Below are 115,343 nucleotides of genomic sequence, written 5' to 3'. Positions count from 1 at the left end.
ATATTTCATACGCCAGGTTTTGTTATTGGCAGCACGTTACTATTTTTATGGGTTGTTAACATGCGTGCACTTAATACGCCATACTTTTGGCCATTTCTACCTTTTGAGCCAAAAGGATTTATGCAAATTGTTGTCCGTAGAGCGATACCTGGATCCTTACTTAGACCAAGTATTGTTCACCCTCGAAACCGCTACCGGCAGCCGCCTGGGGCCAACGAGAAATAATTGCGGATTTTTTTTAGTTATGCTAAAGTAATTTTAATCGAATAAAGGGATAAAGAAAAATAGGCAGTATCTTATGTGGATTCTGTCTATTTAACTATAAGTTGTCTACATAGACTATAGTAGCTGCAGGCGGAGAGAGGGAGTAGAATGCATTTTTACGGGACGACAGGCGTAAATAAGTTTGGACATTTGGAAATAGGCGGAGTAGATGCCATTGAATTGACAAAACAATTTGGAACCCCGCTATATGTTTATGATGTTGCATTAATTAGGGAAAGAGCAAAAGGGTTTAAACAGACGTTTGACGAGTTAGATATCAAGGCTCAAGTTGCGTATGCCAGCAAAGCATTTTCAACTATTGCTATGATTCAACTTGCTGAAGAAGAGGGATTATCGCTGGATGTAGTCTCTGGCGGTGAATTATATACTGCTATCGTTGCAGGGTTCCCCGTCGAACGAATCCACTTTCATGGAAACAATAAAAGCAGAGAAGAATTAGAAATGGCCCTCGATTATGGTGTCGGCTGCATTGTTGTTGATAATTTTTCTGAATTGGAACTCTTAAAAGCTATTTCGACTGAGAAAACTGCCAGAGTGAGCATTCTGTTACGGGTAACACCCGGCATTGAAGCACATACACATGATTATATCCTAACGGGTCAAGAAGATTCTAAATTTGGCTTTGACCTTCAAAATGGACAGGCGGAAGAAGCTGTAAAGACAGCCCTTCAATTCGAATTATTTGATGTTCTGGGACTTCATTGTCACATTGGTTCACAAATATTTGATACAACAGGCTTTTTGTTAGCTGCAAAGAAAATTGTGGAAAAAATGGAACATTGGAAAAAGGAACTATCTTTTGAAGCAAAAGTTTTAAACTTAGGTGGAGGTTTTGGTATCCGATATACGAAAGAGGATGAACCAATTCCGCCATCACAATTTGTTCGTGAAATCATCTCAGAGGTAAAAAATTTAACAAAGCAGCACTCATTGAAAATGCCGGAAATTTGGATAGAGCCAGGCCGATCTCTTGTAGGTGACGCTGGAATAACCCTTTACAAGGTTGGTTCCTCTAAGGATGTCCCAGGGGTTAGAAAGTATTTAGCCGTTGACGGTGGTATGAGTGATAATATTCGCCCAGCCCTTTATCAAGCCAAGTACGAAGCGGTACTCGCTAATAAGCCATTATCAAAAGCAGATGAGACCGTTTCAATTGCCGGAAAATGCTGTGAATCAGGCGATATGTTAATTTGGGACCTGCCGCTTCCAAAAGCGGGAGAAGAAGATATTCTAGCTGTTTTTTGCACGGGTGCTTACGGTTATTCCATGTCAAATAACTATAACCGCATCCCCCGCCCGGCGGTTGTTTTTGTTGAAAATGGAACTGCCTCACTTGTCGTTAAAAGAGAAACCTATAAGGATTTAATCGTCCACGATCTCCCATTAAAATAACTCAAAGCTGCCACTCAAAACCAAAGTGGCAGCTTATTTTGATAGTAAGTATGAATCTTAACTCAGAGAATTGTCCAGCTCCAGCACCCTAGCGGCTAGTGTCCTTCGCGCTCCGCCCTACGATAAGTCAACATCGAATCGCCTCCGGCTCTTCGTGTTTCCTTTATCTCAGTTGGAGCGCTCCAGGCCATACGCCGCTGACCAGGGCGCTTCCGCTTTTCTTGTTAGGAGAATATAGATTTTATGGCATCAATCAGCCAAATAAAGAACTGCTTAATTTTCTCTAGGAAGCTTTGGCCTTCCTCTGATTGAAGAAAATTGGAAATGCGGTCTTTTGCTTTATTCAGCTGATCACTCACTTGGTTCCAATCAATATTTAAATCCTTCAGCTTGTTAAAAAAGTCCACCAATCGCTTCATTTCTTCATCAGTTAGAGTGACATTTAAATCTTTTGCTGCTTGGTCAATAATGTTTTGTAATTCTTCATCATTTTTCGGTTTATTTTTCGCGATTTCTTCCTTTACTTTTGCGATTAAGGCGGCAGCATTCTTGTCACCGATGGAGTCACCTAATTTCGCGGTTTCTACCATTTCTTGGTTCGCAGCTTGCTTCACTTCTTCAGGAATCGTCTTTTCGGCAGAGATTTCATAGGCTTTAATAATTCCTGTTAAGGCTGCAGTACCTGAAACAGAAATTGGCGCTGTAATATAAATATTGGCATCTTTGACTCCTGCCGTAATCAAGGCATTTACATACATTTCGTCTGTTACCCAGTTGATATTTTTTGTTTTTACCGTAATTCCGGCACCTTTTGAAGCAATAGTAATCGCAGAAGATGAGATGGCCCTTGTACCAATAAAAGATTTGGAAACATATTTACCTAAATATTGATGTTCTTCCTGATTGGTTACCGTCACGACTTGAACATCAGCGGGTGCCCCCATTTCTTGCAAAAGGTTATTTTTTTGTTCTTCGGTTAAATTTTCACCCAATGTGACAATCATATCCCCTTCAGCCATGTCTGCAAGGCTCCGGATTGGATTGATTAGCAGTAGTGTTAATACTAACAGTATGAATATTTTTTTCATATTTTACCTCCTAGAAGTTCTTACGTAAGCTTTAGTTAAGAGCTCTTATAATAATATAACCGAATTCTCTACTATTAACGTAATAATTAATCTATAAGTTTCATAGTTTTTCATTATTTTGTTCGTGAATGATTCCATTTAAGAGAGAACATAGATTATTTTTGTAATATGGTGTAGAATGGGGGCAGGAAAGAACACTTTTGGAGGAAAGTTTTCGGATGAAAAGAAATTGGTTATTATTTAGTATCTTAATAAGCATATCAATCATTTGGGGGATTATTTACTGGAGTTTTATCGCACCTGGTCATTAGACAATTTGAAGAATGTCCATAATTTTTGTATGATGGTATTTAAAAGAAACATATTTAAATTCAATTACATATAATGAATAATGTTTATTATTAATTTGTTTGGCAAAAATATACTATTGATAAATTAGAGAGTAAATCGGTTTATTTTATATAATGAGGGATCAAAATGTTAATTCGTTATAAGAAGACGTTAGAAAAGATCGCAATGGGTTTATTGTCCTTTATGCCAAGTGAAAAGGATTTAAAGAAGCTCCAGCAAACTATGAAAGAATATGAAACAGAAGAGAATTTGCAGCTTTTTCTATGGAAGGAAGAAGATATTATCGGACTGCTGGGTGTCCTGTATCAACAAGATGCTAAGACAATAGTCATTCAGCATATTTCCGTTAACCCTTCCCATCGCTCACAGGGGATAGGCAAGAAAATGGTAAAGGCACTTAAAGAAATGTACGCCGATAAAGATATTATTCCAAACGAAAACACTGCGGCATTTATTGAGAAATGCGATGTCTGTTAAGGAATAAAGGCAACGGATAATATTATTCGTTGCCTTTTCTTCGTTTTAATGATTGATGTCTTTCTTCGATCACACTTGTTCGATCTCGCAATTTATGACGATCAATTAGCTCATAATCGGATCTATTACTTTGTTTTCCCCAAAAATAACCCATTTGTTCGCAATAGTTTACACTCATTTCTAATAGGATTGGGTCACAGATTGGCAGTTCATAGCTTATATAGTTTTCTTCTTTTTCAATCATGGATAACCGTTTAGTTAACAGCTCTTTTAAAAGATGATGATCCAAACCAAGTTCTATTACCGTGTCTGATTGACTATCGAAGATTTTGATTGCCTTTCTTAATGTTCTGTCGGCTCCATTAAAATTTTTTCGGCGATGGTGATAAGTGGAAACGGCTAACAAAATAAGCCCTACCCAGATCGAGGTTTTATTTTTTGAATCGGTGTTTTTCCAGTACTCTTCTAATATCTCGTGACATTCAAAGTAATCTCTGTCACCATGAAAATGAGCTAAAAATTGGATGTATTCTTTCGGGTACAAATGATCCCTCCTAACCAATGTATGTATGTAGGTTTAGTTTATCATATTTGTTAAATCTATCCTTGAGAAATGAAAGAAAAAACCCGTCAAGCTTGACGGGCTTTACCACATTTAACATTACATGGAAATTAGTAAACCCAGGAAGCACCCACGATAATTAACAAAATGAATAAAACAACGATTAAAGCAAATCCGGCACCAAATCCGCCATCCATAGTTAAAACCTCCTATTAATTTATTGTTCTTTACCTTGCCATCATATGTAGGATATTTGTCCATTGTTATGGGCAAACATCCTTTGTTTTCATTATAATGTGACTAACAGGGTGATTTTTCTATTGGATTACCCCACTCTAATCCTCTATACTATTAATATCATAATGAATGATTATAAATTTACTTTTAAGAATTTTGGTGAATGAAATGCCTTATCAGGTGAAAATTGATGCCTTTGAAGGTCCATTAGACTTGCTCCTTCATTTAATAAATAGGCTTGAAATTGATATATACGATATACCAGTTCATGAGATTACTGAACAATACCTAATATATATTCAAACGATGAATGAACTGCAATTAGATGTTGCAAGTGAGTTTTTGGTTATGGCTGCCACCTTGTTAGTTATAAAGAGTAAGATGCTGTTACCTAAACACGAAGAAATTTTAGATGATGTTGATCCTGAAATGACATACGAGGAGGATCCTCGAGACGAGCTTGTGGAACGCTTAATTGAATATCGGAAATATAAAGAGGCGGCACATGATTTAAAAACATTGGAAGAAGAACGGGGACTTATGTATACAAAACCCCCTAGCGATTTATCCGATTATGCGCAAGAGAAACAACCGGATCGGACAGAGTTAAATGTTTCTCTGTATGATATGTTGGCTGCTTTCCAAAAGTTATTACGGAGAAAGAAACTGCAGCGGCCAATGGCAACAAAAATTGCGCGTCAAGAAATTTCAATTGAAAAAAGAATGAATGAGATAATGGAAGAATTACAACAGTTAAAAGGGCGGAGGAATTTTAATGACTTGTTTCCGTACCATGCAAAAGATCATATCGTGGTGACCTTTTTAGCCATATTAGAGCTTATAAAAAGAAATGAAATTGATGTAGAGCAGAACGAAAACTTTGGTGATATCTTTGTTGAAGCTGTAGGGGAAGGGGCGGAAGTAGTTGGAAATTATTAATTGGAGCAGTATCCTAGAAAGCCTTTTGTTTGCAGCGGGAGATGAGGGTCTTTCATTAAAACAAATTGCCGAAGTCTTAGAAGTTGATGAATATAAGGCGAATGATATCATAGAAAATTTAAAACAAGAATATAACAGTCACAGCAATAGAGGGATTATGATTGTTCAACTTGCTGACACTTATCAGCTTGCAACTAAAAAGGAAAATGCTGAGTATTTAAAAAAACTTGTGGATTCTCCACATACTTCTGCGCTATCACAGGCTGCTTTAGAGACTTTAGCGATTATCGCTTATAAACAGCCCATCACCCGAGCGGAAATTGAAGAAATCCGGGGTGTGAAAACGGAAAGACCCATTCACACACTAGTGACAAAAGTGTTAATAAAAGAGGTTGGCCGGGTTGAAGGAACAGGACGTGCCTATCTTTATGGAACAACAAAAGAATTTTTAGACTACTTTGGTTTGAAAAGTCTAAAAGAGCTGCCCCAATTACCAGATAAAGCGGATGAAGAATTTATTCAAGAAGAAGCAGACCTATTTTTTGATAAATTTCAGGAAACGATTAACTCTTAATTTACATTCTTATGAACAAATTTATGCTAAAATAAAATTATGTTTCAAAATAATACTGCAATTGTCTATGTTTGACGCCAAGGTTAAATAAGGAGCGGGATTACATTGCTAATTAAACAGTGTAAGGGATTTGAATTAGAAAAAGAAAAATCAAATACGTCAGAGGATTTTTTTAACAGGAGTGAAGTTACTTTCAGTGAAAATGGTCAGGAAAAGACGCTTCATGTTCTATATGTAAGATATTTTGATGAGATAATTCATGAGTTTACGCCGTACCAAAAGGATCCTATCTTTACACAAGAAGGAATAGAAGTATCATTTATGGATATTGTCGCGCTTGTTTGTCTCTTGAAAAATCCAGGTCTTCGCAGTCGGAAACGCTTATATATTAATTCTAAATATGAATTTGCATCCTACTTTCAAGAAATTAATTTTAATAAATTACCTGAAATATTTCTTGCTCTTCAACAAAGGAAAGAGTTTGAGCTGCATTCACCACTTGAGTTCATTTTGCAGCCACAATAATTTACTAGGGAAAATGGGGAAATTCTAGGGGGGTCATTATGGGGAATTCATTAGTAAGAACACAGCTTAATGATGTAAAAGATTTTTTAGCAAAGTCAATTTCAACACTTGAAGATTTTTTAAATGAAACCACAATCGCACAATTAAATTTAGAAAATGATGAAGATCGTATTTATAATAAATTAATCCTATCAAATTTACGAAAGCTGGCTGTCTATAGCGAAGAAGGTTTAGAAACCTGCTCAGTTATTTTACAAAGTGAGCCGTTCCAAAAAGCGGCTGCAGAAAAGACTCTTTACAGAATTTATCATCAATGTATTGAAGAGTTTTTCTCACCTAAGAATGATGCTTGGTTTGAAAATAGTCGCTCTGCCTATACAGGTAGAAACTCAATTAAATTTTATCGAAGTGTTTCAGAAAGTGTAATCCAACTAATTAAAAGTTTAGAAAGTGATTTTCAAAGAATCCGTGAAGAACTTGAGTATTACGAAACAGATTATCGGACAAAAATGACCCAATCAAAATAAAAAAGTAAAAAATATTCAGAGGACTTTCCTGTTAAAGAGGGAAGTCCTTTTTTGTTCTTAACAAAGGCAATTCTTCATACGCTTTAGAAGGATTAAAAGAGAAAAAACGGATGGGAGGGAACTAGCATGGACCGTTTTAGCCAGTATGTAAATGAGTTATTCAATTGGAATGAGGAAATGAAACAATTTCTCCAATCAAAGAAGGTTGGGCAAGACTCTGAATTATGGGGGGAACTAGATGAATTTACCGAGTTAATTGAAAGTACCAATCAAGAGTTATCCAACGAGGAATTGCTTCGTCTCCAAAGAAAGGCGGAGGATATTCATGAGCAATTGGAACACTACTTTAGAAAAAAACAAGAAGTTGGAACCATTTGGGTGGTTGAAAAAACCCTTCCACCGGGCGGTCATACTTTACCAGAACTCCCATATCCCTATAATGCTTTAGAGCCCTATATTTCTGAGGAAATTATGAAGCTTCACCATGATAAGCATCATCAATCATATGTGGATGGATTAAATCGAGCCGAATTAAATCTCAAAAAAGCAAGGGAGTCCAATGATTTTTCTTTGATTAAACATTGGTCTCGTGAGCTGGCATTTCATGGATCTGGACATTATCTTCATACAATTTTTTGGAAGAATATGAGCCCTAAAGGAGGGGGAAGTCCCCAAGGCCTATTAAAGGGTGAAATTGAACAATATTTTGGGAGCCTTGAAGCCTTCAAGAAGCAGTTCTCGGAAGCTGCCAAACAAGTGGAGGGGGTAGGGTGGGCTCTATTAGTCTGGTCACCGAGAGCACGGCATCTGGAGGTATTACAATCAGAGCGCCATATGCTCTTAACTCAATGGGACACGATTCCCCTTCTGGTATTGGATGTTTGGGAGCATGCCTATTATCTTCAATATAAAAACAATCGGGCAGCGTACGTGGACGGGTGGTGGAATCTAGTGAACTGGCATGATGTTGAAATGAGGTTTGAACGGGCGGCAGATATTAAGTGGCCGGCATTTTAGAAAAGTTCTAATTGAAAACTCGCCAAACAGCGAGTTTTCTTTATTCTGTGTCATAAGAGAACTCGTCCCGCATAAACTTGTATAAATAAAGAAAGGCAGAAGCGCCTAGGCGCTTTAGCCGGACAAGCAGACAAGTTGACAGATGAGAAGGAGACGAGGTTAATCTGATGAGAAAGAATTCAAAGCTACTAATTATTTCCCTCCTGGTCTCACTATTGATTGGAAACATTCCTCATAAGGTTGATGCTTCCTTGGGGGTGAGTGCCTCTAGTGCCGTATTGATTGAGCAGAAATCAGGAAGGGTTCTGTTTGAAAAGGAAGCTCATACAAAGAGAAGAATCGCAAGTATAACAAAGATTATGACAGCTGTTCTTGCCATTGAATCGGGGAAAATGGATCAATACGTTAAAGTGAGTGAACAAGCTACACGGGCTGAAGGGTCTTCGGTATATTTAAAACCGGGTGAAAAACTTAAACTTCATGACCTTGTGTATGGCTTGATGCTGAGATCGGGAAATGACACAGCTGTGGCAATTGCCGAATATGTAGGGGGAAGTGTGGATGGATTTGCCTTGTTAATGAATCAAAAGGCAAAGGAAATTGGTATGTTTAATACTCATTTTGCTAATCCACATGGGCTTGATGATCACGAAGATCATTATTCCACTGCTTATGACATGGCTATCCTTATGCGTTACGCGATGAAAAATAAAACTTTCCAAAAAATCTCAGGTACAAAGGTATATCGTGCGCCAAATCCCACAGAAGATTGGGATCGTGTTTGGAAAAACAAAAATCGCCTGCTCACCAAATACAAGTATGCAACGGGCGGGAAAACAGGATTTACAAAGCGAGCCAAACGGACACTTGTCACAACCGCCACAAAAGGGGATATGAACTTAATTGCTGTGACCTTAAACGGACCAGACGATTGGAATGATCATATATCCATGTATGAGAGTGGATTCCAAGGCTTTGATATGACAGAAGTGTTAGCAAAGGGTAAAGTCGATATAGCAAAAAACAAGTATTATAAGGGTCATTTGTATGTGAAAAAATCAATTGTTTACCCTGCAACTAGCGAAGAAATGGACATGTTCAGTATAAAATACAAACTCAATAAGCCAGATTCAGATCTCCGAGAATCAAAAAATGAAGTAATAGCCGGTAAGGCTTCCATTTATCTCAACGGAAGGGTGATCACGGAAACACCTATCTATTATAAACATGTTTCAAAGGGTAAGAAGAAAGGTTTATTTAACTTTGTAAAGGAAACTTTTCTTTCAGTTATAGGTGTGAATGCAAATGGTTAACTATGTATGGGTTGCCATGACGATTATAGGGTTGGTGTTCGCACTGATTAACGGTAACATCGAAGCGGTTAATAAGGCAGTATTTGTGGGAGCTAAAGAAGCTGTAACGCTTTGTATTGGACTAATCAGTGTATTAGTATTCTGGCTTGGGATGATGCGGATAGCTGAGGAATCAGGTCTTTTAGATAAGTTGGCTAAACTATTTCGCCCGTTAGTGAAAATTTTGTTTCCAGAAGTTCCTGTGAATCATCCGGCGATGGGTTATATCTTATCAAACATGATTTCAAATATGTTTGGATTGGGAAATGCTGCAACTCCACTTGGGATTAAAGCGATGGAGGAATTAAAAAAATTAAATAACGGGAAAGCGGAGGCAAGCAGGTCCATGGTTACTTTTCTAGCCATCAATACTGCCAGCATTACGATTATTCCCACAACAGTTATAGCAATAAGATTGACCTATAATTCAGCATCACCGACAGAAATTGTTGTTCCAACCATTATTGCAACCTTGCTTTCGGCAATAGGGGCAGTATTGATTGATCGTTATTTTTATTATCGCAGAAGCCGAAAAGAGTGATAGAAATGGAACTGTTCTCAACTATTTCGCTAACGTTTATCCCTTTATTAATTGGATTTATACTTTTATATGGTACATTCAAGCGGGTTCCAACTTATGAAAGCTTTGTGGAAGGTGGAAAAGAAGGCATTAAAATAGCGGTATCAATCATTCCTTTTTTGGTAGGTATGTTCGTCTCCATTTCTATTTTTCGTGCATCGGGTGCACTAGACGCATTAATGGATTGGGTAAAACCATTCATGCGATTAGTGGGTGTGCCAGCGGAAATTGTCCCTTTACTTATTATTAGGCCAATTTCAGGCACAGCAGCTCTGGGGATGACAAGTGATTTGATTGCTGTCTATGGCCCTGACTCTTTTATAGGACGCTTAGCATCCGTTTTGCAGGGGAGTACCGATACCACTTTTTACGTATTAACAGTTTATTTTGGGGCAATAGGGATTAAAAAAATGGGAGATGCGCTTAAAGTGGGTCTCCTCGCAGATGTTGTGGGGATTATCGTTTCGATTATTGTTGTAGTTTTGATTTTTGGAACAAAATAAATGAATCACAAAGCATGTTTCCTTTGGAACATGCTTTTTATTTTATTTATTGATACCCGTTACTTTGAAAAGTGAAGAAATTGTGTCATAATTCATTAGAATAGAATTGTGTAGGGTATACCAATTTGGATACATCTATTGTACTGTACTAATTGTTTTCGATATAAGGAAAAATTTTTTGAGGTGAAATAATGGAAAGATTGCAAAAGGTCATTGCTCGAGCGGGCATTGCTTCAAGGAGAAAAGCCGAGGAGTTAATTAAAGAAGGCAGAGTAAAGGTAAATGGACAAGTGGTTAAAGAACTAGGTGTAAAGGTGACTGCTGCTGATAAAGTAATAGTTGATGAAATACAGATTGAAAAAGAAGAACCTGTTTATTTTCTTTTGTATAAACCAAGGGGTGTTATTTCTAGTGTAAGCGATGACAAGGGGAGGAAAGTGGTTACTGATTTTTTCTCTCACTATAAAGAAAGAATTTTCCCTGTTGGCCGGCTTGATTATGATACTTCGGGGCTTTTGCTATTAACAAATGACGGGGAATTTGCCAATTTACTAATGCACCCAAAAAATGAAATAGACAAGGTGTATGTAGCAAAAACAAAAGGCATTCCATTAAAGGAAAATCTAAGGAAATTAGAAAGAGGAATTCGCCTTGAGGATGGAAAGACAGCCCCAGCTAAAGTCAAACTGCTTTCCGCAGATAACAAGAAACAGACAGCTATTGTTGAAATAACTATTCATGAGGGCCGAAATCGTCAGGTAAGAAGGATGTTTGAAGCAATTGGGAATGAAGTATTAAAATTAAAACGGGAACGTTATGGGTTTTTGACATTAAATGGACTTAAAGCTGGGGAAGCACGTGAATTAACACCACACGAAGTAAAGCAGCTGCGGGGCTATGCTATAGAGCATTCTAACAAAAATTCATAATTTAGTCACATTTACTTTCTTTTGTTTACACTGTGAAAGTGTTGAAAAATGCTATAATTTAAGACAAATTGTGTCGGGAGAGTTATTGGAGGTTTAAATATGAAAAAACGGCGATTAGTTATGAGAACAATTATTTTACTTGTACTAGGTGCAGCCGTTGCCTACTCACTTTATGCTAATCTTACAAAAGATACGAAACAAAAAGTCGCTGTTGGGGAAAAGGCGCCTGATTTTGCACTAGTCGATATGCAAGGAAACAAGCATCGTCTTTCCGATTATCGAGGACAGGGGGTATTTTTAAACTTTTGGGGAACCTGGTGCCCACCGTGTAAGAAAGAAATGCCATATATTAATAATCAATACCATCAATATAAAGACAAAGATGTTCAGGTTTTAACGGTAGATATTGCGGAGCCTGAACTCGCAGTTAAACAATTTGCAGACCGCCTTAAGCTTGATTTTCCTATTATGATTGATAAGGAAAAAGAAGTCATGAATGTATACGGTGTTGACCTCCTTCCGGCAACATTCCTCATCGATCCGAATGGGAAGGTAGTAAAATATTATACCGGAGAGCTGACTGAAAATAAGATTAAGGAATTTATGGAGCAAATAAAACCTTAAGGGATTGTAAGGAGTTTTTTACAATGAATGATGTTAAATGTGAATGCGGGCATGTGAATCCGCATGGAACCGTGCTGTGTGAAGCCTGTGGGAAAATTTTGGATGAACAAGATGCGAATAATAAAGAACTTCTTGACATGCGCTATGAGGGAAGTGCACGCCGCTCACAAACATATAATAAAACCTTTATTGATAAAATATGGAATTTTTTCTCGTCAGTTAAGGTCGGAGTATGGATCATTATCGTTATCTTAATTGCTTCGACTCTAGGAACGATTTTGCCGCAGGAAATGTACATTAACCTTCCGCCTGAAGTGTATTATGAGCAAGAGTATGGCTGGTTCGGGAAATTATATTATCAATTAGGTTTTCATGATTTATATGGTTCCTGGTGGTACTTAATTTTAATAGCCATGCTTGGCACTTCGCTTGTTATTTGCAGCATAGATAGAGTGGTTCCATTATACAAGGCCTTAAAGGCCCAAAGAGTAACAAGACATGAAGGTTTTTTAAAGCGCCAACGTGTATTTGGTGTGACTGATCATTTTGATGAACAAGATTTAATCACCATTAAACAGCATTTAGCAGCAAGACGGTATCATGTCCGTGAAGAAAATGGTGATTTGTTGGCTGAAAAAGGACGTTTTTCCCGTTGGGGACCCTATGTCAACCATGTGGGCCTAATTATCTTCCTTTTTGGCGGAATGCTTCGGTTTGTCCCCGGATTTTATGTGAATGAGAACCTGTGGGTAAAAGAAGGAGAAACGGCGGTCATCCCCGAAACGGGTGAAAAGTTCTATCTGAAAAACAACCAGTTTATTTTGCAGCATTATGATAAAAATGAGGATAAAACTTTTGAAAAAGCGATTGAAATGGCTGGACAGGTTGTTAAGAACTACCAATCCAATGTCGTTTTATATAAACGAGTAAGTGAAAATCTCCCTGGTGAAAAACCAGAATTAAAGGAAATTAAAGATTATAAGGTTCGTGTTAACCATCCTTTATCCTTTGACGGATATTCTATTTTTCAATCTTCTTATCGAAGCGAACTGAAGGCCATGTCTTTTGCCTTAACAAATAAGCAAACAAGTCAATCCTTTGGTGAGTTGAAAATTGATCTTGAAGACCCGAAAGAAAAGTATGACCTTGGTAATGGCTATTCAGTAGAAATATTAAACTACTTTCCAGACTTTGAATTTAATGAGGATGGTGAACCCACTACAAAGTCGCGGGCACCTAATAATCCTGCGTTTATCTTCCGTATGGTTACACCTGATATACCAAAAGGGGAAACAAGTTTTGTTGCAATCAAGCAAACGATTGAGCCTTTTGGTGATAATCAAAATAAAATGTCATTTAAGGGAATTGAAACAAAAAATGTTTCAGGATTTACTGTTCGAAAGGACTCATCTCTATGGGTTATTATTTTAGGTGGAATCATTTTCATGATTGGTGTGATTCAAGGTGCTTATTGGAATCATCGTAGAATCTGGATTCAAAACAAAAACGGACAGATTTGGATTGCGGCTCACACGAATAAAAATTGGTATGGCTTAAAAAATGAAATTGGAACGGTTTTAGAAGAAACGAAACTTGACATCCCAGAGGATCAATTTCAAAGGGACAATATGATTAAGGAGGGAGTCTAGTTGGCAGCACTTAGTAGTAATTTATTATTTATTGCTTTTATTCTTTATTTAGTTTCCATATTGTTTTACGGTGGATCTATTAAATCAAAGAAGGTAACGGAAGAAAAGAAAGGCACCAATAAATGGGGGAAAATCGCTGTATTTTTAACTATTGTTGGTTTTATCTCACAGGTAGGTTATTTTATTACGAGATGGATTGCAGCAGGACATGCTCCTGTAAGTAATATGTTTGAGTTTACTACTTTTTTCGGTATGGCTCTTGTTGGTGCATTTATTGTTATTTATTTTATTTATCGAACCACCTTACTTGGATTATTTACGATGCCTGTAGCGATTTTAGTTATTGCATATGCAAGCATGTTTCCCAGAGAAATTACGCCATTAATACCGGCATTACAAAGTTATTGGCTGCATATTCACGTCACCACTGCTGCCATGGGTGAAGCCATCTTAGCGATTAGCTTTGCGGCGGGTTTAATTTACCTTGTTAAAGCTATCGATCAAACAAAAAGGAACAAACAGACCTTTTGGCTTGAAATGGTGATGTTTGCATTAGTAACAGTACTTGGATTTGTAGCTGTTTCATCACTATTTGCGGGAATGGGTTATCATGAAAAATTTAATTGGATTGATAAACATGATAGTCAAGTAACGGTTGAATATACAATGCCTGCTATTACTGGTCCACATGAAGGGGAATTGTTAACAAAAGATGGATTTAAGCCATGGATCGAAATGCCTGCCTTTATTAATGCTAAAAAGTTTAATACAGTGATTTGGTCATTATTGGGCGGATTGATTTTATACGGATGCATTCGATTAATATTAAGAAAAAGAATTGCAGCTGCCTTAAAACCACTTGTTAAAAATATTAAACTCGATTTTGTTGACGAGATTAGTTATCGATCAGTATTAATTGGTTTTCCAGTATTTACACTCGGTGCGTTAATTTTTGCAATGATTTGGGCTCAAATGGCCTGGTCTAGATTCTGGGGCTGGGATCCAAAAGAAGTTTGGGCCTTAATTACATGGTTATTTTATGCAGCATTTTTACATCTCCGTCTTTCTAAGGGCTGGCATGGGGAAAAATCCGCATGGCTTGCTGTTATTGGCTTTGTGATTATTATGTTTAATCTTGTTGCAGTAAATTTAGTGATCGCTGGTCTACATTCATATGCAGGTTAACACCATGAATGGCGTTAAACCGTTCTATAGCCTTCACCTCGATTGAGTGAAGGCTTTTTAAAAAAGTAGATTGTCAAATAATTGTCACTTTTTCTTGCAGTAATTACCGTGTAAATATAGAAATATCGTAAACCATTTTGTACAATAAACCTCATGGGGGGATTAATAATGGAAAAAGACGTAAAGATTTTAGTAGTAGATGATGAAGAAAGAATTCGCCGTTTATTAAAAATGTACTTAGAGCGTGAAGAATATAGCATAGATGAAGCTGAAGATGGAAACGAAGCATTAACCAAGGCATTTGCAAATGATTATGACGTGATTTTACTTGATTTAATGATGCCAGGTAAGGATGGAATTGAAGTTTGTCGAGAATTGAGGGAAAAAAAGGCTACTCCCGTTATTATGTTAACAGCAAAAGGTGAAGAAATAAATCGTGTTCAAGGATTTGAAGTAGGAACAGATGATTATATTGTTAAACCATTCAGTCCACGAGAAGTGGTCTTACGTGTAAAAGCATTATTAAGAAGATCTTCTCAAACAAGTTATCTGCAAACAGAAACAACTACGAAAGACGTTATTGTTTTTCCACATTTAACTATTGATAATGATGCACACCGTGTAACAGCTGATAGCAAGGAAGTCAGCTTAACACCAAAGGAATACGAACTTTTATATTTCTTGGCAAAAGCGCCGGATAAAGTGTTTGATCGGGAACAATTATTAAAAGAAGTGTGGCATTACGAATTTTTTGGAGACCTGCGTACCGTTGATACGCATGTAAAACGCCTCCGTGAAAAATTAAACAAAGTATCTGAACAAGCTGCAAGAATGATTGTAACAGTTTGGGGTGTAGGTTATAAATTTGAGGTAATAAATGAATGACCTTTTTACGAAGTGTTGTAGGTAAGCTTTGGTTTACCATCCTGTTATTGGTATCATTTGTACTGTTTATACTAACGGTCATGCTCCTAGAATTTTTCCAAAACTACAACATTCTTGAAACAAAAGAGGACTTAACCCATACTGCTGAAAAAATTGCCCATGTACTAGAGGAACATCCTGATGATAAATTTCCATTAGGTTTAGAAATCTCATGGGAAATCATCGATGATGTCACAAAAGTGGTCGTAGTAAAAAATGATAATGAAGTCTATTATTCGCCAAATACCAATAAAGAGAAAAAGTTAACGTTGGCAGATATTAAAAGTGATCCGGACTTATCAAAAATCTTTCATAATACTACAACTGTTGAAAAGGTTTCAGATCTTTCTACAAAGAATGGAAACGAAGATTCTAATTATTCCATCATAGGCGTCCCGCTTCACCTTTCAGGTGAAAGTAATGGTGCCGTCTTTATTTATCAATCACTTAGTGTAATACAAGCAACAACACATTCTACAACAAAATTTATTTTACTTGTTGCAGGGGTCGCCATAATTCTTACTACAATTTTTGCATTCTTTCTATCAACAAGAATTACCGCACCACTGAGAAAAATGAGGGAAGCTGCGTTTGAAGTGGCGAGGGGTAAATTTGACACAAAAGTTCCTATCCTTACTCATGATGAAATAGGGGAATTAGCCACGGCATTCAATCAAATGGGCAGGCAATTAAAGTTTAATATGAATGCCCTTAGCCAAGAAAAGGAACAACTTTCTAGTATCTTAAGTAGTATGGCAGATGGAGTTATTACCTTTAACCGGGATGGGACCATCCTAATTACGAATCCTCCTGCAGAACGATTTTTACAATATTGGTATTATGAAAAAGGTGGAGCAGGTAGTACTGATTCGGAGTCTATTCCATCACAGGTGATGGATCTTTTTCAAGAAGCAGTTGATACAGAAAATGAACAAATGGGTGAAATCTCACTACAAGGTCGTCATTGGGTCATATTAGTAAGTCCGTTATATAGTAACCAATTTATTCGTGGAGCCGTAGCGGTGCTGAGGGATATGACTGAAGAACGGCAATTAGAAAAAATGAGAAAAGACTTCATTGCGAATGTTTCACATGAATTACGGACTCCTATCTCCATGTTACAAGGATATAGTGAAGCCATTGTTGATGATATTGCTGAATCGCAGGAAGAGAAAAAAGAAATGGCAAGAGTTATTTATGATGAATCATTACGGATGGGCCGGCTTGTCAATGAATTGTTAGATCTAGCCCGAATGGAATCCGGGCATATCCACTTATCAATGGAAGACGTTGATCTCGTTTCATTCATTAATAGGATTATTCATAAATTCCAAGGATTAGCAAAGGAAAATGAGGTTCAATTGTTTGGGAAAATCGAAAATGGTATTTCGACTGTAGTATTTGATCCAGATCGGATTGAACAAGTACTGACGAACTTAATTGATAATGCCATGAGGCATACACCAAAAGGTGGAACTGTAAAGTTAACAGTAACCTCGGAAGATAAGGGAATCAGAATAGAAGTGAATGACTCTGGTTCTGGCATACCTGAGGAAGATTTACCATTTGTTTTTGAACGCTTTTATAAAGCTGATAAAGCAAGGACACGAGGGAGAGCTGGAACAGGGTTAGGTTTGGCGATTGCCAAAAATATAATTGATGCTCACAGAGGAACAATTTCTGTTCAGAGTAAATTGGCGATAGGTACAACATTTTCTTTCCTACTGCCACGAAAAAAGTAGGATTATCAAGTTTTTTGCCGATTGTTCTTGATTCACGGGAAACAATCAGCAATATGAATAACTAACTTAAAAAAAGAGGCGTCGAATTAGAGCTCATCCTACCTGGATGAGCTTTTTTAGCCGATAGGAAAATATATCTTGCGTATCAACCATTAGGACAACTACGCCATTGCCAATAGGGCTCGCCAATCGACGAGAGTTTTCTAATGCTTTAATCGAGTAACTAACTGACTTACAGTAAATACCTTCCTTTTTGTCCAAAAAAAGTCTATATTAATAAGGGTGAAACTTTTTATACATAAACACCGACTAATATTATGAACGGGGAGGGGAAATGATGGACTCCGTTTTCGATGAACTATATCAAAAATATCATCATGACGTTTTTCAATTTTTGTTTTATATGGTTAGAAATAAAGAACAAGCGGAAGATCTTGTCCAGGAAGTATATATTCGTGTATTCAAGGCCTATAACCGCTTTGAAGGGAAGAGCAGTGAAAAAACTTGGCTGTTTTCCATTGCGAGGAATGTTGCCATTGATTTTTTTCGTAAACAAAAAGGCTGGAAGGAAAAGCTATTAGAAAAATTTGATTGGTCAACAAATCAAGTGAAGGATGAATATCCCATACCTGAAGAAATAACAGTACAAAATGAAGAAATCAGATGGATTTACAAATGTCTTGATTATTGTACCGTGGATCAACGTTCTGTCATTATCCTGCGTTATTTACAGGATTTATCCATTGCGGAAACGGCCCAAGCTTTAGGGTGGACAGAAAGCAAAGTAAAAACTACCCAACATCGCTCATTAAAAGTACTGAAAAAGCAAATGGGAATGTTTTATGAGAAGGAGGGATTAGCTAGTGAAAAAGTCGGAGTGGAGCGATAATGAGCTCGAAGAATTATTAAGGCAAATGCCAAAAATACAAGATCATCGCGATCCTCGTGACATTTACCAAAACCTTTCTATAAAAAAACGTAAAACGAAACCATGGCTATTACCAAGTATAGCTGCAGCAGCTGCCCTGCTTCTTTTTTTCATCCTAGTACCTAAGTTAATGGATGGGACAAATGTATCTTTTGAAAATGCAAAACAGGAAAAATTTTCAACAAAGAAGGAAATGGACGTAGCGCAAAAGGATTTATCCACTGAGCCGAATCAAAAAGACAGCGCTAAAGAGGATAAAACATTTTCAGGTACAGCACAGGAAGAACCAATGAAAACTGAAAGTAAGAAAACGGCCATTTACAATGAACAGGTTGGCAGCGGAACAGTATTAACTTATTGGATACCAGACAAGCAGGCACAGATTTTAGTTCCCATTTCTATCGTAGTTCAACCATCTAAAGATCAATCATGGCTAAATCTATATAATGAAGCTATGTCAAAACTCAAGGAAGAGGAATGGGGTTTAACGGAATACTACCCATTAAATGCAACGTTGAAATGGGATGAAAGCAATCAAACTGTTACAGTTGATGTACCTGAAAATCACCAATACGGACAAGGCTCAACTACTGAGGTGAATTTTATGAAGGTAATTAATAATGATGTAGCCTCCAATAGTAATAGTAAAAAAATTCTATTCACAACAAATGGTCAACCTGGAGTGGAGTTAGGCAATTACGGAAGAATTAATGAGGATAAGGTAAATTCGCAAGATAAACATGCGTATTTCTTTTATTTTCCTGAAGGCAGTGTATTGCCACTGTTAACACCATCTAGTGAAACATATACAGATTTTTCGACTGCAATTGAGGCAATGAAGAAGTCCCCTGCAGGTTTGGGTTTAGAAAGTTCTCTTGAGAAACTACTCCCTATTAATGAAATATCCATAAATGACAAAACATTATTAATCTCATTTAAAGGAAATACTAGTATGCAGAATAACCAATTAACTTTATCTTCTTTTGAAGCGTTGTTGCTAACTGCTAAACAATTTGGTATGGAAAAAGTGATTGTAGAGGATGCACCTATATCGAACATTGGTGAGTTTGATTTATCTAAAGAAATCCATGTTCCAATCGCACCCAATTTCCGTCCTATTCAATAAACCATTAAATCAGCCGACTCGGTTGATTTTTTTTGTATAAAAAAGTGGAAAACTCCAAATTATAACAAGTATGTTCACAAGTTCCCTCTATAAAACATTTTGTTCTAGATGAGAAAGGTCGAACATATGGTATGGAGGAGGAAAGGGACAAGTATAAGGAGGAAAAAGAAACAATGCGTGACTACATAAAAAGATTTTTAATTGCCATTATTATGGCACTTTGTGTCAGTTTATTATTCTTGGGTGGAAGACATTCTGATGCAGCAGGTATTGAAGGGCAAACTGGAAGGAAGGCTCACTGGATTTGGCCAGCCGATGGGATTATATCAGATACATATGGAACAAGGCAGGGAAAACATAAAGGAATTGATGTAGCAGGAAAAATGGATACTCCAGTACTTGCTGTTGATGACGGTGAGGTAGTAAAATCCTATTATTCTAATACATATGGGAATGTTATATTTATTAAACATCCTAGTAATTTTGTTACTGTTTATGCCCATTTAAATAAGAGGAATGTTTCACAAGGTCAACAAATTAAACAAGGTGATGTTATTGGGAAAATGGGTAAAACAGGGCAGGCAACAGGAACACATCTCCATTTTGAAGCGCATCAAATGGAATGGAGATTCGATAAAAAATTTGCACTGGATCCTGAAACCCTTTTAGGTAAAGCTGAAGTTGGTGAAAACGTCCAGGGCGGCATTGTGAGTAAAGGTGATTATGTTCTTGAGGTAAGCTCTCGTCTACAATCACAATTGGAAGAAGGCCACTTACAGCCAAACAATACGTCGAACAGAGTCAAATATATTGTAAAAAGCGGAGATACGTTGTCGTCGATTGCCATTAAGCAAAATATTTCAGTTAAAGTTCTTAAGGAAATTAATCACCTAACATCCGATCTTATTAAAACCAATCAAACTCTAATTGTTTATCCATAATCTTTATACAATACCCGCTGCATGTGCAGTCGGGTATTTACTATTTTAATTACAAGGCTCTGTTAATCTTAATTGTTGATTTACGCTCCAGGTGCTTCGCTTTCCGCGGGCGTCCCCGGGGAGCCTCCTCGGGGACGCCCCAGCCCCGTACTCCCGCAGGAGTCTTCGCACCTTCCGCTCCAATCAACGTGCAAAAAAATCAATATTAGTCTTTAACACAGCCAATTACAAAAAACACCAAATATAAAATTCACTCAAATTCTTATATGTGCCCTTTTTTATTTTGTTATTACATAAAACTTACAAGCAGATTGTTTTACTTAACAAACATGAATTTCTTTAGTATAATAAACTTGTAATTTCATATCGATCTATCTTCGGGGCAGGGTGAAATTCCCGATCGGCGGTATTAGAGTATAGCTCTTAAGCCCGCGAGCCTTTTTATGGCAGGATTTGGTGCGATTCCAAAGCCGACAGTATAGTCTGGATGGGAGAAGATGGAGGTTCTGCAGACGTTCAAAAAATTTCGATTTAATGGACGTTTATTAAGCGTGCCTTTGTTAACTCCCTCAAGATTTTTTCTTGGGGGATTTTTAGTTGTCAAGGACGTATGTATGCTGAACCTCTCTTCCTAACGTGATGGATCAAAAAAGGAGAGAGGAAGATGAAGAAAATGAAGAAAACAAAGAAATTAAACGTAAAGGCCTATGTTTCAATTGGGATGCTAAGCAGTATTGCCTATCTGTTAATGCTATTAAATTTTCCCTTGCCGCCCTTCCCAAATTTCTTGTTTGTTGATTTCAGTGACATCCCAGCATTAATCGCTGCACTTATTTTTGGACCAGTTGCAGGAATATTAGTAGAGTTATTAAAAAATGTTTTAAATTATATTGCTACAGGAAGTCAAACAGGAGTTCCAGTCGGACATATTGCCAATTTCCTTGCCGGAGTTGTCTTTATCCTGCCAACATATTTTGTTTATAATAAACTTAAAACTAAAAAGGGAATGACAGTAGCGTTAATAATTGGAACAGTTACAATGGCTGTAGTGTTAAGTATCTTAAATTACTTTTTAATATTACCTGCCTATACCATTCTGATGGGCTTCCCAGATATGCGTAATTTGGTTATTCCAGCCATCTTACCTTTTAACATATTAAAGGGTGTAATGATGTCCATTATCTTTATGTTATTGTTTATACGAATGCAAACATGGATTAATAAATATACAACAATAAAAGGTGCATAAAATAAAATAAAACAAAACAAAACAAGATCTCCCCAGCGTAGTCTTGTTTTGTTTTTTTTGTTTTAAGATTTATGTAAAAAAAACCTCGTCAAAAGACGAGGAGTTAGTAGCTTAAAAATATTTTATTGACAAAATATTATTCGAATTTAGTTGGATTACCGTCAAATGGCTCTTCTGCAACTTTAATAGAATCAGTTGGACAGCCTTCAAATGCATCCATCATGTCGTCGATTAAAACATCAGGAATTTCAACAATTCCTTCGTTATCGTCAAGTGTTACAAATGCAATACCTTCGTCATCATAATCATAAATATCAGGTGCTGCTGCGCCACATGCACCACACGCGATGCAAGTTTCCTTGTCAACAATTGTGTACTTTGCCATGAAAAAAACCTCCCAGTAAAATAAAAAAAATATTCTTCCTGTTTCCCCTTAACGAAATGGAAACGCATTACTCATATCTATTGTAAAACTGTATGAACAACTTTTCAATAGAAAAATGCTTTTATTAGAGTGGATTGTCCTATTCATTTTTATAAAGTTCTCCATATTTGCGCAACAAGTTTTGTATTTCATGGTAAAATGAAATTAATAAAAATGGGAAATTTGTCGATATAAAGCGAAAGAGTGGTGGGAGCAAAATGTTAAAACTAGAAGCCATCATTCTCAATTGTATAAAACAGCTAAATCGTGAGCGTACGATTTATTCCATTTATCATCTTTTAAATGGGAAAAAGTCATCCCAAACAATTCAGGATGCTCATTTATTTTCTCTAAAAAAATTTTTTGGAATATATGAACCGTTAACAAGAGAGTCCTTTGAAAAAATAATTGGTTCCTTACATGAAAAAAAGTGGATTGAAAATTGTGATGAACAAAGGTATTTTTTAACGCAGTTAGGACAGTTGAATTTGGAAAATTCCCCTATGCCAATATACCTGAATGGCTGGAGCTACCATTCCTTCACATCTATATTTTGGGAAAGGCTGTCGTTATTTGTTCAGGTCACATCTAATCTTGTTTTTGGGGAGGTAAGGTATTTACCCATTCAAAAAAAACAAGATGTTCATCAATGGTTGAAATCCGCTTTAAAGGAAATCAACGTACCAAGAAAAGAGTTGGGCAGTCGTTTGTTCACGGAGTTAATGGAGTGTTTTAATGAGGAACCGGATATCGATCCCTCGGTTTTAGTATTTCGATTAACTGGATACCAACAAATAGGATTAACACCACAGCAAACCGCCCAAAAATTAGCGATGGATATTCACGAATACCATATTGAATTCATTTATATTCTTCATTATTTAATGGAAATTATTAATCGCCATGCTGATCGTTTTTCCATTTTACCAATCCTTGCAAAGGATTTGAAACAAGATGATGAATTAACACTTTCAGCAAGGAAGACGTGGCAGTTATTAGAAAAAGGATATGCCTTTACTGAGATTGCAGATCTAAGACATTTAAAGATAAGTACAATCGAGGATCATTTAGTTGAATTTGCTTTACACATTGAACATTTCTCAATAGACCCTTATGTAGATAGACAGTTACAGCAAACAATAGCTGAGATCTCACAACAAACAGAAACAAGGCAATTAAAGAAAATAAAGGATCAAATAAAGGAAGCAACCTATTTTCAAATAAGGTTAGTGTTAGCAAAGTTTGGTGAACAATAATGGAATTAGAAACTCTATTAGAAAAGCATTTTGGTTTTACTTCATTTAAACCAGGGCAAAAGGAAGTTATCACATCAATACTAAAAGGACAGCATACTTTAGCCATGCTCCCAACTGGAACAGGAAAATCTTTATGTTATCAACTTCCCGGTTATATTCTAGGAGGTAAAATATTAATTATTTCTCCGCTTCTTTCTTTAATGCAAGACCAGGTAGAGCAAATGAAACGGTTCGGTGAAAAAAGGGTAATTGCCTTGAATTCTTTCCTCACTTCGTCAGAAAGAAATCATGCGCTTCATCATTTATCTGAGTATAAATATATCTTTATATCTCCTGAAATGTTACGTGTGCCTTTTATAATCGGTTTATTAAAACAACTAACGGTTTCACTGTTTGTAGTAGATGAGGCCCATTGCATTTCCCAGTGGGGTTTCGATTTTCGACCAGATTATTCTAAATTAGGGGTTGTAAGAAAAAAATTAGGGAATCCTCTTACCCTTGCCCTTACTGCCACTGCAACAAAGAAGGTACGTGAAGACATAGTTAGTTCCCTTGAACTTGAGGAAATAAATAGAATAGAGTCGACAATAGACCGTCCCAATATCGCTTTTTCTATTGAGAAGGTTAACCACTATCACGAAAAGCAAGATCGAGTTTTAGAACTAGTTAAAACGTTAAAAAAGCCGGGTATTATTTACTTTTCTAGCAAGAAAACAGCAGAGCAAATTGCATCCCTGTTAGTTGAAAAAGGGATCTGCCAGGCTATGGCTTATCATGGTGGATTGGATCAAGACACAAGAATATTGATTCAACAACAATTTATACATGATCAACTTGATGTCATTTGTGCTACTAGTGCATTTGGGATGGGAATTAATAAAGAAAATATTCGGTTTATTATTCATTTTCATATGCCTATGCAAATGGAATCCTATTTACAAGAAATTGGCAGAGCTGGGCGTGATGGATTGCCTAGCATTGCCGTCCTTCTATATGCACCAGGTGATGAACAGCTCCCGCTTCAATTGGCAGAAGGGGAATTACCAACAGAACAGCAGATTGATTGGCTTTTCAGTAAAGTTCATCGTGAACAACTTATTAAGGATGGAAGGGTGGATTTATATCCTCAGATCAGTGAACAGGGTGGCTTTTCTGAAATACAATGGAGAATTATTAATGACTTTGTTAATAATCCCTTTCAAGATGTTATACCCTTGGACGTGATGAAAACATCCTTAAAGAAATTTGTGAAGGAACGACTAGGAGTTAAAGTAAATAATATTTTCCAGATGAAAAGAATGATGGAAACACAGTCATGCCAAAGAGAATATATCCTTCAATATTTTGAGGAAGAATTGTCAATAAAAGTTTCCTCATGCTGTGATTACTGTGGTTTACAACTAAATGCTTATCAAACGTCGGCAAACGAATTACCTCTTAAAACAGGTGATTTGTTGTGGAAAGATTATCTTGCCAAAATTCTTATATCTAGTGAGTTGAGTGAATGAAAAAAAAGAAGTATAGTGAATTAATCGCTAGTTTGTCAGATAAAGAGCTCCTTTATCATTTATATTTAACCCAAATCATCCTCTTAGCGATATCCCTAATTTTAGGATTCATTTTGTTTGATCATTTTTCTTATTTACAAAATTTAAACATTAGTGACCCTAGAATTATTACTGTTGGCTTACCTGCAGGTGCTGCAGTTGTTTTATTGGATTTGCTGTTGATGAAATGGCTCCCCTCTTCCTTTTATGATGATGGGGGCTTAAATGAACGAATTTTTAGCAGCAGATCTATTGGTCATATCCTGGTTATCGCTTTTTTTGTTGCCTTTAGTGAAGAACTTCTTTTTAGAGGTATAATCCAAACGAAAACAGGACTGATCTTGGCTAGTATAATATTTGCTATTATTCATTATCGTTATCTTTTTAATTGGTTTTTGTTTATGAATATAGTTCTATTAAGCTTTTTTATTGGGACAATTTACGAATGGACTGGAAATCTTGCAGTCACCATCATTATGCATTTTGTCATTGATTTTCTTTTAGGTCTATATATAAGATATAGAAGTTCAACAGTTAAGGAACAAGGAGGCGGTACTCCGTGAATAAAGAAGAACCTTATAGAGATCAAGCGGAAAGATTAAAACAACGAATCCAAAAAATAACAGAAACAGGCGAAGATAGTGGCAGTGCCGAGGACGGAATCAGCAGCAAACTGCCTCCAAGAGAAATTGTGCACCGTCAAAAGAAAAAGAAGACAAAATGGAAGGTGAAGTATCCTGTCATCAGATTATTGGTTCTATGTTTTATCCTCCTTCCTATTATAATTTTTAGTGTAATTTCCTATCGAGATAACGGAGGTAAAGTTAATCACACTGAAAAAACATCTGGAAGTACAGTTGGATATGAAACGATTAATCTTGAACCGTCGAATCAAGAAGAAAACAAAATAACTAAGGAACCACCTGAAGATAATAATCAAGGTCAGAACGGAGTGAATGAATCCACATCTGAAACAGACCAGTTAATATCACCTGATAAAACAACATCTGTTGAAACACCTATTTCCAGTCATAGTAGCAGCGATAATCAGGTCACAGATAAAAATAGTCAACAACAGACTCCTGATAATAATCAAACAAATACAAGCACTAACACAAGTACTAAAACAGGCACTAATGCAAGAATAAATAATAAAAGGATGGTTTACCATACTGTTAAACCAAAGGAAACACTCTTTAAGATTGCCACTACGTACTATAAGTCTCAAAGAGGTATTGAAATTATTAAGAAAGCCAATAATTTACTGAATGAAAACATTTATGTCGGTCAAGTTTTAAAAATACCATTAGAAAATTAACCGGTCAAAAGACCGGTTAATTTTTTTTATTGTAAAAAACATATTTTTTAGGACAGGTTCATAAGTATATAGGGAGAAATGGGGGGTGAAAGTTTGGATTCTCCAATCCAATTACTCGAACATACGGATCAAGCAACAAAACAAATGCTGGAAAACGTTAGAAAAAGGAAAAAAAAATTTGATGATAGTAAAATGTGGCATTATTTTTCGATTTATGGAACTCTGTTCGTGGCCTTTTTATTTATTGTTTATTTTTATTTAACAATCTTTAAACACTATTCATATTCCTTTTTAGCCATGATATCGGCCTCATTAAATGATGCAGTTGCCGTTTTTTTGCTGGCATTCTCAATTATTGGATTTGGTGCCATGAATCTGTTAAAGCAGCAAAAGGAGAAAAAGGAAAAAGAATATCAAGAGTTAAGATGTGAAATCGTTGATCGCAGCAAAGATTTATGGAAAAGGGAAGAAGAATGGAAAAACCGTCACATTGTTTTTGAAATTATGAAGAAACAATATGATATTAATTTATACCACGAAAAAAAATAAGAAGCAGAGCTGCTTCTTATTTTAATTAAAAGATTTTCTTTTTTCCTTGTTCGTCTTTTAATATTTCAACTGCTTCACGGAAGCGCTGTGAATGCACGATTTCTCTTTCCCTCAAGAAGCGTAAACTATCATTTAAATCGGGATCATCACTCATATTAATAATCCACTGATAAGTGGCTCTTGCTTTTTCTTCTGCAGCAATATCTTCGTATAAATCAGCAATGGGATCTCCTTTTGCTTGAATATAGGTTGCTGTCCATGGAACACCGGAGGCATTTTGATAATATAAAGCTTTATCGTGATTGACATAATGATCTTCGAGACCGGCAGCAATCAATTGTTCAGGGGCAGCGTCTTTCGTTAATTTATAAATCATCGTTGCGATCATTTCAAGGTGAGCAAATTCTTCCGTACCAATATCATTAAGAAGCCCAATTACTTTACCTGGAATGGTGTATCTTTGATTTAAATAGCGAAGTGCCGCCGACAGTTCTCCATCTGCACCACCGTATTGCTCAATTAAATATTTTGCTAACCGGGGATTACAAGTACTTACACGAACTGGATATTGTAGCTTCTTTTCATAAATCCACATCTAGGAATATCCCTCCCTCATTTTATACTTGCCATGGCCATGGAGTATCATCCCAGTTCCAAGGGTACCCTGAAAAGCTGTTGCCAAATTGTTGTAGAGGGCCAAATTGACTTTCAAATTGCTTTTTGATTTTCTTCCTTTCTTTTGCATAATGATTAAATTGGTTAATGGCTTCCAGATCATCATTATGTGTGTCCAAGTATAGGGTTAGTTCAACTAAAACAAAATCAACGGCTTGGAGTTGTTCCATTAATTGATAATATTCGGCTGGTACTTGATTCATTGAGGTAATCCTCCTTTGCCCGGTTCAAGCGGACCGAACCATGGGTCATAGAAAGCTTTCCAAAGGGTCCCAGCTTTAAGTGCTTCAAGCGGTGTAAATTGAGGTAAATTAGGTGGTTGAAATCCCATATATAAGTTAGGGGGTGTAGAGTATGCTTTTTCTAAAATTGGTTTACAGGGGTCAAATGGACTAGCATATGGATGGTAGGTTTTAAAATGAGTATTCATAGTCGCCCTCCCTTTATTCAATATCAATTAATCATATGAGATAATTCTTGTAACATGACATAAATCTTTATTATAGGAAAGGATTTTTAAATATATTGTAGAAGTATAATAAGATAATGATTTTTACTATGAGGTGATGGGATATGTTTGTGAAGAATATAATGATACCGAAGCATGAATGCTTTACAGCACAGGCAGATGTAACGCTGAAAGATGCATTGGCAATGTTAGAGGCACACGAAATCGATGGATTACCGGTTTTAAACGGCGATAAATATGTAGGGGTAGCAACAAGATACAACATCTATGAAGGATTTTTTCTATCCGGAAAGTCGAAGGACGACTATTTAGTTACTAATCAAGTGAAAGACATTCTCTCACATGAAGAAAAGTATCTAGAGGGTGGAGAGTTATTTGAAAGAACACTTCTGGATCTAAAGGATTTCCCGTTATTAGCTGTTGTAGGGCCAAATAAAACCTTTCTTGGTGTGGTTACGCGTTCCGATGTAATCAGTTCCTTCGAAAGTGCGTTTGGCGTCAATCGCCCTGGAGTAAGAATTGCTTTTACATCAGTTGAAACAGAAGGGCGGATTGCCAGACTTTCTGAAATTGCCCATCAATTCCATGAACACATCATATCACTTGTCACCTTCGATGAAACAGATAAACTAGTTCGAAGGATTGTTATGAAAATAGAAAAGAAGGATAACATAGATAAATTTACTAAGAAACTTGAGGAATACGGATTCCGCATTTTAAGCATACAAGAAGACGAATAAATTGAATGTGGAAAAAATTAAAAAATCCTTCTCATCATGTATGGGAAGGATTTTTTAAATTAAAAGAATAGGTATTCTTGTCCTTTGGTGTGGATCATTTTTTGTTTAGACCTTTTTTATGATATGATTTCGGTAAAAATTTGAGAATTTGAAATGGGGATTGGGTTAATGATTCTTTGGGGAGTTGTTTTGATTTTAGGGCTTGGGGTTCTCATGTTCATGTATATGCTGCATGAGGCATTTTTAAATAAAGTAGTTAAACATGAGCTATATTTCACTGATTTTCCTGAGTCTTTTGGGAAAGTGACGGCTTTTTTTATTTCAGATATTCATAGAAGGTCTATCTCTGATTCAGTGATACAGGTTGTTAAGGGCAATGCTGATTTTGTAGTGATTGGGGGAGACCTAACGGAAAAAGGGGTACCGTTTGAAAGGATAAAAACAAATATTAAAAAACTAATGCAAATTGGACCAGTATATTTTGTTTGGGGAAATAATGACTATGAAGTGGATTATCGTAAATTGGATGCACTCTTACTTGATTTAGGTGTAAAGGTATTGGACAATACCGCCGTGACATTTGAATCGGCACAAGGTGATAAATTATGTTTACTTGGTGTCGATGACTGTGGTCAAAAACGCGATCGGTTGGATTTGGCACTTCTTGATGCGGCCGATAATAGTTTTAAAATATTAGTAAGCCATTTCCCAAACATTACGAAAAAGATTCAACCTGAGCACAACATTCGCTTAGTATTAAGCGGTCACACCCACGGTGGTCAGATACATATTTTGGGTTATAGTCCACATAAAAGAGGGGGAATCCATAAGTTGGCAAATACCATTCTTTTAATTAGTAATGGCTACGGGACGACTGCATTACCGTTAAGGTTAGGGGCACCGGCACAATCACATCTTATTACCATAAAAAGTGGTGCTTAAAAAGTTGGATTAAGATAGACAATTCACCAATAGCATTCTAAGGCATACACTAAAAACAAGAGTTATGTCACGGCAGGGGGCAAAAGCATGCGCTTAGAACGCTTAACGGCCAATAAAATAAAAATATTTTTAACCTCTGATGATTTATTTGATAGAGGCCTTTCCAAAGAAGATATTTGGAAGGATTCGAGTAAATGGAATCAACTTTTTCATGATATGCTTGAAGAAGCAAGTGAGGAGTTAGATGTTGATATCCAGGGTTCTGTTGCAGTTGAAATTTTCTCCCTTCAGGCGCAAGGGATGGTCCTAATAATTACAGTGGATGACATATTAGATGATGATGAATTATTATATGATGGCTATATTGAAATGCAGGTAAGGGTTGAAGGCTGTGCAGAATTATTATATGAGTTTACAGATTTAGAGGATATTATTGGTGTTTCAAAAAGGTTATCGATTGTAGATATTTTCGGCGGGAGCATATACAGTATGGATAATCGCTATTATTTGTTGATGGATAATGTAGAGCAAGCTAATAAAGAAAAAGCTGCTTGTATTTTATCTGAGTATGGAACTCCCTCCATCCGTAGTCCCTTCCTCCTTGCCGAATATGGAAAAACAGTAATAGAACATTTTGCAATAGAAACCATTCTGCACTTTTTTAAATAAAAGGATAAACGAATTAAAATAATAACAAGGGGCAGCAGCCTCTTGTTATTAATCTTAAGAAAACAATACGTTTATACATAATTGACAGAATCCTAAAAACATACCAATGGTAACGGTTACATAAAAACATTATTTATTCAAAATTGTATGTTTTTCTTCTTGCATAAATCCTTTAAACGTGTATACTTGTCACTGAAAGAAGACAACATTCGCATAGCATTTTCTAGGAGGATTACACAAATGGTAGCCGAAAAAGCCAATGACCAAACGAATCAAGAAGGAAAACATGATGTGTTAAAATCTACACAAACTGTTATCCATAAGGCCCTTGAAAAGTTAGGTTATCCTGAAGAGGTTTATGAGCTCTTGAAAGAGCCGTTACGTATGTTAACAGTGAAAATTCCAATAAGGATGGATGACGGTTCAATAAAAATATTTACTGGATACCGTGCACAACATAATGATGCAGTAGGACCAACAAAGGGCGGCATCCGCTTTCACCCTAATGTAACTGAGAATGAAGTGAAGGCCCTTTCGATTTGGATGAGCTTAAAATGCGGTATAGTTGACCTTCCATATGGTGGAGGGAAAGGTGGAATTGTTTGCGATCCTCGAGATATGTCTTTTAGAGAATTAGAAAGATTAAGTCGTGGATATGTACGGGCAATCAGCCAAATTGTTGGACCAACTAAGGATATCCCTGCTCCAGATGTATTTACTAATTCACAAATTATGGCGTGGATGATGGATGAATATAGTCGAATCGATGAGTTCAATTCACCTGGTTTTATCACAGGTAAGCCGCTAGTTTTAGGCGGATCACATGGCCGGGAATCGGCAACAGCGAAAGGCGTAACCATCTGTATTCGTGAAGCAGCTAAAAAGAAAGGCATCCAAATTGAAGGTGCTAAAGTAGTTGTTCAAGGCTTTGGGAATGCGGGAAGTTATTTGTCTAAATTTATGCATGATGCTGGAGCAAAAGTAATTGGAATTTCCGATGCGTACGGTGCATTATATGATCCAAACGGTTTAGATATTGATTACCTCTTAGATAGACGAGACAGCTTTGGTACCGTTACTAAATTATTTAAGAACACGATCACCAACAAGGAATTACTTGAGCTTGATTGTGATATTCTTGTACCTGCGGCGATTGAAAATCAGATTACTGAAGAAAATGCACGTAATATTCGTGCAAGTATCATTGTCGAGGCAGCAAATGGTCCTACAACATTAGAGGCTACTGACATTTTAACGGAACGTGGAATCTTACTTGTACCTGATGTATTGGCATCGGCAGGAGGGGTAACGGTTTCATACTTTGAATGGGTTCAAAATAATCAAGGTTATTATTGGACGGAAGAAGAAGTGGAAGAAAAGCTGGAAAAAGTTATGGTGAACTCATTTAAAAATATTTATGATACTGCAGAAACACGCCGCGTAGATATGCGTCTAGCTGCCTATATGGTCGGGGTAAGAAAAATGGCAGAAGCAAGCCGCTTCAGAGGCTGGATTTAATTTCACTAAATAGTATTAAAAGTATTGATTGTTGAAACATCATACAAAATCTCCTATCATGATACGGTAGGAGTTTTTTTTCGTAATTCAACATCATTTTTATATATTTTTTCTTTAAGGAGATGTACTACGTGCAATTGGAAGAAATTATTATTATTGGTGGCGGACCCTGTGGTTTAGCAGCAGCACTCGCCTTACAAGAGATTGGAAAAAAACCTTTAATTATTGAAAAGGGAAATGTGGTTAATTCAATTTATCATTATCCAACACATCAGACCTTTTTTAGTACAAGTGAAAAGTTAGAAATCGGTGATATACCGTTTGTTACCGATAGCTATAAACCTAAAAGGAATCAAGCATTGGTTTATTATCGGGAAGTAGTGAAGCGGAATCAATTAAGGGTAAATGCTTATGAAACAGTTACAAAAGTATCAAAAGTAAATCAAAGATTTGATGTGGAAACTGATAAAGGGATGTATAATGCGCAAAACGTTATTATTGCCACAGGATATTATGATCACCCAAATTATATGGACGTGCCTGGTGAGGACTTACCAAAAGTTTATCATTATTTCAAAGAGGCACATCCATATTTTGATAAGGATGTTTGTGTAATTGGAGGTAAAAACTCCAGTGTAGATGCTGCCATTGAACTTGTAAAAGCAGGTGCACGGGTAACGGTTCTCTATCGTGGTGACGAATATTCACCAAGTATAAAACCATGGATTCTCCCTGAATTTGAATCCTTAGTAAAAAACGGTATAATTGTCATGGAGTTTCGGGCAAATGTAAAAGAAATAACTGAAAATCATGTTGTCTATTTAAAAGATGGGGAACAAAAGACAATAGCCAATGATTTTGTGTTCGCTATGACGGGATATCATCCAGACCATCAATTCTTAGAAAAAATGGGTGTGAAAATTGATAAAGAGACAGGAAGACCATACTTTAATCCTGAAACGATGGAGACGAACATAGAGGGGATTTATATCGCAGGGGTGATTGCTGCAGGGAATAATGCAAATGAAATTTTCATTGAAAATGGCAGGTTCCATGGAGGTCAAATAGCCCGTTCCATTTTAGAAAAAGAAGTCAAAGGATGATTTGAGATGAAAAAGGTCGTTTTATTAACAACTGGTGGCACAATTGCAAGTAAACCCAATAAGGCATCTGGAAAATTAGCATCAGGTGCATTAACAGGTGAAGAACTAGCAGCAATGTGTAATTTACCAAATGATATTGAAGTAATTGTTGAATCTGTTTTTCAAAAAGCAAGCATCCATATTACGTTTGATGATTTAGTTTTTCTAAAAGATAAAATAGAAAATTACCTTAGGGACGATACAGTTTCTGGTGTGGTGATCACTCACGGAACTGATACAATGGAGGAAACTGCCTATTTCCTAGATTTGACAATTAAGGATTCCCGGCCGATTGTTGTAACAGGATCGCAGCGTTCACCCGAAGAAATAGGCAGTGATGTGTATATTAATATGCGTCATGCCATTTATTCTGCCTGTTCTAGCGATTTACTTGATGCGGGTACAGTTGTAGTCTTCAATGAACGAATCTTCGCTGCCAGGTATGTGAAAAAAGAGCATGCTTCAAATATTCAAGGATTTAATGCTTTTGGATTTGGATATCTTGGGATTATTGATAATGATCGTGTTCATATCTTTCAGAAGCCTATTAAACGAGAATATTATGAAATAAAATCAGCGATTCCACAAGTTGAAATTATTAAGTGTTATATTGGGGCAGATGGAAAATTTATTAAGGCTGCCCGAGAGGCAGGGGTTGCCGGGATTGTCTTTGAAGGTGTAGGGCGAGGTCAGGTAGCTCCAAAGATGATGGAAGAAATCGAAAAGTCAATTAAAGCAGGAATGAAACTAGTCATAACAACAAGTGCTGAAGAGGGATCCGTGTTTACAACCTATGATTATGAGGGCAGTGCCTATGATTTATATAAAAAGGGAGTTATTCTTGGAAGTGACAATGACTCTAAAAAAGCAAGAATTAAATTGGCCGTTGCAATGGCAAGCGGCTTAGAGACGATTCATTTTTAACTACAAATGGATAATGCTAAAAACGGACTAGTTTGTCGGTACAGACTAGTTCGCTGGAATGAATCTTTCATTTTCTTTATGGGCAATCCGTGTTACGATTAATAAAAAAAGGATTGGAAAAGAGGTTCTACATGCTCGGAATTTTATCGGCCGGAGTCGCCCCTGGTTTGGCTTTGTTAAGTTATTTTTATTTAAAAGATGAATATGAGCCAGAACCAGTTTCCTTTGTTCTTCAGACATTTTTGTACGGAGTTCTATTGGTGTTTCCAATTATGTTTATTCAACATGTCCTTGATACAGAACATTTGCTAAAATCTCATTTTTTTGATGCGTTTCTGAGCTCAAGCCTATTGGAAGAGTTTTTTAAATGGTTTATTCTATTTTATGCTATTTATCAGCATGTGGAGTTTGATGAACCATTTGATGGAATTGTCTATGGTGTAGCAGTTTCACTAGGGTTTGCAACAGTTGAAAATATTTTTTATCTAGTTGCTAATGGGATTGAACATGCGATGACACGCGCCTTATTGCCTGTATCTAGTCATGCTCTATTCGGGGTTATCATGGGTTTTTATATTGGAAAAGCTAAGTTTACCAAGGAATTAAAAGCAAAATGGATCATATTATCTTTGCTATTGCCAGTTACCCTTCATGGCTTCTATGATTATATATTGATTTCACTTGAAAATTGGCTTTATATCATCTTACCTTTTATGATTTTCCTCTGGTGGTTTGGGCTCCGAAAGGTTAAAAAGGCAAAAATTCTCAGCGCTAATCACTTTAAAAAACAATATACAGAGCAAAAGGCTGAGGCACCCGTATAGTGGGGACTTACAGCAAAAACGCAAAAGTGCTTTAACCAATTAACTCTATATCAAATTATTCTCTAAAAAAAAATCCTTCATTTCTAAATGAAGGGTTTTTTTTATTAATTTGTATTAAATGGAATAAAAACATTAATAAAACGAAAAATAGGGTTACTGCAAAAAGATTCATAATGGGGGTAATTATTCCATGATAAAGAAAAGCATCCTAATCAAATACTTCATCCTAATCTTTTTCTGTACTGTACCGTTAACTTTACTAGAGAAACATGAGGTACATGCCTTTACGAGTCAGGTCATTCAAAAGGGGGCCGTTGGTGAGGATGTGATTGAACTACAATCAAGGCTCACGCATATTGGTTTCTACCATGGAAAAATCGATGGGGTATTTGGATGGGGTACATATTGGGCACTAAGAAATTTCCAATATGAATTTGGTTTACCGATTGATGGAATTGCTGGGGCAACAACGAAAGCAAAGTTAGTTAAATCAACGAAGTATAATAAACAAACAGCGCAAAATGCAGCTCCCAATAAGGCTGCACAACAACCAGCTGCGAAAAAACCGACAGCGGCAAACATACCTAACGGTTACTCACAAAATGATATTCGCCTAATGGCTAATGCTGTGCATGGGGAGTCAAGGGGAGAACCATATATCGGACAAGTTGCTGTTGCTTCAGTTATTTTGAACAGGGTTCAAAGTGCATCATTTCCTAACACTGTTTCCGGTGTGATTTTTGAACCGGGAGCCTTTACAGCAGTTGCTGATGGTCAAATTTGGTTAACACCCAATGAATCGTCAAAAAAGGCGGTATTAGATGCCATCAATGGATGGGATCCAACCGGTGAGGCCATCTACTACTTTAATCCCGATACAGCTACTAGTGCTTGGATCTGGGGAAGACCGCAAATAAAACGAATTGGCAAGCATATTTTTTGCAAGTAAAGGGGTGAATTATTGTGATTAGAGGAATATTAATCGGTGTTCTCGCAATCGGTGTTGCGGGAACGGCATATTGGGGCTACCAAGAACACCAAGAAAAAAATGCGATACTTATTAATGCAGAAAATAACTATCAACGAGCTTTCCACAATCTTTCATATCGAATGGATATCTTACACGATAAAATAGGAACAACGTTAGCAATGAATTCAAAAAATACGCTGTCTCCCTCATTGATTGAAGTATGGAGACTTACCTCTCAGGCACATGGGGATGTTGGTCAATTGCCATTAACACTATTGCCATTTAATAAGACAGAAGAATTTCTTGCAAACATCGGAAATTTTAGTTATCGAACGGCTGTAAGAGATTTAGAGAAAGACCCTTTAACAGATAAAGAGTATGAAACATTAAAGGTCCTCTATAAGCAATCTGGCGATATTCAAAACGAACTTCGCAATGTTCAACATATGGTGTTGAAAAATAACCTTCGATGGATGGATGTGGAACTTGCCCTTGCATCTGGAAAGGAAAAGACTGATAACACTATCATTGATGGCTTTAAGACGGTAGAAAAAACCGTTTCTGGTTATGAAGAAACGGACTTCGGTCCAACCATTACCAATATGCAAAAAAAAGATGAAAATTTCAAAAAAATCGAAGGAAAAACAATTACACGCAAGGAGGCCATTACCATTGCTAAAAAATATATGAAGTTTGATGGTAATGCCAATGTGAAGGTTACTGAAAACGGAAAAGGATCTGACTATGGTTTTTATAGTGTATCCATAAAAAATAAGCAAACAGGGCAGGAAGCAAGTATGGATATAACTAAAAAGGCGGGTCATCCTATTTGGTTTATTAATAACAGACAAATAAATAAACAAGTATTAAGCCTTAATGATGCTGACAATAAAGCAGCCGCATTCCTAAAGGAGACTGGTTTTAAAGATTTAGAGGTATTTGAAAGCACACAATATGACAATATCGGTGTTTTCAACTTTGTTACGAATGTAAATGGTGTCAGAATATATCCTGAGGCCGTGAAAGTTAAGGTAGCACTTGATAATGGAGATATTATAGGTGTTTCTGCCGAGGAGTATTTAAAGTCCTTCCAATCGAGAAAACTTGAAAAACCAGCCCTAACAATAGAACAAGCACGGGCAAAAGTAAATCCTAAATTAAAGGTAATGGAAGACCGTCAAGCAATGATTGTAAACGATCTAAATGAAGATGTATTATGCTATGAGTTCCTCGGAACAATGGGTGACGATACGTATCGAATATTTATAAATGCAAAAAGTGGTTTTGAGGAAAAGGTAGAAAAGTTGAAAAATGCGGAAGCCACATATGAAAATGTTCTCTAAAGGAAAGGCAATTGCTTTTCCTTTTCTTTTTAATTTTAATCGTTGAAAGCAGCAGGGATAAATTAAAATGGAAACTCCCATACTATTGATATAGGTTTCGTATGGGAGTGGTGTTATGAAATTGGTAGAAAGGCTGTTAATTAAAGTTGTAATCGTACAATTTCTTTTTTTATTCTTATCACAGCTTTTTTTTCACCAGATGGATATTTTCCCACAAATTAAACAATTAACAAAATACGAGGGTGTAAATGAAAATTCATTTACTGAAATACTTCAAACCTTTCAAAAGTCACTAAAATAAAGCGGGATCCCCTGCTTTATTTTTATGTTAAAAAAAAGAGGCATTTCTTCAACTTGTGGTAAAATAATAGAGAAGCTAGAGAGATGTATACGAAGGTATTTAGGAGGATTTATGAAAAAGAAATTATCAATTGCAATTGACGGCCCTGCTGCAGCCGGCAAGAGTACAGTAGCGAAAATTGTGGCAGAAAAATTATCTTATATCTATATTGATACCGGTGCAATGTACAGGGCGCTTACATATAAAGCTATTGTAAACCAGGTAAATCTGGAGGATGAAAACTCATTGTTGAACATATTGTTATCAACTAATATTAAGTTATTACCTTCCGATAACGGCCAATTGGTCTACCTGGACAATAGTGAAGTAACCAAAGAGATACGCAGCTCAGAAGTTACAAATTCTGTTTCTTATGTTGCAAGGCACCAGAAAGTGCGTGAAGAAATGGTTAGAAGACAGCAAGAATTCGCCACCGAGGGCGGGGTTGTGATGGATGGCAGAGATATTGGCACGCATGTACTGCCTAATGCGGAAATTAAGGTGTTTTTACTTGCTAGTGTAGAGGAAAGAGCTGAAAGGCGCCATTCCGAAAATATTCAAAAAGGATACCCATCAGATTTAGAAAAATTAAAAGAAGAAATTGCACGTCGTGATAAAATCGACTCTGAGAGAACAGTAGCTCCTTTAAGAAAAGCTGATGATGCAATTGAAATTGATACAACCTCTTTAGCTATTCCAGAGGTTGTGGAAAAAATAATGGCTCTCGTCCATGAAAGGATTGGATAAGTGTGACATTTTATGATTTTGCAAAGTCAGTGGTTTCAGGAATATTTAAACCTTTGTACAGAGTCGAAGCGATTGGTTTAGAAAATTTTCCAAAGGATGGCGGGGTACTTCTTTGCTCCAATCATATCCATAATTTCGACCCTATTCTCGTTGGTATAATGGCACCAAGACCCATTCACTATATGGCAAAGGCAGAAGTTTTTTCCGTTCCCGTCCTTGGGAATATTGTAAGAAAATGCAATGCATTTCCAGTCAAAAGGGGCTTAAGCGACCGTGAAGCGCTTAGAACGGGTTTGAAAATTCTTAAAGAAGGCAACGTGTTTGGGCTTTTTCCTGAGGGTACTAGAAGTAAAACGGGGGAGTTAGGAAAAGGGCTATCTGGGGCAGGCTTTTTCGCTTTAAGGTCAGAAGCATATGTGGTCCCTTGCGCTGTGATCGGGCCATATAAAAGTTTTCATAAAGTAAAAGTAGTTTACGGAAAACCGATTGAAATGGACGAAATGAGAAAAGTTAAGGCATCTGCTGATGCGGTAACTGAATTAATTATGTCTGAAATTCATAAACTTATAAAAGAGCATCAATAGGTTCTGCTTGACAAAATAAACGATTTGTAAGAAGTTAGTAAAAAGAGAATTTTTTTTGAATATTCATTGCTTTTAAGTTGTTTTATATGTGGTGTTCGATGCGTGGCATGCACCAAATCATATATAGATTTTATGGAGTAAATGGATTAAGGAGGAATACATATGTCAGAAGAATTGAATCAAGTAGAAGTCAAAAGCTTTGAAATTGGGGACAAGGTAACAGCTCAAGTAACTAAAGTTGAAGAAAAGCAGGTTCTTGTTAATATTCCGGACAGTAAACTTGATGGAATTATTCCAATTAGTGAACTCTCAAGCCTGCATATTGAAAAAGCATCTGATGCAGTGAGTGAAGGCGACGAACTAGAACTAGAAGTTTTGAGAGTAGAGGAAGAGGCGTTAATTCTTTCAAAAAGAAAAATTGATGCTGAGAAGGCTTGGGAAAATTTAGAGAATCAATTCCAAACGGGTGAAGTGTTTGAAACTGAAGTAAAAGACGTTGTAAAAGGCGGCCTTGTTGTGGACCTCGGTGTGAGAGGATTTGTACCTGCTTCACTGGTCGAAGCCCATTTTGTTGAGGATTTTAGTGATTACAAAGGACGTACACTAGCGTTTAAAATTGTAGAGCTTGATAAAGAAAAGAATCGTTTGATTCTTTCACATCGTGCTGTAGTGGAAGAAGAAAAAGGCAAACGGAAACAAAACCGTCTGGGTGCTCTCCAAGTTGGAGAAATTATAGATGGGACTGTACAAAGAATAACTGATTTTGGAGCATTTGTAGATATTGGTGGAATTGATGGACTTGTTCATATTTCACAACTATCTTATGAACATGTAGAAAAACCTACAGATGTTGTGCAAGAAGGACAACAAGTAAAAGTGAAAGTGCTGAGTGTTGATCGTGATAATGAAAGAATTTCTTTATCCATTAAAGAAACACAGCCTGGTCCATGGACCAATATTGCAGAAAAAGCTCCAAAAGGTAGTATTTTAGATGGTACGGTTAAAAGATTAGTATCTTACGGGGCATTTGTGGAGGTATTCCCAGGAGTAGAAGGCCTAGTTCATATATCTCAAATTGCCCATAAACATATTGGAACACCACATGAAGTATTAAAAGAAGGTCAAGAGGTAAAAGTGAAAGTTCTTGATACTAATGAACAAGATCAACGCTTATCATTAAGCATTAAGGAACTGTTAGAGAAAGACGAAGAGGAAAATCTCGATTATGAGCTCCCAGAAGAGTCTAAAGGCTTCCAACTTGGGGAAGTAATTGGCGATAAGTTAAAGAATCTAAACAAATAATGGTGATGTAAGTGTCTAGAGCAGAACGAAAATGGGACCACATTCGCTTTGCCTTACAAAATAGGCAAAACCGTTCAATCGTTTTCAATGATATCAAGTTTATTCACCAAAGTTTACCGAATATCAGTGTGAGCGATGTTCGGTTAAACCACTCCATTGGCGAACTTTCTTTAAGTTCGCCAATTTTTATCAATGCCATGACAGGGGGTGGCGGTGAAAAAACGTATCAGATCAACAAACAACTGGGAATGGCTGCCAGTAGGACAGGGGTAGCTATGGCTGTTGGCTCACAAATGTCTGCAGTAAAGGATAAAGAAGAAAGATATACATATGAAGTGGTTCGAAAAGTGAATCCCAATGGAATTATTTTAGCCAATTTGGGTAGTGAAGCAACAACGGAACATGCAAAAGCTGCCGTCGATATGATTGAAGCAGATGCTTTACAGATTCATTTAAATGTCATACAAGAATTGACTATGCCAGAAGGAGATCGAGATTTTACCGGTGCCTTACAAAGAATAGAAGGTATTGTCAAGAGTGTTGATGTTCCTGTCTTTGTCAAAGAAGTTGGTTTTGGAATGTCAATGGAAACGGTGAAAGCTCTTACTTCAGTTGGAGTCGCCGCAGTAGATGTGGGTGGATCTGGTGGGACAAATTTTGCCGAAATAGAAAATAAGCGCAGAGAGCGTACGCTTTCTTTCTTTAATGAGTGGGGAATACCTACATCTGTTTCAATAATAGAGGCTGCAACTTTATCTGAAAAAATGTCTATTATAGGCTCTGGTGGTTTTTTGTCTGCGCTTGATGTAGCAAAAGGGCTGGCACTTGGTGCAAGTGCGATTGGCATGGCAGGTTTTTTTCTAAAAGTCCTTGTTGAAAAGGGAGTAGAATCCTTACAAGAAGAAATTGATGGCATTCATCAGGATCTAAGGATGATTTTAACTGCACTGGGTGCCAAAAGCATTTCTGACTTAAGAAAAGCCCCTCTCATCATCTCTGGAGATACCTATCATTGGTTAACCCAAAGAGGAATTGAAACAAAAAATTATAGCCAGCGTAAGTTAGAATAAAGCTCCCGCATTTTGCGGGAGCTTTATTTATCATTCGTTAGTTTTTTCTATCGTTTCCCATCGTTCAATCCTCGTGCTTCTTCTGGGCTTGAAAGCTTGGTAGCACCTGGATAATGCAGCGCCTGATCACGATCTGACTCTACTCTCCTGCTTTGTTTAAGTTTTTTTTCTTGGCGGTCTCTTCCCATTTATCCACACCTCCTCTTAATAAGATGATTCATCTAAGAAATATTATTCAAGGAGTATGAAAGTACATATGGATTACCAATAATGTAAACAATAGGAGGTGTATAAATGGAAGGTGCGCTATTTTATTGGGTTGGTTGGGCTTTATGGGTATATCTCACATTCATGCTTGATAAAAAAAATCCATATCGATTAAAACTTTCGATTATTATTCTTGTCTTACTATTTTTATCAAGTATTCAATTCAGAATAGGCAGCATGGATATTTATGCCGGAGGGTTATTTTTATTAATTACTTCATATGTATTTTTCAGCCAGGAAAAGCGAGGAGCTATTATATATTTTTTTATTTGTTCATTGATTGTATCCATTGCTTATGTATCCTTCCACTTATTTGAAATTTTTGATCCAATATGGATTATTTTTAACAGAAAGTGGATGATGGCGATTGCATTTGGCTACCTTGCCCTTCTCCTTCAAAAAACATTAAAAGGGAGATTGCTGATAATAATCAGTGGAACTATACATGGGGAATTTTTATATGCCTATACATTAAGTAAATTTCCATTTCCTTATACCATTGCAAATCTGGAATATTTAGATGTTTGTGCCTTAATGACGGCATTGCTCATTGGTTGGAGTGTGCTAGAGAATGCTGGTACATATATTCAAAATCACCAGCACTTTTTTGAAAAGAGCAAGCAAAAATCATCATAATCATAATTCTTGTGATGCTTTCCATTGCTAGAAAGGATTAACATTGATAAAATAATATAGTTAGGCCCTTCTCGTTGACAGAAGGGTTTCTTTACTTAATAAGAACTTAAAATGAAACACTGCTAACATATGTGTATGATATTTGAGAAAGGATGGCGATCAATATGGTTAAACCTGTCATTGCCATTGTTGGAAGACCAAACGTTGGAAAATCGACTATTTTTAATCGGATTGTTGGTGAACGTATATCAATTGTCGAGGATATTCCGGGTGTAACAAGGGATCGAATTTATAGTTCTGGTGAGTGGTTAACACATGAATTTAATGTGATTGATACAGGTGGAATTGATATCGGTGATGAACCGTTTTTAGAGCAAATTCGCCAACAGGCTGAAGTCGCAATTGATGAAGCAGATGTGATTATCTTCTTAACAAATGGACGGGAAGGAGTAACTGCTGCAGATGAAGAAGTTGCAAAAATATTATATAAGTCTAAAAAACCAATCGTATTAGGGGTTAATAAGATTGATAATCCTGAAATGAGAGAAAGTATATATGATTTTTACTCTCTCGGTTTTGGCGAGCCAATCCCTATTTCTGGGTCACATGGACTTGGTCTAGGTGATTTATTAGACGAGGCAGCTAAACACTTCCCAAAAAATAAGCCAATAGAATATGCTGATGATGTGGTCAAATTTTCTTTAATTGGGCGTCCGAATGTAGGGAAATCTTCACTAGTAAATGCCATTTTAGGGGAAGAACGTGTCATTGTCAGTAATATTGCTGGTACCACCCGTGATGCGGTTGATTCACCATATACGTATAATGGGCAAAAGTATGTCATAATTGATACAGCTGGAATAAGAAAAAAAGGAAAAGTATATGAAAGTACCGAAAAATATAGTGTTTTACGTGCATTAAGGGCTATTGAACGCTCAGATGTCGTTCTTGTGGTTATCAATGCCGAAGAAGGTATTATTGAGCAAGATAAGAAAATCGCTGGCTATGCTCATGAAGCAGGACGAGCTGTCGTTATTGTGGTCAATAAATGGGATGCAGTAGAAAAAGATGAGAAAACCATGAAAGAGCTTGAACAAAAAATTAGAGAACATTTTTTGTTTCTTAGTTATGCTCCAATTGTATTCTTATCTGCAAAAACAAAAAAACGAATTCATACTCTCTTGCCAATGATCAATACAGCAAGTGAAAACCATTCTATGCGAGTGGAAACAAGTGTGTTAAATGACGTCATTATGGATGCTGTTGCAATGAATCCGACACCATCTGACAAAGGGAAACGCTTAAAAATTTATTATACTACTCAAGTAGCAATAAAGCCTCCAACCTTTGTGGTGTTTGTCAATGAACCTGAATTAATGCATTTCTCCTATCAACGTTTTCTAGAGAATAGAATTAGAGAAGCGTTTGGATTCGAAGGAACCCCTATCAAAATTTATGCTAGAGAAAGAAAATAAAGATAAGGCGGGTGTAGTGTTATGCAAGAAAAACAGTCGGCTATAGCTGTGATTGGTGCAGGGAGCTGGGGAACAGCACTTGCAATTGTACTTGCAGATAATCAACATGAAGTTCGTTTATGGAGCCATAATGAAGATCAGGTAAAAGAAATTAATAAAAATCACACGAATAAAAAATATTTGCCAGAGATTAATCTGCCAGAATTAATTGTTGGTTATGATTCGTTACATGATGCCTTAACAGGTGTAGAAACCGTTATTCTTGCTGTTCCGACTAAGGCCATTCGGGAAGTTCTAGTGAAAATGCGTGCAGTACTAGCTGAATCAATCACAATTGCACATGTCAGTAAAGGAATTGAGCCTGATACTCTTTTACGCATAACTGAGATGATTAATGAGGAAATGCCGAAAGAACTCCTAAAGGATGTTGTGGTCCTTTCAGGTCCAAGCCATGCTGAGGAGGTAAGTCTTAGACATCCAACAACAGTTACAGTATCCTCAGAAAATATGCCCGCAGCCGAGAAGATTCAGGATTTGTTCATAAACCATAACTTTCGCGTCTATACGAATTCTGATGTCATCGGTGTTGAAATTGGCGGTGCATTAAAGAACATTATTGCACTTGCTGTAGGTATAACAGATGGACTTGGCTACGGTGATAATGCGAAGGCTGCTTTAATGACCCGAGGGTTGGCAGAAATAGCCCGACTTGGAACAAAAATGGGAGCCAATCCGTTAACGTTCTCCGGATTAACAGGGATTGGCGATTTAATTGTTACCTGTACCAGCGTTCATTCAAGGAACTGGAGAGCGGGTAATATGCTGGGCAAAGGTCAAACGCTTGATGAGGTTCTTGATAATATGGGGATGGTAGTAGAAGGTGTAAGAACCACAAAAGCTGCATTCCAGTTGGCTAAAAAGTATAATGTTAATATGCCTATTACATCAGTCCTCTATGATGTTTTATTTAATGGGAAAAACGCAAAGGATGCAGTGGATGTTTTAATGGCCAGGGGTCGAACCCATGAGATGGAAGATTTGGTGAATGTTCTTGAGGGAAAATACAATGAGGATTAAAATTGTTATTTTTTAAAAGAAAATAGGCGATCTTTTGATGCGTTTTGTAATGGGATTGCATACAATGCAACGAAGCAACCTGGTAGAATGACACTGGGAATGGGTTATTTAGTCGTAATAGGACTGAAGTAAAGAATTCGCCCCTCTTTACTTCAGTTTTTTTGTGGTAAAGGGGGCTTTAAACTCCCTTAATAGTACCAAGAATAAAGCGAAAGATTTTTTAGATTGATTAGTTAGTGATGTGATATAATTAACTTTTGGAAAAGGGGGAATAGTGATTGTCGCCAGCTATGATTAAAATGTGGATATCAATTGCAGGAATGGGACTGATGTTTCTTGCGATTATTACTATTTATTTAAGTAGATACAAGGTAAAAGGAATTCTTCGGGTAATTACAGCCATAATTGCATATTTATTTATGATTGTTGCTGGATTAACATTATTAATTGTTTTCCTTACTTGATTGAAAGCAAATACATAAATCAAAAGGTGATTTTATGAAAAAAAAACCGCTAGTAAGCATACTTCTTTTAACGATAGTCCTTTTATCAGGCTGTATGTATCCCAAAGAAGAATTATCACAAAACAAAGTTCCTTATAAAGACCAAATCCAAGCTGTGCAAACGGCGGTAAATGAATTTCAAAAGGATAATGGCGGAATATTGCCAATCAAAACAAAGGAAATGGATACACCCATTTATCAAAAATATCCGATTGAATTTAAAAAAATTGTACCACAGTATATGGCTGAGCCACCGGGAAATGCCTATGAAAGCGGAGGCATATTTCAATATGTGCTGATAGATGTTGAAGAGAACCCAACTGTAAAATTATTGGACCTCCAGATGGCAGAAACCATTCGTGAAATTAAATTAAGAATAAAAACGAATGGTTATCCACCTTATAAAACTCAAATAGCAAAAAATGTATTCACAATAGATTTTAAGCAATTAGGCTATAAGAAGGCACCCTATGTTGTAAGTCCATATACTAATCAAAATCTTTCTTTTGTAATAACTGGAGAGGCTGAGGTATACGTTGATTATCGACCAGATTTATATCGTGCGATTAAGGAAGCAAGTATAGATATAGAACCTGGCAAAGATATACGTTCCCTATTATGGACTAATTCGATGTTTGTACCCGCTTTTTCCTTGCCATACACCATTGATTCAAAAACGAAAGAACCTATTTTCTTAGAAGAATAGAATTCTTTCGGGATGGTCAAAGGCCTATTCAGTGTGCGTCAAACGAATATGGGTATCCCCTGCTATAATTTTTGTCATAACCCTTTTCCTACGAAATATATTGTAGGAGAAGGGTTTTTTTATACTAAACAATCATATTACGTAATGGTCATACGAGGTTTGGCCAAATCCGTATATCATAGATTGAAACCCTCCATAAAATCAAATGTTCTGTGAGATACAGATATTAAAGCATCACGTTACTTTTTAATAAGGGGGTAAAAAATTTTAGAAAAGTGTCATAACAAGATAGGACAACGTCATAAACATATACTGTCCAAACATACCTAAAATGGATGATATTATCCCACTTTACTCAATGATCGGGAGGGGATCACTTGGAAAAGGTTGACATTTTCAAAGATATTGCTGAAAGAACAGGTGGCGATATTTATTTAGGAGTCGTAGGAGCAGTTCGTACAGGAAAATCTACATTTATTAAAAAATTTATGGAGCTTGTCGTCTTACCGAATATAAATAGTGAAGCGGAAAGATCAAGAGCGCAAGATGAACTGCCGCAAAGTGCAGCTGGAAAAACCATTATGACCACTGAACCAAAGTTCGTTCCAAATCAGGCAGCGACGGTTCATGTCGATGAAGGCTTAAATGTCAATATCAGGCTTGTTGATTGTGTCGGCTATACTGTCCCTGGTGCAAAAGGCTACGAGGATGAAAATGGACCTAGGATGATTAATACGCCTTGGTATGAGGAACCTATTCCATTTCATGAAGCTGCTGAAATTGGTACAAGGAAGGTCATTCAGGAACACTCGACAATTGGTGTAGTTGTTACAACCGATGGAACCATTGGTGAAATTCCTAGAAGCAACTATATTGAAGCGGAAGAAAGAGTCATTAATGAGCTGAAGGAAGTTGGCAAACCGTTTATTATGGTGGTAAATAGTGCACAACCTTACCATCCTAGTACGGAAACATTAAGATCTAGCTTGGCTGAAAAATATGATATTCCGGTTATTGCTATGAGTGTGGAAAGTATGCGTGACAGCGATGTGCTTAATGTACTCCGTGAAGCGCTTTACGAGTTCCCTGTTCTTGAAGTGAATGTAAACTTGCCGAGCTGGGTAATGGTCCTAAGAGAAAATCATTGGCTCCGTGAAAGCTACCAAGAGGCTGTAAAGGAAACAGTTAAAGATATCAAGAGATTAAGAGATGTTGACCGTGTTGTTCAACAATTTAGCGACTTTGAATTTATAGAGAAGGCTGGATTGGCGGGCATAGAGATGGGTTCTGGTGTGGCTGAAATTGATTTAATTGCACCAGATGAATTATATGATGATATTTTAAAAGAAATTGTTGGTGTCGAAATCAGAGGGAAAGATCATTTGCTGGAACTAATGCAGGATTTCGCCCATGCCAAAGCTGAATATGACCATATTTCGGATGCGTTAAAAATGGTTAAACAAACGGGATATGGGATTGCTTCACCAACCCTTTCTGATATGAGCCTAGAGGAACCAGAGATTATTCGTCAAGGTGCAAGGTTTGGGGTAAGACTTAGAGCAGTGGCCCCATCGATTCATATGATCAAAGTCGATGTTGAATCAGAATTTGCACCAATTATTGGTACCGAAAAACAAAGTGAGGAGCTTGTCCGCTACCTGATGCAGGATTTTGAAGACGATCCATTATCCATTTGGAATTCTGATATCTTCGGGAGGTCTTTAAGTTCTATTGTCCGTGAGGGAATTCAAGCGAAACTTTCTTTAATGCCAGAGAATGCAAGATATAAATTAAAAGAGACTTTAGAAAGAATTATAAACGAAGGATCAGGCGGACTAATTGCCATTATCCTCTAGGTTATTGACTCCCTTTTGTGGAGTCTTTTTTAATTTATTCCTAAAAATGTAAAGGCAAAAGTCAAATTTAGTAGAAAAATGATGAATGAAAGAAAAGATTACCATTATTTCATGAAATTTTCTTGATAAGCTGATTTGATTATGATAATCTTTTAACAGATTACGTTATAGTGATTAAAGCCTTATTTTATAAGGTTTTCATTATAAAAATAGATTTATGTCACTAAAGTAGTCCATTATGGCTGACTTTAGTAATAAAACCGCGCTATGACGTATAGAAATTAGAAAAATTGTTTAGAAATGTAGATAAGTATTCTTATTTACGAATCTTGATAATTTCTTTGGGAGGAGGTGAATGGCATGAACAAGACAGAACTTATTAATGCAGTTGCTGAAAACAGCGAGCTATCAAAAAAGGACGCTACTAAAGCAGTTGATGCTGTTTTTGATGCGATTTTAGATGCTTTAAAAAATGGTGATAAAGTACAATTAATTGGTTTTGGTAACTTTGAAGTACGTGAGCGTGCGGCACGTAAAGGTCGTAACCCACAAACAGGTGATGAAATTGAAATCGCAGCAAGCAAAGTTCCAGCTTTTAAACCAGGTAAAGCGCTTAAAGACGCAGTAAAATAATTACATAAATTATTGCTCCCGAGCGATTGGCTTAAGCAAAAAGGTCATGGAAAAAGTCCATGGCCTTTTTTCTATTTACTTTAATATAAGTTCTTCTCGACCTTCGTAACGTGACATGGACATATTTCTTATTTTTGCTTGCATAGAAAAGATTGTGCTAATATGTATTTGTCGTCTATACTTGATGATACACTTTAGGGGGAATTTGGTATGTCAAAGGTCAATCGTACCCAAATAGAAGAGGCGGTACGTTTAATATTAGAAGCAATCGGTGAAGACCCAAACCGTGAAGGGCTGCTTGATACACCAAAAAGAGTAGCAAAGATGTATGAAGAAGTATTTAGTGGATTAAATGAGGACCCAAAGGAACATTTTGAAACTATATTCAGTGAAGAACATGAAGAATTAGTATTGGTTAAAGATATTCCATTTTATTCAATGTGTGAACACCATCTTGTGCCATTCTTTGGAAAGGTTCATGTGGCCTATATTCCACAAAATGGACATGTAACTGGATTAAGTAAATTAGCTCGAGCAGTTGAATCAGTTGCGAAAAGACCTCAACTGCAAGAACGGATTACATCGACTGTGGCAGACAGCATAATGGAAAAGCTGGACCCGCATGGTGTGATGGTTGTTGTCGAAGCAGAACACATGTGTATGACCATGAGAGGCGTAAAAAAACCAGGTGCGAAAACTGTTACGACTGCAGTTCGCGGAGTTCTGGCTGATGATGCAAATGCTCGTTCTGAAATACTGACCTTAATAAAATATTAGTTGTGATATTCTTAACAACTATTTGGAGTGATTATAGTGGAAAAGCGCAACCAGCAAAATAGTGATTATATAGTCATAAAAGCTAATGATGATGGTGTCAATGTAATAGGGCTGACTAGAGGTTCTGATACAAAGTTTCATCATTCGGAAAAGCTTGATAAAGGTGAAGTACTGATTGCACAGTTCACCGAACATACTTCGGCAATTAAAATTAGAGGGAACGCTAAAGTTCTTACTCAATTTGGCGAAGTAGAAAGTGAAACAAACAAATAATAGGTGTTCTTCTAGCATTTTTACGTTTTAAAACATAACGATAGTTAAAGTGATTATTTTGTGAATTTCTGCCCATACGAAGCCTTTTATGGTATAATTGGGTCTGCTTGTTATTAAAAGAGATCGTGATTTTTCTTCTTTTTTAGCATGAAATTATTATTCAAATAGACAATATAGAATACATATAGATATTATTTCGGGGAAGCAAGGGTGATCAGCGTGCAGGACATTCGGCAAATTTATACAGCGGTGAAAGAGCAAGTCGAAAAAAAGGTTTTAAATGCTTACTTGCTCGAACATATTGAACCTCCAATTATTGATGAAGATAAGTTACTTATTCTAGTCTCAATAATGGAACGACATGAATTGTCCTATAATGAAATTCAGAACTATGCTTTATCAACCATGTTAATTCAGATTGCCCTTGATACCCATGAGAAAATATCAAATGCATCGATAATTGAAAAAAATCGTCAATTAACTGTTCTCGCTGGGGATTATTTTAGCGGTCTTTATTATAAACTTCTTGCTGATTCGGAAGATATCATGATAATTAATTTACTCTCAAAAGGAGTAAAGGAAGTCAATGAAAATAAAGTACTTATTTACCAAAGTGAAATTGAAGGAATCGAAAGACTAATGACCTGCATTAAACGAATGGAAAGTTCCTTGATTACGAAGATTACTGATTATTTTAAAGTGGATTTATGGAATGACTTCCTAGCCAATTTATTATTATTCAAACGATTAGTAAATGAAAAAAGGTTATTTTTTCAAACAAAGAGCTCAGTAGTTTTTGATTCGATGAAGAAAATTATTTTATCTGACAGTGAGTTAAATTTGGGTGACTTAACAGGTGAACAACGTTCTCATTTAATTCAAATTTGTGACCATTATCTTGAACATTTAAAATATATGCTTGAAAAAGGATTAAAGCAATTTCCATACTCCAATGACTTGCTAGATCAAAGGATTACTTCGCTATTAAATCAATACCAGCCAAGTGCAAAAACTTTTGTGGAAGAAGGGTGAACCATGCAGCAATCGAAAGAAGAGCGCGTTCACAATGTGTTTGAAAAAATTTCTGATAACTATGATAAAATGAATTCAGTTATTAGTTTCCAACAGCACATTAAGTGGCGGAAAGACACCATGAAAAGAATGAATGTTCGGCCGGGTTCAAAAGCTCTTGATGTGTGTTGTGGAACTGCAGATTGGACGATTGCTTTAGCAGAAGCGGTTGGTCCTACAGGTAGTGTTACGGGATTAGACTTTAGTCAAAACATGTTAAATGTTGGGGTTGAAAAGGTTAAACAGTTAGGTCTTGACCAAGTTCAATTAATCCATGGTAATGCTATGGAACTTCCCTTTCCTGATAATACCTTTGATTATGTAACAATAGGGTTTGGTTTAAGGAATGTTCCGGATTATCTACAGGTCTTAAAAGAAATGCGCCGTGTTGTTAAACCTGGGGGGATTGCTGTTTGTTTAGAAACGTCGCAGCCTACTTTGATCGGTTATAAACAGCTCTATTATTTTTATTTTCGTTTTATAATGCCGTTGTTTGGCAAATTGCTAGCAAAAAGCTATAGAGAATATTCTTGGCTTCAAGAATCCGCGCGTGATTTTCCTGGTATGAGAGAACTTGCCAAACTTTTTGACCAAGCTGGTTTTAAAGAAGTGAAATATAAACCTTATAGTGGTGGAGCGGCGGCAGTTCATATCGGAAAAAAATGAAATGGATAGAACATGAAGACAGGATGAAAAGCAGGGTGAATACAAATGAAATTAAAAATGATGTATTCATTTTTGAATTCGGATATTAACATAATTGAAAAAGAGCTGGAAGAGACGATTCAACCAGAGTCTCTTCTATTGAAACAAGCTTCTATGCATACATTACAAGCCGGAGGAAAAAGAATTCGTCCTGTTTTTGTTTTGCTTGCGGGTAAATTTGGTCAATACGATATTAATGTCATGAAGAATGTGGCTGTTGCCCTTGAACTTATTCATATGGCATCTCTAGTCCATGATGATGTAATCGATAATGCCGACCTTCGCAGAGGACAACCAACGGTTAAAGCTAAATGGGATAACAAAATAGCTATGTATACGGGTGACTTTGTTTTTGCTCTCGCACTAGAATTAATGGCAAAAATTGAAAAACCGCTAGCCCATCAAATATTGGCTAATACAATGGTAGAAGTAACCATTGGGGAAATACAGCAAATAAAAGATAAGTATCGCTTTAATCAAAATATGCGGGATTACCTTCGCAGGATTAAACGAAAGACGGCTCTCTTAATTGCTGCAAGCTGCCAATTAGGGGCAATTGCTGCTGATGTTGATGAGTCACTTCACAAAAAACTTTTCCGTTTTGGTTATTATGTTGGAATGTCTTATCAGATTATCGATGATATTTTAGACTTTACATCAACAGAAGAGAAACTGGGAAAACCAGCAGGAAGCGATCTAATTCAGGGGAATATAACTGCTCCTGTGTTGTTTGCAATGGAAAATAAGCAGATTAAGCAAGAAATTGAAAAAGTTCATGAACATATGAATCCTATAGAAAGGGAAAACATCATTTCCCTAATAAAACAAACCGGTGCTATTGAAAAATCGGTATCACTAAGCGATCATTATTTGAATAAAGCACTGGATTTGCTCAATGATTTTCCAGAAAATAAAGCCAAAAAGACGCTACGTGATATTGCAAAGTATATAGGAAGAAGAAAATTTTAAAGTACATAAATCTTAAGTAACTCATTGGGAGGAAAGGGTATCTTTTTGAAAAAGACATTCCTACCATCGAAAAAGAGCTTTTATGTGCCAGCTTGCTAAATATTCAAAAAAATGATAACATTTTCCATGGATTGTTAACTTCTAACAATCAATATACATACTAAATTAGGAGTGGAATTCATGGAAAAAACATTTTTAATGGTAAAGCCAGATGGTGTTCAGCGTAATCTAATTGGAGAAATAGTTGCACGATTTGAAAGAAAGGGCTTTCAATTGGTTGGAGCTAAATTAATGAGCATTCCGAATGAGCTTGCGGAGGAGCATTATGGTGAGCATAAGGAGCGTCCGTTCTTTGGAGAATTAGTCGATTTCATTACATCAGGTCCTGTATTTGCAATGGTATGGCAAGGAGAAAATGTTATTGCAACTGCCAGACAAATGATGGGGGCTACTAATCCTAAAGATGCTGCTCCTGGAACACTTCGCGGTGATTTTGGACTAACTGTTGGTAAAAATGTCATTCATGGCTCCGATTCACCAACCAGTGCAGTACGTGAAATCGGTTTATTCTTTAAAGAAGCTGAATTGGTTGAATACTCCAAGCTTGTAAACGAATGGGTATACTAATTTAACACTTAACGACACTTGTATAGTAAATATACGAGTGTTTTTTTGTAAATAGATAGAGAAGCCTATGCATCGGCCATTGGTTCCACGATCTTACTGTTTTCAAAGTAATGATAAAAATTTATCCTTATTTTCTGAATAGTCTAGGCTTATTTCGCTCAATATGTTATATTGATACAAAATTCTTTAATGAGTTGAAGGGGGAAAGGAAATGGGTATGAGATATTTAACAGCAGGAGAGTCGCATGGACCGCAGCTAACTACCATCCTCGAAGGGTTACCTGCAGGAATGCTGCTTGCACCATCAGATATAAATAATGAGCTGGCTAGACGCCAACAAGGCTATGGGCGTGGACGAAGGATGCAAATTGAAAAAGATACAGTCGAAATTGTGTCTGGGGTACGTCATGGACGTACTCTAGGATCACCAATCACTTTAGTGGTGAAAAACAATGACTGGACACATTGGACAAAGATTATGGGAATTGAGGCAATTGAGGAAGATCAAGAGGCTGAAATAAAGCGGAAGGTGACCCGACCTAGACCTGGCCATGCCGATTTAAATGGTGCTATTAAATACGGCCATCGGGATATGAGAAATGTATTAGAACGTTCTTCCGCCCGTGAAACAACAGTAAGAGTAGCAGCAGGGGCTGTTGCTAAGAAACTTTTATCACTGGTTGGTGTGGAAATTGCCGCTCATGTCATTGAAATTGGCGGAGTTAGAGCCGAAGTGGATTCCTCTCTGCCATTTGACGTTCTCAGGGAGCGAGCCGAGAATTCACCCGTTCGGACAGCAGATACTAAAGTAGAGCAAAAAATGATGGCAGCTATTGATGAAGCTAAGAAAAATGGGGATTCGATTGGCGGGATTGTGGAGGTAATCGCAACTGGTATGCCTGCAGGAATTGGAAGCTATGTTCATTATGATCGTAAATTGGATGGGAAATTAGCGGCCGCAATTATGAGTATAAACGCATTTAAAGGCGTTGAAATCGGCATTGGCTTTGAAGCTGCGAGCAAGCCAGGAAGTCAGGTGCACGATGAAATTGCCTGGGACGCGGAGAGAGGTTATTATCGCAAGACAAATCGATTAGGTGGTTTTGAGGGAGGTATGACAACAGGTATGCCAATTGTAGTAAGAGGTGTTATGAAACCAATACCAACCCTTTATAAACCACTAATGAGTGTTGATATCGAAACAAAAGAGCCATTTGCTGCAAGCGTTGAACGTTCTGACAGTTGCGCTGTCCCTGCGGCAGCAGTAGTCGCTGAGAACGTTGTAGCATGGGAGCTGGCAAATGCACTTATTGAACAATTTTATAGTGACCGTTTTGATACTTTTCTTGATGAAATTAATAGGCAACGGGAATTTGCGAGGGAGTTTTAATGGAAATCATTCAAATTCAAACTGAATCAAAAAATTATCCTGTTTTTGTTGGAGAAGGAATAAGAAACGAGTTGCCTTCATTTTTAATGACTCATTTTACAGACCTTACCAAACTATTTATTATTACAGATGAAACTGTCTCTAAGCTCCATCTTAGTAAATTACAACAAGTACTTCAAAATTGGAATCCTGTTATTTTCACCACTCCTGCAGGTGAAAAGGCGAAAACCTTTGAAGTATATTATGAGGCACTATCAACGGCATTGGAAAGCCGCCTGGATCGTAAATCAGTTATTCTTTCTTACGGTGGGGGAGCCGTTGGTGATCTAACAGGGTTTGTTGCAGCATCCTTTATGAGGGGAATTCCTTTTATTCAGATTCCAACAACCATCCTTGCACATGATAGTGCCGTGGGCGGTAAAGTGGCCATTAATCACCCGCTTGGAAAAAATATGATTGGGGCTTTTTATCAGCCAGAAGCAGTATTTTATGATCTTGAATTATTAAAGACTCTATCCATCCAAGAAATCCGCTCAGGGTTTGCTGAGGTTATAAAACACGCACTTATTAGTGATCCTCCTTTTTTAAAGTGGCTGACAGAAAACATTCAGGACTTAAATTCGATAACAGTAGAGCAATTAACCTATTCATTAGTGAAAGGGATAAAGGTTAAAAATAAATTCGTTTCCCAAGATGAGCGAGAAACTGGTATTCGTGCGTACTTGAATTTTGGACATACCCTTGGCCATGCAATTGAAGCAGAAATGGGTTATGGTAATTTTACACATGGTGAAGCCGTTATGATAGGAATGATTTTTGCTTTGAAATTAAGTAGAGACTCGCTCAATTTCGACTTTCAGTTAAGTGAGTTTAGCAACTGGGTTAAACAGTTGGGATATGAAACAACCATTCCAACCTCATTATCGCTTGAAAGATTAATTGATAAAATGAAACAAGATAAGAAGTCTGTAGGAGAGTCTATTCGCTTTGTATTGCTAGAACAATTAGGCATGCCACGTCTTCAAGAAATATCTGATAAAGAACTATTAAAAGAATTATCAAGTTTTTAATACAAGGGGGATTTTTTATGATTAGAGGGGTGAGGGGAGCAACGACGGTTAGTGCTAATACTGAGGAAGCCATTATTAATGCCACTGAGGAGCTTATAGCAAAATTAATTATGGTAAATCAAATTCAACCTGAATCCGTTGCATCCGTATTTATATCAACGACCGAAGATATAAATGCTGCCTTTCCAGCAAAAGCTTTGCGGAAATTTGCCGGCTGGACCTATGTTCCTGTGATGTGTATGAGGGAAATGCCTGTTACAAATTCCTTAACCAATTGTGTTAGGGTAATGTTACATGTTAATACAAACCTTACACAAGAGGAAATTGTCCATATCTATTTAAATGAGGCCAAGGTGTTAAGACCAGACCTAAGCAGTCCTAACTTGAAATAAGCTATAATAAAGGGAAGAAACCATACTTTTAAGCAAATGGAGTGGGCTATATGAGATGGAAAGAACAATTATTAACACTAACTCCCTATCAACCAGGGAAATCAATTGAGGCTGTAAAGAAACAATTTAATTTGGATAGAATTGTCAAACTTGCATCGAATGAAAATCCATTTGGATGTTCAGAACAGGTACATGCTGTTCTTAACTCCAATCCAACCAGTTTGGCTATTTATCCAGATGGCTATGCAACGAATTTAAGGGCAGCCCTTGCAGCCTTTTTAAAGGTTGAGGAGGATGAACTTATTTTAGGGAATGGTTCAGATAACCTTATCCAAATGATCTCAAGATCCCTTTTGCATCCCAATGCAAATACAATTATGGCGACACCAACCTTTTCACAATATAAGCATAATGCAGTAATTGAAGGAGCCATTATAAAAGAGATTCCACTTATAAATGGCGAACATGATTTAGATGCAATGTTGGAAGCTATTGATGAACAAACGAATATCATATGGGTATGTAGTCCAAATAATCCCACAGGTACATATATACCAGAAAATAAGTTAACGGCATTTTTAGATAGTGTTCCATCACATATTCTTGTGGTACTTGATGAAGCGTATTTTGAATATGTAATTGCAGAAGATTATTATGATTCCATTAGTTTAACGCGTAAATATGAAAATCTAATTGTACTTAGAACTTTTTCAAAAATATATGGATTGGCAGCACTTAGGGTTGGCTATGGTGTGGCTAATCGATCCATAATCAAGGCACTTGAACCAGCTAGGGAACCGTTTAATGTAAATTCATTAGGGCAGTTAGCAGCTAGCGCTGCACTTGGTGATCAAGATTTTGTGGATAGTTGTAAACAGAAAAATAGGCAAGGTCTCGCTCAATTTTATGCGTTCTGTGAGCAGCATCAGCTGGACTTTTATCCAACTCAGACGAATTTTATCTTAATTGACTTCAAAATTGACGGGGATATAATTTTTCAATATTTGCAAGAAAAAGGGTATATCGTTCGTTCCGGAAAGGCTCTTGGTTTTCCAACATCGGTAAGAATTACGGTTGGTTCTACTGAACAAAATGAAGGTGTCCTAAAAGCATTAAGTGACTTTCTACAAACGAAGTGAGGGGAATTATTCACTAAATAGGGGGATTAACATTGAAAGGCAGGGTTTTTGTCATTGGCTTAGGATTAATTGGCGGTTCCTTAGCATTATGTATTAAAAAGGAACATAAAGAGGCAGTAATTGTTGGCTATGATATCAATAGCGAACAAGCTAGACTGGCAAAAATGCTTGGTGTTATTGATGAGATAGCAGAGTCAATACAAATTGGTGCGACGAACACAGATTTAATTATTATTGCAGCACCGGTTACTCACACAGCAGAGATTATCCAACTATTATCTGAACTTCCACTTAATCCTAATGTAATTGTGACAGATACAGGAAGTACAAAAATGGAAATTGTCCGCAATGCCAGGTGCTTAAAAACACAGGGCATCACATTTATTGGAGGCCATCCAATGGCTGGTTCCCATAAAAGCGGCGTCTCAGCAGCCAAGGAAATATTATTTGAAAATGCATTTTATTTGTTAACTCCTGAAGAACATATAGACAGTACAAGTGTAGAAAAATTAAAGGATTGGTTAATCGGCACACATGCAAAGTTTTTAACGATTGCCCCCAAGAATCATGATTATCTAACAGGAATTGTCAGTCATTTTCCACATATTATTGCAGCATCCATTGTTCGTCAAACTGAAAAACTTTCAGAAACAGACAGTCTTATCCCTCGGCTTGCTGCAGGCGGTTTTCGGGATATTACTCGTATTGCTTCAAGCAGTCCGGAAATGTGGAAAGATATTCTGCTTCATAATAGTGAAATATTAATCGAATTACTTAATCAATGGCTAGATGAAATGAAGGATGTTAAAACCCTTTTAGAACAAAAAAATAGTTCGGCTATTTTTGACTATTTTAGACAGGCTAAGCAATTCCGTGATGGCCTGCCGATTAGGGAAAAAGGTGCGATTCCATCATTTTATGATTTGTTTGTCGATATTCCCGATTATCCTGGTGTGATTTCTGAAATAACTGGATTTTTAGCGAAAGAGAGAATTAGTATAACTAATATCCGCATTCTTGAAACGCGGGAGGATATTTATGGAGTGTTAGTGATTAGCTTCCAAACAGAAGAAGATCGACAGAGGGCGGAAAAGTGTATTGGCAGTTATTCTGGCTTTGCTACATCGATTGGTCCTTAAAAAACTCCCAAGCGAGTGAATGGAGTTTTTTGGAGTATAACTTCTGATTTTACAAATAAAGGTGATTTCTGATGACTGAATTAACATTGAAGAATAATATAAAGGGTTTAAATGGTGAAATAACCATTCCAGGAGATAAATCAATCTCACATCGATCAGTCATGTTTGGTTCCATTGCTTATGGAGAAACAATTGTTTCTAATTTTTTGCCTGGGGCCGATTGTCTAAGTACAATCGCATGCTTTCGCAGGCTGGGCGTAACAATTGAAGAAACTAATGGCAAACTTCACATCTTTGGAAATGGTTTTGAGGGATTAGTAGAACCTAATGAAATATTGGATGTTGGCAATTCAGGAACAACCATTCGTTTATTAATGGGGATTTTAGCTGGAAGACCCTTTTTCTCTTCTTTAGTGGGTGATGAGTCCATTGCAAAGAGGCCCATGACAAGGGTAACCGTTCCATTAACGAATATGGGAGCAAAATTGGATGGTCGAAAAAACGGTGCCTTTACACCCATTTCCATTCGTGGAGGCCAATTACAACCAATCCGATATGAACTTCCTGTAGCAAGTGCTCAAGTAAAGTCTGCACTAATCCTTGCAGGCCTGCAGGCTGAAGGTGAAAGTACCATCATCGAACCTGCCGAAACACGGGATCATACAGAAAGAATGATTCGTAAGTTTGGCGGAGAAATCAACAAAGATCATCAAATGATTACTGTTAAAGGTGGACAAAGATTGGAAGCAGCCACCATTCATGTTCCTGGAGATATTTCATCTGCTGCTTTTTTTCTTGTTGCAGGTGCTGTTGTTCCCGGCAGTAAGCTGATCTTAAAAAACGTGGGCTTAAATCCAACTAGAACTGGAATCATTGATGTTATGAAGAAAATGGGTGCGAATTTAGAGATTATTAATCAGGAAGAGGATTCGTTTGAACCGGTTGGCGACCTCATTATTAAAACATCTACACTTAAAGGTACAGTTGTGGAAGGTGCCTTAATCCCAAAACTTATTGATGAAATTCCAATTATTGCTCTTTTAGCAACACAGGCTGAAGGTACAACCATTATCAAGGATGCAGAAGAATTAAAGGTGAAAGAAACAAATCGAATAGATACAGTTGTTCATGAATTGAAAAAATTAGGGGCTTCCATTGAAGCAACTGATGATGGGATGATCATTTATGGAAAATCCAAACTGCATGGAGGAATCGTCTCAAGCCATGGTGATCACCGGATTGGTATGATGCTCGCAATAGCAGCTCTTTTGTGTGACGAAGATACATTCCTTGAAAATCCAGAATCTATTTCCGTTTCATACCCTAACTTCTTTTCTCATTTAAATAGTTTAATCGACTAAAAAGCTGCTTTTATTGCAGCTTTTTTTAGTTGAGTGGCAAGCTATCAATAGAGATGCAGTCAATCATAATAAGGTATTAATGGGATTGAATCAGAGTCATAGTTTTCAATTTTTTAGCATAGCTTGTCTTTAAGAATGATATTAGGCGGTGGACGATGTATATTATTGAAAATGCCAATATTTTGAAAGACAAGCATCTGACTACATGTTCGCTATTAATTCATGATGACCGAATAACTAGGTTACAAGCACAAAATTCAAAATATCGATATATGAAAATGAATGCTGAACCATATATAATGACCCCGACCTATGTTCTGTTAGATTCCAAAATTCCCACTTCTATGCCATTTCCGATTATAAAGGAATATTTGACTGAACATTTCTTATTAAAGGGTTCAACTACTTTATTTACGTACGTAGATGTCACACTTGAAAATGAACTAACTGAGAAATTGAGACAAATGAAAAATGCACTCATGAGTTGTCCTCTTGATTTTATGATTGGAGTAAGGATTCCTCCCCATCTCCTATCTCCATCCTTTATAAGAAGTTGTAAAAAATTAAAGATTCCAGCTATCTTTATCCAGCTAACCGATCAGAATCAAGAAGAGTTAGATCAAGTACCGTGGGGCTGGATAAGGGAGGCGTTGTTTCCATTTAATAGTCCTCTGATTCCAATAATTTCTTCTTCACAAAAGAAGGAGCAAAAGGCAGTTTTGTCGAAATGGAAAGTTATAATGCAAAAAGAAAGAATTCCAGCATTATTGGAGGTAATTGTAGAAAATCAGCCATTGTCAATTCAGGTACTAAACAAAATTGGTTTTTATCCTCAAAAGGGCAGCCTTATGAATGGTACGGAATTAAGTTATAATCTATATGTAAAAGGAAGAGAAGTCATTAATGTTGATGAAGTAAATCTTTTTCATTATCATGGTGATAGACTTGTAGTTACAGTTCACAAAGGAAAGGTTGTCCGTTCAGGTATGAGGGTTTTATTTAAACCAGGAAATGGAGAACATGTAAAGGTGCGAACCCCATCTTATTTTTCTTTGTAAATTCAAGGGGGAAAGAGGTAAAGCCAATGGATCGAGTAAATAAAATTATTAGTTTGTTAGAGAACGGCCAACATAAAGAGGCCTTAAATGAATATAATGTTGTATTACAACATGGTCTTCCAGAAGAAAAATTTTTGCTTGGAGAAGAACTATATCAGTTTGGTTTTCTAGATGAAGCAAAAGCCTTAGTTGAAAACCTATTAGAATCTTATCCTGAAGAAGGAGAGCTTCTTGTTCTCCTGGGTGAAATATTTGTGGAGTCAGGCGAAGAAGAAGAGGCAATCCTTGTCCTAGAGAAGATTTCGGAGCATGATGCAAATTTTGCACCGGCATTGTTATTGTTAGCTGACCTTTATCAAATCCAGGGCCTTTATGAAGTTTGTGAAAGGAAGCTATTAAAAGCAAAACAGATATTGCCTGATGAAGTCATTATTGATTTTGCTTTAGGAGAGTTATACAGTGAGGAAGGCGAAGTGATTAAGGCAAAAAATGCCTATGAGAGGGTTTTAACAGAAGAGGTCGAAATTGCTGGTGTCAACATAAATGGACGTCTGGCTGATTTATTAAGTACTTCTGGATCCTTTGAAGAGGCTCTAACCTATTATGACAAGGCACTTGATGAAAAATTAGAGATTAACACACTATTTGGCTATGCATTAACAGCACTTCAGGCCGGATATAATCGGACAGCCATTGTTAAATTCAATGAATTGAAAGAGCTTGATCAGGAATATCATTCGCTTTATTTACATCTTGCAAAAGCATATGAACGAGAAGAAGAACTCGAAAATAGTTTACAAGCTATTAAAGATGGCATTAGACAGGATGAATTCAATAAAGAGTTATCCTTCTACGGTGGAAAAATATCTTTAAAACTTGGTAAAGTGGAAGAAGCAGAACAATACTTTCGTGAGGCACTTGCATTAGACCCTGGCTTTTTGGAGGCTGCCCTTACGTTAAATAAGCTCTTTTTCCAACAAGAAAGGTATGACGATGTTATTGACTTGATCTCCCAGCTTGATAGTACAGGAGATGAAGAGCCCCAGTTGATATGGGATGCAGCACTTGCTTTTGATAAACTTGAAAATTTTTCTGACGCATTAGACAAATATGAAAGTGCATATACTTTTTTTAAGCATAATCAAGACTTTTTGCTTGATTACGGTTATTTTCTAATAGAGGAAGGAAAAAACGACCGTGCCGCCGAAATTTTTAAAGAGCTGATAAAAGGGGATCCAACAAACGTTGAGTATTTGGATTTACTCGAACGTCTAACCAATGTGAACGATTAAATAAGCTGAATATACAGAGGAGGGAAACTATCATGGCAACCCCTGTTTCTGTCAACGAGAAGAAGGACTTTATTCGCTGGTTTTTAAATCATTACCAATTAAAGAGAAGAGAATGTGTTTGGATTCTTAATTATTTAATGAGCCACGACCAACTAATGGAAAAAGTTCATTTTGTTGAGCAAGCACAGTACTGTCCACGTGGTCTAATCATGTCTACACATTGTGTAGATAAAGTACCATTCAGGTTTTATAAAGAAAATGTTATGACAACTGATGCTGAAAAATCCTTTCATGATATCCGGCTTAATCGAGATGAGGATATTTTTATTCAATTAAATTTCCATGCCTCAAACCAAGCACACCAGTATGCAGCTGTTCTAGAAGAGAACCCATTTGTACCAAAACATCTGCAAGTGAATGAAAAGGATGGTATTATTGCTGAACAATTGTTACAGCGTAGTATTGAACGCTTTCAACGTGAAAAACTCTTGCAATTAATTGACGATGCACTTGATAAACAAGACCGAAAATCGTTTCAGCTGTTAACAGAAAAACTCAATAAATTAAAAGTTAGAGAAGAAAAAGGAAGTGTGCGTTAAGCAGGCTTCCTTTTTCTTGCATTACTAAAAGAATTATGTCGAAATATTCACTATATCTTTTGTTATTTTAGAAGAAAATGCTATTATAGAATTAGTGATTCAAAAAGGTTGGTGTATAGTATGAAATGGATTCCTCAAGAGATTGAGACTTACTTAAGTGCAAAGGAGTATGTGGATACAGCAGTCATTCCAATTAATTCACTTTCATTCGGAACAGAGATGAAACAATCTGCTGCTGCAGTTGAATTTATCACACTATTAACAGGTTATTTAGAAAGGCAGTTTACAGGGAGAATATTATTATTTCCTGCTTTTACATACTTAAAGACAGAACCCAGCGAAAAAGTAGTAACTGATCTATTAAATTGGGAACAAAGCATTGTAGAGAGTAAATTTAAGCATATATTTTACATAACTTCTGAAGTGGATTGGCGGATGCAGGAACAAAGGTTAAACGGTTCATTAATTTGGCTTCCATCCCTGCCACTTGAACATATGAATAACTCTCAGAAATCTGAGATAATTGAGAATCAAGTTAAACAACTATTATCTCTTTTTACGCAAAAGTGGAATGATATTCAGTGAAACTTACCATATTTTAAAATAGTATGATATTGACCTAACTTGAAGATTGATATATCATTGTTATGTCCTAGTTTTATATGTGTTTAATAATTGTCCGCTGGACTTAACTTTTTGAATAAAGGGGGGGATAAACATGAGTAAAGAACGCGTATCAAGACGTCAATTTTTAAGCTACACACTTACAGGGGTAGGCGGCTTCATGGCAGCGGGAATGCTAATGCCAATGGTTCGCTTTGCAGTCGATCCTGTACTTAAGGCGGAAGCAGGCGGAGATTTTATTGCTACTAAGCAAAAGGTAGCTGATTTAACGAAAGAGCCGGTTCGAGTTGACTTTTCATTTAAACAAAAGGATGCGTGGTATGAGTCTGAAGTAACCAACACGGCTTGGGTTTATCGTGATGATAAAACAGACAAAATTGTAGCGCTTTCGCCTACTTGTAAGCATCTGGGCTGTACAGTTGCCTGGAATACTAATAAGGATCATCCAGAGCAATTCTACTGTCCATGTCATGGCGGCCGTTATACGAAAGATGGTACAAATGTTAAAGGTACACCACCGCTTGCACCGCTTGATGTATATCCATTGAAAGAAAAAGACGGTTACGTTTATTTAGGTAAAGCTGAACCACGGAAGGAGGCGTAATCATTGTTAAACAAAATTTACGACTGGGTAGATGAACGTTTAGATATTACGCCGATGTGGCGCGATATCGCAGACCATGAAGTACCAGAGCATGTAAACCCTGCACATCATTTTAGTGCGTTTGTATACTGCTTTGGCGGGTTGACTTTTTTCATAACAGTCATTCAAATTCTTTCCGGTATGTTCTTGACAATGTACTATGTGCCGGATATTAAAAATGCCTGGGAATCTGTTTATTATCTTCAAAATGAAGTTGCATTTGGTCAAATTGTACGTGGAATGCATCACTGGGGAGCCAGTTTAGTACTTGTAATGATGTTTTTACATACGTTACGTGTCTTTTTCCAAGGGGCCTATAAGAAACCACGTGAATTGAACTGGGTTGTCGGAGTTCTTATCTTCTTCGTCATGCTTGGACTTGGTTTGACTGGTTATCTATTACCTTGGGACATGAAAGCGCTGTTTGCGACAAAGGTTACACTTCAAATTATTGATGCAACACCGATCCTTGGTCCTTACCTGAAAACGTTAATGGCTGGTCATGAAAGCATTGTGGGAGCTCAGACATTATCTCGATTCTTTGCCATCCACGTGTTCTTTTTACCGGCTGTATTATTTGGGTTAATGGCAGCTCACTTTGTTATGATTCGTAGACAAGGTATATCTGGACCACTTTAAAAACAATTTTTCTGACATAATTATCTTAATACAGAAAAAAGGAGGGGGATTGCTCAATGCATCGCGGTAAAGGTATGAAGTTTGTCGGCGACTCACGTGTTATTGCACCCGAAATGCGTACGCCAAAACTTCCGAAAGATTACTCAGAATACCCTGGTAAAACAGAAGCATTTTGGCCTAACTTTCTTTTGAAAGAATGGATGGTAGGAGCAGTATTCCTAGTAGGCTTTCTCTGTTTAACCGTTGCCCATCCGGCACCGCTTGAAAGGATAGCGGACCCAACGGATACTGGTTATATTCCATTACCAGACTGGTATTTCTTATTTTTATACCAATTGTTAAAATATTCATTCGCATCTGGTCCATATACGGTAATTGGTGCAATGATTATTCCTGGACTTGCTTTTGGCGGGTTACTACTAGCACCTTTCATTGATGTTGGACCTGAACGCCGCCCAAGAAAGCGCCCGTTAGCAACAGGATTTATGCTGTTAGCACTTGCTGCTATTGTGTTTTTAACTTGGCAATCTGTTGCCACTCATGACTGGGCAGCTGCAGAACGACAAGGGAAGATTGTAGAAAAAGTAGACATTGATAAAACTAGTGATGGGTATAAAATTGCTAGTGATAATACATGTATTACTTGTCATGGCGATAGCTTTCAAGGTGGAGCGGGAGCCCCAACACTTATCGGCAATGGTTTGTCAGCTGACGAAGTAGCCAAGATTGCTAAAAACGGTAAAGGCAAAATGCCGGCTGGAGTCTTTAAAGGCGATGATGCACAGTTGAAAACACTGTCTGAATTCATTTCTGGACTTGGCAAATAATTAAAAAGATTAAAAGCTGACGAACATTTCGTCAGCTTTTTTAGCAGATAGGAAATTATACCTTCCCTATTTTGCAAAAGGGCAATGCCTCACGAACCGCTTAAGGCTCGCCAATCGGCGAGTTTTCTTTATCTGTTAGTATTCAAAATATCATTGAATGAGGTGTACACGTGCGTTGGATATACCCACTCTTAGCCAATCGATCAATTCTAAAGCTTTTATTGATCATTAATATTGTTGGAACTATATATGGCTATTATTGGTATGGTTGGCAGCTTAAAGAGACACCTGCCATTTTTCTTGCCTTTGTCCCTGATAGTCCTACAGCAAGTTTGTTTTTTGTTTTAGTCCTTATAGCCTTTTTATTACGTAAAAATTGGCCATTAATAGAAGCGCTGGCTATTGTAACCCTTTTTAAATACGGAATATGGGCAGTAGTCATGAATATTCTTGTCTTTATTGTTCAAGGAGAACTAGATGGGATAGGATTTATGTTGATTGTTTCCCATTTTGCAATGGCTGTCGAGGGGCTCTTGTATTCCCCTTTTTATCGATTTAAGTGGTGGCATTTAAGTGTTGCGGCTATTTGGACGCTTCATAATGATATTATTGATTACGTCTTTTTCATGCTGCCAAGCTATCATATGCTTGACCAATATACACCTGAGATAGGATACTTTACTTTCTGGTTATCGATTGTTTCAATAGGAATAGCATATTATTTTGTTATTCGTCCCAAAAGGTTTAAACTAAAAATAAAATAACTGAAGATGGTCTAACCTTGTCCAACCTTACATACATTTTATTAGAATGAAAGGGGGGACAAGGATTGAAAATCAGATGGCTATTCTTTTTAACAATTATCATTATGCTCACTCCCGCTACTGCATACGCTGAACAACAATCGCCAATGGAGAAGCTCGATGATATATCAGATGAAGCACTCCAAATGGTGAAATTTCAACGATATGAAGATGCAAAAAAATTACTAGATTATTTTTCTGATCAGTTTACGAGTATTACTGGGACAGATAAGCCTTTATCGATGGATGAGGTTAGGATTGTCAATACGTCCCATGATGAAGCTATGGAAGCAGCAGTTAGTCCCAATATGAAATATGAGGAAAGACTAAATAAACTAACAAAGTTTCGTCTTGTTATTGATGCATTAGCAACAAGTCATCAACCTTTATGGACCGAAATGGAAGAACAAATTATGACCTCATTTCACCAAGCTAGGGAAGCAGCTATTCTGGGTGATACGGCCCATTTTCATACAAACTTTAACACCTTTTTATCCTTATATAATGTTATCTACCCAAGTATGAAAATTGATGTACCAGTGGAAAATATTCAAAGATTAGATGCACGGATTGATTTTATTAATGAATATCGTTCTCAAATTGTCAATAATTCTAAAAGTCAGCAGGAACTTACTGCGCTGGACACTGACCTAAAGAATCTTTTTGCCAATATGGAAGAGGATGAGGCAGATCCGTCACTCTGGTGGGTGATTATTTCAACAGGTAGCATTATTATTATGACATTATCCTATGTAGGCTGGAGAAAGTATCAAGGGGATAAAAAGTTGAAAAAAGGTCGTTCTAGGGATCTAAAGGATTAATGCATCTAATCGGCTTTACACACTGCCAATAACACCACGAGCTGATTTGGAGGAAGAGTATGTTTTACCTTATTTATTTTGCTATCATTGTTCTTATCCCGTTATGGGCACAGATGAAAGTGAAAAATACCTTTACAAAATATTCGCGGGTACCGACATCAACCTATCGTAGAGGTGCCGATGTAGCTAGGGAGATCTTAAATGCAAATGGTTTGTTTAATGTAGGAGTTGAGGAAGGACGCGGATTTTTAAGTGATCATTATGACCCTCGGAGTAAAACCGTTCGTCTGTCGCCAGATAACTTCCGCGGAAATTCTATTGCTGCCGCAGCCGTTGCCGCCCATGAATGTGGACATGCTATTCAGGATGCAGAGGGATATGCTTTTTTACGGTTTCGTCATGCGTTAGTTCCAGTAGCTAATTTTGGTTCCAATGCATCATGGATCCTCATTATGATTGGAATATTTGCTCATTTAAGTGGAATGCTGTTACTTGGAATAATATTAATGGCTGCAGCTGTTCTTTTCCAAGTAATCACTTTGCCTGTTGAATTTAATGCTTCAAACCGTGCCCTTAAACAAATGTTATCCCTTGGCTTAGTTGCGAACCGGGAAGAAAGAGAGGCTAAAAAGGTTTTAAGTGCCGCTGCTCTTACGTATGTTGCAGCTGCTGCAGTCGCTGTTCTTGAGCTATTAAGACTGGTGCTGATCTATACCGGTATGAATAGAAATGATGATTAAGAAAAGCGGAAGCGCCCTGGTCAGCGGCGTATGGCCTGGAGCGCTCCAACTGAGATAAAGGAAACACGAAGAGCCGGAGGTGATTCGATGTTGACTTATCGTAGGGCGGAGAGCGAAGGACACTAGCCGCTAGGGCGTTAAAGCTGGACATTTCTCAAAGTAAAAACTTATAAATTCTTATATGATTAAAAAAGAGCAATGTCCTCACGCTGGGGACATTGCTCTTTTTATTCACCAATAGGCATTTTGTTTTCGTCAAGGGTAAAACCTTCACCATGAACATCATGGACCTCAGAGATCGAAACAAATGCATGCGGGTCTACTGAAGTAATTAAATTTTTTAGGCGAACTATTTCATTTTTTGCAACCACACAATACAACACATCTCGTTCAATTTTTGTATAGGAACCATATGACCTTAGTGCCGTAACACCTCGGTCCATTTGCTCCATAATTTTGGCGGCTATTTGTTCGTTCTTTTCAGAAATAATCATCGCACCACGTGCCGAGTAGGCACCTTCCTGCATGAAATCAATAACCCGAGCACTAACATATACAGCAACAAGCGTATACATAGCTTGTTTATAATTTAAATATGTCAATAATGAAAGAGTAATAACACAGGCATCGAATAAAAACATCGTCTTACCCATATTCCAACCGGCATATTTTTGGACAAGCCGGGCAATGATATCAACCCCGCCTGTTGTACCGCCCGACCGAAAGATGATTCCTAATCCAATTCCTGTAAGAACTCCTGCAAAGAGCGCAGCTAATGTTAAATCGTGCTCGAGCGGCATGTTAATACTATTCCGTTGAAAGATCCATAAGAATATTGAAACACCAACTGTGCCAATAATCGTATAAATAAACGAGTTTCTTCCTAAAATCTTCCACCCAATAAAAAACAACGGAATATTGAGTATTAAATTTGTATACGAAGGATCCCATTTAAAAATAAAATAAAACAATAAGGTTATGCCTGTGAATCCCCCTTCGGCAAGTTTATTTTGCATATTAAAATTAACAAGACCAAATGCCATAATGGCTGTACCAACTAGTATAAGCAATATATTTTTTAGTTTAAGTCCAAATATCATAAAAATTCCACCTCTTCCATACATTTCTTTGTTATGGCGGTTCTAATTATAGCGAATAAGGATAACAAGAGCAATGAGAAGACGAAAAGAGCGTAGTATAGTCGAAAACATTTGTAAAACAGTCCTAATTTAGCTAACATAAAAAAGGAATAATAATTAATCAAATGTTACATAATGAATATTTTTGATACTCGAGATAAAAATCGGTGGACAAGAATTAATCAAGAGAATGAGGAGTGAAAAAGATGGAAGATGTCAAAATCATCATTGCTGGACCACGTGGTCGAATGGGCAGTGAAGCTGTGAAATTAGTAACAAACACGGGAAACTTTAAATTGGTTGCAGCCATTGACCATAAAAACGAAGGGTTAATGTTAAGTGATGTGAACGGATTCCAATCCATCGCTAACGTACCAATCTATACAGATATTGAAAAGTGTCTGCAAGAGGTGGAAGCTGATGTATTAATTGACTTAACCACTCCTGAGGTTGGTATGCTCCATGCAAAAACAGCGCTTGAATATAATGTTCGTCCGGTTGTTGGAACGACCGGCTTTTCGAAGGAAGATTTAGAAGAGCTTCAACGCATTTGTTTTGAAAAGGAATTAGGATGCATCATTGCACCAAACTTTGCCATTGGTGCAGTCCTTATGATGAAATTTGCACAGATGGCTGCTAAATATTTTGATGATGTTGAGATTATTGAAATGCATCATGATCAAAAACTTGATGCTCCTTCAGGGACAGCAGTAAAAACAGCAGAAATGATCTCAACTGCCAGAGAACCCAAAAAGCAAGGTCACCCAAATGAAAAAGAAACTATTAAAGGAGCAAGAGGCGGCGACTATGATGGAATGCGTATCCATTCGGTCCGCTTGCCAGGACTTATCGCTCATCAACAAGTTTTATTTGGGTCTGATGGACAGTCATTAACCATCCGTCATGATTCCTACCATCGCGGCTCTTTTATGTCAGGTGTTAAGGTAGCTTTGGAAACAGTTATGAAGCAAAATAAGTTTGTGTATGGACTTGAAAATATTTTAGATTAGAGGTTTTTTTATGAATATTGCATTAATCGCACATGATCAAAAGAAAAATGATTTAGTCCAATTTGTTACGGCATACCAAGCAATTTTTGCCAAACATGTCCTCTTTGCAACTGGTACAACCGGCTCAAAGATTAATGAAGCAACTGGTTTAGCTATTACTCGTTTCCAATCTGGCCCTCTTGGCGGTGATCAACAAATCGGTGCCCTGATTGCTCAAAATCAAATGGATGCGATCTTCTTTTTCAGAGATCCATTAACAGCACAGCCACATGAGCCAGACGTTACGGCCCTTGTAAGACTATGTGACGTGTATTCCATACCTTTAGCAACAAATATGGGAACCGCAGAGTTACTAATTAGAGGGTTAGAATTGGGTTTGTTGGAATGGAGAAACATTGTTAATGAGAATGGTGAAGGTAATGGAAAATAAACAATTACATATGCTTGCTTTTGGTGCACATGCTGATGATGTAGAAATCGGGATGGGAGGAACCATAGCAAAATTTACTGCAGAAGGAAAAAAGATTGGCATTTGTGACTTAACAAATGCCGATCTTTCATCAAATGGGAATGTAGTGTTACGTAAAGAGGAAGCAGCCCAAGCCGCAGAAATATTAGGGGTTTTATTTCGAACGTCTCTAGGCTTTCCAGATCGAGGATTATTTCTAATAGACGAATACATTCGAAAGGTTGCTGATATTATTCGGACTTATAAGCCGCAAATAGTGTTTGCGCCCTATTACGAAGATAGGCATCCAGATCATGGGAATTGTGCCAGCATTGTGGAAGAAGCTGTATTTTCTGCAGGAATTAGAAAATATCAAACAGATGAATGTAATGTGCCTCATCGTGTGCAAAAAGTCTACTTTTATATGATAAATGGTTTTCATAAACCTGATTTTACCATTGATATAACATCCTCTATAGGGCAAAAGCTTGCCGCGCTTCGTGCCTATAAAAGTCAATTTGAATCAACAGCTCAGAGTTTCGATACTCCACTCGTAAATGGTTATATTGAGACAGTAGAGGCTAGGGAAAAAATGTTTGGAAAATTGGTTGGAGTACCATATGCCGAGGGTTTTAAGACAAAGGTTCCACTCCTCTTAAAGAATGATTTGATAGGGGATTAACATGAGAAAATTAAAAATTGGAATTACATGCTATCCAACTGTGGGCGGCTCAGGGGTAGTAGCAACAGAATTGGGAAAAATGTTAGCTGAAAAGGGACACGAAATTCATTTTATTTCCTCGAGTCTCCCTTTTCGATTAAATAAAATGTACCATAATATTCATTATCATCAGGTTGAAGTAAATCAATATTCAGTCTTTCAATACCCTCCATATGATATTGCTTTAGCAAGTAAGATGGCAGAGGTTGCTAATCGGGAAAATTTGGACCTGCTGCATGTGCATTATGCCATTCCTCACGCAGTTTGTGCCATTTTGGCCAAGCAAATGTCAAATAAGGATATTAAAGTTGTAACCACCTTACATGGCACGGATATTACAGTCTTAGGCTATGACCCATCATTAACAGATGCTATAAAATTTGGAATAGAAAAATCTGACGCTGTAACGGCTGTCTCAAATGCATTAGTACAACAAACTTATGAGCTCATCAATACCGATAAACAGATTGAAACGGTTTATAATTTTATTGATGAACGCGTTTATCATAAAATCGATAGTGCTTCTTTAAAAGCGCAATTGCATATTCAAGAAGATGAGAAAGTGATTATCCATGTTTCCAATTTCCGTGCTGTAAAACGGGTGACCGATGTGGTGAAAACTTTTGCAAAGATTTCTGCAAATATGCCGGCAAAATTGCTGTTAGTCGGAGATGGTCCAGAAATGACTATCGTTTGTAAACTGGTGAAACAGCTCTCAATAGAGGATCGTGTGATATTACTTGGAAAACAAGAGAATCTTGAGGAGTTATATTCGATAAGTGATTTAATGCTGTTATTGTCAGAAAAGGAAAGCTTTGGCCTTGTGGCACTTGAAGCAATGGCATGTGGTGTCCCATGTATCGGGACAAACGTGGGCGGGATACCGGAAGTAATCCTGCACGGTGAAACAGGTTATATTTGTGAGGTCGGAGATGTTGACACTATTTCCTCCCAAGCCATTTCTTTGTTAAATAATAACAGTCTTCATGAGGAATTTTCCCATGCGTCATTAGAAACCGTTCGGATAAAATTTAAAGCCGACCAAATTGTTGAACAATATGAGCAGCTTTATTGGAAGCTGCTGAATTAAGGTGAATGGAATGAAAGAACCCTTTTTATCGGCTATTCCCGTTTTAAAGCGACTTGAGGCTTCAGGCTTTGAAGCTTATTTTGTAGGGGGATCGGTTAGAGATTATCTTCTTGACAGACCGATTCACGATGTTGATATTGCCACATCTGCTACCCCAGAAGAAGTAAAAGAAATATTTTCAAAGACAATTGATATAGGCATCGAACATGGAACTGTGCTGGTGATAGTAGATCATAAGTCTTATGAAATAACCACTTTCCGGTCAGAAGGAGAATACCAAGATTTTCGGCGGCCAAAAGAGGTATCATTCATTCGGAATTTAACCGAAGACCTCCAACGAAGGGATTTTACGATGAACGCGATGGCAATGGATCGATATGGAACAGTCATTGATCCTTTTAATGGACAAGCGGCTATTGCGAATAAAATGATTCAAACGGTTGGTTTAGCGGAGGATCGTTTCCATGAAGATGCATTAAGAATGATGAGAGCGGTTCGATTTGTCAGCCAGCTCTCCTTCTCTATAGAGGAAAAAACCAATCGTGCTTTAACAACGCTTGCTCCGCTGCTTAACAATATTGCTGTTGAAAGAAAGAGGGCAGAATTTGAAAAACTGCTAGTTGGGGAAAGCTGGAACAACTCTATTAGAATCCTCTTGGAGTCGAATGTATTTTCCTATTTACCTGGCTTAGTAAACAAAAAAACGGAAATAGAAAAAATATTAAATTTAAAATGTACAGGACTTACTAAAAATGAAATGTGGAGTTTACTTCTTTTTTATTTAAATTTAAACGGAAAAGCGGTTGAAAGCTTTTTGCGGGATTGGCGGCTTCCTGTTAAAGAGATTAAAGAAATTCAACAAATTTTACTTTTTGTGAAAAAAAGGCTTGTCCAAAAATGGTCTCTATTTGACTTATATTTAGCGGGCAGTGACATGATTACTTCTGCAGAAAGACTATACAACGTGTTAAAAGATTCTTCTGAAGCGGAATCCCTACAGTATTGGTTAAGCCTTTATAAACAGCTCCCTATTAAGGACCGATCTGAAATGGCTGCTACAGGCAGTGATCTCATGAAATGGTTCAATTGCTCAGGAGGTCCATGGTTAAAGGAAATGCTTTTGCAAGTGGAATGTGCAATCGTGACTGGAAAAGTTAAAAATGATAAACAGATGATTGAGGAGTGGTTAAGAACGTGCAGTCAGAAATAAGAAAAAAAATGCTTGATGCATTTACAAATGCGAATAAAGCCTTTTTATCTGGACAACATCTTGCTGAACTGATTGGCTGCTCAAGGACCGCAGTTTGGAAGCATATAGAGGAATTAAGAAAAGAAGGTTTTGAATTAGAAGCAGTTAGAAATAAAGGCTATCGAATTGTCAAAACGCCGGAAAGAATAACGGCAGATGAGATCAGATTAGGCTTAACAACTGATTTTATCGGTCAAAACATCCATTACGAGGAAAGAGTTGAATCCACACAAAAAATTGCTCATCGCTTGGCCAACGAAGATTGGCCAGAAGGTACGGTGATTATTGCTGAAGAGCAGGTATCTGGGAAAGGAAGAATGAATCGAACATGGCATTCTCCGAAATATACTGGCATTTGGATGAGTCTCATCCTTAGACCAAGCATTCCCCTTAGCAAGGCACCACAATTGACTCTTTTAACCGCAGTAGCCATTGTGCAAGCAATGGAAGAGGAAACAGGACTTCAGCCTGAAATAAAGTGGCCAAACGATATTTTAGTGAATGGCAAAAAAGTAACAGGAATATTAACTGAATTACAAGCTGAATCTGATCGCATCCATTCCATGATTATTGGAATGGGTATCAATGTAAATCAGAAGAAAGAGGATTTCCCAAGTGAGCTGAAGGAAAAGGCAAGCTCTCTTTATCTTGAAGAAGGGAAGCTTGTTTCCAGAGCTAACTTAATTAAAAGTATATTTAGGAATTTTGAAAAATTATATTTAGTTTATTTAGAGCAGGGCTTTTTCCCAATTAAGCTTTTATGGGAGGGATATGCCATCAGTATTGGTAAAACCCTTAAAGCCAGAACATTAACTAATGTAATAGAAGGGAAAGCATTAGGAATTACGGATGATGGAGTATTAAGATTAGAAGATGTGAACGGAATCGTGCATCATATTTATTCGGCAGATATTGAGGTTTAGTTAGGGCTTAGGTTTTATTATGTCAACGATTAATTGTATCTAACAAAAACATGGACTTGCGCTTTTCTGAAAATTTGCTATAATTTCCTTGGGCAGTATCTTCCTAGAACTGCACCTTTTTGTAAATCTAATTGATAATTTAAAAGGTTTCTGCCTAGATCCGTATAACGGACCGGGACAGAGGGATGGAACATGCAACCGAGTATTAAGGATCCTCTGCCTTCAGAAGGATCTTTTTTATTTGTTCTGTAATGAAGTTTTATCACCTCTCCCATTACTAAAGGAGGGAAAAATGATGAAGCAAACAACTGATTTCTTAAAAATGAAAGAGAGCAATGAAAAAATTGTCATGCTGACCGCCTATGATTTTCCGTCTGCCAAACAAGCAGAACAAGGGGGAGTTGACGTCATTTTAGTTGGTGACTCTCTTGGCATGGTAGTCCTAGGTTATGATTCCACCATACCTGTGACAACCGAGGATATGATTCATCACACAAAAGCAGTCAAACGAGGAGCAAAAGATACATTTATTGTGACAGACCTTCCATTTTTGACCTATCACCTTTCATTAAGGGATACCTTAATCTCTGCAGGCAGACTTATGCAAGAAGCGGGAGCCCACGCGGTAAAACTTGAAGGAGCCGATGAAGTTATTGACCATATTGCTGCACTGACAAAGGCAGGAATTCCTGTTTGCGGACACTTAGGACTAACACCACAATCCGTTGGGGTTTTAGGTGGTTATAAAGTTCAAGGTAAAGATGCACATGCGGCTCAAAAACTGATGAATGATGCAAAGAAAGTGGAGGAAGCAGGTGCTTTTGCCCTTGTTCTGGAATGTGTGCCAAAACAGTTGGCGGAGGAAGTTTCTAAATCCATTTCTATTCCTGTGATTGGGATTGGGGCGGGACTCAATGTTGATGGGCAGGTTTTAGTCTATCATGATATTCTAGGCTATGGTGTCGAAAGAGTGCCCAAGTTCGTAAAACAATACCATTCAGTCAATCCATTTATGATTGAGTCCATTCAGGCCTATGTTTCTGAAGTGAAAAGTAAGCAATTTCCTGAGGATAAGCACTCGTTTACGATGAAAGAAGAAGAACTTAAAGTTCTTTATGGAGGCATAAAATGAAAGTCATTACTACCATAAAGGACATGCAAGCTGAAATAGTGAAACAAAAGGGTTTAGGAATGACAGTCGGCTATGTCCCAACAATGGGGTTTTTGCATGAAGGTCATTTAACCCTAATATCGCAAGCTAGACAGGAAAACGATCTTGTTGTCATAAGTATATTTGTTAATCCATTGCAGTTCGGACCGAATGAGGATTTTTCCAGCTACCCTCGTGATTTTGAGAGGGACCGCGCTTTAGCAGAGGCAGAAAAGGTTGATATTCTTTTTTATCCGACTGTTGAGGAGATGTATCCATGCAAACCATCAGTAAGCGTAATGGTTACTGAGCGAACTGATGTATTATGTGGAAAATCGCGCCCAGGTCATTTTGATGGGGTTGCCACGGTCCTTACTAAATTATTTAATATTGTAACGCCAACTAGGGCTTATTTTGGGAAAAAGGATGCCCAGCAGGTTGCTGTTGTAGATGGGCTAATAACTGATTTTAATTTTCCTATCGAGTTAATTTCAGTTGATATTGTACGTGAAGAGGATGGACTTGCAAAAAGTTCCCGTAATATTAATTTACTTCCTGATGAACGACAGCAAGCCACAGTTCTCTATAAGAGTCTTCTTGCTGCCAAAACAGCTATTGATGATGGGGAGCAGATGCCGTCTACATTAATTAATATGATAAGAGAGATGATTACACAGGAATCGATAGGGCAAATTGATTATATTGAAATCCTTTCTTATCCACAGTTAAAGGACCTGAAGAAATTAGAAGGAAACATTATCCTTGCACTTGCAGTGAAATTTTCAAAGGTTCGTTTAATCGACAACATTATTATTCAAATTGCATAGTAATCATACCTACAGGGAGGAATACGTTTGTTTCGTACGATGATGAATGGAAAAATACATCGAGCAACAGTGACAGAAGCTAATTTAAACTATGTTGGCAGTATTACAATAGATGAAGATCTATTAGATGCAGTTGGAATGATTGCAAATGAAAAGGTACAAATTGTAAATAATAATAATGGTGCCCGCCTAGAGACCTATATTATTCCAGGAAAAAGGGGCAGTGGAGTTATTTGTTTAAATGGTGCAGCTGCCCGTCTTGTCCAAGTGGGGGATATTGTTATTATTATTTCTTATGCACTTGTTACGGCAGAAGAAGTCCATTCTCATACCCCAAGAGTAGCAATATTAGATGATAACAATCAGATAAAAGAACTTATTCATGCTGAACCGGCACTTACCATTATGTAGAATCCCCAAATACTTGGGGATTTTTTTTTAAGGATTTTAATTTTGCCTGATATAATGGTAGAATTTGAATCATTATAGATTATTTTTTAGATATTAATGATATCGTTGAATGAACAAAGGTTTGGAGTGTTAAAAATGATAGGTAAATTCGTTGTAGTTGATTTGGAAACAACAGGGAACATTCCAAAAAAAGGCGATAAAATAATTCAATTTGCAGCTGTGGTTATTGAAGATGGAAAAATCACCGAACAATTTTCGTCGCTAATCAATCCACAAAAACCGATTCCAGCATTTATTGAAGAATTAACAGGAATAAATGACAGTATGGTAAAAGATGCACCCCTGTTTTCTGAGATAACAGAAAAAGTTACTGCGTTATTGGAAGATGCTTATTTTGTTGCCCATAATGTTTTGTTTGACTTATCCTTTCTTCAAGAAGAATTAATCCTTGCAGGATGCGAGGGCTTTTACGGATCTGTTCTAGATACAGTAGAAATGGCAAGAATTTTATATCCTACTGCTGATGGGTATAAACTTTCGGATTTAGCAGAAAGAGAGAATCTTTATCACGATCGTCCTCATCAGGCAGATAGTGATGCTCTAGTGACGGCAGAATTATTCCTTATCATGATAAAACAATTATCTTTATTGCCGTACATAACGCTCAAACAGCTATCACATTTATCAGGGGGGTTAAAGAGCGACCTTCAGCAGTTTCTAGATGAAGTAATCGAGAAAATGAATAAAAAGCTGGAGCCATTGCCAAACACCATCGAGATTTTCAAGGACATCGCTTTAAAGAAGAGTACTGTTGAAGACATCGACCTAGGAACTCAAAATATGGTTTACCCTGCAAGTGAAGACGAAAAAATGGCGATTATAACAAAAAGTTTTCCATCTTTTGAGAAAAGGGATGGCCAATTTAGGATGATGGACACCATCTATCAATCCTTTCACGAACGAAGACATACTTTAATAGAAGCTGGAACAGGTGTAGGGAAATCAATGGGCTATCTTTTACCCATTGCCTATTTTTCGAAGCAGCAAAGGCAGCCGATAATCGTTAGTACACACACAATTCAACTTCAGGAACAACTTCTGAAGAAAGAAATTCCACTTTTAGCTAAGATCCTCCCATTTGATATACGATGCGTTCTATTGAAGGGCAGAGATCACTACCTAAGTTTAGAAAAATTTCATCAAACATTGAAAGATGAAAATGATAATTATGATACTACATTGACAAAAATGCAAATTCTTGTCTGGCTGATGGAAACGGAAACCGGTGATAAGGATGAATTAAACTTATCAAGCGGCGGTCTGCTTTATTGGAATAAAATTAGGGAAGAACCACCTGTTTTTTCAAAACGCGATTGGAATGAGAAGGATTTCTATCAAAATGCAAAGAGAAGAGCACAAGCAGCTGATATTATTATTACAAACCATTCCTTACTATTAAGTGATATAAAAGGTGACGGTACTATTTTACCTGACTCTGACTACATTGTGATTGATGAAGGACATCATCTTGAAAAAGTTGCAGGACAGTTTTTTGGTTATTCTCTTGATTATTTATCGACGCGTCTTCTTTTAGGTCAGTTTGGTCTCTATGAACAAAAACAGCTATTCTATGATATGGAGCAACTGCTGACCTCCTTTTCTAATCGGGGAGAAATGAAGCCACATCCCTTTGAATTGAACCAAATAGTTGTCGAACTTCACTATGAAATGGACGAGCTTTTTAAATTGATCGCTCATTATGCAAAAACAAGACCTGCGAACAAAAAAGGCTACCATCGTCTTAAAGTTCGTTTTTCTCAAACTGAGAGTGGAAAGGAAATAAAGGCCCTTATACACAGCGCAGAGCGATTTGCTTTTCTATTAAAAGACTTACAAATAGCAATTAGTGAGCGTCTTGAGTGGATAAAAAATGGCAAAAAAAAATTGACGAAAATAGAAGAAACAAAAGTGGAAGAAATAGCCACATTTTTAATTGAACTTGGAGAGCTCCGAGATGCCGTAGTCTGCTGTTTTATTAAAGAAACGGGTGATGTGAAGTGGATCGAATTGGATACTCGTTCACTCCAAAATGTAACTACCTTTTTAGCACAACCTGCAACAGTGGCTAACCAGCTAAAGGAGAAATTCTTTCATGTAAAAAAATCAGTGATACTAACATCTGCCACCCTATCAGTTAATAAATCTTTTGATTACATCATGAAGGAAGTGGGACTTGATACCGAAACGACGAATCAAATCACAATTCCTTCTCCCTTTGAATATAAAAACCAAGTTCAGCTTCTTCTGCCCGAAGATTTACCTGAAATAAATACAGTATCCCTAGATGAATACGTTATTGCGATTACGGAACATATTATTACCATTGCAGAGGCAACAAGAGGAAGAATGTTAGTTCTTTTTACGGCACATGACATGCTAAAGAAAACCTATGAATTAATTCGGGAAAGTGGCTTTCTCAATGAATATGTTCTAATTGCGCAAGGAATTACAAGCGGCAGCCGCACAAGATTAACGAGGAACTTTCAACGGTATGATAAGGCAATTTTGCTTGGAACCAGTAGTTTTTGGGAAGGCGTGGATATCCCAGGGGAGGATCTTTCCTGCCTAATTATCGTAAGACTGCCGTTTAGTCCGCCTGATGAACCGCTCACTGAAGCTAAATGCCAGTTGATTGTAAAACAAGGTGGAAATGCATTTTCTGAATACTCCCTGCCTGAAGCGATTCTCCGTTTTAAACAAGGATTTGGACGGTTAATCAGAACTGAAAACGATCGAGGAATCATGTTTGTTTTTGATAGAAGAATTATGACGACCAAATACGGTAAGTCCTTTTTGAAATCCATTCCGCCTGTTCCTGTAAAAAAAGGAACAATGGATGAACTGGTGGAAATTATTCATAATTGGTTATGATAAAATTTGGTATATGACACATCCTATAACTATCTGGGAGGATTGTGTATGCGAACATTAATCATGATTATGGCGGTTTTGCTTTCGTGCAGCATGTTGGTAAAAGCTGAAACGAATGTCTCTAGTGGGATTGAAAACATTGATTTAAATATTAAGGAGCACCAGGCAGCTGTAACCTTTTTGGGCCTGTCTTCAGGCGAAGCTACGCTTATACAAGGCCCAAATGGAAAAACAATCTTGGTGAACATCGGTGGTGAAAATACCAGTGCAGAATTAGAGGGATGGCTTTCCCTTTATGATGTAAAGGAAATTTCTACCTTAATTCTCACTAATGATGGACAGGAACTATCTTTCCATAAAATTAGCCAGCTCATTTCAAAATATCATATAAAAGAAATCGTCACCACATATGAACTATCAGCATGGTTAACTAGAAAATCGCCTCCCTCTAGTTCTATTTCCATTCATGTATGGGAAGAAGACACAAAAAGGGAAATTCTTCCTGAAATGTTTGCTGCAGTGCCATTTGTCGGTAATGGAATAGATGAAGGTATGGATATCATGTTGAGTATTTTTAGTCATAACATACTTTTGATGACATCCTCAAGCGAGCGGGCTGAACAAGCAATGTTAAGGAAAAATCTTAAAGATATACATGTTTTAAAAATCCCTAATCGTACGTCAAAAGACTTAATATCCGATCAATTAATTCAAAATCTCAATCCTCAAATTTCGATCCTTTTTGCAGCTGAGGAGGACCATCTTGATTCAGAATTACTTCAAGATCTCCACGGGATTTGGTCTGAAGTGTACTTTACAAAAAAACATGGAACAATCACCGTAAAATTTACAGAATCAAATTATGAAATTATTACTATTCCAATAGAGACGGATAAATAAATTGAATGATGATTATATGTAAAAAATTCTTTAATTTAGTAAAGAATCATAACACATCCTGTCCTATCCTGTTATAATAATTAGAAAGATTCTTTACATAAAGAGCACATGGTTTAAAAAGGAGTATCAAGTATGGAAAGTAAAATTGTAGAATTTGCGTACATAGAGAAGTGAGTGTAATGAAAAAGTGGATTTTGGTTCTCGTAATTGTATTAGTAGTGATTTTTGGGTTGTCGCTAAAGGTTTATTTTTCATCTGTTGAACCAGTCAAAGCAGCAGAAAAAAAAGCGGTCGCACTAGCTAATAAAAAGGTTCAAATTAGTACAGTAGATGATTTTCATATTTATAATGGAATCGAGACTGTTAATGTGATTGAAGGGAAAAATAAACAAGGTGAAAATATTATCATTTGGATACCTGAGAAAAGCAAAAAAGTATTTGTGAAAAAAAGGAAAAGTGGTTTAACAAGAGAAGAAGCGATTGAAAAACTTCTCCAAGAAAAAAAACCAAAGAAAATTATTTCAGTTCGGCTTGGAATGGAAAAAAATATTCCATTATGGGAAATTTATTACCGTTCTGAAAATAATTTAATAAATTATTATTATGTTCATTTTGAAAATGGTAAGTGGCTTAAAAAAATTGAAAATCTATAGTAGATAGAAATTGGAGGAGTTTAGGATGGCAGTGAAACTAGCAAATCGGGTGATGTCTCTAACACCATCATCTACGTTAGCCATTACAGCGAAAGCAAAGGAATTAGCGGCACAAGGGGAAGACGTCATTGGATTAGGCGCAGGGGAACCAGACTTTAATACCCCTCAATATATCTTGGACGCTGCAGCTAAGTCTATGAATGAGGGCCATACCAAATATACGCCTTCTGGTGGCTTGCCTGCTTTAAAGAATGCCATTATAAACAAGTTTGAATCAGATCAAGGATTAACATATAAGCCAAACGAAATCATTGTGGGTAATGGTGCAAAGCATGTTCTTTATACCTTATTTCAAGTCCTTTTAAATGATGGGGATGAGGTTATTATTCCCACACCATATTGGGTTAGCTATCCTGAACAAGTAAAATTAGCAGGTGGTGTTCCTGTTTATATTGAGGGCCTTGAACAAAATAATTTTAAAATTACCCCAGAACAATTAAAAGATGCAATTACTGATAAAACGAGGGCTGTTATTATTAATTCACCAAGCAACCCAACCGGTGTTTTGTATTCGGCTGAAGAACTAAGGGAATTGGGTGAAATTTGCCTGGCAGAAGATATACTAATTGTTTCAGATGAAATTTATGAAAAGTTGACATACTTTGGAGCTAAGCATGTATCAATTGCTGAACTCTCCTCTGAGCTAAAAGAGCAAACGATTGTAATTAATGGTGTCTCTAAATCTCATTCGATGACTGGTTGGAGAATTGGCTATGCTGCAGGTAATAATAAGATTGTGGAAGCCATGACCAATTTAGCAAGTCATAGTACTTCCAATCCTACTACAACAGCTCAGTACGCAGCCATTGCTGCATACAATGGTTCACAGGAGCCTGTGGAGCAAATGCGTCAAGCGTTTGAAAAAAGATTAGCGATCATTTATGATAAGTTGGTAGCTGTGCCTGGATTTACATGTGTAAAACCAGAAGGAGCATTTTACTTGTATCCGAATGTTAAAAGGGCAGCCGAAATGACAGGATTTAGCAGTGTAGATGAATTTGTGGAAAGTTTACTAGTAGAGGCAAAAGTAGCAGTTGTTCCGGGATCAGGATTTGGAACACCAGATAATATTCGCTTATCTTACGCTACATCTTTAGAACAATTAGAAAGTGCAGTCGTTCGAATCAAGCAGTTTGTAGAATCAAAACTTTAAAATTACTAATATAAATCCAACACTTAAAAATCAAAAAGTCTGCATATTGCAGACTTTTTGGCTATAAGGAAAAAAGACCTTAAATAAAAGTTTACACTTCCTTATTCTACCCTATAGGACAATTTTTTCCACTTACCCTCCGAAAATAGCCATTTGTTAGTTTTTCTATAATTTCCTTTCCAAAGATGGATACCTAATTCTCTTACTGGATGAGATAGTTCATGTTATACTTATCAGGAGGTGTACTACGATGAAATCAAATATTTTAGCATGGCTCCAAGAAGGAAATATTACCATTCCTACTTTATTATTTTCAGAATATCGAAAGCTAAATTTAAACGAAACGGAACTAGTCCTTTTATTAAATATTCTTACGTTTATAGAAAAAGGAAAGGAATTTCCTACTCCTGAAGAACTTTCGGAAAGAATGACCATTTCTATTTCAGACTGTAATGACCTGCTTAGAAGATTGATTCAACGCGGATTTATTGAAATCATGGATCAATATTCACATGATGGCATCCGGTTTGAAAAGTATTCTGTCTTTCCATTATGGGAAAAGCTAGTGGATCAGTTTATGTTAAACAATCTGGCAGCAAAACAAACCGAAAAAAAATCAGAAGAAACAGACCTTTATACCTGTTTTGAGAAGGAATTTGGCCGTCCCTTGTCACCATTTGAGTGTGAATCTTTAGGAATGTGGCTGGATGACGATCACCATGATCCATCAATTATTAAAGCTGCTCTTCGCGAGGCGGTCATGTCAGGAAAGTTAAATTTCCGCTATATCGATAGAATTCTTTTTGAATGGAAGAAAAATGGAATTAAGACAATAGAACAAGCTAAGAGACATGGACAACAATTCCGTCAAAAGCAATCAGTAAAGGGTCATGTTAAGAATGAGGCTCAACAACCTGCTGTCCCTTTTTATAACTGGTTAGAACAAAAGTAATAAATAATTTTAAAATCGAATTGTAATGCTAATGCATGACTAACGAGAGATACATCTCTCGTTTTATTTCATTTATAATTAGTAGGTGATGTTTTGTTAAATCAGACACAAATTCGTTATTGTTTAGATGAAATGGGTAAGATGTTCCCTGAAGCCCATTGTGAGTTAATCCATTCCAATCCATTTGAATTAGTTATTGCTGTATCCCTATCTGCACAATGTACAGATGCACTAGTCAACAAAGTAACAAAGGAGTTATTCAAAAAATATAAAACTCCAGAAGATTATTTAAAGGTACCGTTGGAAGAACTCCAAAACGACATCCGGTCCATTGGCCTCTTTCGGAATAAAGCCAAGAATATCCAGAATCTTTGCCGCCTCCTTTTAGAGGAATATGGTGGCATATTACCAATGGATAGAGATGAGTTGACAAAGCTTCCAGGGGTGGGCAGGAAGACCGCAAATGTCGTAGTTTCTGTTGCGTTTAACATTCCGGCAATTGCTGTGGATACACACGTGGAACGAGTAAGTAAACGCCTGGGGATCTGCCGATGGAAGGATTCAGTACTCGAAGTCGAGAAGACGTTAATGAAAAAGGTACCAATAGAGGAGTGGTCGGTGACCCATCATCGGTTGATTTTCTTTGGCCGTTATCATTGTAAAGCCCAAAATCCACAATGCTCAAGTTGTCCGTTATTAGAATTATGCAGAGAAGGCAGGAAAAGGATGAAAGGAAAGGTTGCTGTCAATGGATGAACAAGATGAGACAGTCTCTGTTATATTTGCAGAGTGGGTGACTGTTAAGACAAACCTTGAAGCACTATTCCGTAACCGTGACCCCAAAAACGTAAAAGAATGGATGGAAAAGGGAATAAGCCTATTTATGCATTTTTTGTATTACACAAATGGTGGAACATTATCACCTGCCAAGCAAATTCCAGTTGAACAATTTCATTTTAAGCCTGTCAATCTTTCTGAAAGATTAGACTTTATTATTTCAAGACCCACATTATTTCATTCATTCCGTCAACTATCAGAGCTAATGGCAGAGCAGGAAAAGCAATATGTAAAAAGTAAATTAATAAAGAAAGCGACTAGGCCAGATGCCTAGTCGCTTTCTTCGTGAATTCTTTTATTCTCGTTAGTTTTCTCGTGAAACAGTACCTTGACCGGTTGTTGGTGTTCCTGGAAGAGTAGCTGGAGGTGGGGTTGTTCCACCTTGGCCACCTCCATCATTACCATCATTAGTACCGCCAGTACCTTTATCATTACCATTACCTTTATTACCATTACCATTATTACCATTGCCGTTGTTTCCATTACCATCGTTTCCATTACCATTGTTGCCATTTCCATTATTACCATTGCCAGTATCGTTCGGCGGAGGGGTTTCTGTTTCTGGCTTTGGTATCTCAATTGTAGTAGAAACAGGGTCACTCTTTTTATCCCCACTTATAGCTAAGACGGAAATGGTATATTTCTCACCAGGATTTGCAGGAATAGTTAAGCTGGTTTCTGCTTGAACAAGGTGTTGCGGATTAGAAGCATTATTGATCGTGATATCGAACTTCACATCTTCCCCTGTTGGATTGTTATAAGTCCATGCTACCGCAATATTTTTAGCTGCCTCATCATATTTTGAGGTTAGATTTCCTGGTGCCTCAAGCTTGTTATACTTTGTCGAAACCTTTTTAGGTGCATGACCTTTGACAGCATATTCAGTACTAATTTGACTATCTGGTGTATATTCACTTGCCAACACTGGAGGCATAGAGCCTTTTTCAATTCTAACTTTTTGAACACTATTAGGCATTTCAAAATCAGGTGTTTCTTTATCCTTGGAGACGTAAGCCATTAAATTTTTAAAGAGTATCTGCGCAATTCTTTGGTTGTTTCCTTCCGCTGTTATCGGAATGGTCCGATCGCCATAACCAGTCCAAATGGATGCAGTATAATTGGTAGTATAGCCGGTGAACCATGCATCTGGAACCGAACTGCTCTTAATATTATATTTTTTCATTTCAGCATCCGTATAATTTGTTGTCCCTGTTTTACCGGCAATTGGAAGACCTGGAACTTTAGCTCTTGTTCCAGTTCCTGGGGAGACGAGCACACTTTTCATCATATCTGTAATCATAAATGCGGTAGAATCTTTCATAACCACTTTTGGTTCAGGGGCAGTGCTAATCATCGTTCCGTCTCGCAGCTTAATTTTATTTACTGCATGTGGCTTGGTATATAAACCACTATTTCCAAATGCACTATAGGCACCAGCCATTTGCAGTGGAGACACCCCTGTTTCAAAACCGCCGATAGCATATGATTCATAAATTTCTTTTAAAGGAATACCCAGACTGACGGCAAAGTCCTTTGCTTTATCCAAGCCAACCTGTTGAAGGGCTTGAACGGCAGGAGTGTTTCGTGATAATTGCAATGCTGTCCTGATCGTCATTGGTCCTTTGTATTTTTGATCCCAGTTACCAAATTTCTTGCCAGAAGAATAGGTAATCGGTTTATCTTCAATCATTTCATATGTGCCCCAATTTAAGTACTCGATTGCTGGAGCGTAATCAAGAACCGGCTTGATGGTAGAACCAGGCTGTCTAACTGTGTCAATCGCATAGTTAAAGCCCCGTTTTACTGTTTGGTTTCTTCCGCCGCCAATGGCACGGATTTCACTTGTTTTTGTATCAAGGAGAGCAATTCCTGCTTGAAACTTTTCATCTGGATAAGGGACGATGTTAGAATCCTTTGTATTAAGAATTTCGTCCACATGAATTTGGGCATTTTTATCTAACGTTGTATAAATAGTCAGACCATCTGTAAAAATATCAAAATCTGTTGTTGCCTTTACTTCATCAATAACCGCGTCGACAAAGGAATCGAACGGTTTTTCATCAACTTGACGTTGGTCTTCCTTCAAAACGGTAGATGCAACCGGAACCTTTTTGGCGTCTTCCATTTCTTGTTTTGAAATAAATCCATGTTGATTCATTAATGTTAAGACAATATTTCGTCTTTTTTCTGCTAAATCAGGATGGTCAAAGGGATTATAATTATTAGGACTTTGCGGCATTCCTGCGATTTGAGCAGCCTCTGCTAACGATAAGTCTTTTAATTCTTTTCCATAATAGATTTCTGCTGCAGTAGCAAGACCATGGCTGTTTTCAGATACATATACCTTATTCACATACATTTCGAAAATCTGATGTTTCGTATATTGTTGTTCAAGCTGATAGGAAAGCCATGCTTCTTGGACTTTTCGTTTTAATGTTTTTTCTTGTGTTAAAAATGTGTTCTTTACAACTTGTTGAGTGATTGTACTGCCGCCTTCCGCACCGAAACCACGTTGGAAATTTGCCAGTACAGCACCAGCTAAACGTATTGGGTCAATCCCATGGTGTTTATAAAATCGGTAATCCTCTGTTGCTATTACAGCATTTTCAACTACCTTTGGTATGTCTTTATAATTTACATATTCCCGATTTACTGCCCCAACTTCGGTGATAAGGTTATTATCTTTATCTAATATTTTGGATGGTATTGGATCCTTTAATAATTTGGGATCAAGTTTGGGTGTATCTTTTACTAAATAGGCGAAAGTCCCCACTCCTGCAAGTATGCCAACGATTCCGAGAACAACAAGACTAAGAAAAATCTTTTTAAACAGGCCGCCGGATTTTTTTTTGCCCTTTTGCTTCCCTTTGGATTGGAGTTTCTTTCGGCGCTCCTCTCTAGATTTATATTGTTCTGACATATGAAATTCCTTCCTTTCTAACCTACTCAAAAGTGAAACTTTTCTAAAGAAGATCTATTACTTTAATATAGTCAATCCTTGGTTGGAATCCAAGTGGAATGTAATGTCCCTTTTCTTCAATTTCTTCTTTTGTAATTGATTTTCTGCCGCCGTTCTTCATTCTCTCCCAATAGGTTAACAAGTGTTGGGCCTCAAGCAAATATACATGCTCAAATCTTGTAAAACGAAGAATGACAAAACAAATACCTCCCTGATGGATTACCTCTTCCATATGCTGAATTTGATGTTGATGGAAATTTTTAAGTGGAAAAGAGGTAGTGTTTTGTGTTTCTTTGGCTTCAAAATCAATATATTTACCTTTATATACCCCGTTATAGTCTGTAGTCGATGCTAATTTAAAGTAGGCCTCTTTGATTACGGCTGCGCTGCGATTTGGGTAATCCACTTGGACAATTTGAATCGGTGTCGGCTTTTTATGTATGACCGCAATTTTTTGATCTCGATAGTAATCATTTGTTGCATTTAAATCTTCCTCAAGTGTCATACCACGATTACTATAAGAACCATTTTTTTTGATCTTTATTAATTTTTTCGAATCACTTTCCTTTGGTATAAACCTTTTTCCGTTTGGATAATTAAAATTCATGCTTAACACCTCTCAAGCTATTCCTTATCATATCAAATCTTAGCAAGATTGGGTGTATAAAATAAATCTGCTTACACACTCTAATACTAATCTAATACTAATTGTACCGTGAATGCCAAATTTAAGCATGATTCATTGTTCCCGCATAAACAGGTCGAAGCTCCGCCACTAATGGAAACTTAATTACTAATTAAAGGGAAGATGAAGAATATGAATCATCTTACAATACAAGAACAATCAATCATCCGTCAAATAATAACTGAAACTAATAAAAAAAATATTGATAATATCACGAGAACAGAAGCCTATTTTACTTATTTTAAAAAAAATCCCGATATTATTTGGTCTTTTCTTGCAAGTATGGTTTCACGAAATGGGGGATGGAATATGTGTGATTTAGAAGGTTCCATTTTCCCGCATATTATAGAAGCAAAGATGAGGAAACAACTTTTTCTTACATATGAACGTGCCAATTGGCTTATCTTTCATGATGCATACCCCCAATTATTGCTTTATCAATATTCGACGAAACTAAATCGACCAATGTTTCATTTACTTCCTTATTTCCACGTTTCTACGTTTATGCAAAAAGAGTGGAACCTCTATTGGAATGAAAGTGATAAAAAACGGTTAACTACTGCATTCATTATCAATGAGCAAAATGTCATACAAACCCCTGTTATTGAACATCCAATTTATAAGAAAAAAGTTTTCCATTCAAAAATTTTTTCTTTTCAAGATTGGCTTCACTTTAGCTGTGTCTTGTTTCCCACATGTGGGGGCGAAGTCTATGGTGCAAGTGTAAATGGTTTTAAGTCACTTTCAAAAAGAATAAATTTAGGGAAAAGATTAGCAAGTATCCTTTTCCACCCTAGGCTTTTTCCTTACTTTTTGGAATTTGCCGAAAAGACACCGCATACTGGTTCAAGGTTCGATTATGAGCAATATTTTAAAGTGAAAACTAGTCGTAAGACACCATTGTTGAGAACAACCTTTCCAGTAATTGCACACCATCGGCATAATAATCAGGACTGGAGTAAACATCGAAGGGTATCTCCGGCATGGCTGTATTTTCCCGCACGTCATCGTCACCCAGTCCATCTTACTGACTGGTATTTTGCTAAATCTAACCAGCTTCTATTTTTACTCGCATTTCAAAAGTCTTTAAAGCTGGATAAGTGGAAATGAAAAAGCAAGGAATATTTTTCCTTGCTTTTTGGCTTATATTACTCTGCAGGACGATTTGGTCCTTCAAGCTTTTTATCACCGTAGCCTGTTTTTTGTTCTGAAACTGATTTTGTTTGTTTGTTTGTTGGATTATTCTTTTTGGCCATTAAAAACACCTCCTATCCTAGCATGTGCTGATTTCCCTATTTTCATGCGAATTTAAACTATGTCGAATTAGAAGGAAATTCATGCAGATTTGGCACTTTCTTTGACGAACTTCTTCTAGTTTTGTCAGGGGGGCAGGAAGCTATTAAAAGAAGGAGAATACTACCTAATAAATCACTGCGAGGAGGGTTTAATAAATGAATAGACAATTGTCCGAAAAGGAAAAACTGCTTACGAGCTTGATAGATATTTATGACCAATTGGAAGAACTCGACTCTGTTCTTGAAGCCTCATTCTCCGACCATCGCATTTGTTTGAATAAAGAAGAACAAGAAAAATTTGTTATACCAGTTCAAAGACTAGCTGAACTTGGAGAAAAGTTAATTGAAGAAAACACATTTTCCAACAGTGAAACGGCTGATTCAAGGCTCACACAAGGATCACAATCCTTAAAGCTTGAATTAGGCTTTTAAGTAACGTTACAATTATAGTATTGGATGAGAGTAGCATACTACAACATTGCTACTTTTTATTTTGTGTATGGTTAAGAAAGGATCTAGAAAAATGTCAGAAGAAATTCTTCAGTTAACACAAAAACTTTTACAATATAATAGCTTATTTCTTGAATATTATACGGAGGGAAGAGAGAAAGGAATTATTTATGATTTTCATGAGATTATTAAACCATTTGCGGATGAGGTCAAAATAATCAATATTGAGTGGAATAATGCCATGAAAAAGTGGCTGCCAACAATAAATCATAAATACTTACATGTGAAGCAAATCGAAACCACCTCAGAACATATCGATCAGCTCTCGATTCAAGCCTTTTTCCCGAAAACTAGTAAAGCACGGTTTTTAAATTCCCACCGAACAGTAGAATATTTTTTGTTAGAAATAGAAAAAGAAATTGAAAAGTAGAAAAGAGATGCATATGCATCTCTTTTTTGATATTCAATATAATTTTTTAGTACTTTGGAACGATCTTGCCTAGTGTCTTTGTATAAACAAGATCTTCCGCTTTAATGATTTTCGATGAGGGAGTTTTCGTTATCAATATCAGGTATAACCGCGCCTTGGTTTTCAAGCTCACGGACAAGAAGGCGATACTCTTTAATGCTAATTTCATTGTGAATATACGCTTTCTTTGCAAAATCCATTAGTGCATTAACATCATCAGTGGTGTAATCCCGACTTTGAATAAATTTGCTTTTTAATTCACGAATGTTCATAAAATAGCTCCTCCTTCATCATTTTCTCTATAGTATCATGAAAAAAAAGGATTTCTAGTTTTTAAAATATTTAAACTTTAGACAAAATTCCTGTGAATATGACAATGGTGTTAGTTTTTTACCCAATCACCATTTATCTCATAGTTTCATAATGTGTAATAGAGAATAATACAGAGGAGATGTTTGCCCATGCTTGGTAAGAGAAGGCCAGATCATCACTTACATTATGGATACTCGGGGCAAATGATGCACCAAGTTCCATTTACTTCCCAATATCAACAACAACCCATTAATCGAAACCAACCATTACCTTATCAGAATCCACCTATGGCGTATGATTGGATGGCATACCAGCAACAGAACCCTTATCAGCCAGCCATGCAAATTTATGGTCAACCATATCAACAAGGATATTTTCCGCAAAATGTTCCATACCCAACACAGCAGTCTGCTCAAAAAGATGCCCAGTTCCTTTTTCAAAACCCTCTTCAACCAAAGAATGAAATGGTTCAACAACAAGCCTATATGCCTATGAATGGATACCCAATGATGAATCCTTATCCGAAAAATAGTATCATGCCAAAACAGCCTGGCGGAGTGCAATCCATTATGAATTCTTTTAAGTCGCAGGATGGTTCGGTTGACTTAAATAAAATGGTGAATACAGCGGGCCAAATGATGAATGCAGTAAATCAAGTCACCTCACTTGTCAAAGGTTTTGGAGGAATCTTTAAGGCATAATAAAAGAAAAGACGGCAATTACGCCGTCTCAGGCTGTCGAAAAACTTTCGATGGCCTCTTATTTTATAAGTAACCTTTAATAATTCACCACGTTAATTTATTATAATAATGTTAATACATAGACTTTTGAACTTGGTCTGTTGATTGGAGCGGAAGGTGCGAAGACTCCTGCTGGAGTACGGGGCAGGGGAGACCCCGCAGGAGCGAAGCGACGAGGAGGCTCCCCGGCACGCCCGCGGAAAGCGAAGCACCTGGAGCGGAAATCAACAGGCCCCTTAGCAGGGGCGATTTTTAAAGTCGTAATAATTTGTATTTGATTCTAATAAAATAAAAAATTGCCGAGAAAAATCCTCTTTCTCGACAATCTGAGACGGCAATTACGCCGTCTTTTCTTCTTTTAGAAGGACCAAAGGTTTTTACTAGCTTGTTATTCTTCTATTTCAATAATCTTGCCTTTTTGTTGAGGAATATGGATTTGTAATAACCCATTTCGATAAGACGCTTTAACTAATTTTTCATTAATAATTTGCGGAAGAGAAATCGTTCTCGATGTTTGTTGTCGAACGAATTTTCGACGATAAACATGTGTTTGATCATTTTCTTCGGTTTCAAGCTCATTATTTTCAACGGATATAGTTAAATAGTTTCCAGTAATATTTAATTGGATTTGTTCTCTTTTCACTCCAGGAAGTTCGGCAGTAATGATATATTCTGTACCGGTCTCTACCGTTTCAACATGAAAACCTGCACCATTTGGAAAAGGAGATTTAAAAAAATCATCTATGGATTGTAAAAATCCTCGAATTGGTTTTTCCGCAAAGAAATCGTTCATTGATTTTACTAATTCACGAAATGGCTCAGGTGTTTGGTTTTTAGGGTTATTTTTATCACTTGGAAACATGGATGACATGATTTTCCCTCTCTTTCCATTATTTTTCTCCCTATCATATGCTGAAAGAACTAGGTAGGTGCCTCCATAAAATCGCCATATCTTTTTGAACAATTTGTTACAAAGAGAAGTAGTGTGATTATAATCACTCTAAAGTAGTGATGAATTTTGTAGGCTAGAGCAGTAATATACTGGAAAGCGAGGAATTTATATGTTCTGTTATCAATGTGAACAAACCCCTTCGGGTGGATGTACCGTAATGGGTGTTTGCGGAAAAGATGAAACCATTGCAAGTTTACAAGATACCATCATTTTTGGTTTAAAAGGTATTGCAGCCTATCGTACACATGCGAATCAATTAGGATATACAGATCCATTTGTTGATGCAACTACACATGAAGCACTTTATTTAACCTTAACCAATTCTAACTTTAATGTGCAGGAACATATTGATATGGCTTTGAAGGTAGGCCAATCGGCAGTTCGGGTCATGGAAATGCTGGATGAGGCCCACACAAAACGTTTAGGAATTCCTCAGCCAATCCGTGTCAGCCAAAATAAAATTGAAGGCAATTGTATTGTTGTAACTGGTCACAATCTGTTTGCTCTCGAAGAGTTATTGAAGCAAACAGAAGGAAAGGGCATCAATATTTATACCCACTCAGAAATGCTGCCTGCACACGGCTATCCAGCCCTAAAAAAATATAATCACCTAAAAGGAAACATTGGTAAAGCCTGGTATGATCAACGCCGTCTATTTGAAAAATTTCCAGGTGCTATTTTGGCCACAACGAACTGTGTAATGCCAATTAAAGGCTCATATGCAGATAGAATGTTTACGTATGAAGTTGCGGGGCTTGAAAATGTTGAAAAAATAATAAATGATGATTTTACTCCATTAATTCAACGTGCATTAGAGCTGCCAGAAGCAGCCATCGAATCAGATGAAACATTACTAACTGGTTTCCACCATGAAACTGTTCTTGGTCTTGCACCGGAAGTGATTGATGCAGTGAAGGCGGGGAAAATTAAACGGTTCTTCGTAATTGCAGGTTGTGATGCCCCAGGTCATGGCGGGGACTACTATCGGGAACTGGCAACCTCCCTTCCTCCAGAAACGGTGATTTTGACCACATCCTGCGGTAAGTTCAGGTTTAATGATGTGGATTATGGTGTTGTTCCTGGGACAGAGATACCAAGATATATTGATTTAGGCCAATGTAATAATTCTGGTTCTACAGTGAAAATTGCCCTAGCATTAGCCGACGCATTTGGCTGCGAAGTAAACGAACTACCAGTCAGCATTGTATTATCGTGGTTTGAACAAAAAGCAGTAGCCATTTTGTTAGGTCTTTTCAGTCTAGGAATAAAAGATATCCGAATTGGACCAAAACCGCCTGAATTTATCTCTGAAGGTGTGTTAAAGGTACTCCAAGATACTTTTAATCTAAAATTGATTGGTACAGCAAAAGAAGATATGGAAGACATGCTTCAATTATAGGTAAATAAAAATAGAACACTGCAGCAAAATTTGCTGCGGTGTTCTTTATTTTTACAATAAATTTATTTCCTCCATGAGGAGGTCAACGTCAATGATCATGTCGCCTGCTTCATCCACTTCGATGATTTCATCTTTCTTCATCTTTGTTAACGTCCGGCTTATTGTCTCACGAGTAGTTCCAATCATATTAGCCAAATCTCTGTTTGTGAATTCTGACTTTAATACGAGGGTTCCATCATCGCGCCGAACCCCGTGATTCTGTGCAAGCCTGATGAGAAGTTTGACAATTTGTTCATATGTATTATTAAGAATTTGTTCTTCCAGCCGATTTTGTAAATCGACAATTTTTTCACCCAACACTTTAAATACCTTAATACATAGTTCGGGGTTTTCAAGTAACACAGAATCGAATTTTGAAATTGGGACAGCGATAAGGGTGGACGGCTCAAGAACCTCGGCAAAGGCAGGGTAATCTCCTTTTCTAAAAAAGCCTACATGGGGAAACATTTCTCCCTTTTTGGCAATAGCGACAATTTGTTCTCTGCCATTGACGTCACTTTTATAAATTTTAATTTTTCCGCTGTAAATAAAATAAACATTTTCCAGTGGATCGCCCTGGAGAAAAACATGGCTATGTTTCTTCCATTCCCGGACAATTGAAATATCAGTAATTTTCGTTAGTTCAAAATCAGTCAATTCGCGAAACAGGGTAAAATCAGAAAGTACACGTTTAATTTCCTCAATTTTCATGGTATCACCTTCAAATTCTTTTCGATTACAATCTATTGTACCAAAGATTCACACCATAATTAGAGATTCATTTGAATTTAGTTAAAAGGTTTATAATTTAAATATTGTACAAAGTGCTGGAAAAAGGTTTCTCTCCTTTTTAAAACAATAATTTTGTTTTCCTCTTTCATAACGAACGTCTATTCGCTAAAATAAAGAATAATGAGGTGAGGGACATGAAGTTAAGAAAAAGCCTCCATGAAATATTGGAAGAGTTAAAAATAAATAGTCAATTTAAAGAAAATATTGTTACATGGCAGACGATTGAAGAAAAGCCTGCACGAACGGTTCCATTACCCGATGATTTGCATCCTGTTTTGAAGAAGTCGCTTAATAGGAAGGGAATTGAACAACTTTACACTCATCAGAAATCTGCTTATGAAGCGATTATGAAGGGACAAAGTGTGGTAGCGGTTACCCCGACGGCTTCAGGAAAAACACTTTGCTATAATTTACCTGTTCTTCAAACGATACTTGAAAACCCGAGTGCAAGGGCTCTTTATATGTTTCCAACAAAGGCATTGGCACAAGACCAAAAAAGTGAAATCAATGAAATAATCGACGCATCTGGTGCTGCTATTAACAGCTACACGTATGACGGTGATACACCAGCGAATATTAGGCAAAAAGTTAGAAAGGCTGGACATGTGGTAATTACGAATCCTGATATGCTTCACTCTGCGATTCTGCCACACCACACAAAATGGGTATCTTTGTTTGAAAATCTTAAATTTGTCGTGATTGATGAGCTGCATACCTACCGTGGTGTATTCGGAAGCCATGTAGCCAATGTTATTCGGAGATTAAAGCGAATTTGCCACTATTACGGCAGCAATCCAGTTTTTATTTGTACATCGGCAACGATAGCGAATCCGCTTGAACTTGCCGAGACACTTACGGAAGAGAAGATGGTTTTAATTGACAATAACGGTGCCCCTAGTGGGACTAAACATTTTATTTTCTACAACCCGCCGATTGTGAATAAGCCATTAAATATTAGGCGAAGTGCGACCCTTGAGGTACGCAGCCTTGCTGGTGAACTGTTGAAAAATAAAATTCAAACCATTGTTTTTGCCAGAAGCAGGGTAAGGGTTGAAATCATTCTAACCTATTTGCAAGAGCTAGTGAAGAATCAGCTGGGGCCAAAGTCCATTATGGGATATCGTGGAGGATACCTTCCAACAGAAAGACGAAAAATTGAAAAAGGACTTCGTTCAGGAGACATCTATGGCGTTGTCAGCACGAATGCACTTGAACTTGGTGTTGATATTGGGCAGCTCCAAGTTTGTATTATGACGGGCTATCCTGGAACTATTTCGAGTGCTTGGCAGCAGGCAGGGAGAGCAGGAAGGCGGCATGGCGAAGCACTGGTGATCATGGTAGCGAGTTCAAGTCCGCTGGATCAATATATTATCCAGAATCCAGATTACTTTTTTAATAAAAGTCCTGAGACAGCAAGAATTAATCCAGATAATCTCATTATTTTAATTGATCATATGAAATGTGCGGCATATGAGCTCCCATTTAAAGAAGGAGAGCAGTTTGGAGATGTTGGAACGGAGGAATTACTAGAATACTTAACTGAGGAGCGGGTGCTTTACCGGAATGGTGATAAATGGTTTTGGATGAATGATTCTTTCCCCGCTCATAACATTAGTTTACGATCTGCCTCACAAGAAAATGTGATTATTATTGATCAAACAGATGTGGCCAATGTAAAAGTAATTGGTGAAATGGATCGCTTTTCAGCGATGACACTTCTCCATGATGAAGCCATTTATTTACACCAAGGTGTACAATTCCAGGTCGAAAAGCTCGATTGGGATGAAAAAAAGGCTTTTGTTCGTGAAGTGGATGTTGATTATTACACAGATGCTAATTTAGCTGTTCAATTAAAAGTTTTGGAAGTAGATAAACTACAGTCGAGAGAGGAAGCAGAAGTTGGCTATGGAGATGTTAGTGTAAGGGCAATGGCAACCATTTTTAAAAAAATTAAATTTGAAACCCATGAAAATATTGGTTCAGGGCCTATCAACCTCCCAGAAGAGGAGCTTCATACGAATGCTGCTTGGGTTTCCTTAAATACACCATTGGCAGAAATGGGCCTGGAAAGGCTCGAGCAGGGATTAATCGGAGCTACGCACGGACTCAATCATATTGCTCCCTTATTTGTCATGGCAGACCCTCAAGATATTCATGTCATACCTCAAGTGAAGGCAGACCATAATGAAAAGCCCACAATTTTCTTTTATGATCGCTACCCTGGAGGAATTGGCTTAAGTGAAAAAATTCATTCCGGAATGTCAGAAGTATTACGAGAAACCTTAACAATGATTAATCGTTGTCAATGTCAGTCCGGCTGTCCATCGTGTATTGGAGCGGACACTGTTAGTGAAACAGCAAAAATAGATGCTATTCATATAATCGAGTCATTCTTACAACCTTTCCGAACTGACAAGGAAGTGTAGAAATGTCGTTAAAAAATAAATTGAATAGGTTAAAGCCTCATCTTTCAGTTGGAAATCAATCAGAAATCGTCAGTAACCATCCTCAATCAGTAGAAATTGAAGTGCCTTTCCAGGAAAAATGGAAGCAAGAAGGTGTACATCCTTATTTTTTTGATCAGGATTACTGTTTAATTAGGGAAGTGAGGTACCCGCTTTCACAGCAGCACGGCCATTATCGTTTTCAAGATTTCCTTACAGCTATTAATATTTGGAATCAACGGACATTCAACCATCCATTATCAGCTGAAGGTCACAGACCAGAAGAATTATTCTTTTTTGATACAGAAACAACTGGACTTGGCGGAGGCGTAGGAAATACCATCTTTTTACTTGGGTATGCCAGTGTGTCCGGGGACCAACTCATCTTAAGACAGCATATCCTGCCGCATCCGGGTGCGGAGATCCCTTTATATCAGAGCTTTTTAGAAAAAGTGAATTATCGAACACTCGTAACGTATAATGGGAAGTCATTTGATTGGCCGCAAGTAAAAACAAGACATACCTTGGTAAGAGACCATGTACCAAAGTTACCTTCGTTTGGACATTTTGATTTATTTCATGCAGCTAGAAGACTATGGAAACATAAATTAGACCGGATGAAATTATCTATAGTTGAAAAAGAGGTTCTGGGAGTAGAAAGAGTCGATGATATACCTGGATTTTTAGCACCCATGATTTATTTTGACTTTATTGAAACAAAACAGCCGGACGGAATGATTGGGATTCTTAAACACAATGAAATTGATATATTATCACTTGTTACCTTATATACCCATCTGACGTTTCAACTGTGCGGAAAAGATCTGAATCAATCAAGACCAGAATCCTATGAAGTGGGACGTTGGTTTGCCTCTTTGGGAGAAAAACAAGAAGCTGAAAAGGTATTGACAAAACTTACTAATGAAAGTGATTTAACCTCTTATCAGGCGAAATTAATCTTGGCTTATCAAGAAAAAAAAGACCATAATTGGGGAGCAGCCCTGAAATTGTTTTTGGATATAGTGGATTCTAATAATGAACAGATGGTGATCGAGGCGTGTGTAGAGCTTGCCAAACTGTATGAGCATAAATGCAAAGATTATACACTAGCCATGAAGTACTGCCAATTAGCGATTACCATACTAACAGAGGGTCTTAATATGGCTAAATTAAAAAAAGGGTATGAACTCGAACAACTGCTAAACAGGCAAATGCGATTGGAACGAAAATCGGCTAAAATCAGTAGTTAACAGCAGGTAAAATAAATCGTCATAAAATCGTAACAAATTAATACAGAAAATAAGCATTTCCATATTGTTTATCATAGTTGGAACAGGTAAAATGTAAAATTGGATTGAGAAAAAAACGACTATAAAACTTATGGAGCTGGTAGTATGTATAAAACGATTTTATTCTTATTTTTTATTGTCGTCTGTTTGACTGCCGTAGTATTTACAAGCTTAAAAGATAGCTTTTATTCGATGTTATAGAAATAGACAGATTACTAGAAAAATGGATTTAAAAGCTTAACCTTAAGGGGGAAGCGAAAGGTTCTGGTTTTTTAAAAAATTTCTATGACAAAAATAGGTATTTTCATTAGTACAAGAGTAACTCCCTTAACATAGGCTGTTAATGTAAACAGAATATTTGAGAGGAGATTATAATATGTATCTTGGAACAAATTTTATGCCGCCAGTCATTCATCCGACACAACAATTTGTGAACCATACGTTTTCTACGACGGTGGTACCACATATTCATCCAGTGCACACCACAACGGTAAATCACCACATGTATCAACATAAACATTATTGTCCGGAAACGGCATCATGTGCAGAAGAGTGCTGCAACCAGCACATCAACTGCTGTAACACATGTGCACCTGCTGCACCAGTAATGCCAGTGGCAAATGCACTGCCAAATGCACTGCCAAATGCACCAGGCTTTGGTGGAATGGGCGGTCCCGGCTTTGGCGGAGGCGCACCAGGTTTTGGACCAGGTGGCCCAGGCTTCGGACCTGGACCATATATGGGCCGTAGACGTTAATGGGAATGATTATTGCAAGGGCTTTTTAGCCCTTGTTTTTTATTATTGTTACTATATAGTATGCTGTTTAAATCAAAGTGTTTGTCCATTTAAAAAATTTTTTTCTATGGAGGGGAACAATTTTGAATAAAGTAATAGCTATATCCGGTTATAAGCCATTTGAACTGGGAATTTTTAAACATGACCACCCCTCAGTTATATACATAAAGACTGCATTGAAAAAGGCTATGCTGCGAATGATTGACCAAGGACTAGAGTGGGTTCTAATAAGCGGACAATTAGGAGCAGAACTTTGGGCAGCTGAAGTGGTCTTTGAAATACAAGTTGAGTATCCGGAGGTGAAGCTTGCGGTCATAACTCCATTTTTAGATCAAGAAGCGGCTTGGAATGACCAGAATAAAGAATGGTATGCCTCTGTTTTAGCACAAGCAGATTATGTGGATTCGGTAACAAGAAGAGGATATGAAAAACCTTGGCAGTTTCGATTGAAGAATCAATTCTTTATTGAAAAAAGTGATCAACTTCTATTGCTTTATGATCAAGAAAAGGAAGGAAGTCCACGATATTTATATGAAACAGCCTTGGAGTACCAAAAAGACCATCAGTACCCCATTGAGTTAATTACATTTTATGATTTACAAATGATTATTGAGGAAGAACAAATGAAACAATCTGATTTTTAAGGAATGTTTATGTACTTCCCCCATATAATGAAATGATTTAATGGGTAAGTAAAAGAAAAATTGACAAAAGGACTTATTTTTGAAAAAATAATAGTTAATGATTGGCTAAACTAGAGGTGATTTAGATGCTTGCTGATAAGGTAAAGTTAACAGCAAAGGATATTTTAGAAAAAGAGTTTAAAACTGGAGTTCGAGGGTATAAACAAGAAGATGTTGATAAATTTTTAGATTTGATTATTAAGGATTATGAAGCGTTCCATCAAGAAATTGATGATTTACAGCAAGAAAACATGAGACTGCGTAAACAACTTGAAGATTCGTCAAAAAGGCAGCCGGTAGCACAACCTGCTGGAACAACTAATTTTGATATTTTAAAGCGTTTATCGAATCTTGAAAAACATGTTTTTGGAAATAAATTGTACGATTGATAAAAATTACCGTATTTTCCTAATAAAAACCATTGAATTAACAACAGGAAATACATATAATAAGAAAGTATCATTAATGACGTTCGGGTAATCGCTGCGAGGAGCTTTTTTGCAAATCGCAGAGGAAAGTCCATGCTCGCACGAGCTGAGATGCTCGTAGTGTTCGTGCCTAGTGAATAAATAAGCTAGGGCAGCTGAGTCTAGCATTCGGCTGACGGCCGGGAAAATACCTAAGTCCTTTATGGATATGGTATGAATACCTATAAAAGTGCCACAGTGACGTAGCCGATCCAGAAATGGAAAGGGTGGAACGGGTAAACCCCACGAGCGAGAAACCCAAATAATGGTAGGGGCACTTTCTCTGAGGAATTGAACGAGGAGAAGGACAGATTCCATTGTGAATCTGTAGATAGATGATTACCACCTAAGTACGAGACGAAAGTCGCTTGCAGTACTATGGTACAGAACATGGCTTACAGAACGTTATTAATGGGATTGTATGCTGGATATAACGGCTCTCCTAATATGGGGAGCCTTTTTATTGTCGATAAGCTGCATTCGTTACCTGATTTTTGTCAATAATGAAAGCAAACAAATAGTATTGGTTAGAGAGTACATATAGATGTAAACATACATATGAAATTTTATTTAAGGGTGAAGATATGGGACAATTTCAATTAATTGCAACTGCTGCAATGGGGCTTGAAGCCTTAGTTGCTAAAGAAGTACGGTCGCTTGGATATGAATGTGAAGTTGAAAATGGGAAAGTTATGTACACTGGTGATGAAACGGCAATTGCCCGCAGTAATCTATGGCTGCGTACCGCTGATCGTATAAAGATTAAGGTTGGCGATTTTAAGACGTATACATTTGATGAATTATTTGAGAAAACAAAGGCGCTGCCGTGGGAAAAGTTCTTGCCAGAAGATGCAGAATTTCCTGTTATCGGTAAGTCGGTAAAATCCAAACTATTTAGCGTTTCCGATTGTCAAGCAATTGTGAAAAAGGCTGTTGTAGAAAGGTTGAAAAAACATTATAAACGGAGTACCTGGTTTGAGGAAAGTGGGGCACTTTACCGGATTGAGGTTGCTTTGTTAAAGGACGTTGCTACCATTACCATTGATGCCAGCGGCCAAGGGCTCCATAAACGCGGCTACCGGATTGATCAAGGTGAGGCACCATTAAAAGAAACTTTAGCAGCATCGCTTGTCATGTTAACAAATTGGCATCCTGACCGCCCGTTTATTGATCCTTTTTGTGGTTCAGGTACCATTCCGATTGAAGCAGCTATGATAGGGCAAAATATTGCACCTGGTTTTAATCGAGAATTTGTTTCAGAATCTTGGAATTGGCTTCCTAAAAAGGTATGGGATGATGCCCGGATGGAAGCAGAGGACTTGGCAAAATATGATCAGCCGATTGATATAACAGGTTCTGATATTGACCATCGAATGGTGAAAATAGCACAGGAAAATGCCTTTGAGGCAGGTTTTGGTGATTTGATCCATTTTAAACAAATGCAAGTTAGCGATATTTCAACTAGTAAGGAATATGGTGTAATGGTTGGTAATCCTCCATATGGTGAGAGATTAGGGGATAAAAAGGCCGTTGAACATATGTATAAAGAAATGGGTCAGGCTTTTAGTAAGTTGGATACATGGTCTATTTATATCTTAACTTCTAATGAAAATTTTGAGCAGCTATACGGAAAGCCAGCAACGAAGAAAAGAAAATTGTTTAATGGCTTTATCCGAACAGACTTATATCAATATTGGGGTAAGAAACCCCCGCGTCCAAATGGTGAATGATAAAATAGACTAATATAACAAGCGTCGTGCATTTTTGATGCTTGTTGTTTGTGGAGGGGATTACATGCAGAACCGGATGCCGTTTGAAATTTCCAAAACTGAATCCTTTTATGAGAAATTAAGTGAATGGATTGGGGATGTCTTTTACGATATCTTGCCAGATGCTGGCTTTGAGCTAAGGGATGAACAAATTTATATGGCTTTTCAATTGGAAAATGCCTTTAAAGATAAAAAGGTAATGTTTGCAGAGGCAGGAGTAGGCACTGGGAAAACTATCGTCTATTTGCTATATGCGGTCATGTACGCTAGATATACGAATCGGCCCGCTGTAATTGCCTGTGCAGATGAAACGTTAATTGAGCAGCTTGTCAAAAAAGAAGGCGATATTGCTAAGCTGGAGAAGATTCTTGAGTTGAATATTGATGTGCGGTTAGCGAAATCACGGGATCAATATCTCTGTTTAAAAAAGCTGGACCAGGTACGGAATAATAATTTTTCAGACGAGATTTCAGATGTCTATGTTAATCTGCCTGATTTCGTCCATTCTGTGGGGTCAATGCAGACGTTTGAAAGGTACGGAGACAGACGTGATTTTCCAAATTTGTCCGATGAAGTATGGAATGATGTCAATTGGGATCAGCTTCAAGATTGTTTCTCCTGTGAGAAACGTCATCGTTGCGGGTTGACATTGCATCGAGAATTTTATCGTCATGCTACTGACATTATCATCTGTTCCCATGATTTCTATATGGAGCATATTTGGACGAAGGAATCACGTAAGCGAGAAGGACAGCTGCCATTGTTACCTGAGCATTCTTCCGTTGTTTTTGATGAGGGACATTTGCTGGAATATGCAGCCCAAAAAGCATTAAGCTATCGCTTTACTGACTATACATTAGATACCTTGTTGACAAGGTTAATGGAAAATGAAGTAAGGGAAAAGACGTTATATACGATTGAAGAGGCACTATTGGATAATGAGACATTTTTTGATAGTATTTCACAATTCTCCTCACAATCGCTAGGTTCTGATAAACAAATCATTACCAAGCACCCTTTAGTAATGAAATCATGCCGCAAATTATTAGCAACCCTTCAAGCGTTAGAGGAAGAACTCGTTTTTGAAAGTGAATTGTATGTAATTAATGAGTATGATTTAAAAATTGTGGAGGAGTATTTAGAGCAAATCACTTATTCTTTATCTCTTTTTCTTCAAGAATTAAATGGGATCACTTGGTTTGAAGAAAAGGGCGGGGAGCGGACGCTAGTCATCATGCCTAAAATGGTAGAAGAGGTGATGCGTGAAGAGGTTTTCTCTCAGAAAAAACCGTTTATTTTTTCTTCTGCAACCCTGTCCAATCAAAAGTCATTTGACTATATGGCGGGGAGTCTTGGTGTTCAGGAATATCTATCTTTTTCCGTAGCTTCACCGTTTGCCTATGATGAAAAGATGGAAGTGTACCTCCCGCATTTTCCAAAAGAAAGCATGCATGAAAAAACCAACTACCTTGTAAAAATGATAAACAAATCAGAGGGCCGGGCCTTAATTCTGCTAAATAATAAGGTAGAACTGTCCTATCTTAAAAAACACCTGCCAGAAGAAGTTACCTACCCGATTTACTTTGAAGGAGACGAAGAAATCAGCACACTTGTTTCAAAATTTCAAAATGATGAGCATGCGGTTCTTTGTTCTATCCATCTATGGGAAGGCCTTGATATCCCTGGCCGATCACTTGAAAATGTCTTAATCTTTTCGTTACCATTTCCGCCTAATGATCCGGTCTTTACTGCTAAACGGAATGGGGTTAACCAACCATTCTTAGAAGTAGATTTACCGTATATGCTTCTTCGTCTTCGGCAAGGAGTCGGGCGTTTAATTAGGAGTGAGCAAGACCAGGGAACGGTTCATATATTGATAGAAGATGATATCAATCCAAGGGTATTGCAAGAGATAAAGGCAGTATTGCCCACCAAACCAACTGACAGTGAAAATTAAAAAATTTTAAGCGGAGGGGCCCATGGCTCCCCCGCTTTTTTGTGGATGGCGAATAGAAATAGGTTTAATAGAATAATTCCTGTTGTAGTGCCTCTCGGTCGATAAGATAAAAACCATCCTCGTCTTGAATTATATAATCCTTCCTTTTCACTTGATTAATCGTTCTGCTTACCGTTTCTCGAGATGTTCCAATCATATTGGCTAATTCTCGATTGGTAAATTGGGTGGTCAATTTATACCGATCTCCGGCCTTTTCACCGTTAGATTTACAAAGTCTTATCAGAAGTAAAATAATTTGTTCAAAGGTGTTATGGAGCACTTGTGCTTCCAATCTTCCTTGAAGGTCGACAATTTTTTCACCCAACACTTTAAAGAGCTTTATGCTGAGTTCAGGATAGGCAATTAAGACTTCTTCAAATTTAACAATGGGAATGATCACTAAATGAGCATCTTCCATAACCTCCGCATGGGCAGGAAAATTGCCGTTCCTGAAAAAACCGGCATGCGGGAACATTTCTCCTGGTTCAAGGACTGAGATTAATTGTTCTTTACCAGTTTGATCGGTTTTATAAATTTTGATTTTACCACTGTGTATAAAGAAAACTCGGTCAAGAGGGTCATCCTGCATAAAAACATACATTTTATGTTTATAAAAACGTGTTTGAGCTACTTTTACGATTGAATCCAGTTCTTCTGCAGATAATTCCCTAAATATAGGAACCTCAGATAATCTTTTTATAATATCCTCACGTTTCATTTTCCATCATCCTTATATTATTAACTCGATTTATTTACATTGTAGCAGTGATTCCTTACTTGTTATGTGACCCCCGTCATAGGAGCATTCCTTTTTGAAAATAATTCTCAGTAGTGTGTGAAATATCACACCTGCTAGATGAGGTCCTTCACTTTGTGAACGAGAAGTGACAGTTACAATACAAATGTGACGAAATAGGAAAGGATGAATCTGGAATGGAAATACAGCGGGGAACAACCACTAATAAAGTGGTAAAAGTAAAGAAAAATGGATTGTTGAAATCTGTTTTGATGATAACGATTCTACTAAGCTTCACTGTTTTACTAGTTGGAGGTTATTGGATATTTAAGGAACAGGCACCGAGACCTATAAAGGTTACAAACGAAAAGGGTGATGTTCTCTTTACAAAAGAATCTATTATGGGTGGTCAAGCCGTTTTTCAAAAGTATGGTTTAATGGATTATGGAACAGTATTAGGGCACGGTTCTTACATGGGTCCTGATTATACGGCTGAGTCTCTAAAGATTTATACAGAAGGAATGCAGGATTTAAAAGCAAATGAAAAGTATGGTAAGGATTTTGCGGACTTAAATAGTGATGAAAAATCAGTGATTAAAAATAATGTCATTAAAGAAATGCGAAAAAACCGCTATGATAGCGGGAAGGATACAATGGAGTTAACAAACGCACAAGTATTCGGACTGGAAAAAGTTAGAGCGCATTATAAGGAAGTGTTTACAAAGGGTGATGGATGGGGATTAAAGGCAAATCTTATTAAAGATAGTGATATGCCAAAAACAAATCGCGCTTATGTTGCCAAGGGTGATCAAATAACCCAAATTTCAGATTTCTTCTTCTGGACGGCATGGTTATCCAGTACTGTCCGTCAAGGTGATGAAATAACCTATACAAATAACTGGCCATACTACGAGGATGCAGGAAACCAATTATCGTTCTCTGCTGTTTGGTGGAGCGGTGCAAGTATTACTATATTCGTGTTAATGGTGGGAGTCATCCTCTTTGTATTCTATCGATATCAATTTGGAATGAAGGAAGCCTATAAAAAGGGTCAGTTTCCACGGATTGATTTACACAAAATGCCTGTAACAAGTTCACAAGTAAAAAGTGGCAAGTATTTTGTCATTGTTTCAGCCTTATTCTTTATCCAATGTATGCTGGGCGCCTTACTAGCCCACTATTACATCGAACCGGATAGTTTTTTTGGAATAAAGTGGATACATGATATCCTTCCTTTCAATATTACGAAGGGTTACCATCTACAATTAGCTATTTTCTGGATTGCGACTGCCTGGTTAGGAATGGGGATCTATATTGCTCCACTCGTGGGTGGTTACGAGCCGAAGAAACAGGGTTTATTAGTTGATATCTTATTCTGGGCATTAGTGGTCCTCGTTGCCGGCAGTATGGCGGGTGAATGGCTGGGGGCAAACGGTTATTTAGGAAACAATTGGTTCCTGCTTGGTCACAATGGCTGGGAATATATTGAGCTTGGCCGTATATGGCAGTTGATTCTGATAGCAGGTATGCTAATTTGGCTGTTTATCGTTTATAGAGGCATTCGTGCAGGTCTTAAAAGAGAAACTGACAAAGGTGGTTTAATCCATCTATTATTCTACTCAGCTATTGCAGTTCCTGCCTTTTACATTTTTGCCTTATTTATTAACCCAGGTACGAGTTTTACATTCGCTGATTATTGGCGCTGGTGGATTATCCATTTATGGGTAGAAGGGATCTTTGAAGTATTTGCAGTAGTTGTCATTGGCTTCTTAATGGTTCAGCTTGGGCTCGTTACAAAGAAATCTACGGTTAGACAATTGTATTTCCAATTAATCTTGCTGCTAGGCAGTGGTGTAATCGGAATTGGTCACCACTATTACTATAATGGCTCTGCCGAAGTGTGGTTAGCACTTGGAGCTGTGTTCTCAGCGTTAGAAGTTATCCCATTAACCTTGTTAATCCTTGAGGCATATGAACAGTACAAAATGATGCGCGAGGGCGGGGTTGATTTTCCTTACAAAGGAACTTTCTGGTTCTTAATTTCCGTCGCCATCTGGAATTTAGTTGGTGCAGGTGTCCTTGGCTTCTTAATTAACTTACCTGCTGTAAGCTATTTTGAACATGGACAATTCTTAACACCAGCTCATGGTCATGGTTCGATGATGGGTGTATATGGTATGTTCGCTTGTGCCGTCTTGCTTTACTCTCTAAGAAATATAGTAAAACCAGAGGCATGGAATGATAAATGGCTAAAATTCAGCTGTATTATGTTAAATGTTGGACTTGCAGGAATGGTCTTCTTATCATTACTTCCTGTTGGTATCATTCAAATGAAAGAAGCATTTAATCACGGGTATGCCGCCTCACGCTCAGCATCCTTCCTCCAAAAGGATCTTGTGCAAACATTATTAACTTGGCGCGCGGTGCCTGACACCATTTTCCTTATTGGGGTTGTGGTATTGTTAGTATTCTGTATTAAAGCACTCTTCAATTTGCGTAAGCCAACACATAAAGAGGGAGAAAGACTTCCCGTAAAAGACTTGGCATTCGACGAGAAGGAATAATAGAAAAGGGAAATCCGTACAGCTTAACTGTGCGGATTTTCTTTTTCTTTTGAACTATTTTCATAACATTCAAAGCAATAAAGATTATTATTGCTTTGAATGCCATTAAAAAAGCCATCCAAGCAAAAAACTTCCTTTTGGCACTTCGTACATGATCCAATTAGTTCCTTCATCTTGATTTCCCCCGTTTTAATAATGTATTAATAAAATCATGTTAGCAGTGTGATACGATGCACTATGTTTCTGTAAATGATTTCTTATAATAAATGAGAAGTTAACAAATTTAATGGAGTGATAATAATGCAAACTTACGTAAAAGTTATTCATGTTCCAGATTACCCACCGCGTGAAAAGCATCCTACAATCTTTAATAATTTTGATGAATTAGCTTCTGGTTCGGCTATGATGATTGTGAATGACCATGATCCAAAGCCTCTTTTATACCAGTTTATGATGGAACGAACTGAACAGTTTTCTTGGGAATATCTTGAGGAAGGGCCAGAAATATGGAAAGTTGCCATTAGCAAAAACTAACTTTAAATAAAGCTAGATTGCCCTACACATTTTACAAAAAAAACGTTAAGAATAACTTATTTCATAACCTTATATAATTCATTAATGACAACAGAAATTTCCTTCTGTTGTTTTTTTATGTTTTTGCTTGGCTCAAATACCAACTTCTGGAGAATTGTATGATAAAATTTAATCAGATAAGAGGGGGAATTGCAATGAATAGTGAACAATTGGAAAAAGAATTTTTGGAATATGTAAAAAAAATTTCGGCTTATAATGAAGCACTTGGACTAATTTATTGGGATCTGAGAACTGGAGCCCCAAAACAAGGGGTAAAACAACGGTCAGAAGTGATTGGAATGTTATCTTCCGAAGTATTTAAAATGTCCACATCCGAAGAGATGGCTGCATACATAGCAAATTTATCTAATCACGCACTGTCACCTAAAACTGATAAAATTTTAAAAGAATGTAAAAAGGAATACGGAAGAAACAAAAAAATCCCAGCAGAAGAATACAAAGAGTTTGTTATCCTTCAATCAAACGCAGAAAGTATCTGGGAGGAAGCGAAAGAAACCGCTAATTTTGCCTTATTTAGTCCATACTTAGAAAAATTAGTAGCGATGACAAAAAAGTTTATCAACTACTGGGGGTATGAAGAAAATAAATATGATGTTTTATTGGATATGTACGAACCAGGTATAACGGTGAAAATTCTCGATCAAGTTTTTAGTGATTTGAGGGATAAAATTGTTCCGTTGGTCAAACAGGTTACAGAATCACATAATAAGCCGAATACAGATTTTCTATTTAAAGAATTTCCGAAAGAACATCAACGCGAATTTAGTTTAAAAGTGTTAGACAAAATGGGCTTTAACTTTAATGCAGGGAGACTGGACGAGACAGTTCACCCGTTTGCTACCGGGTTGAATCCTGGCGATGTTCGTGTTACTACTAATTATAATGAAAACGACTTTCGTACAGCTGTTTTTGGGACTATTCATGAGGGCGGTCATGCCTTGTATGAACAAAATATCTCAAAGGACTTAATAGGAACACCTCTTTGCACAGGAACTTCCATGGGAATTCATGAATCGCAATCCTTGTTTTATGAAAATATCCTAGGACGCAGTTATTCATTTTGGAAAGGTAACTTTGAATTATTAAAAGAATATGCAAATGGTCAGTTTGACAATATTGATTTGGAAGATTACTATCGTGCTATAAATGAGTCTAAGCCGTCGTTAATTAGAATTGAAGCCGATGAATTAACCTACCCGCTCCATGTGATGATTCGTTATGAAATTGAAAAAGGGTTATTTAATGATGAAATCGAAGTGAAGGACTTACCGAAGATTTGGAACGACAAGTATGAAGAATACTTAGGCATACGTCCTGAGAATGACGCAGAAGGTGTTTTGCAGGATGTCCATTGGGCAGGAGGCAGCTTTGGATACTTCCCTTCCTATGCCTTAGGGTACATGTACGCTGCTCAGTTTAAGGATAAAATGCTAAAGGATTTACCTCAGTTCAATCAATTAGTCGAAGCAGGGGAGCTTCTCCCCATTAAAGAATGGTTGACTAAAAATATTCATCAATATGGGAAAATGAAACTTCCGTTAGAAATTTTACAGGATGTTAGCGGGGAGGGCTTAAATCCAAACTACTTAATTGATTATCTATATGATAAATATAGAGAAATTTATCGGTTAAAATAACAAGGTCTTTCTAAAAATATGCAGAAAAAAGGGCTCAATCATAGAGGATTGAGCCCTTTTTTACGACTTTATCGGTTATTGCTACCATTTACTCCAAGTTTGGAATCCTTTTGAACCTGGAGGTGCATTTTGAATAATGTCGATAAATGGTATCGTGTAGGCGAAAAGAATGAGAACGGCAGTAATACCAAGCCATAATTTCCAGTTTTCAAATACCATCGGTGCTTTTTCTTCCATATTTTCTGCTTCAGCCACTGGAAACTCTTCCTCCCCCTTAGGAGCAAAGAAGGCAAGATTGATAAAGATAATTAAAACTAGGATAATACCAAGAAATAAAATCGAACCGCCTACTGCTTGGGCAATCTGATAAGGAATCCACTCAGCTGCTTGCTTTGCCCCGCCATATGTGGAAAAAGCTGAACGACGTGGGCCGCCAAGTAACCCTTGAATGTGCATGGCACCAGACATAAATACCATGCCGACAAACCAAACCCATGCTTGGATAATACCTAATTTATTCATTGCTTTTGTTAATTTACGTCCCGTTAAATGAGGGACAAGCCAATAAGAAATTCCAAAGAATGTTAGTACTACAGATGTTGCAGCCGTTAAATGGAAGTGGCCAGTTACCCAAATAGTGTTATGAACTACTTGGTCCATTTGGTTTGATGCATTAATGATCCCTCCTGCGCCCGCAGGAATAAAGGAGGCCATTCCAATAAATGGTACAGTAAATCGAGCGTCATTCCAAGGTAATACTTTAAACCATCCAAAAAGACCAGTTGCTCCCTTAGACCGGCCATAACGCTCAAATGTGGCAAATAGCGAGAAGGCTGTCATTAAGGATGGGATTATAACCATGAAAGTTAAAATTACTTGGAAAAATTTCCATGCTGGGTCAATTCCAGGTTCTGTTAATTGGTGATGAAAACCAACGGGAATTGAGAAAAGCAAGAACAAAATAAACGACAAGCGTGCTAATGAATCTGAAAAAATTTTCCCGCCAATAATTTTTGGGATTATAGCATACCAACACATATAGGCAGGAAGTAGCCAGAAGTATACTAATGGGTGTCCAAAATACCAGAACAAGGTCCGGCTGACTAAAACATCAACAGTGTCTACTAATCCAAGTGACCATGGAAGGAGCTGGAATAAAACCGTTGAAGCCACACCTAAAGTAGCCACAATCCAAAGGACGGTATTTATGACTGCCATGAAGCTCAATAAAGGACTTGGTTTCCCAGGATTGTTCTTGCGCCATCTTGCATACGTCATAATTTGTGCAGCACCATCTACCCAGCTTCCAACAACTACGAAAGTTAACCCTAGGTAAAATATCCAGTGGGCTTTTAGTGGAGCATAAAAGGTATAAAGAACAGATGCTTCCTTAAGTAAAACCATGGTAGCGGCCATCAGAGTTCCAATTAACATTACCCAAAAGCCGATCCAGCCAGTGCGTCTGGCAGCGTTTGAATGACCGCCCGTTGTTCTGCTTACTGCAGCATATTGAAAACCCATAATAAAGAAAGTTGTTAGAACAAGACCCATTAAAACGCCATGGACTGTTAGAATTTGATAATAATCAATTCCCCAAGGAAGTTCCCATTTACCAGATCGAACTAGAGTTTGTAAAAGACCCATTAATCCGCCAAGTGCAAGAGCAGAAAAGGCAACAAAAAAATGTGCCATGGAAAGCTTCGCGTCGCGAGGATCTACTTTTACTTTTACAGCTGCACCGTTACCCATTATTTAACCACCTCAATCTTAGCGCTCATTAAATGATGTCCAGCACCACAATATTCATTACATACAATTAAATACTCGCCTGCTTTGTCAAAAGTTGTGGTATATTCGCTGACATATCCAGGCTCAAGCATCATATTAATATTAGTTCCAGCCATTTCGAACCCGTGAATAACATCTTTTGTAGTGGCAATGACTTTCACTTTGGCACCAAGCGGAACTTCAACTTGGGCAGGATTATAGGAAAAAGCGGATGCTACAAAAACTAATTCATAATCCCATTCTTTTCCCTCCACCTTATGTAAACCTGGTTTATCAAATGGCTTGGTTTGATCCACTTTTTCTGGATTAATCGTTGTTAAACAGCTTGGCGGTTTATTGCCAAGATAAAAGGCACTCACACCTATTACTGTCAAAAAAATGACTAAACAGCTAATACCAAAGGTCAGCCATATTTTTTCTAATTTATGCATATGCATGATAAATCCCCCCTTTATTCATTAAAAACGGTCTACGAATAGGTAGTAAACACCCACCCAGGTGACGATGATAAATGCTCCCAAAAGGAAAACGGATGCTAATGTCCCCTTGAGAGAAGAACTGTCTTCTACTTCTGTTTTTTGGTTAGTTTTTATTTCGGCTTTCGCCATCCCCAAGCCCCCCTTTAGAAATTTAATCAAAAATTAAATGAGTTCTCTTTCATAATACAAAACAATTGCGAAAGTAAAATATGAAATTTCGAAGTTCACAAATTGTTCATTCCTTAGGTATCTACTATGTTAATGATAAAAACTTGATACAACAGTGATTTATATCACAATTAACAGGGGGTAAATGTGAATAAAATGTGAACCATCACAATGTACCTGTGATGAATGTAATTGAATAAAGATTTTAATCCCACAAGCCCCTTACATTCACACTCTCAGAAATTGAAAATAAAATTATAATAGATACCTTAACTTGGTTGGAAGTGAGTGGTTACTTTGGAGAAATATTATTGTGAACAGTGCCGGCTTCTCTATAATGAAGTGGAATATTGTAAAGTTTGTGGATTACTTGCAACAAACAAAATTAAGATCGAAGTGCAAAAACAATCTGAAAAACCATGAGTAATGAAATTGGAAAAGATTGCGTAATGAAGTAATGGCAAATCCGTTATATAATTTAAATGCACAGCAACAACCTTCAAAACGTTTGCTTCCCAATCAAGGGAAGCTTTTTTTATCTACTTAAAGACTAATAAAATCTCCTCGAATAATTTCCAATCTACTGGTAAAAATAACCTTACACACATGGAAGGAGAAATGAGGATGCCTGCCATTATTTCCGTTTCGGAGGTTATTCCCCCTTATGAAATTACACAAGACCAAGCCTCGGAGTTCGCACGAGAGTTATTCGCAGATTCATTTAAGGACATCGAAAGACTTCTAAAGGCCTTTCAAAACGGGCAAATTGAAAAAAGGCATTTTGTCAAAGATATCACTTGGTTTCATGAAGAGCATAACTTTGAAGAGAAGAACAATGCCTATATTGAATCTGCTGTAGCACTGGGCAAAGAAGCTATCGTAGAATGCTTACATAATTCAAGATTTTTGAAAAAGTCAATTCCTTTTGAAGAGATTGACGCATTTATTTTTGTGTCCACTACTGGTATCTCGACCCCTAGTATTGATGCACGAATCATGAACGAATTGTCTTTTAATCCACATACCAAACGAATGCCTTTATGGGGGCTTGGCTGTGCTGGCGGTGCCGCAGGATTATCAAAGGCTTTTGAGTATTGCTTGGCCTTTCCAAGTGCCAAAGTTGTGGTGCTTTCCGTGGAACTATGCAGCTTAACATTTCAGAAAAACGATCTATCAAAGAGTAATTTAATAGGAACATCCCTGTTTGCTGATGGAATTGCGTGCGCCCTGGTTTGCGGTGATCAAGCTCAGGCAGAAGAATACAGTAACAAGTCAACAATGCCTACCATTATGGCAACACAATCCACACTCATGCCGAATTCCTTAGATGTAATGGGGTGGGAACTAAGAAATTCAGGATTGTTTGTGATTTTCTCCCGTGATATTCCGCATATTATTGAACAGTGGTTAAGGCCAAATGTTAGGGGCTTTTTAGCAGAGCAACAGGTGGAGTGGGAACAAATCAATTACTTTATTGCTCATCCTGGTGGTAAAAAAGTATTGGATGCCTATGTACATTCATTAGAAATTCCTCCTTCCATGAATGAAATATCGCTTGAGGTTTTAAAGCAATTTGGAAATATGTCGTCAGCGACCATATTCTATGTGTTAAAACGATTTATGGAAAAGGATATTCCCAAAGGCGCCTTTGGCTTAGCGACGGCACTTGGTCCAGGATTTAGCTCAGAATTACTCCTGTTGAGGTGGCAATAAATGAATGATTTTTTTTCATTTCTGTTATTCTTTTATTTTCTTGTCTTGCAGCGAATTGCGGAGATTTTTATTGCAAGGCGCAATGAAAAATGGCTGAGGAAGCAGGGAGCGATGGAATTTGGGAAGAGACATTATAAATTCATCGTGATGCTGCATGTGTTGTTTTTTGTAGGGTTATTAGCCGAAAAGGTTTTTCTTCAACGAACATTATCCCCTGTATGGCCGATTATTCTTGGACTATTTGTCTTTGCTCAAATTCTGAGGGTCTGGACCATTTCTTCACTTGGAATGTTTTGGAACACCAAAATACTGGTTATTGAGAATGCAGCGGTTGTCAGAAAGGGACCATACCGTTTTCTAAAGCATCCGAATTATTTTATTGTTGCGTTCGAACTGGTTGTGGTACCTTTGCTGTTTAACGCCTTTTACACAGCCTTACTCTTTACATTTTTAAATGTCATAATGATGATGATTCGAATCCCTGAGGAAGAAAAGGCCCTTCGAGGTTTAACGGAGTATGAAGGGGAATTTGAGGACTGCAATCGGTTCATTCCAAGAATTGTTAAATAAGTGTGAACAGTTCATCATGGGTTATTGAAAACAATTATCAGTTATGCTAGAATGTTTTTAAAGATGAAAATCATTCTCAAGTTGACAGTCGGATAAGGAAGGTGTTACATATGGCTTTTGCTTTTGTTGGCGGAACGGTTATAATTTATGCATTTGTCATGAAACACGTCTTAAAAAATATTACACAATAATAAATAGTTACTAAGGGCGCCAAGGAGAAATCCTTGGCTTTTTGTTGTTTTACTAAAAAAAGTTTTTAGGGGGGTGAATGTCATAATAGGAAAAGTTCGAATTATCGTATAAAATAAAAAATATAACTATGTTGTTAAGGGGAAAAAGTAAATGCTGCAAACAGCCAATCAAAAAGAAACGACTCAAACACTTAAAAAGAAAATAGCTTCCATATATCAATATTTACTTGATCATCAGGATTTCATACAGGCAGCAAAAGTAAAACAACTTGCGAGAAAATTAGAGAATCGTGAATTTCTCATTGCCTTCTGCGGTCATTTCTCTGCAGGGAAATCAACGATGATTAATCAGGTGGTTGGAGAAAATTTATTGCCCTCGAGCCCAATTCCAACTAGTGCAAACTTGGTAAAAGTTAAATCTGGTGAGGATTATGCAAAGGTATTTTTTAAAAACGAGAAACCTAGGCTTTATTTGGCCCCTTATGATTTTGACTTGGTCAAAAATTATTGTAAAGATGGGGACTTGATTGAAGAATTAGAGATTAGCCATAGTGACTCCCACCTGCCATCCAATACAGTCATAATGGATACTCCAGGAATTGACTCTGCTGATGATGCCCACCGAGTGGCAACAGAATCTGCGATCCATCTTGCTGATCTCATATTTTATGTAATGGATTATAATCATGTCCAAGCAGAATTAAACTTTTTATTCACGAAGGAATTAACAGAGGCAGGAAAAGAAATCTATCTGGTCATTAATCAAATAGATAAACACAATAATGAGGAATTGAGTTTTACTGACTTTCAAAAAAGTGTAGTTGATTCTTTTGCATCCTGGGGAGTAAAACCGGAAAGAATTTTTTATACGTCATTGAAGCAAAAAGATCATCCCTTTAATGAATTTAAACCACTTCAGGAGTTTATTGCTGAGAAATTAGCCAAAAGAGAGCAAATGTTAGATATATCTATTTTTCATTCACTAAGAAAAATTGCCCGAAATCATTTAAATCATGCTGCAAAAGTGGAGGAAGAAGAGCTTGCGCCAGTATTTGAAATAGTAAACGAATTAACTGATCAAGAAAAGCATGATTTACAAACAAACTATGAAAAGCTGAGATCAAAGCTGGGAATTTTAAATGAAGGCAGTGGGACGAAGGAAAAAGAATTTAATCTTGAAGTGTCTGGGATCATGAGTAATGCCTACCTGATGCCATTTGAAACAAGAGAATTAGCCGAGCGTTATTTAGAGAGTTGTCAGCCAGAATTTAAAGTGGGATTACTGTTTGCTAAGCAAAAAACAGTAGAAGAGAAGAATAAGCGATTAGAGAGTTTTTATCAGGATCTTCTTGCAAAAACAAAATCACAGCTGGAGTGGCATTTACGTGAGTTTTTACTCCGCTGTTTAAAAGAGACAGAACTTGATCAAGGAGAACTCCAGCGTATAGCGCAATCCTACTCCATTCCGGTTCCGGTAGATATAGTAATAAAAACGGTGAAAACGGGAGCACGTGTTACTGGAGATTACGTCCTTCATTATACAGAGGACGTCGCTAATGAGATTAAAAAAGTGGCAAGAAATCGTTTGGAAGAGTTTAAAATAAACTTCTTTGAAGCAGTAAATAAGCAGGCAGTGTTACTAATGGAACAATATGATAAGGAATTTGGCCATTTGGAGAGGTATATCCAGGCATTGGAACAGTATAAGCAGCATGAACAGGATGTTCTATTACGAGAAAAAG

121 protein-coding genes, 1 other RNA gene and 1 riboswitch (2 of these 123 cut by a window edge) are annotated in these 115,343 nt (G+C 37.2%); of the genes, 104 read left to right on the top strand and 18 right to left on the bottom strand.

The window, feature by feature from the left end:
- Both AC4E8C_RS15955 and lysA read left to right on the top strand, forming a co-directional pair.
- On the top strand, positions 1-225 hold the final stretch of the coding sequence (locus tag AC4E8C_RS15955) for a spore germination protein (RefSeq protein ID WP_490207640.1). The gene continues 1,266 nt to the left of window position 1, outside the view; only the last 225 of its 1,491 coding nucleotides appear in the window; its start codon lies off the left edge, out of view; the stop codon is at positions 223-225.
- A 147-nt stretch (positions 226-372) separates the two neighbouring features.
- The gene (gene lysA / locus AC4E8C_RS15950; protein ID WP_490207639.1) at positions 373-1,677 is read left to right on the top strand and encodes a diaminopimelate decarboxylase; all 1,305 of its coding nucleotides are present in this window, start codon (positions 373-375) and stop codon (positions 1,675-1,677) included.
- 224 nt (positions 1,678-1,901) lie between these two features.
- Here the strand turns inward: lysA and AC4E8C_RS15945 are convergent, their stop codons facing one another.
- Positions 1,902-2,765: a DUF1002 domain-containing protein gene (locus tag AC4E8C_RS15945; protein WP_490207638.1), complete on the bottom strand. Its 864-nt coding sequence runs from the start codon at positions 2,763-2,765 to the stop codon at positions 1,902-1,904.
- Between the two features lie 477 nt (positions 2,766-3,242).
- On the opposite strand from AC4E8C_RS15945, the gene AC4E8C_RS15940 reads away from it, so the two are divergent.
- Positions 3,243-3,593, top strand: coding sequence for a GNAT family N-acetyltransferase (locus AC4E8C_RS15940; RefSeq protein ID WP_490207637.1), 351 nt, complete (start codon positions 3,243-3,245; stop codon positions 3,591-3,593).
- Between the two features lie 22 nt (positions 3,594-3,615).
- Here AC4E8C_RS15940 and AC4E8C_RS15935 read toward each other — a convergent pair whose 3' ends face one another.
- Both AC4E8C_RS15935 and AC4E8C_RS15930 read right to left on the bottom strand, forming a co-directional pair.
- Positions 3,616-4,137: a DUF309 domain-containing protein gene (locus AC4E8C_RS15935; protein WP_490207636.1), complete on the bottom strand. Its 522-nt coding sequence runs from the start codon at positions 4,135-4,137 to the stop codon at positions 3,616-3,618.
- A 128-nt stretch (positions 4,138-4,265) separates the two neighbouring features.
- Positions 4,266-4,352 carry a YjcZ family sporulation protein gene (locus AC4E8C_RS15930; RefSeq protein ID WP_101650965.1) on the bottom strand — a complete coding sequence of 29 codons (87 nt, stop codon included), beginning with the start codon at positions 4,350-4,352 and terminating at the stop codon, positions 4,266-4,268.
- Positions 4,353-4,560: 208 nt separating this feature from the next.
- On the opposite strand from AC4E8C_RS15930, the gene AC4E8C_RS15925 reads away from it, so the two are divergent.
- The 18 genes from AC4E8C_RS15925 to AC4E8C_RS15840 all read left to right on the top strand — a co-directional run bounded on the left by AC4E8C_RS15925 (position 4,561) and on the right by AC4E8C_RS15840 (position 21,706).
- On the top strand, positions 4,561-5,331 hold the full coding sequence (locus AC4E8C_RS15925; protein WP_490207635.1) for a segregation/condensation protein A: 771 nt from the start codon (positions 4,561-4,563) through the stop codon (positions 5,329-5,331).
- A complete protein-coding gene (gene scpB, locus AC4E8C_RS15920; RefSeq protein WP_490207634.1) occupies positions 5,318-5,905 on the top strand; it encodes an SMC-Scp complex subunit ScpB in 588 nt (195 codons plus the stop codon). Before AC4E8C_RS15925 ends, scpB begins: the two co-directional genes overlap by 14 nt.
- 105 nt (positions 5,906-6,010) lie before the next feature.
- Positions 6,011-6,430: a hypothetical protein gene (locus tag AC4E8C_RS15915; protein ID WP_490207633.1), complete on the top strand. Its 420-nt coding sequence runs from the start codon at positions 6,011-6,013 to the stop codon at positions 6,428-6,430.
- Positions 6,431-6,468: 38 nt separating this feature from the next.
- Complete coding sequence (locus AC4E8C_RS15910; protein WP_490207632.1) at positions 6,469-6,957, top strand: YpuI family protein; 489 nt, start codon at positions 6,469-6,471, stop codon at positions 6,955-6,957.
- Between the two features lie 126 nt (positions 6,958-7,083).
- Positions 7,084-7,974, top strand: a complete 891-nt coding sequence (locus AC4E8C_RS15905) for a superoxide dismutase (protein ID WP_490207631.1) — start codon at positions 7,084-7,086, stop codon at positions 7,972-7,974.
- Between the two features lie 167 nt (positions 7,975-8,141).
- Positions 8,142-9,287 carry a D-alanyl-D-alanine carboxypeptidase family protein gene (locus AC4E8C_RS15900; RefSeq protein ID WP_490207630.1) on the top strand — a complete coding sequence of 382 codons (1,146 nt, stop codon included), beginning with the start codon at positions 8,142-8,144 and terminating at the stop codon, positions 9,285-9,287.
- Complete coding sequence (locus tag AC4E8C_RS15895) at positions 9,280-9,867, top strand: nucleoside recognition domain-containing protein (protein WP_490207629.1); 588 nt, start codon at positions 9,280-9,282, stop codon at positions 9,865-9,867. The genes AC4E8C_RS15900 and AC4E8C_RS15895 overlap by 8 nt, the downstream gene beginning before the upstream one ends.
- Positions 9,868-9,872: 5 nt before the next feature.
- The gene (locus tag AC4E8C_RS15890) at positions 9,873-10,409 is read left to right on the top strand and encodes a spore maturation protein (protein ID WP_490207628.1); all 537 of its coding nucleotides are present in this window, start codon (positions 9,873-9,875) and stop codon (positions 10,407-10,409) included.
- Between the two features lie 191 nt (positions 10,410-10,600).
- On the top strand, positions 10,601-11,338 hold the full coding sequence (rluB, locus tag AC4E8C_RS15885; RefSeq protein WP_490207627.1) for a 23S rRNA pseudouridine(2605) synthase RluB: 738 nt from the start codon (positions 10,601-10,603) through the stop codon (positions 11,336-11,338).
- A gap of 99 nt (positions 11,339-11,437) precedes the next feature.
- Positions 11,438-11,962, top strand: coding sequence for a thiol-disulfide oxidoreductase ResA (gene resA / locus AC4E8C_RS15880; protein ID WP_490207626.1), 525 nt, complete (start codon positions 11,438-11,440; stop codon positions 11,960-11,962).
- A gap of 23 nt (positions 11,963-11,985) precedes the next feature.
- Positions 11,986-13,611 carry a cytochrome c biogenesis protein ResB gene (resB, locus tag AC4E8C_RS15875; protein ID WP_490207625.1) on the top strand — a complete coding sequence of 542 codons (1,626 nt, stop codon included), beginning with the start codon at positions 11,986-11,988 and terminating at the stop codon, positions 13,609-13,611.
- Positions 13,612-14,796 (top strand): c-type cytochrome biogenesis protein CcsB, encoded by a 1,185-nt coding sequence (gene ccsB, locus AC4E8C_RS15870; RefSeq protein WP_490207624.1) that lies wholly within the window; start codon positions 13,612-13,614, stop codon positions 14,794-14,796.
- Between the two features lie 168 nt (positions 14,797-14,964).
- Positions 14,965-15,681: a response regulator transcription factor gene (locus tag AC4E8C_RS15865; protein WP_490207623.1), complete on the top strand. Its 717-nt coding sequence runs from the start codon at positions 14,965-14,967 to the stop codon at positions 15,679-15,681.
- On the top strand, positions 15,678-17,462 hold the full coding sequence (locus AC4E8C_RS15860) for an ATP-binding protein (RefSeq protein ID WP_490207622.1): 1,785 nt from the start codon (positions 15,678-15,680) through the stop codon (positions 17,460-17,462). Before AC4E8C_RS15865 ends, AC4E8C_RS15860 begins: the two co-directional genes overlap by 4 nt.
- 337 nt (positions 17,463-17,799) lie before the next feature.
- A complete protein-coding gene (sigX, locus tag AC4E8C_RS15855) occupies positions 17,800-18,351 on the top strand; it encodes an RNA polymerase sigma factor SigX (protein WP_490212587.1) in 552 nt (183 codons plus the stop codon).
- Positions 18,326-19,516: a negative regulator of sigma-X activity gene (locus AC4E8C_RS15850; RefSeq protein WP_490207621.1), complete on the top strand. Its 1,191-nt coding sequence runs from the start codon at positions 18,326-18,328 to the stop codon at positions 19,514-19,516. Before sigX ends, AC4E8C_RS15850 begins: the two co-directional genes overlap by 26 nt.
- Positions 19,517-19,689: 173 nt before the next feature.
- Complete coding sequence (locus AC4E8C_RS15845; RefSeq protein WP_490207620.1) at positions 19,690-20,457, top strand: peptidoglycan DD-metalloendopeptidase family protein; 768 nt, start codon at positions 19,690-19,692, stop codon at positions 20,455-20,457.
- Positions 20,458-20,826: 369 nt separating this feature from the next.
- Positions 20,827-20,960, top strand: a riboswitch (FMN riboswitch).
- A 161-nt stretch (positions 20,961-21,121) separates the two neighbouring features.
- A complete protein-coding gene (locus tag AC4E8C_RS15840; RefSeq protein ID WP_490207619.1) occupies positions 21,122-21,706 on the top strand; it encodes an ECF transporter S component in 585 nt (194 codons plus the stop codon).
- Between the two features lie 136 nt (positions 21,707-21,842).
- Here the strand turns inward: AC4E8C_RS15840 and AC4E8C_RS15835 are convergent, their stop codons facing one another.
- On the bottom strand, positions 21,843-22,091 hold the full coding sequence (locus AC4E8C_RS15835) for a ferredoxin (RefSeq protein WP_026573327.1): 249 nt from the start codon (positions 22,089-22,091) through the stop codon (positions 21,843-21,845).
- 257 nt (positions 22,092-22,348) lie between these two features.
- Here AC4E8C_RS15835 and AC4E8C_RS15830 point away from each other — a divergent pair, with 257 nt between their 5' ends.
- The 5 genes from AC4E8C_RS15830 to AC4E8C_RS15810 all read left to right on the top strand — a co-directional run bounded on the left by AC4E8C_RS15830 (position 22,349) and on the right by AC4E8C_RS15810 (position 26,800).
- Positions 22,349-23,386 carry a YpbB family protein gene (locus tag AC4E8C_RS15830; RefSeq protein WP_490207618.1) on the top strand — a complete coding sequence of 346 codons (1,038 nt, stop codon included), beginning with the start codon at positions 22,349-22,351 and terminating at the stop codon, positions 23,384-23,386.
- Positions 23,386-24,894 carry a RecQ family ATP-dependent DNA helicase gene (locus AC4E8C_RS15825; protein ID WP_490207617.1) on the top strand — a complete coding sequence of 503 codons (1,509 nt, stop codon included), beginning with the start codon at positions 23,386-23,388 and terminating at the stop codon, positions 24,892-24,894. The genes AC4E8C_RS15830 and AC4E8C_RS15825 overlap by 1 nt, the downstream gene beginning before the upstream one ends.
- Positions 24,891-25,496, top strand: a complete 606-nt coding sequence (locus tag AC4E8C_RS15820; RefSeq protein WP_490207616.1) for a CPBP family intramembrane glutamic endopeptidase — start codon at positions 24,891-24,893, stop codon at positions 25,494-25,496. The genes AC4E8C_RS15825 and AC4E8C_RS15820 overlap by 4 nt, the downstream gene beginning before the upstream one ends.
- Complete coding sequence (locus tag AC4E8C_RS15815) at positions 25,493-26,251, top strand: LysM peptidoglycan-binding domain-containing protein (protein WP_490207615.1); 759 nt, start codon at positions 25,493-25,495, stop codon at positions 26,249-26,251. Before AC4E8C_RS15820 ends, AC4E8C_RS15815 begins: the two co-directional genes overlap by 4 nt.
- 93 nt (positions 26,252-26,344) lie before the next feature.
- The gene (locus tag AC4E8C_RS15810) at positions 26,345-26,800 is read left to right on the top strand and encodes a DUF2663 family protein (RefSeq protein ID WP_490207614.1); all 456 of its coding nucleotides are present in this window, start codon (positions 26,345-26,347) and stop codon (positions 26,798-26,800) included.
- A gap of 25 nt (positions 26,801-26,825) precedes the next feature.
- Here AC4E8C_RS15810 and AC4E8C_RS15805 read toward each other — a convergent pair whose 3' ends face one another.
- The 3 genes from AC4E8C_RS15805 to AC4E8C_RS15795 are packed head-to-tail and all read right to left on the bottom strand — an operon-like array spanning position 26,826 to position 27,905.
- A complete protein-coding gene (locus tag AC4E8C_RS15805) occupies positions 26,826-27,395 on the bottom strand; it encodes a manganese catalase family protein (RefSeq protein WP_490207613.1) in 570 nt (189 codons plus the stop codon).
- A gap of 22 nt (positions 27,396-27,417) precedes the next feature.
- Positions 27,418-27,678, bottom strand: a complete 261-nt coding sequence (locus AC4E8C_RS15800) for a spore coat protein CotJB (RefSeq protein WP_490207612.1) — start codon at positions 27,676-27,678, stop codon at positions 27,418-27,420.
- A complete protein-coding gene (locus AC4E8C_RS15795) occupies positions 27,675-27,905 on the bottom strand; it encodes a spore coat associated protein CotJA (protein WP_490207611.1) in 231 nt (76 codons plus the stop codon). Before AC4E8C_RS15795 ends, AC4E8C_RS15800 begins: the two co-directional genes overlap by 4 nt.
- Positions 27,906-28,048: 143 nt before the next feature.
- Between AC4E8C_RS15795 and AC4E8C_RS15790 the strand changes: the two genes are divergently transcribed.
- The 14 genes from AC4E8C_RS15790 (at position 28,049) to fni (ending at position 41,059) form a co-directional block, all read left to right on the top strand.
- Positions 28,049-28,684, top strand: coding sequence for a CBS domain-containing protein (locus tag AC4E8C_RS15790; protein ID WP_490207610.1), 636 nt, complete (start codon positions 28,049-28,051; stop codon positions 28,682-28,684).
- A gap of 168 nt (positions 28,685-28,852) precedes the next feature.
- A complete protein-coding gene (locus AC4E8C_RS15785; RefSeq protein WP_490207609.1) occupies positions 28,853-29,626 on the top strand; it encodes a metallophosphoesterase in 774 nt (257 codons plus the stop codon).
- An 87-nt stretch (positions 29,627-29,713) separates the two neighbouring features.
- Positions 29,714-30,295 carry a genetic competence negative regulator gene (locus AC4E8C_RS15780; RefSeq protein WP_490207608.1) on the top strand — a complete coding sequence of 194 codons (582 nt, stop codon included), beginning with the start codon at positions 29,714-29,716 and terminating at the stop codon, positions 30,293-30,295.
- 240 nt (positions 30,296-30,535) lie between these two features.
- Positions 30,536-31,813, top strand: a complete 1,278-nt coding sequence (locus AC4E8C_RS15775; RefSeq protein ID WP_490207607.1) for a Glu/Leu/Phe/Val family dehydrogenase — start codon at positions 30,536-30,538, stop codon at positions 31,811-31,813.
- Positions 31,814-31,944: 131 nt separating this feature from the next.
- On the top strand, positions 31,945-32,916 hold the full coding sequence (locus AC4E8C_RS15770; protein WP_490207606.1) for a YpdA family putative bacillithiol disulfide reductase: 972 nt from the start codon (positions 31,945-31,947) through the stop codon (positions 32,914-32,916).
- A gap of 6 nt (positions 32,917-32,922) precedes the next feature.
- Positions 32,923-33,879, top strand: coding sequence for an asparaginase (locus AC4E8C_RS15765; RefSeq protein WP_490207605.1), 957 nt, complete (start codon positions 32,923-32,925; stop codon positions 33,877-33,879).
- Positions 33,880-34,010: 131 nt separating this feature from the next.
- Positions 34,011-34,703, top strand: a complete 693-nt coding sequence (gene prsW / locus AC4E8C_RS15760; RefSeq protein ID WP_490207604.1) for a glutamic-type intramembrane protease PrsW — start codon at positions 34,011-34,013, stop codon at positions 34,701-34,703.
- A 193-nt stretch (positions 34,704-34,896) separates the two neighbouring features.
- Positions 34,897-35,652, top strand: a complete 756-nt coding sequence (sleB, locus tag AC4E8C_RS15755) for a spore cortex-lytic enzyme (protein ID WP_490212586.1) — start codon at positions 34,897-34,899, stop codon at positions 35,650-35,652.
- A gap of 14 nt (positions 35,653-35,666) precedes the next feature.
- Positions 35,667-37,016 (top strand): germination protein YpeB, encoded by a 1,350-nt coding sequence (gene ypeB, locus AC4E8C_RS15750; RefSeq protein WP_490207603.1) that lies wholly within the window; start codon positions 35,667-35,669, stop codon positions 37,014-37,016.
- Positions 37,017-37,131: 115 nt separating this feature from the next.
- On the top strand, positions 37,132-37,317 hold the full coding sequence (locus AC4E8C_RS15745) for a DUF5359 family protein (protein ID WP_490207602.1): 186 nt from the start codon (positions 37,132-37,134) through the stop codon (positions 37,315-37,317).
- Between the two features lie 111 nt (positions 37,318-37,428).
- A complete protein-coding gene (gene cmk / locus AC4E8C_RS15740) occupies positions 37,429-38,103 on the top strand; it encodes a (d)CMP kinase (protein ID WP_490207601.1) in 675 nt (224 codons plus the stop codon).
- Between the two features lie 2 nt (positions 38,104-38,105).
- Positions 38,106-38,687: a lysophospholipid acyltransferase family protein gene (locus tag AC4E8C_RS15735; protein ID WP_490207600.1), complete on the top strand. Its 582-nt coding sequence runs from the start codon at positions 38,106-38,108 to the stop codon at positions 38,685-38,687.
- Between the two features lie 162 nt (positions 38,688-38,849).
- Entirely contained in the window at positions 38,850-39,989 is a 1,140-nt protein-coding gene (rpsA, locus tag AC4E8C_RS15730; protein WP_490207599.1) for a 30S ribosomal protein S1, read from the top strand.
- A gap of 11 nt (positions 39,990-40,000) precedes the next feature.
- Positions 40,001-41,059, top strand: a complete 1,059-nt coding sequence (fni, locus tag AC4E8C_RS15725) for a type 2 isopentenyl-diphosphate Delta-isomerase (protein WP_490207598.1) — start codon at positions 40,001-40,003, stop codon at positions 41,057-41,059.
- Between the two features lie 47 nt (positions 41,060-41,106).
- Here fni and AC4E8C_RS15720 read toward each other — a convergent pair whose 3' ends face one another.
- Positions 41,107-41,247, bottom strand: a complete 141-nt coding sequence (locus tag AC4E8C_RS15720; RefSeq protein ID WP_490207597.1) for a YpzI family protein — start codon at positions 41,245-41,247, stop codon at positions 41,107-41,109.
- 106 nt (positions 41,248-41,353) lie between these two features.
- On the opposite strand from AC4E8C_RS15720, the gene AC4E8C_RS15715 reads away from it, so the two are divergent.
- From AC4E8C_RS15715 to AC4E8C_RS15575, 29 genes are all read left to right on the top strand, one after another.
- Complete coding sequence (locus AC4E8C_RS15715) at positions 41,354-41,962, top strand: YphA family membrane protein (protein WP_490207596.1); 609 nt, start codon at positions 41,354-41,356, stop codon at positions 41,960-41,962.
- 164 nt (positions 41,963-42,126) lie between these two features.
- Positions 42,127-43,437 carry a ribosome biogenesis GTPase Der gene (der, locus tag AC4E8C_RS15710; RefSeq protein WP_490207595.1) on the top strand — a complete coding sequence of 437 codons (1,311 nt, stop codon included), beginning with the start codon at positions 42,127-42,129 and terminating at the stop codon, positions 43,435-43,437.
- 21 nt (positions 43,438-43,458) lie between these two features.
- The gene (locus AC4E8C_RS15705; RefSeq protein ID WP_490207594.1) at positions 43,459-44,514 is read left to right on the top strand and encodes an NAD(P)H-dependent glycerol-3-phosphate dehydrogenase; all 1,056 of its coding nucleotides are present in this window, start codon (positions 43,459-43,461) and stop codon (positions 44,512-44,514) included.
- 278 nt (positions 44,515-44,792) lie between these two features.
- Positions 44,793-44,978 (top strand): DUF2768 domain-containing protein, encoded by a 186-nt coding sequence (locus tag AC4E8C_RS15700; RefSeq protein WP_490207593.1) that lies wholly within the window; start codon positions 44,793-44,795, stop codon positions 44,976-44,978.
- Between the two features lie 34 nt (positions 44,979-45,012).
- Entirely contained in the window at positions 45,013-45,723 is a 711-nt protein-coding gene (locus AC4E8C_RS15695) for a YphF family lipoprotein (protein ID WP_490207592.1), read from the top strand.
- Positions 45,724-46,100: 377 nt separating this feature from the next.
- Positions 46,101-47,579 carry a stage IV sporulation protein A gene (gene spoIVA / locus AC4E8C_RS15690; RefSeq protein ID WP_490207591.1) on the top strand — a complete coding sequence of 493 codons (1,479 nt, stop codon included), beginning with the start codon at positions 46,101-46,103 and terminating at the stop codon, positions 47,577-47,579.
- 360 nt (positions 47,580-47,939) lie between these two features.
- Positions 47,940-48,212, top strand: coding sequence for an HU family DNA-binding protein (locus AC4E8C_RS15685; RefSeq protein WP_490207590.1), 273 nt, complete (start codon positions 47,940-47,942; stop codon positions 48,210-48,212).
- Positions 48,213-48,422: 210 nt separating this feature from the next.
- A complete protein-coding gene (gene folE / locus AC4E8C_RS15680; protein WP_490207589.1) occupies positions 48,423-48,989 on the top strand; it encodes a GTP cyclohydrolase I FolE in 567 nt (188 codons plus the stop codon).
- A gap of 36 nt (positions 48,990-49,025) precedes the next feature.
- Positions 49,026-49,262: a trp RNA-binding attenuation protein MtrB gene (gene mtrB / locus AC4E8C_RS15675; RefSeq protein WP_490207588.1), complete on the top strand. Its 237-nt coding sequence runs from the start codon at positions 49,026-49,028 to the stop codon at positions 49,260-49,262.
- Positions 49,263-49,472: 210 nt separating this feature from the next.
- Positions 49,473-50,294 (top strand): heptaprenyl diphosphate synthase component 1, encoded by an 822-nt coding sequence (locus AC4E8C_RS15670; RefSeq protein ID WP_490207587.1) that lies wholly within the window; start codon positions 49,473-49,475, stop codon positions 50,292-50,294.
- A gap of 3 nt (positions 50,295-50,297) precedes the next feature.
- Positions 50,298-50,999, top strand: a complete 702-nt coding sequence (locus tag AC4E8C_RS15665) for a demethylmenaquinone methyltransferase (protein WP_490207586.1) — start codon at positions 50,298-50,300, stop codon at positions 50,997-50,999.
- A gap of 45 nt (positions 51,000-51,044) precedes the next feature.
- Positions 51,045-52,007 carry a heptaprenyl diphosphate synthase component II gene (hepT, locus tag AC4E8C_RS15660; protein ID WP_490207585.1) on the top strand — a complete coding sequence of 321 codons (963 nt, stop codon included), beginning with the start codon at positions 51,045-51,047 and terminating at the stop codon, positions 52,005-52,007.
- Positions 52,008-52,187: 180 nt separating this feature from the next.
- Positions 52,188-52,634, top strand: a complete 447-nt coding sequence (gene ndk, locus AC4E8C_RS15655) for a nucleoside-diphosphate kinase (protein WP_490207584.1) — start codon at positions 52,188-52,190, stop codon at positions 52,632-52,634.
- Positions 52,635-52,851: 217 nt separating this feature from the next.
- On the top strand, positions 52,852-54,024 hold the full coding sequence (gene aroC / locus AC4E8C_RS15650; protein WP_490212585.1) for a chorismate synthase: 1,173 nt from the start codon (positions 52,852-52,854) through the stop codon (positions 54,022-54,024).
- The gene (gene aroB, locus AC4E8C_RS15645; RefSeq protein WP_490207583.1) at positions 54,024-55,094 is read left to right on the top strand and encodes a 3-dehydroquinate synthase; all 1,071 of its coding nucleotides are present in this window, start codon (positions 54,024-54,026) and stop codon (positions 55,092-55,094) included. Before aroC ends, aroB begins: the two co-directional genes overlap by 1 nt.
- 17 nt (positions 55,095-55,111) lie before the next feature.
- Positions 55,112-55,486, top strand: a complete 375-nt coding sequence (aroH, locus tag AC4E8C_RS15640; protein WP_490207582.1) for a chorismate mutase — start codon at positions 55,112-55,114, stop codon at positions 55,484-55,486.
- A 50-nt stretch (positions 55,487-55,536) separates the two neighbouring features.
- Positions 55,537-56,625 carry a histidinol-phosphate transaminase gene (hisC, locus tag AC4E8C_RS15635; RefSeq protein ID WP_490207581.1) on the top strand — a complete coding sequence of 363 codons (1,089 nt, stop codon included), beginning with the start codon at positions 55,537-55,539 and terminating at the stop codon, positions 56,623-56,625.
- A gap of 32 nt (positions 56,626-56,657) precedes the next feature.
- Complete coding sequence (locus AC4E8C_RS15630; protein ID WP_490207580.1) at positions 56,658-57,764, top strand: prephenate dehydrogenase; 1,107 nt, start codon at positions 56,658-56,660, stop codon at positions 57,762-57,764.
- Positions 57,765-57,835: 71 nt separating this feature from the next.
- Positions 57,836-59,125, top strand: coding sequence for a 3-phosphoshikimate 1-carboxyvinyltransferase (gene aroA / locus AC4E8C_RS15625; protein WP_490207579.1), 1,290 nt, complete (start codon positions 57,836-57,838; stop codon positions 59,123-59,125).
- A 155-nt stretch (positions 59,126-59,280) separates the two neighbouring features.
- Positions 59,281-60,183, top strand: a complete 903-nt coding sequence (locus tag AC4E8C_RS15620; RefSeq protein WP_490207578.1) for a hypothetical protein — start codon at positions 59,281-59,283, stop codon at positions 60,181-60,183.
- Between the two features lie 26 nt (positions 60,184-60,209).
- Complete coding sequence (locus AC4E8C_RS15615) at positions 60,210-61,475, top strand: tetratricopeptide repeat protein (protein ID WP_490207577.1); 1,266 nt, start codon at positions 60,210-60,212, stop codon at positions 61,473-61,475.
- Between the two features lie 32 nt (positions 61,476-61,507).
- The gene (locus AC4E8C_RS15610; RefSeq protein WP_490207576.1) at positions 61,508-62,074 is read left to right on the top strand and encodes a ReoY family proteolytic degradation factor; all 567 of its coding nucleotides are present in this window, start codon (positions 61,508-61,510) and stop codon (positions 62,072-62,074) included.
- A gap of 120 nt (positions 62,075-62,194) precedes the next feature.
- Positions 62,195-62,659 (top strand): YpiF family protein, encoded by a 465-nt coding sequence (locus AC4E8C_RS15605; protein ID WP_490207575.1) that lies wholly within the window; start codon positions 62,195-62,197, stop codon positions 62,657-62,659.
- Between the two features lie 133 nt (positions 62,660-62,792).
- Positions 62,793-63,302, top strand: coding sequence for a QcrA and Rieske domain-containing protein (locus AC4E8C_RS15600; protein WP_490207574.1), 510 nt, complete (start codon positions 62,793-62,795; stop codon positions 63,300-63,302).
- Positions 63,303-63,305: 3 nt separating this feature from the next.
- Positions 63,306-63,980: a menaquinol-cytochrome c reductase cytochrome b subunit gene (gene qcrB, locus AC4E8C_RS15595; protein WP_490207573.1), complete on the top strand. Its 675-nt coding sequence runs from the start codon at positions 63,306-63,308 to the stop codon at positions 63,978-63,980.
- 56 nt (positions 63,981-64,036) lie between these two features.
- A complete protein-coding gene (locus tag AC4E8C_RS15590) occupies positions 64,037-64,807 on the top strand; it encodes a c-type cytochrome (protein ID WP_490207572.1) in 771 nt (256 codons plus the stop codon).
- A 170-nt stretch (positions 64,808-64,977) separates the two neighbouring features.
- Positions 64,978-65,571: a lipoprotein heptaprenylglyceryl N-acetyltransferase LhaT gene (gene lhaT, locus AC4E8C_RS15585; protein WP_490207571.1), complete on the top strand. Its 594-nt coding sequence runs from the start codon at positions 64,978-64,980 to the stop codon at positions 65,569-65,571.
- Positions 65,572-65,636: 65 nt separating this feature from the next.
- Complete coding sequence (gene ypjB, locus AC4E8C_RS15580; RefSeq protein ID WP_490207570.1) at positions 65,637-66,431, top strand: sporulation protein YpjB; 795 nt, start codon at positions 65,637-65,639, stop codon at positions 66,429-66,431.
- A 59-nt stretch (positions 66,432-66,490) separates the two neighbouring features.
- Positions 66,491-67,171, top strand: coding sequence for a zinc metallopeptidase (locus tag AC4E8C_RS15575; protein WP_490207569.1), 681 nt, complete (start codon positions 66,491-66,493; stop codon positions 67,169-67,171).
- 227 nt (positions 67,172-67,398) lie between these two features.
- On the opposite strand, the gene AC4E8C_RS15570 is transcribed toward AC4E8C_RS15575, so the two are convergent.
- Entirely contained in the window at positions 67,399-68,271 is an 873-nt protein-coding gene (locus AC4E8C_RS15570) for a YitT family protein (protein ID WP_490207568.1), read from the bottom strand.
- Between the two features lie 245 nt (positions 68,272-68,516).
- On the opposite strand from AC4E8C_RS15570, the gene dapB reads away from it, so the two are divergent.
- The 16 genes from dapB to AC4E8C_RS15490 all read left to right on the top strand — a co-directional run bounded on the left by dapB (position 68,517) and on the right by AC4E8C_RS15490 (position 83,899).
- Positions 68,517-69,320 carry a 4-hydroxy-tetrahydrodipicolinate reductase gene (gene dapB / locus AC4E8C_RS15565; RefSeq protein ID WP_490207567.1) on the top strand — a complete coding sequence of 268 codons (804 nt, stop codon included), beginning with the start codon at positions 68,517-68,519 and terminating at the stop codon, positions 69,318-69,320.
- A 10-nt stretch (positions 69,321-69,330) separates the two neighbouring features.
- On the top strand, positions 69,331-69,750 hold the full coding sequence (mgsA, locus tag AC4E8C_RS15560) for a methylglyoxal synthase (RefSeq protein WP_490207566.1): 420 nt from the start codon (positions 69,331-69,333) through the stop codon (positions 69,748-69,750).
- Complete coding sequence (gene bshB1, locus AC4E8C_RS15555; protein WP_490212584.1) at positions 69,740-70,450, top strand: bacillithiol biosynthesis deacetylase BshB1; 711 nt, start codon at positions 69,740-69,742, stop codon at positions 70,448-70,450. The genes mgsA and bshB1 overlap by 11 nt, the downstream gene beginning before the upstream one ends.
- Position 70,451: 1 nt before the next feature.
- Entirely contained in the window at positions 70,452-71,579 is a 1,128-nt protein-coding gene (bshA, locus tag AC4E8C_RS15550; protein WP_490207565.1) for an N-acetyl-alpha-D-glucosaminyl L-malate synthase BshA, read from the top strand.
- A 10-nt stretch (positions 71,580-71,589) separates the two neighbouring features.
- Positions 71,590-72,789 (top strand): CCA tRNA nucleotidyltransferase, encoded by a 1,200-nt coding sequence (locus AC4E8C_RS15545; RefSeq protein ID WP_490207564.1) that lies wholly within the window; start codon positions 71,590-71,592, stop codon positions 72,787-72,789.
- Positions 72,774-73,751: a biotin--[acetyl-CoA-carboxylase] ligase gene (locus tag AC4E8C_RS15540; RefSeq protein WP_490207563.1), complete on the top strand. Its 978-nt coding sequence runs from the start codon at positions 72,774-72,776 to the stop codon at positions 73,749-73,751. Before AC4E8C_RS15545 ends, AC4E8C_RS15540 begins: the two co-directional genes overlap by 16 nt.
- A gap of 295 nt (positions 73,752-74,046) precedes the next feature.
- Positions 74,047-74,883, top strand: a complete 837-nt coding sequence (gene panB, locus AC4E8C_RS15535; protein ID WP_490212583.1) for a 3-methyl-2-oxobutanoate hydroxymethyltransferase — start codon at positions 74,047-74,049, stop codon at positions 74,881-74,883.
- Positions 74,880-75,728, top strand: coding sequence for a pantoate--beta-alanine ligase (gene panC, locus AC4E8C_RS15530; protein WP_490207562.1), 849 nt, complete (start codon positions 74,880-74,882; stop codon positions 75,726-75,728). Before panB ends, panC begins: the two co-directional genes overlap by 4 nt.
- 27 nt (positions 75,729-75,755) lie before the next feature.
- On the top strand, positions 75,756-76,139 hold the full coding sequence (gene panD, locus AC4E8C_RS15525; RefSeq protein WP_490207561.1) for an aspartate 1-decarboxylase: 384 nt from the start codon (positions 75,756-75,758) through the stop codon (positions 76,137-76,139).
- 135 nt (positions 76,140-76,274) lie between these two features.
- A complete protein-coding gene (gene dinG, locus AC4E8C_RS15520) occupies positions 76,275-79,070 on the top strand; it encodes an ATP-dependent DNA helicase DinG (RefSeq protein WP_490207560.1) in 2,796 nt (931 codons plus the stop codon).
- Positions 79,071-79,118: 48 nt separating this feature from the next.
- Positions 79,119-79,970: a ComEC/Rec2 family competence protein gene (locus AC4E8C_RS15515; RefSeq protein WP_490207559.1), complete on the top strand. Its 852-nt coding sequence runs from the start codon at positions 79,119-79,121 to the stop codon at positions 79,968-79,970.
- 179 nt (positions 79,971-80,149) lie between these two features.
- Positions 80,150-80,623 (top strand): cell wall elongation regulator TseB-like domain-containing protein, encoded by a 474-nt coding sequence (locus tag AC4E8C_RS15510; RefSeq protein WP_490207558.1) that lies wholly within the window; start codon positions 80,150-80,152, stop codon positions 80,621-80,623.
- A gap of 31 nt (positions 80,624-80,654) precedes the next feature.
- Complete coding sequence (locus tag AC4E8C_RS15505; RefSeq protein ID WP_490212582.1) at positions 80,655-81,836, top strand: pyridoxal phosphate-dependent aminotransferase; 1,182 nt, start codon at positions 80,655-80,657, stop codon at positions 81,834-81,836.
- 250 nt (positions 81,837-82,086) lie between these two features.
- Positions 82,087-82,788, top strand: a complete 702-nt coding sequence (locus tag AC4E8C_RS15500; protein WP_490207557.1) for a DnaD domain protein — start codon at positions 82,087-82,089, stop codon at positions 82,786-82,788.
- Positions 82,789-82,881: 93 nt separating this feature from the next.
- On the top strand, positions 82,882-83,544 hold the full coding sequence (gene nth / locus AC4E8C_RS15495; protein WP_490207556.1) for an endonuclease III: 663 nt from the start codon (positions 82,882-82,884) through the stop codon (positions 83,542-83,544).
- Positions 83,537-83,899 (top strand): YpoC family protein, encoded by a 363-nt coding sequence (locus AC4E8C_RS15490; RefSeq protein ID WP_490207555.1) that lies wholly within the window; start codon positions 83,537-83,539, stop codon positions 83,897-83,899. Before nth ends, AC4E8C_RS15490 begins: the two co-directional genes overlap by 8 nt.
- Positions 83,900-83,929: 30 nt before the next feature.
- Here AC4E8C_RS15490 and AC4E8C_RS15485 read toward each other — a convergent pair whose 3' ends face one another.
- Both AC4E8C_RS15485 and recU read right to left on the bottom strand, forming a co-directional pair.
- Positions 83,930-86,545 (bottom strand): PBP1A family penicillin-binding protein, encoded by a 2,616-nt coding sequence (locus AC4E8C_RS15485; RefSeq protein ID WP_490207554.1) that lies wholly within the window; start codon positions 86,543-86,545, stop codon positions 83,930-83,932.
- Positions 86,546-86,588: 43 nt separating this feature from the next.
- On the bottom strand, positions 86,589-87,191 hold the full coding sequence (recU, locus tag AC4E8C_RS15480; RefSeq protein ID WP_490207553.1) for a Holliday junction resolvase RecU: 603 nt from the start codon (positions 87,189-87,191) through the stop codon (positions 86,589-86,591).
- Between the two features lie 210 nt (positions 87,192-87,401).
- On the opposite strand from recU, the gene AC4E8C_RS15475 reads away from it, so the two are divergent.
- The 3 genes from AC4E8C_RS15475 (at position 87,402) to AC4E8C_RS15465 (ending at position 89,444) form a co-directional block, all read left to right on the top strand.
- The gene (locus AC4E8C_RS15475) at positions 87,402-88,379 is read left to right on the top strand and encodes a DUF2515 domain-containing protein (protein ID WP_490207552.1); all 978 of its coding nucleotides are present in this window, start codon (positions 87,402-87,404) and stop codon (positions 88,377-88,379) included.
- A gap of 341 nt (positions 88,380-88,720) precedes the next feature.
- Positions 88,721-88,996, top strand: a complete 276-nt coding sequence (locus tag AC4E8C_RS15470) for a hypothetical protein (protein WP_490207551.1) — start codon at positions 88,721-88,723, stop codon at positions 88,994-88,996.
- A gap of 91 nt (positions 88,997-89,087) precedes the next feature.
- Positions 89,088-89,444, top strand: coding sequence for a DUF1798 family protein (locus AC4E8C_RS15465; protein WP_490207550.1), 357 nt, complete (start codon positions 89,088-89,090; stop codon positions 89,442-89,444).
- A gap of 101 nt (positions 89,445-89,545) precedes the next feature.
- Here AC4E8C_RS15465 and AC4E8C_RS15460 read toward each other — a convergent pair whose 3' ends face one another.
- Positions 89,546-89,755: a YppF family protein gene (locus AC4E8C_RS15460; RefSeq protein ID WP_490207549.1), complete on the bottom strand. Its 210-nt coding sequence runs from the start codon at positions 89,753-89,755 to the stop codon at positions 89,546-89,548.
- Between the two features lie 189 nt (positions 89,756-89,944).
- Here AC4E8C_RS15460 and AC4E8C_RS15455 point away from each other — a divergent pair, with 189 nt between their 5' ends.
- Positions 89,945-90,496 carry a YppG family protein gene (locus AC4E8C_RS15455; RefSeq protein WP_490207548.1) on the top strand — a complete coding sequence of 184 codons (552 nt, stop codon included), beginning with the start codon at positions 89,945-89,947 and terminating at the stop codon, positions 90,494-90,496.
- 427 nt (positions 90,497-90,923) lie between these two features.
- Here the strand turns inward: AC4E8C_RS15455 and AC4E8C_RS15450 are convergent, their stop codons facing one another.
- Entirely contained in the window at positions 90,924-91,406 is a 483-nt protein-coding gene (locus AC4E8C_RS15450; RefSeq protein ID WP_490207547.1) for an Hsp20/alpha crystallin family protein, read from the bottom strand.
- A 190-nt stretch (positions 91,407-91,596) separates the two neighbouring features.
- On the opposite strand from AC4E8C_RS15450, the gene hcp reads away from it, so the two are divergent.
- Positions 91,597-92,886, top strand: coding sequence for a hydroxylamine reductase (hcp, locus tag AC4E8C_RS15445; RefSeq protein WP_490207546.1), 1,290 nt, complete (start codon positions 91,597-91,599; stop codon positions 92,884-92,886).
- 51 nt (positions 92,887-92,937) lie between these two features.
- On the opposite strand, the gene AC4E8C_RS15440 is transcribed toward hcp, so the two are convergent.
- The gene (locus tag AC4E8C_RS15440; RefSeq protein WP_490207545.1) at positions 92,938-93,636 is read right to left on the bottom strand and encodes a Crp/Fnr family transcriptional regulator; all 699 of its coding nucleotides are present in this window, start codon (positions 93,634-93,636) and stop codon (positions 92,938-92,940) included.
- Positions 93,637-93,851: 215 nt separating this feature from the next.
- On the opposite strand from AC4E8C_RS15440, the gene AC4E8C_RS15435 reads away from it, so the two are divergent.
- The 8 genes from AC4E8C_RS15435 (at position 93,852) to AC4E8C_RS15400 (ending at position 103,122) form a co-directional block, all read left to right on the top strand.
- A complete protein-coding gene (locus AC4E8C_RS15435; RefSeq protein WP_490207544.1) occupies positions 93,852-96,143 on the top strand; it encodes a DEAD/DEAH box helicase in 2,292 nt (763 codons plus the stop codon).
- A gap of 2 nt (positions 96,144-96,145) precedes the next feature.
- Positions 96,146-97,411, top strand: a complete 1,266-nt coding sequence (locus AC4E8C_RS15430) for a ribonuclease H-like domain-containing protein (RefSeq protein ID WP_490207543.1) — start codon at positions 96,146-96,148, stop codon at positions 97,409-97,411.
- A gap of 415 nt (positions 97,412-97,826) precedes the next feature.
- Positions 97,827-98,207, top strand: a complete 381-nt coding sequence (locus AC4E8C_RS15425; protein WP_490207542.1) for a CotD family spore coat protein — start codon at positions 97,827-97,829, stop codon at positions 98,205-98,207.
- Between the two features lie 122 nt (positions 98,208-98,329).
- Entirely contained in the window at positions 98,330-98,890 is a 561-nt protein-coding gene (locus AC4E8C_RS15420) for an SLOG family protein (RefSeq protein WP_490207541.1), read from the top strand.
- A 125-nt stretch (positions 98,891-99,015) separates the two neighbouring features.
- Positions 99,016-99,318: a cell division regulator GpsB gene (gpsB, locus tag AC4E8C_RS15415; protein ID WP_490207540.1), complete on the top strand. Its 303-nt coding sequence runs from the start codon at positions 99,016-99,018 to the stop codon at positions 99,316-99,318.
- 79 nt (positions 99,319-99,397) lie between these two features.
- Positions 99,398-99,799, top strand: an RNA gene (rnpB, locus tag AC4E8C_RS15410) — RNase P RNA component class B.
- A gap of 181 nt (positions 99,800-99,980) precedes the next feature.
- Positions 99,981-101,126, top strand: coding sequence for a THUMP domain-containing class I SAM-dependent RNA methyltransferase (locus AC4E8C_RS15405; RefSeq protein WP_490207539.1), 1,146 nt, complete (start codon positions 99,981-99,983; stop codon positions 101,124-101,126).
- 64 nt (positions 101,127-101,190) lie between these two features.
- A complete protein-coding gene (locus AC4E8C_RS15400; protein ID WP_490207538.1) occupies positions 101,191-103,122 on the top strand; it encodes an ATP-dependent DNA helicase in 1,932 nt (643 codons plus the stop codon).
- 64 nt (positions 103,123-103,186) lie between these two features.
- Here AC4E8C_RS15400 and AC4E8C_RS15395 read toward each other — a convergent pair whose 3' ends face one another.
- Positions 103,187-103,879: a Crp/Fnr family transcriptional regulator gene (locus tag AC4E8C_RS15395; protein ID WP_490207537.1), complete on the bottom strand. Its 693-nt coding sequence runs from the start codon at positions 103,877-103,879 to the stop codon at positions 103,187-103,189.
- A 215-nt stretch (positions 103,880-104,094) separates the two neighbouring features.
- On the opposite strand from AC4E8C_RS15395, the gene AC4E8C_RS15390 reads away from it, so the two are divergent.
- The 3 genes from AC4E8C_RS15390 (at position 104,095) to AC4E8C_RS15380 (ending at position 108,692) form a co-directional block, all read left to right on the top strand.
- Positions 104,095-106,461 (top strand): nitric-oxide reductase large subunit, encoded by a 2,367-nt coding sequence (locus tag AC4E8C_RS15390; RefSeq protein WP_490207536.1) that lies wholly within the window; start codon positions 104,095-104,097, stop codon positions 106,459-106,461.
- A 300-nt stretch (positions 106,462-106,761) separates the two neighbouring features.
- Positions 106,762-106,995 carry a DUF2249 domain-containing protein gene (locus AC4E8C_RS15385; protein ID WP_490207535.1) on the top strand — a complete coding sequence of 78 codons (234 nt, stop codon included), beginning with the start codon at positions 106,762-106,764 and terminating at the stop codon, positions 106,993-106,995.
- Between the two features lie 194 nt (positions 106,996-107,189).
- Entirely contained in the window at positions 107,190-108,692 is a 1,503-nt protein-coding gene (locus tag AC4E8C_RS15380; RefSeq protein ID WP_490207534.1) for a carboxypeptidase M32, read from the top strand.
- 81 nt (positions 108,693-108,773) lie between these two features.
- Here the strand turns inward: AC4E8C_RS15380 and AC4E8C_RS15375 are convergent, their stop codons facing one another.
- From AC4E8C_RS15375 to AC4E8C_RS15365, 3 genes are read right to left on the bottom strand one after another with little or no spacing between them, the layout of a single operon-like run.
- Complete coding sequence (locus AC4E8C_RS15375) at positions 108,774-110,441, bottom strand: b(o/a)3-type cytochrome-c oxidase subunit 1 (RefSeq protein WP_490207533.1); 1,668 nt, start codon at positions 110,439-110,441, stop codon at positions 108,774-108,776.
- Positions 110,441-110,917, bottom strand: a complete 477-nt coding sequence (locus AC4E8C_RS15370; RefSeq protein ID WP_490207532.1) for a cytochrome c oxidase subunit II — start codon at positions 110,915-110,917, stop codon at positions 110,441-110,443. The genes AC4E8C_RS15375 and AC4E8C_RS15370 overlap by 1 nt, the downstream gene beginning before the upstream one ends.
- Before the next feature lie 21 nt (positions 110,918-110,938).
- A complete protein-coding gene (locus AC4E8C_RS15365) occupies positions 110,939-111,088 on the bottom strand; it encodes a cytochrome c oxidase subunit 2A (protein WP_490207531.1) in 150 nt (49 codons plus the stop codon).
- Positions 111,089-111,751: 663 nt separating this feature from the next.
- On the opposite strand from AC4E8C_RS15365, the gene AC4E8C_RS15360 reads away from it, so the two are divergent.
- The 3 genes from AC4E8C_RS15360 to AC4E8C_RS15350 all read left to right on the top strand — a co-directional run.
- On the top strand, positions 111,752-112,840 hold the full coding sequence (locus AC4E8C_RS15360) for a type III polyketide synthase (protein WP_490207530.1): 1,089 nt from the start codon (positions 111,752-111,754) through the stop codon (positions 112,838-112,840).
- Positions 112,841-113,410 (top strand): isoprenylcysteine carboxyl methyltransferase family protein, encoded by a 570-nt coding sequence (locus AC4E8C_RS15355; RefSeq protein WP_490207529.1) that lies wholly within the window; start codon positions 112,841-112,843, stop codon positions 113,408-113,410.
- Between the two features lie 342 nt (positions 113,411-113,752).
- Positions 113,753-115,343, top strand: partial view of a dynamin family protein gene (locus AC4E8C_RS15350; RefSeq protein ID WP_490207528.1) — the beginning only. Its footprint extends 2,075 nt past the window's final position; only the first 1,591 of its 3,666 coding nucleotides appear in the window; its start codon is at positions 113,753-113,755; its stop codon lies off the right edge, out of view.

It is taken from the genome of Neobacillus sp. SRL179 (assembly GCF_984799095.1).
This window is presented reverse-complemented; position numbering and strand designations above follow the sequence as displayed.

Coding starts and splice junctions, on each gene's coding strand:
- lysA (WP_490207639.1), top strand. CDS start 373: ATGCATTTTTACGGGACGACAGGCGTAAATAAGTTTGGACATTTGGAA.
- AC4E8C_RS15945 (WP_490207638.1), bottom strand. CDS start 2,765: ATGAAAAAAATATTCATACTGTTAGTATTAACACTACTGCTAATCAAT.
- AC4E8C_RS15940 (WP_490207637.1), top strand. CDS start 3,243: ATGTTAATTCGTTATAAGAAGACGTTAGAAAAGATCGCAATGGGTTTA.
- AC4E8C_RS15930 (WP_101650965.1), bottom strand. CDS start 4,352: ATGGATGGCGGATTTGGTGCCGGATTTGCTTTAATCGTTGTTTTATTC.
- AC4E8C_RS15925 (WP_490207635.1), top strand. CDS start 4,561: ATGCCTTATCAGGTGAAAATTGATGCCTTTGAAGGTCCATTAGACTTG.
- AC4E8C_RS15910 (WP_490207632.1), top strand. CDS start 6,469: ATGGGGAATTCATTAGTAAGAACACAGCTTAATGATGTAAAAGATTTT.
- AC4E8C_RS15905 (WP_490207631.1), top strand. CDS start 7,084: ATGGACCGTTTTAGCCAGTATGTAAATGAGTTATTCAATTGGAATGAG.
- AC4E8C_RS15900 (WP_490207630.1), top strand. CDS start 8,142: ATGAGAAAGAATTCAAAGCTACTAATTATTTCCCTCCTGGTCTCACTA.
- AC4E8C_RS15895 (WP_490207629.1), top strand. CDS start 9,280: ATGGTTAACTATGTATGGGTTGCCATGACGATTATAGGGTTGGTGTTC.
- AC4E8C_RS15890 (WP_490207628.1), top strand. CDS start 9,873: ATGGAACTGTTCTCAACTATTTCGCTAACGTTTATCCCTTTATTAATT.
- rluB (WP_490207627.1), top strand. CDS start 10,601: ATGGAAAGATTGCAAAAGGTCATTGCTCGAGCGGGCATTGCTTCAAGG.
- resA (WP_490207626.1), top strand. CDS start 11,438: ATGAAAAAACGGCGATTAGTTATGAGAACAATTATTTTACTTGTACTA.
- resB (WP_490207625.1), top strand. CDS start 11,986: ATGAATGATGTTAAATGTGAATGCGGGCATGTGAATCCGCATGGAACC.
- AC4E8C_RS15865 (WP_490207623.1), top strand. CDS start 14,965: ATGGAAAAAGACGTAAAGATTTTAGTAGTAGATGATGAAGAAAGAATT.
- AC4E8C_RS15860 (WP_490207622.1), top strand. CDS start 15,678: ATGACCTTTTTACGAAGTGTTGTAGGTAAGCTTTGGTTTACCATCCTG.
- sigX (WP_490212587.1), top strand. CDS start 17,800: ATGGACTCCGTTTTCGATGAACTATATCAAAAATATCATCATGACGTT.
- AC4E8C_RS15845 (WP_490207620.1), top strand. CDS start 19,690: ATGCGTGACTACATAAAAAGATTTTTAATTGCCATTATTATGGCACTT.
- AC4E8C_RS15840 (WP_490207619.1), top strand. CDS start 21,122: ATGAAGAAAATGAAGAAAACAAAGAAATTAAACGTAAAGGCCTATGTT.
- AC4E8C_RS15835 (WP_026573327.1), bottom strand. CDS start 22,091: ATGGCAAAGTACACAATTGTTGACAAGGAAACTTGCATCGCGTGTGGT.
- AC4E8C_RS15830 (WP_490207618.1), top strand. CDS start 22,349: ATGTTAAAACTAGAAGCCATCATTCTCAATTGTATAAAACAGCTAAAT.
- AC4E8C_RS15825 (WP_490207617.1), top strand. CDS start 23,386: ATGGAATTAGAAACTCTATTAGAAAAGCATTTTGGTTTTACTTCATTT.
- AC4E8C_RS15820 (WP_490207616.1), top strand. CDS start 24,891: ATGAAAAAAAAGAAGTATAGTGAATTAATCGCTAGTTTGTCAGATAAA.
- AC4E8C_RS15805 (WP_490207613.1), bottom strand. CDS start 27,395: ATGTGGATTTATGAAAAGAAGCTACAATATCCAGTTCGTGTAAGTACT.
- AC4E8C_RS15800 (WP_490207612.1), bottom strand. CDS start 27,678: ATGAATCAAGTACCAGCCGAATATTATCAATTAATGGAACAACTCCAA.
- AC4E8C_RS15795 (WP_490207611.1), bottom strand. CDS start 27,905: ATGAATACTCATTTTAAAACCTACCATCCATATGCTAGTCCATTTGAC.
- AC4E8C_RS15790 (WP_490207610.1), top strand. CDS start 28,049: ATGTTTGTGAAGAATATAATGATACCGAAGCATGAATGCTTTACAGCA.
- AC4E8C_RS15785 (WP_490207609.1), top strand. CDS start 28,853: ATGATTCTTTGGGGAGTTGTTTTGATTTTAGGGCTTGGGGTTCTCATG.
- AC4E8C_RS15780 (WP_490207608.1), top strand. CDS start 29,714: ATGCGCTTAGAACGCTTAACGGCCAATAAAATAAAAATATTTTTAACC.
- AC4E8C_RS15775 (WP_490207607.1), top strand. CDS start 30,536: ATGGTAGCCGAAAAAGCCAATGACCAAACGAATCAAGAAGGAAAACAT.
- AC4E8C_RS15765 (WP_490207605.1), top strand. CDS start 32,923: ATGAAAAAGGTCGTTTTATTAACAACTGGTGGCACAATTGCAAGTAAA.
- prsW (WP_490207604.1), top strand. CDS start 34,011: ATGCTCGGAATTTTATCGGCCGGAGTCGCCCCTGGTTTGGCTTTGTTA.
- AC4E8C_RS15745 (WP_490207602.1), top strand. CDS start 37,132: ATGAAATTGGTAGAAAGGCTGTTAATTAAAGTTGTAATCGTACAATTT.
- cmk (WP_490207601.1), top strand. CDS start 37,429: ATGAAAAAGAAATTATCAATTGCAATTGACGGCCCTGCTGCAGCCGGC.
- rpsA (WP_490207599.1), top strand. CDS start 38,850: ATGTCAGAAGAATTGAATCAAGTAGAAGTCAAAAGCTTTGAAATTGGG.
- AC4E8C_RS15720 (WP_490207597.1), bottom strand. CDS start 41,247: ATGGGAAGAGACCGCCAAGAAAAAAAACTTAAACAAAGCAGGAGAGTA.
- AC4E8C_RS15715 (WP_490207596.1), top strand. CDS start 41,354: ATGGAAGGTGCGCTATTTTATTGGGTTGGTTGGGCTTTATGGGTATAT.
- der (WP_490207595.1), top strand. CDS start 42,127: ATGGTTAAACCTGTCATTGCCATTGTTGGAAGACCAAACGTTGGAAAA.
- AC4E8C_RS15705 (WP_490207594.1), top strand. CDS start 43,459: ATGCAAGAAAAACAGTCGGCTATAGCTGTGATTGGTGCAGGGAGCTGG.
- AC4E8C_RS15695 (WP_490207592.1), top strand. CDS start 45,013: ATGAAAAAAAAACCGCTAGTAAGCATACTTCTTTTAACGATAGTCCTT.
- AC4E8C_RS15685 (WP_490207590.1), top strand. CDS start 47,940: ATGAACAAGACAGAACTTATTAATGCAGTTGCTGAAAACAGCGAGCTA.
- folE (WP_490207589.1), top strand. CDS start 48,423: ATGTCAAAGGTCAATCGTACCCAAATAGAAGAGGCGGTACGTTTAATA.
- AC4E8C_RS15665 (WP_490207586.1), top strand. CDS start 50,298: ATGCAGCAATCGAAAGAAGAGCGCGTTCACAATGTGTTTGAAAAAATT.
- hepT (WP_490207585.1), top strand. CDS start 51,045: ATGAAATTAAAAATGATGTATTCATTTTTGAATTCGGATATTAACATA.
- ndk (WP_490207584.1), top strand. CDS start 52,188: ATGGAAAAAACATTTTTAATGGTAAAGCCAGATGGTGTTCAGCGTAAT.
- aroC (WP_490212585.1), top strand. CDS start 52,852: ATGAGATATTTAACAGCAGGAGAGTCGCATGGACCGCAGCTAACTACC.
- aroB (WP_490207583.1), top strand. CDS start 54,024: ATGGAAATCATTCAAATTCAAACTGAATCAAAAAATTATCCTGTTTTT.
- aroH (WP_490207582.1), top strand. CDS start 55,112: ATGATTAGAGGGGTGAGGGGAGCAACGACGGTTAGTGCTAATACTGAG.
- hisC (WP_490207581.1), top strand. CDS start 55,537: ATGAGATGGAAAGAACAATTATTAACACTAACTCCCTATCAACCAGGG.
- aroA (WP_490207579.1), top strand. CDS start 57,836: ATGACTGAATTAACATTGAAGAATAATATAAAGGGTTTAAATGGTGAA.
- AC4E8C_RS15620 (WP_490207578.1), top strand. CDS start 59,281: ATGTATATTATTGAAAATGCCAATATTTTGAAAGACAAGCATCTGACT.
- AC4E8C_RS15615 (WP_490207577.1), top strand. CDS start 60,210: ATGGATCGAGTAAATAAAATTATTAGTTTGTTAGAGAACGGCCAACAT.
- AC4E8C_RS15610 (WP_490207576.1), top strand. CDS start 61,508: ATGGCAACCCCTGTTTCTGTCAACGAGAAGAAGGACTTTATTCGCTGG.
- AC4E8C_RS15605 (WP_490207575.1), top strand. CDS start 62,195: ATGAAATGGATTCCTCAAGAGATTGAGACTTACTTAAGTGCAAAGGAG.
- AC4E8C_RS15600 (WP_490207574.1), top strand. CDS start 62,793: ATGAGTAAAGAACGCGTATCAAGACGTCAATTTTTAAGCTACACACTT.
- AC4E8C_RS15590 (WP_490207572.1), top strand. CDS start 64,037: ATGCATCGCGGTAAAGGTATGAAGTTTGTCGGCGACTCACGTGTTATT.
- AC4E8C_RS15575 (WP_490207569.1), top strand. CDS start 66,491: ATGTTTTACCTTATTTATTTTGCTATCATTGTTCTTATCCCGTTATGG.
- AC4E8C_RS15570 (WP_490207568.1), bottom strand. CDS start 68,271: ATGATATTTGGACTTAAACTAAAAAATATATTGCTTATACTAGTTGGT.
- dapB (WP_490207567.1), top strand. CDS start 68,517: ATGGAAGATGTCAAAATCATCATTGCTGGACCACGTGGTCGAATGGGC.
- mgsA (WP_490207566.1), top strand. CDS start 69,331: ATGAATATTGCATTAATCGCACATGATCAAAAGAAAAATGATTTAGTC.
- bshB1 (WP_490212584.1), top strand. CDS start 69,740: ATGGAAAATAAACAATTACATATGCTTGCTTTTGGTGCACATGCTGAT.
- bshA (WP_490207565.1), top strand. CDS start 70,452: ATGAGAAAATTAAAAATTGGAATTACATGCTATCCAACTGTGGGCGGC.
- AC4E8C_RS15545 (WP_490207564.1), top strand. CDS start 71,590: ATGAAAGAACCCTTTTTATCGGCTATTCCCGTTTTAAAGCGACTTGAG.
- panB (WP_490212583.1), top strand. CDS start 74,047: ATGAAGCAAACAACTGATTTCTTAAAAATGAAAGAGAGCAATGAAAAA.
- panC (WP_490207562.1), top strand. CDS start 74,880: ATGAAAGTCATTACTACCATAAAGGACATGCAAGCTGAAATAGTGAAA.
- dinG (WP_490207560.1), top strand. CDS start 76,275: ATGATAGGTAAATTCGTTGTAGTTGATTTGGAAACAACAGGGAACATT.
- AC4E8C_RS15515 (WP_490207559.1), top strand. CDS start 79,119: ATGCGAACATTAATCATGATTATGGCGGTTTTGCTTTCGTGCAGCATG.
- AC4E8C_RS15510 (WP_490207558.1), top strand. CDS start 80,150: ATGAAAAAGTGGATTTTGGTTCTCGTAATTGTATTAGTAGTGATTTTT.
- AC4E8C_RS15500 (WP_490207557.1), top strand. CDS start 82,087: ATGAAATCAAATATTTTAGCATGGCTCCAAGAAGGAAATATTACCATT.
- AC4E8C_RS15490 (WP_490207555.1), top strand. CDS start 83,537: ATGGATGAACAAGATGAGACAGTCTCTGTTATATTTGCAGAGTGGGTG.
- AC4E8C_RS15485 (WP_490207554.1), bottom strand. CDS start 86,545: ATGTCAGAACAATATAAATCTAGAGAGGAGCGCCGAAAGAAACTCCAA.
- recU (WP_490207553.1), bottom strand. CDS start 87,191: ATGAATTTTAATTATCCAAACGGAAAAAGGTTTATACCAAAGGAAAGT.
- AC4E8C_RS15475 (WP_490207552.1), top strand. CDS start 87,402: ATGAATCATCTTACAATACAAGAACAATCAATCATCCGTCAAATAATA.
- AC4E8C_RS15470 (WP_490207551.1), top strand. CDS start 88,721: ATGAATAGACAATTGTCCGAAAAGGAAAAACTGCTTACGAGCTTGATA.
- AC4E8C_RS15465 (WP_490207550.1), top strand. CDS start 89,088: ATGTCAGAAGAAATTCTTCAGTTAACACAAAAACTTTTACAATATAAT.
- AC4E8C_RS15460 (WP_490207549.1), bottom strand. CDS start 89,755: ATGAACATTCGTGAATTAAAAAGCAAATTTATTCAAAGTCGGGATTAC.
- AC4E8C_RS15455 (WP_490207548.1), top strand. CDS start 89,945: ATGCTTGGTAAGAGAAGGCCAGATCATCACTTACATTATGGATACTCG.
- AC4E8C_RS15450 (WP_490207547.1), bottom strand. CDS start 91,406: ATGTCATCCATGTTTCCAAGTGATAAAAATAACCCTAAAAACCAAACA.
- hcp (WP_490207546.1), top strand. CDS start 91,597: ATGTTCTGTTATCAATGTGAACAAACCCCTTCGGGTGGATGTACCGTA.
- AC4E8C_RS15440 (WP_490207545.1), bottom strand. CDS start 93,636: ATGAAAATTGAGGAAATTAAACGTGTACTTTCTGATTTTACCCTGTTT.
- AC4E8C_RS15435 (WP_490207544.1), top strand. CDS start 93,852: ATGAAGTTAAGAAAAAGCCTCCATGAAATATTGGAAGAGTTAAAAATA.
- AC4E8C_RS15430 (WP_490207543.1), top strand. CDS start 96,146: ATGTCGTTAAAAAATAAATTGAATAGGTTAAAGCCTCATCTTTCAGTT.
- AC4E8C_RS15425 (WP_490207542.1), top strand. CDS start 97,827: ATGTATCTTGGAACAAATTTTATGCCGCCAGTCATTCATCCGACACAA.
- gpsB (WP_490207540.1), top strand. CDS start 99,016: ATGCTTGCTGATAAGGTAAAGTTAACAGCAAAGGATATTTTAGAAAAA.
- AC4E8C_RS15405 (WP_490207539.1), top strand. CDS start 99,981: ATGGGACAATTTCAATTAATTGCAACTGCTGCAATGGGGCTTGAAGCC.
- AC4E8C_RS15400 (WP_490207538.1), top strand. CDS start 101,191: ATGCAGAACCGGATGCCGTTTGAAATTTCCAAAACTGAATCCTTTTAT.
- AC4E8C_RS15395 (WP_490207537.1), bottom strand. CDS start 103,879: ATGAAACGTGAGGATATTATAAAAAGATTATCTGAGGTTCCTATATTT.
- AC4E8C_RS15390 (WP_490207536.1), top strand. CDS start 104,095: ATGGAAATACAGCGGGGAACAACCACTAATAAAGTGGTAAAAGTAAAG.
- AC4E8C_RS15385 (WP_490207535.1), top strand. CDS start 106,762: ATGCAAACTTACGTAAAAGTTATTCATGTTCCAGATTACCCACCGCGT.
- AC4E8C_RS15380 (WP_490207534.1), top strand. CDS start 107,190: ATGAATAGTGAACAATTGGAAAAAGAATTTTTGGAATATGTAAAAAAA.
- AC4E8C_RS15375 (WP_490207533.1), bottom strand. CDS start 110,441: ATGGGTAACGGTGCAGCTGTAAAAGTAAAAGTAGATCCTCGCGACGCG.
- AC4E8C_RS15370 (WP_490207532.1), bottom strand. CDS start 110,917: ATGCATATGCATAAATTAGAAAAAATATGGCTGACCTTTGGTATTAGC.
- AC4E8C_RS15365 (WP_490207531.1), bottom strand. CDS start 111,088: ATGGCGAAAGCCGAAATAAAAACTAACCAAAAAACAGAAGTAGAAGAC.
- AC4E8C_RS15360 (WP_490207530.1), top strand. CDS start 111,752: ATGCCTGCCATTATTTCCGTTTCGGAGGTTATTCCCCCTTATGAAATT.
- AC4E8C_RS15355 (WP_490207529.1), top strand. CDS start 112,841: ATGAATGATTTTTTTTCATTTCTGTTATTCTTTTATTTTCTTGTCTTG.